General features: G+C 66.2%; 115 protein-coding genes and 1 riboswitch (1 of these 116 only partly in view). Of the genes, 57 read left to right on the top strand and 58 right to left on the bottom strand.

Annotation, left to right across the window (positions count from 1 at the left end; genetic code table 11):
* Positions 1-355: 355 nt before the first annotated feature.
* Positions 356-1486 (bottom strand): transferase, encoded by a 1131-nt coding sequence (locus CG716_RS10840; RefSeq protein ID WP_094479293.1) that lies wholly within the window; start codon positions 1484-1486, stop codon positions 356-358.
* A 14-nt stretch (positions 1487-1500) separates the two neighbouring features.
* On the opposite strand from CG716_RS10840, the gene CG716_RS10835 reads away from it, so the two are divergent.
* On the top strand, positions 1501-2121 hold the full coding sequence (locus CG716_RS10835; protein ID WP_094479291.1) for a dTDP-4-dehydrorhamnose 3,5-epimerase family protein: 621 nt from the start codon (positions 1501-1503) through the stop codon (positions 2119-2121).
* On the opposite strand, the gene CG716_RS10830 is transcribed toward CG716_RS10835, so the two are convergent.
* The 4 genes from CG716_RS10830 to CG716_RS10815 are packed head-to-tail and all read right to left on the bottom strand — an operon-like array spanning position 2039 to position 5758.
* Positions 2039-3079, bottom strand: a complete 1041-nt coding sequence (locus CG716_RS10830) for an NAD-dependent epimerase/dehydratase family protein (RefSeq protein ID WP_094479289.1) — start codon at positions 3077-3079, stop codon at positions 2039-2041. The genes CG716_RS10835 and CG716_RS10830 overlap by 83 nt on opposite strands.
* On the bottom strand, positions 3080-3730 hold the full coding sequence (locus CG716_RS10825) for a PIG-L deacetylase family protein (RefSeq protein WP_094479287.1): 651 nt from the start codon (positions 3728-3730) through the stop codon (positions 3080-3082). It lies immediately after the preceding gene.
* Positions 3723-4505: a sugar phosphate nucleotidyltransferase gene (locus CG716_RS10820; protein ID WP_094479285.1), complete on the bottom strand. Its 783-nt coding sequence runs from the start codon at positions 4503-4505 to the stop codon at positions 3723-3725. Before CG716_RS10820 ends, CG716_RS10825 begins: the two co-directional genes overlap by 8 nt.
* 5 nt (positions 4506-4510) lie before the next feature.
* Positions 4511-5758 carry a class I SAM-dependent methyltransferase gene (locus tag CG716_RS10815; protein WP_094479283.1) on the bottom strand — a complete coding sequence of 416 codons (1248 nt, stop codon included), beginning with the start codon at positions 5756-5758 and terminating at the stop codon, positions 4511-4513.
* A gap of 558 nt (positions 5759-6316) precedes the next feature.
* On the opposite strand from CG716_RS10815, the gene CG716_RS10810 reads away from it, so the two are divergent.
* The 7 genes from CG716_RS10810 (at position 6317) to CG716_RS10780 (ending at position 13627) form a co-directional block, all read left to right on the top strand.
* Positions 6317-7945, top strand: coding sequence for an acyl-CoA carboxylase subunit beta (locus CG716_RS10810; RefSeq protein ID WP_094479281.1), 1629 nt, complete (start codon positions 6317-6319; stop codon positions 7943-7945).
* A 16-nt stretch (positions 7946-7961) separates the two neighbouring features.
* Positions 7962-8240: an acyl-CoA carboxylase epsilon subunit gene (locus tag CG716_RS10805; RefSeq protein ID WP_094479279.1), complete on the top strand. Its 279-nt coding sequence runs from the start codon at positions 7962-7964 to the stop codon at positions 8238-8240.
* Positions 8237-8878, top strand: coding sequence for a Maf family protein (locus CG716_RS10800; RefSeq protein ID WP_094479277.1), 642 nt, complete (start codon positions 8237-8239; stop codon positions 8876-8878). The genes CG716_RS10805 and CG716_RS10800 overlap by 4 nt, the downstream gene beginning before the upstream one ends.
* A gap of 20 nt (positions 8879-8898) precedes the next feature.
* On the top strand, positions 8899-9795 hold the full coding sequence (locus CG716_RS10795; RefSeq protein WP_094479275.1) for a sulfurtransferase: 897 nt from the start codon (positions 8899-8901) through the stop codon (positions 9793-9795).
* Complete coding sequence (locus tag CG716_RS10790; RefSeq protein WP_094479273.1) at positions 9792-10211, top strand: SufE family protein; 420 nt, start codon at positions 9792-9794, stop codon at positions 10209-10211. The genes CG716_RS10795 and CG716_RS10790 overlap by 4 nt, the downstream gene beginning before the upstream one ends.
* Positions 10212-10461: 250 nt before the next feature.
* Positions 10462-11706 (top strand): hypothetical protein, encoded by a 1245-nt coding sequence (locus CG716_RS10785; RefSeq protein WP_094479271.1) that lies wholly within the window; start codon positions 10462-10464, stop codon positions 11704-11706.
* 121 nt (positions 11707-11827) lie between these two features.
* Entirely contained in the window at positions 11828-13627 is a 1800-nt protein-coding gene (locus CG716_RS10780; RefSeq protein WP_094479269.1) for an acetyl/propionyl/methylcrotonyl-CoA carboxylase subunit alpha, read from the top strand.
* Here the strand turns inward: CG716_RS10780 and CG716_RS10775 are convergent.
* Positions 13620-14345 (bottom strand): SDR family oxidoreductase, encoded by a 726-nt coding sequence (locus CG716_RS10775; RefSeq protein ID WP_094479267.1) that lies wholly within the window; start codon positions 14343-14345, stop codon positions 13620-13622. The two genes, CG716_RS10780 and CG716_RS10775, sit on opposite strands and share 8 nt — an antisense overlap.
* Positions 14346-14401: 56 nt before the next feature.
* On the opposite strand from CG716_RS10775, the gene CG716_RS10770 reads away from it, so the two are divergent.
* Positions 14402-14752, top strand: coding sequence for a DUF1707 SHOCT-like domain-containing protein (locus tag CG716_RS10770; protein WP_165774096.1), 351 nt, complete (start codon positions 14402-14404; stop codon positions 14750-14752).
* 1 nt (position 14753) lies between these two features.
* Positions 14754-15080 (top strand): hypothetical protein, encoded by a 327-nt coding sequence (locus CG716_RS10765; RefSeq protein ID WP_094479263.1) that lies wholly within the window; start codon positions 14754-14756, stop codon positions 15078-15080.
* Here CG716_RS10765 and CG716_RS10760 read toward each other — a convergent pair.
* A complete protein-coding gene (locus CG716_RS10760; RefSeq protein WP_094479261.1) occupies positions 15064-15621 on the bottom strand; it encodes a nucleotidyltransferase family protein in 558 nt (185 codons plus the stop codon). The two genes, CG716_RS10765 and CG716_RS10760, sit on opposite strands and share 17 nt — an antisense overlap.
* Positions 15622-15833: 212 nt before the next feature.
* Here CG716_RS10760 and CG716_RS10755 point away from each other — a divergent pair, with 212 nt between their 5' ends.
* Entirely contained in the window at positions 15834-16274 is a 441-nt protein-coding gene (locus CG716_RS10755; protein ID WP_094479259.1) for an STAS domain-containing protein, read from the top strand.
* Here the strand turns inward: CG716_RS10755 and CG716_RS10750 are convergent.
* Positions 16245-17036 carry an RNA polymerase sigma factor SigF gene (locus CG716_RS10750; protein WP_094479257.1) on the bottom strand — a complete coding sequence of 264 codons (792 nt, stop codon included), beginning with the start codon at positions 17034-17036 and terminating at the stop codon, positions 16245-16247. The genes CG716_RS10755 and CG716_RS10750 overlap by 30 nt on opposite strands.
* The gene (locus CG716_RS10745; RefSeq protein WP_094479255.1) at positions 17033-17470 is read right to left on the bottom strand and encodes an ATP-binding protein; all 438 of its coding nucleotides are present in this window, start codon (positions 17468-17470) and stop codon (positions 17033-17035) included. The genes CG716_RS10750 and CG716_RS10745 overlap by 4 nt, the downstream gene beginning before the upstream one ends.
* Positions 17471-17983: 513 nt before the next feature.
* On the opposite strand from CG716_RS10745, the gene CG716_RS10740 reads away from it, so the two are divergent.
* Complete coding sequence (locus CG716_RS10740; RefSeq protein ID WP_234817794.1) at positions 17984-18196, top strand: hypothetical protein; 213 nt, start codon at positions 17984-17986, stop codon at positions 18194-18196.
* Positions 18197-18472: 276 nt separating this feature from the next.
* Positions 18473-18712, top strand: coding sequence for a microaggregate-binding protein 1 (mbp1, locus tag CG716_RS10735; RefSeq protein WP_094479251.1), 240 nt, complete (start codon positions 18473-18475; stop codon positions 18710-18712).
* 57 nt (positions 18713-18769) lie between these two features.
* Here mbp1 and CG716_RS10730 read toward each other — a convergent pair whose 3' ends face one another.
* Genes CG716_RS10730 through CG716_RS10715 form a run of 4 tightly spaced genes read right to left on the bottom strand, consistent with a single transcriptional unit; the run spans position 18770 to position 21702 of the window.
* Entirely contained in the window at positions 18770-19111 is a 342-nt protein-coding gene (locus CG716_RS10730; protein WP_094479249.1) for a hypothetical protein, read from the bottom strand.
* Between the two features lie 40 nt (positions 19112-19151).
* Positions 19152-19826, bottom strand: a complete 675-nt coding sequence (locus tag CG716_RS10725; RefSeq protein ID WP_094479247.1) for a sensor domain-containing protein — start codon at positions 19824-19826, stop codon at positions 19152-19154.
* Positions 19827-19836: 10 nt separating this feature from the next.
* A complete protein-coding gene (lat, locus tag CG716_RS10720; RefSeq protein ID WP_094479246.1) occupies positions 19837-21189 on the bottom strand; it encodes an L-lysine 6-transaminase in 1353 nt (450 codons plus the stop codon).
* A gap of 51 nt (positions 21190-21240) precedes the next feature.
* Positions 21241-21702, bottom strand: coding sequence for an Lrp/AsnC family transcriptional regulator (locus CG716_RS10715; protein ID WP_094479244.1), 462 nt, complete (start codon positions 21700-21702; stop codon positions 21241-21243).
* 66 nt (positions 21703-21768) lie between these two features.
* Between CG716_RS10715 and hglS the strand changes: the two genes are divergently transcribed.
* The 4 genes from hglS to CG716_RS10695 all read left to right on the top strand — a co-directional run bounded on the left by hglS (position 21769) and on the right by CG716_RS10695 (position 25520).
* Positions 21769-23013: a 2-oxoadipate dioxygenase/decarboxylase gene (hglS, locus tag CG716_RS10710; RefSeq protein WP_264005455.1), complete on the top strand. Its 1245-nt coding sequence runs from the start codon at positions 21769-21771 to the stop codon at positions 23011-23013.
* Positions 23010-24557: an L-piperidine-6-carboxylate dehydrogenase gene (amaB, locus tag CG716_RS10705; protein ID WP_094479240.1), complete on the top strand. Its 1548-nt coding sequence runs from the start codon at positions 23010-23012 to the stop codon at positions 24555-24557. Before hglS ends, amaB begins: the two co-directional genes overlap by 4 nt.
* A gap of 64 nt (positions 24558-24621) precedes the next feature.
* Entirely contained in the window at positions 24622-25269 is a 648-nt protein-coding gene (locus CG716_RS10700; protein WP_094479238.1) for a TetR/AcrR family transcriptional regulator, read from the top strand.
* A complete protein-coding gene (locus CG716_RS10695; RefSeq protein ID WP_094479236.1) occupies positions 25266-25520 on the top strand; it encodes a hypothetical protein in 255 nt (84 codons plus the stop codon). The genes CG716_RS10700 and CG716_RS10695 overlap by 4 nt, the downstream gene beginning before the upstream one ends.
* Before the next feature lie 4 nt (positions 25521-25524).
* On the opposite strand, the gene CG716_RS10690 is transcribed toward CG716_RS10695, so the two are convergent.
* Together CG716_RS10690 and CG716_RS10685 are read right to left on the bottom strand one after the other, a co-directional pair.
* Positions 25525-26625 carry an epoxide hydrolase family protein gene (locus tag CG716_RS10690; RefSeq protein WP_094479234.1) on the bottom strand — a complete coding sequence of 367 codons (1101 nt, stop codon included), beginning with the start codon at positions 26623-26625 and terminating at the stop codon, positions 25525-25527.
* A complete protein-coding gene (locus CG716_RS10685; RefSeq protein ID WP_094479232.1) occupies positions 26622-26912 on the bottom strand; it encodes a hypothetical protein in 291 nt (96 codons plus the stop codon). The genes CG716_RS10690 and CG716_RS10685 overlap by 4 nt, the downstream gene beginning before the upstream one ends.
* A gap of 86 nt (positions 26913-26998) precedes the next feature.
* On the opposite strand from CG716_RS10685, the gene CG716_RS10680 reads away from it, so the two are divergent.
* From CG716_RS10680 to nei2, 8 genes are all read left to right on the top strand, one after another.
* Positions 26999-27367: a heme-binding protein gene (locus tag CG716_RS10680; protein WP_094479230.1), complete on the top strand. Its 369-nt coding sequence runs from the start codon at positions 26999-27001 to the stop codon at positions 27365-27367.
* A 66-nt stretch (positions 27368-27433) separates the two neighbouring features.
* Positions 27434-27649: a ferredoxin gene (locus CG716_RS10675; RefSeq protein WP_094479436.1), complete on the top strand. Its 216-nt coding sequence runs from the start codon at positions 27434-27436 to the stop codon at positions 27647-27649.
* Between the two features lie 8 nt (positions 27650-27657).
* On the top strand, positions 27658-29058 hold the full coding sequence (locus tag CG716_RS10670; RefSeq protein ID WP_094479438.1) for an NAD(P)/FAD-dependent oxidoreductase: 1401 nt from the start codon (positions 27658-27660) through the stop codon (positions 29056-29058).
* A 9-nt stretch (positions 29059-29067) separates the two neighbouring features.
* Positions 29068-30330, top strand: coding sequence for a cytochrome P450 (locus tag CG716_RS10665; RefSeq protein WP_207760633.1), 1263 nt, complete (start codon positions 29068-29070; stop codon positions 30328-30330).
* Positions 30331-30382: 52 nt separating this feature from the next.
* Positions 30383-34942 carry an ATP-dependent helicase gene (locus CG716_RS10660; RefSeq protein WP_094479434.1) on the top strand — a complete coding sequence of 1520 codons (4560 nt, stop codon included), beginning with the start codon at positions 30383-30385 and terminating at the stop codon, positions 34940-34942.
* Between the two features lie 44 nt (positions 34943-34986).
* A complete protein-coding gene (locus CG716_RS10655; protein ID WP_094479226.1) occupies positions 34987-35391 on the top strand; it encodes a DUF4189 domain-containing protein in 405 nt (134 codons plus the stop codon).
* A gap of 44 nt (positions 35392-35435) precedes the next feature.
* On the top strand, positions 35436-35858 hold the full coding sequence (locus tag CG716_RS10650) for a PPOX class F420-dependent oxidoreductase (protein WP_094479224.1): 423 nt from the start codon (positions 35436-35438) through the stop codon (positions 35856-35858).
* A 21-nt stretch (positions 35859-35879) separates the two neighbouring features.
* A complete protein-coding gene (gene nei2 / locus CG716_RS10645) occupies positions 35880-36647 on the top strand; it encodes an endonuclease VIII Nei2 (protein ID WP_094479222.1) in 768 nt (255 codons plus the stop codon).
* Here the strand turns inward: nei2 and CG716_RS10640 are convergent.
* The 4 genes from CG716_RS10640 to CG716_RS10625 are packed head-to-tail and all read right to left on the bottom strand — an operon-like array spanning position 36616 to position 41234.
* The gene (locus CG716_RS10640; protein ID WP_094479220.1) at positions 36616-37161 is read right to left on the bottom strand and encodes a DUF1269 domain-containing protein; all 546 of its coding nucleotides are present in this window, start codon (positions 37159-37161) and stop codon (positions 36616-36618) included. The genes nei2 and CG716_RS10640 overlap by 32 nt on opposite strands.
* A gap of 32 nt (positions 37162-37193) precedes the next feature.
* Complete coding sequence (locus CG716_RS10635) at positions 37194-38066, bottom strand: pseudouridine synthase (protein WP_094479218.1); 873 nt, start codon at positions 38064-38066, stop codon at positions 37194-37196.
* Complete coding sequence (locus CG716_RS10630; RefSeq protein ID WP_094479216.1) at positions 38063-39808, bottom strand: glycerol-3-phosphate dehydrogenase/oxidase; 1746 nt, start codon at positions 39806-39808, stop codon at positions 38063-38065. The genes CG716_RS10635 and CG716_RS10630 overlap by 4 nt, the downstream gene beginning before the upstream one ends.
* Positions 39809-39818: 10 nt before the next feature.
* Entirely contained in the window at positions 39819-41234 is a 1416-nt protein-coding gene (locus tag CG716_RS10625) for an NAD(P)H-quinone dehydrogenase (RefSeq protein WP_094479214.1), read from the bottom strand.
* 62 nt (positions 41235-41296) lie between these two features.
* Between CG716_RS10625 and CG716_RS10620 the strand changes: the two genes are divergently transcribed.
* Positions 41297-41785, top strand: coding sequence for a gamma-glutamylcyclotransferase family protein (locus CG716_RS10620; protein WP_094479212.1), 489 nt, complete (start codon positions 41297-41299; stop codon positions 41783-41785).
* 58 nt (positions 41786-41843) lie between these two features.
* On the opposite strand, the gene CG716_RS10615 is transcribed toward CG716_RS10620, so the two are convergent.
* Positions 41844-42545: an endonuclease domain-containing protein gene (locus CG716_RS10615; protein ID WP_337360771.1), complete on the bottom strand. Its 702-nt coding sequence runs from the start codon at positions 42543-42545 to the stop codon at positions 41844-41846.
* Between the two features lie 54 nt (positions 42546-42599).
* Here CG716_RS10615 and CG716_RS30735 point away from each other — a divergent pair, with 54 nt between their 5' ends.
* A complete protein-coding gene (locus CG716_RS30735) occupies positions 42600-42752 on the top strand; it encodes a hypothetical protein (protein ID WP_234817809.1) in 153 nt (50 codons plus the stop codon).
* A gap of 93 nt (positions 42753-42845) precedes the next feature.
* On the opposite strand, the gene galE is transcribed toward CG716_RS30735, so the two are convergent.
* From galE to CG716_RS10600, 3 genes are read right to left on the bottom strand one after another with little or no spacing between them, the layout of a single operon-like run.
* Complete coding sequence (gene galE, locus CG716_RS10610; RefSeq protein ID WP_094479208.1) at positions 42846-43805, bottom strand: UDP-glucose 4-epimerase GalE; 960 nt, start codon at positions 43803-43805, stop codon at positions 42846-42848.
* Positions 43805-44974: an amidohydrolase gene (locus CG716_RS10605; RefSeq protein ID WP_094479206.1), complete on the bottom strand. Its 1170-nt coding sequence runs from the start codon at positions 44972-44974 to the stop codon at positions 43805-43807. The genes galE and CG716_RS10605 overlap by 1 nt, the downstream gene beginning before the upstream one ends.
* Positions 44971-46161: a M20 family metallopeptidase gene (locus CG716_RS10600; RefSeq protein ID WP_094479204.1), complete on the bottom strand. Its 1191-nt coding sequence runs from the start codon at positions 46159-46161 to the stop codon at positions 44971-44973. The genes CG716_RS10605 and CG716_RS10600 overlap by 4 nt, the downstream gene beginning before the upstream one ends.
* A 37-nt stretch (positions 46162-46198) precedes the next feature.
* On the opposite strand from CG716_RS10600, the gene CG716_RS10595 reads away from it, so the two are divergent.
* Entirely contained in the window at positions 46199-46984 is a 786-nt protein-coding gene (locus CG716_RS10595; RefSeq protein WP_420093182.1) for a purine-nucleoside phosphorylase, read from the top strand.
* Here CG716_RS10595 and CG716_RS10590 read toward each other — a convergent pair.
* On the bottom strand, positions 46903-48015 hold the full coding sequence (locus tag CG716_RS10590) for an AbrB family protein (protein ID WP_094479202.1): 1113 nt from the start codon (positions 48013-48015) through the stop codon (positions 46903-46905). The genes CG716_RS10595 and CG716_RS10590 overlap by 82 nt on opposite strands.
* An 86-nt stretch (positions 48016-48101) precedes the next feature.
* Between CG716_RS10590 and CG716_RS10585 the strand changes: the two genes are divergently transcribed.
* Both CG716_RS10585 and CG716_RS10580 read left to right on the top strand, forming a co-directional pair.
* Entirely contained in the window at positions 48102-48560 is a 459-nt protein-coding gene (locus tag CG716_RS10585) for a MarR family winged helix-turn-helix transcriptional regulator (RefSeq protein WP_094479200.1), read from the top strand.
* The gene (locus CG716_RS10580) at positions 48557-50149 is read left to right on the top strand and encodes a phospho-sugar mutase (RefSeq protein ID WP_094479198.1); all 1593 of its coding nucleotides are present in this window, start codon (positions 48557-48559) and stop codon (positions 50147-50149) included. The genes CG716_RS10585 and CG716_RS10580 overlap by 4 nt, the downstream gene beginning before the upstream one ends.
* Here the strand turns inward: CG716_RS10580 and upp are convergent, their stop codons facing one another.
* Complete coding sequence (upp, locus tag CG716_RS10575; RefSeq protein ID WP_094479196.1) at positions 50150-50773, bottom strand: uracil phosphoribosyltransferase; 624 nt, start codon at positions 50771-50773, stop codon at positions 50150-50152.
* A gap of 20 nt (positions 50774-50793) precedes the next feature.
* A complete protein-coding gene (locus CG716_RS10570) occupies positions 50794-51366 on the bottom strand; it encodes a YdcF family protein (protein ID WP_094479195.1) in 573 nt (190 codons plus the stop codon).
* 44 nt (positions 51367-51410) lie between these two features.
* Between CG716_RS10570 and satS the strand changes: the two genes are divergently transcribed.
* Entirely contained in the window at positions 51411-52682 is a 1272-nt protein-coding gene (satS, locus tag CG716_RS10565; protein WP_094479193.1) for a protein export chaperone SatS, read from the top strand.
* A gap of 9 nt (positions 52683-52691) precedes the next feature.
* On the opposite strand, the gene CG716_RS10560 is transcribed toward satS, so the two are convergent.
* Complete coding sequence (locus CG716_RS10560; RefSeq protein WP_234817792.1) at positions 52692-54197, bottom strand: PE-PPE domain-containing protein; 1506 nt, start codon at positions 54195-54197, stop codon at positions 52692-52694.
* Positions 54198-54531: 334 nt separating this feature from the next.
* On the opposite strand from CG716_RS10560, the gene CG716_RS10555 reads away from it, so the two are divergent.
* The 3 genes from CG716_RS10555 to CG716_RS10545 all read left to right on the top strand — a co-directional run bounded on the left by CG716_RS10555 (position 54532) and on the right by CG716_RS10545 (position 57140).
* On the top strand, positions 54532-55131 hold the full coding sequence (locus CG716_RS10555; protein ID WP_094479189.1) for a class I SAM-dependent methyltransferase: 600 nt from the start codon (positions 54532-54534) through the stop codon (positions 55129-55131).
* Positions 55132-55275: 144 nt separating this feature from the next.
* Complete coding sequence (locus CG716_RS29870) at positions 55276-56121, top strand: phytanoyl-CoA dioxygenase family protein (protein ID WP_094479187.1); 846 nt, start codon at positions 55276-55278, stop codon at positions 56119-56121.
* Positions 56118-57140: a Gfo/Idh/MocA family oxidoreductase gene (locus CG716_RS10545; protein ID WP_094479185.1), complete on the top strand. Its 1023-nt coding sequence runs from the start codon at positions 56118-56120 to the stop codon at positions 57138-57140. The genes CG716_RS29870 and CG716_RS10545 overlap by 4 nt, the downstream gene beginning before the upstream one ends.
* Here CG716_RS10545 and CG716_RS10540 read toward each other — a convergent pair.
* From CG716_RS10540 to CG716_RS10525, 4 genes are all read right to left on the bottom strand, one after another.
* Positions 57112-60309, bottom strand: a complete 3198-nt coding sequence (locus CG716_RS10540; protein ID WP_094479183.1) for an MMPL/RND family transporter — start codon at positions 60307-60309, stop codon at positions 57112-57114. The two genes, CG716_RS10545 and CG716_RS10540, sit on opposite strands and share 29 nt — an antisense overlap.
* 165 nt (positions 60310-60474) lie before the next feature.
* The gene (locus tag CG716_RS10535) at positions 60475-61563 is read right to left on the bottom strand and encodes an adenosine deaminase (RefSeq protein WP_094479181.1); all 1089 of its coding nucleotides are present in this window, start codon (positions 61561-61563) and stop codon (positions 60475-60477) included.
* A complete protein-coding gene (locus tag CG716_RS10530; protein ID WP_094479179.1) occupies positions 61563-62861 on the bottom strand; it encodes a thymidine phosphorylase in 1299 nt (432 codons plus the stop codon). The genes CG716_RS10535 and CG716_RS10530 overlap by 1 nt, the downstream gene beginning before the upstream one ends.
* Positions 62858-63271, bottom strand: a complete 414-nt coding sequence (locus CG716_RS10525) for a cytidine deaminase (RefSeq protein WP_094479177.1) — start codon at positions 63269-63271, stop codon at positions 62858-62860. The genes CG716_RS10530 and CG716_RS10525 overlap by 4 nt, the downstream gene beginning before the upstream one ends.
* A gap of 179 nt (positions 63272-63450) precedes the next feature.
* Between CG716_RS10525 and sdhC the strand changes: the two genes are divergently transcribed.
* The 4 genes from sdhC to CG716_RS10505 are packed head-to-tail and all read left to right on the top strand — an operon-like array spanning position 63451 to position 66942.
* On the top strand, positions 63451-63873 hold the full coding sequence (gene sdhC, locus CG716_RS10520) for a succinate dehydrogenase, cytochrome b556 subunit (protein ID WP_094479430.1): 423 nt from the start codon (positions 63451-63453) through the stop codon (positions 63871-63873).
* Positions 63870-64331 (top strand): succinate dehydrogenase hydrophobic membrane anchor subunit, encoded by a 462-nt coding sequence (locus CG716_RS10515; RefSeq protein WP_094479175.1) that lies wholly within the window; start codon positions 63870-63872, stop codon positions 64329-64331. The genes sdhC and CG716_RS10515 overlap by 4 nt, the downstream gene beginning before the upstream one ends.
* A 36-nt stretch (positions 64332-64367) precedes the next feature.
* On the top strand, positions 64368-66122 hold the full coding sequence (sdhA, locus tag CG716_RS10510; protein WP_094479173.1) for a succinate dehydrogenase flavoprotein subunit: 1755 nt from the start codon (positions 64368-64370) through the stop codon (positions 66120-66122).
* A gap of 16 nt (positions 66123-66138) precedes the next feature.
* Complete coding sequence (locus CG716_RS10505; protein ID WP_094479171.1) at positions 66139-66942, top strand: succinate dehydrogenase iron-sulfur subunit; 804 nt, start codon at positions 66139-66141, stop codon at positions 66940-66942.
* Here CG716_RS10505 and fadD1 read toward each other — a convergent pair.
* Genes fadD1 through CG716_RS10470 form a run of 7 tightly spaced genes read right to left on the bottom strand, consistent with a single transcriptional unit; the run spans position 66914 to position 73329 of the window.
* Entirely contained in the window at positions 66914-68506 is a 1593-nt protein-coding gene (gene fadD1 / locus CG716_RS10500) for a fatty-acid--CoA ligase FadD1 (RefSeq protein ID WP_094479169.1), read from the bottom strand. The genes CG716_RS10505 and fadD1 overlap by 29 nt on opposite strands.
* The gene (locus CG716_RS10495; protein WP_094479167.1) at positions 68503-68916 is read right to left on the bottom strand and encodes a Zn-ribbon domain-containing OB-fold protein; all 414 of its coding nucleotides are present in this window, start codon (positions 68914-68916) and stop codon (positions 68503-68505) included. Before CG716_RS10495 ends, fadD1 begins: the two co-directional genes overlap by 4 nt.
* Positions 68916-70115, bottom strand: coding sequence for a thiolase family protein (locus tag CG716_RS10490; RefSeq protein WP_094479165.1), 1200 nt, complete (start codon positions 70113-70115; stop codon positions 68916-68918). The genes CG716_RS10495 and CG716_RS10490 overlap by 1 nt, the downstream gene beginning before the upstream one ends.
* Positions 70115-70552, bottom strand: a complete 438-nt coding sequence (locus tag CG716_RS10485; RefSeq protein WP_094479163.1) for a MaoC/PaaZ C-terminal domain-containing protein — start codon at positions 70550-70552, stop codon at positions 70115-70117. The genes CG716_RS10490 and CG716_RS10485 overlap by 1 nt, the downstream gene beginning before the upstream one ends.
* The gene (locus CG716_RS10480) at positions 70549-71046 is read right to left on the bottom strand and encodes a MaoC family dehydratase (RefSeq protein WP_094479161.1); all 498 of its coding nucleotides are present in this window, start codon (positions 71044-71046) and stop codon (positions 70549-70551) included. Before CG716_RS10480 ends, CG716_RS10485 begins: the two co-directional genes overlap by 4 nt.
* The gene (locus CG716_RS10475) at positions 71043-72149 is read right to left on the bottom strand and encodes an acyl-CoA dehydrogenase family protein (RefSeq protein WP_094479159.1); all 1107 of its coding nucleotides are present in this window, start codon (positions 72147-72149) and stop codon (positions 71043-71045) included. Before CG716_RS10475 ends, CG716_RS10480 begins: the two co-directional genes overlap by 4 nt.
* A 1-nt stretch (position 72150) precedes the next feature.
* Positions 72151-73329 carry an acyl-CoA dehydrogenase family protein gene (locus CG716_RS10470; protein ID WP_094479157.1) on the bottom strand — a complete coding sequence of 393 codons (1179 nt, stop codon included), beginning with the start codon at positions 73327-73329 and terminating at the stop codon, positions 72151-72153.
* A gap of 93 nt (positions 73330-73422) precedes the next feature.
* Here CG716_RS10470 and CG716_RS10465 point away from each other — a divergent pair, with 93 nt between their 5' ends.
* Positions 73423-74001 (top strand): carboxymuconolactone decarboxylase family protein, encoded by a 579-nt coding sequence (locus CG716_RS10465; RefSeq protein WP_094479428.1) that lies wholly within the window; start codon positions 73423-73425, stop codon positions 73999-74001.
* Between the two features lie 19 nt (positions 74002-74020).
* On the opposite strand, the gene CG716_RS10460 is transcribed toward CG716_RS10465, so the two are convergent.
* Complete coding sequence (locus tag CG716_RS10460; protein ID WP_094479155.1) at positions 74021-75523, bottom strand: gamma-aminobutyraldehyde dehydrogenase; 1503 nt, start codon at positions 75521-75523, stop codon at positions 74021-74023.
* A gap of 122 nt (positions 75524-75645) precedes the next feature.
* Here CG716_RS10460 and CG716_RS10455 point away from each other — a divergent pair, with 122 nt between their 5' ends.
* From CG716_RS10455 to CG716_RS10440, 4 genes are all read left to right on the top strand, one after another.
* On the top strand, positions 75646-76161 hold the full coding sequence (locus CG716_RS10455) for an Lrp/AsnC family transcriptional regulator (protein ID WP_410431276.1): 516 nt from the start codon (positions 75646-75648) through the stop codon (positions 76159-76161).
* Positions 76158-77564 carry an aspartate aminotransferase family protein gene (locus tag CG716_RS10450; protein ID WP_094479153.1) on the top strand — a complete coding sequence of 469 codons (1407 nt, stop codon included), beginning with the start codon at positions 76158-76160 and terminating at the stop codon, positions 77562-77564. The genes CG716_RS10455 and CG716_RS10450 overlap by 4 nt, the downstream gene beginning before the upstream one ends.
* The gene (locus tag CG716_RS10445; protein WP_094479151.1) at positions 77545-78540 is read left to right on the top strand and encodes an SMP-30/gluconolactonase/LRE family protein; all 996 of its coding nucleotides are present in this window, start codon (positions 77545-77547) and stop codon (positions 78538-78540) included. Before CG716_RS10450 ends, CG716_RS10445 begins: the two co-directional genes overlap by 20 nt.
* Before the next feature lie 67 nt (positions 78541-78607).
* Positions 78608-79855, top strand: a complete 1248-nt coding sequence (locus CG716_RS10440; protein WP_094479149.1) for a D-alanyl-D-alanine carboxypeptidase family protein — start codon at positions 78608-78610, stop codon at positions 79853-79855.
* Between the two features lie 12 nt (positions 79856-79867).
* Here the strand turns inward: CG716_RS10440 and yhjD are convergent, their stop codons facing one another.
* Both yhjD and trpS read right to left on the bottom strand, forming a co-directional pair.
* On the bottom strand, positions 79868-80911 hold the full coding sequence (gene yhjD, locus CG716_RS10435) for an inner membrane protein YhjD (RefSeq protein WP_094479147.1): 1044 nt from the start codon (positions 80909-80911) through the stop codon (positions 79868-79870).
* A gap of 20 nt (positions 80912-80931) precedes the next feature.
* Positions 80932-81948, bottom strand: coding sequence for a tryptophan--tRNA ligase (gene trpS, locus CG716_RS10430; RefSeq protein ID WP_094479145.1), 1017 nt, complete (start codon positions 81946-81948; stop codon positions 80932-80934).
* Between the two features lie 61 nt (positions 81949-82009).
* Between trpS and CG716_RS10425 the strand changes: the two genes are divergently transcribed.
* Both CG716_RS10425 and CG716_RS10420 read left to right on the top strand, forming a co-directional pair.
* Positions 82010-83077 (top strand): esterase/lipase family protein, encoded by a 1068-nt coding sequence (locus CG716_RS10425; RefSeq protein WP_234817791.1) that lies wholly within the window; start codon positions 82010-82012, stop codon positions 83075-83077.
* Complete coding sequence (locus CG716_RS10420) at positions 83077-84120, top strand: esterase/lipase family protein (protein ID WP_234817790.1); 1044 nt, start codon at positions 83077-83079, stop codon at positions 84118-84120. The genes CG716_RS10425 and CG716_RS10420 overlap by 1 nt, the downstream gene beginning before the upstream one ends.
* On the opposite strand, the gene CG716_RS10415 is transcribed toward CG716_RS10420, so the two are convergent.
* A complete protein-coding gene (locus CG716_RS10415) occupies positions 84117-84920 on the bottom strand; it encodes an exodeoxyribonuclease III (RefSeq protein WP_094479143.1) in 804 nt (267 codons plus the stop codon). The two genes, CG716_RS10420 and CG716_RS10415, sit on opposite strands and share 4 nt — an antisense overlap.
* Before the next feature lie 59 nt (positions 84921-84979).
* On the opposite strand from CG716_RS10415, the gene CG716_RS10410 reads away from it, so the two are divergent.
* Complete coding sequence (locus tag CG716_RS10410) at positions 84980-85852, top strand: epoxide hydrolase EphH (protein WP_410431273.1); 873 nt, start codon at positions 84980-84982, stop codon at positions 85850-85852.
* On the opposite strand, the gene CG716_RS10405 is transcribed toward CG716_RS10410, so the two are convergent.
* Complete coding sequence (locus tag CG716_RS10405; protein WP_094479141.1) at positions 85845-88070, bottom strand: NADP-dependent isocitrate dehydrogenase; 2226 nt, start codon at positions 88068-88070, stop codon at positions 85845-85847. The two genes, CG716_RS10410 and CG716_RS10405, sit on opposite strands and share 8 nt — an antisense overlap.
* A gap of 181 nt (positions 88071-88251) precedes the next feature.
* Positions 88252-88371: riboswitch (SAM riboswitch) on the top strand.
* 42 nt (positions 88372-88413) lie between these two features.
* On the opposite strand from CG716_RS10405, the gene CG716_RS10400 reads away from it, so the two are divergent.
* From CG716_RS10400 to CG716_RS10380, 5 genes are read left to right on the top strand one after another with little or no spacing between them, the layout of a single operon-like run.
* Entirely contained in the window at positions 88414-89778 is a 1365-nt protein-coding gene (locus CG716_RS10400) for a bifunctional o-acetylhomoserine/o-acetylserine sulfhydrylase (RefSeq protein WP_094479139.1), read from the top strand.
* 11 nt (positions 89779-89789) lie between these two features.
* Complete coding sequence (gene metX, locus CG716_RS10395) at positions 89790-90929, top strand: homoserine O-acetyltransferase MetX (protein ID WP_094479137.1); 1140 nt, start codon at positions 89790-89792, stop codon at positions 90927-90929.
* A complete protein-coding gene (locus CG716_RS10390) occupies positions 90926-91660 on the top strand; it encodes a class I SAM-dependent methyltransferase (protein WP_094479135.1) in 735 nt (244 codons plus the stop codon). Before metX ends, CG716_RS10390 begins: the two co-directional genes overlap by 4 nt.
* Before the next feature lie 11 nt (positions 91661-91671).
* Positions 91672-92853 (top strand): sensor domain-containing diguanylate cyclase, encoded by a 1182-nt coding sequence (locus CG716_RS10385; RefSeq protein WP_094479133.1) that lies wholly within the window; start codon positions 91672-91674, stop codon positions 92851-92853.
* A gap of 46 nt (positions 92854-92899) precedes the next feature.
* The gene (locus tag CG716_RS10380; protein WP_094479131.1) at positions 92900-94072 is read left to right on the top strand and encodes a sensor domain-containing diguanylate cyclase; all 1173 of its coding nucleotides are present in this window, start codon (positions 92900-92902) and stop codon (positions 94070-94072) included.
* On the opposite strand, the gene CG716_RS10375 is transcribed toward CG716_RS10380, so the two are convergent.
* The 4 genes from CG716_RS10375 to CG716_RS10360 all read right to left on the bottom strand — a co-directional run bounded on the left by CG716_RS10375 (position 94069) and on the right by CG716_RS10360 (position 97449).
* Positions 94069-95580 carry an FAD-dependent monooxygenase gene (locus tag CG716_RS10375; RefSeq protein ID WP_420093183.1) on the bottom strand — a complete coding sequence of 504 codons (1512 nt, stop codon included), beginning with the start codon at positions 95578-95580 and terminating at the stop codon, positions 94069-94071. The genes CG716_RS10380 and CG716_RS10375 overlap by 4 nt on opposite strands.
* On the bottom strand, positions 95580-96191 hold the full coding sequence (locus CG716_RS10370) for a TetR/AcrR family transcriptional regulator (RefSeq protein WP_094479129.1): 612 nt from the start codon (positions 96189-96191) through the stop codon (positions 95580-95582). Before CG716_RS10370 ends, CG716_RS10375 begins: the two co-directional genes overlap by 1 nt.
* 71 nt (positions 96192-96262) lie before the next feature.
* Positions 96263-96568: a DUF3017 domain-containing protein gene (locus CG716_RS10365; protein ID WP_094479416.1), complete on the bottom strand. Its 306-nt coding sequence runs from the start codon at positions 96566-96568 to the stop codon at positions 96263-96265.
* Between the two features lie 20 nt (positions 96569-96588).
* Complete coding sequence (locus CG716_RS10360) at positions 96589-97449, bottom strand: bifunctional methylenetetrahydrofolate dehydrogenase/methenyltetrahydrofolate cyclohydrolase (RefSeq protein WP_094479127.1); 861 nt, start codon at positions 97447-97449, stop codon at positions 96589-96591.
* A gap of 70 nt (positions 97450-97519) precedes the next feature.
* Between CG716_RS10360 and CG716_RS10355 the strand changes: the two genes are divergently transcribed.
* Complete coding sequence (locus CG716_RS10355; protein WP_094479125.1) at positions 97520-98719, top strand: NADH:flavin oxidoreductase; 1200 nt, start codon at positions 97520-97522, stop codon at positions 98717-98719.
* 31 nt (positions 98720-98750) lie between these two features.
* The gene (locus CG716_RS10350) at positions 98751-101357 is read left to right on the top strand and encodes an FHA domain-containing protein (protein WP_094479123.1); all 2607 of its coding nucleotides are present in this window, start codon (positions 98751-98753) and stop codon (positions 101355-101357) included.
* Positions 101358-101503: 146 nt separating this feature from the next.
* Here CG716_RS10350 and CG716_RS10345 read toward each other — a convergent pair whose 3' ends face one another.
* Positions 101504-102208, bottom strand: a complete 705-nt coding sequence (locus CG716_RS10345) for a response regulator transcription factor (RefSeq protein WP_165774101.1) — start codon at positions 102206-102208, stop codon at positions 101504-101506.
* Between the two features lie 233 nt (positions 102209-102441).
* Here CG716_RS10345 and CG716_RS10340 point away from each other — a divergent pair, with 233 nt between their 5' ends.
* Positions 102442-102900 carry an MPT63 family protein gene (locus tag CG716_RS10340; RefSeq protein ID WP_094479119.1) on the top strand — a complete coding sequence of 153 codons (459 nt, stop codon included), beginning with the start codon at positions 102442-102444 and terminating at the stop codon, positions 102898-102900.
* A 15-nt stretch (positions 102901-102915) separates the two neighbouring features.
* On the opposite strand, the gene CG716_RS10335 is transcribed toward CG716_RS10340, so the two are convergent.
* From CG716_RS10335 to CG716_RS10320, 4 genes are all read right to left on the bottom strand, one after another.
* Positions 102916-103398, bottom strand: coding sequence for a DUF5078 domain-containing protein (locus CG716_RS10335; protein ID WP_094479117.1), 483 nt, complete (start codon positions 103396-103398; stop codon positions 102916-102918).
* Between the two features lie 8 nt (positions 103399-103406).
* Entirely contained in the window at positions 103407-103706 is a 300-nt protein-coding gene (locus tag CG716_RS10330; RefSeq protein ID WP_234817804.1) for a DUF732 domain-containing protein, read from the bottom strand.
* A gap of 71 nt (positions 103707-103777) precedes the next feature.
* Positions 103778-106684 (bottom strand): MMPL/RND family transporter, encoded by a 2907-nt coding sequence (locus CG716_RS10325; protein WP_094479113.1) that lies wholly within the window; start codon positions 106682-106684, stop codon positions 103778-103780.
* Positions 106681-107106 (bottom strand): MmpS family transport accessory protein, encoded by a 426-nt coding sequence (locus tag CG716_RS10320; RefSeq protein WP_094479111.1) that lies wholly within the window; start codon positions 107104-107106, stop codon positions 106681-106683. Before CG716_RS10320 ends, CG716_RS10325 begins: the two co-directional genes overlap by 4 nt.
* A 236-nt stretch (positions 107107-107342) precedes the next feature.
* On the opposite strand from CG716_RS10320, the gene CG716_RS10315 reads away from it, so the two are divergent.
* Both CG716_RS10315 and CG716_RS10310 read left to right on the top strand, forming a co-directional pair.
* Positions 107343-108041: a TetR/AcrR family transcriptional regulator gene (locus tag CG716_RS10315; RefSeq protein WP_094479109.1), complete on the top strand. Its 699-nt coding sequence runs from the start codon at positions 107343-107345 to the stop codon at positions 108039-108041.
* Positions 108042-108762: 721 nt separating this feature from the next.
* Entirely contained in the window at positions 108763-109932 is a 1170-nt protein-coding gene (locus CG716_RS10310) for a hypothetical protein (protein ID WP_133066913.1), read from the top strand.
* A 150-nt stretch (positions 109933-110082) separates the two neighbouring features.
* On the opposite strand, the gene CG716_RS10305 is transcribed toward CG716_RS10310, so the two are convergent.
* Genes CG716_RS10305 through CG716_RS10285 form a run of 5 tightly spaced genes read right to left on the bottom strand, consistent with a single transcriptional unit; the run spans position 110083 to position 114580 of the window.
* Entirely contained in the window at positions 110083-110631 is a 549-nt protein-coding gene (locus tag CG716_RS10305) for a pentapeptide repeat-containing protein (protein WP_094479105.1), read from the bottom strand.
* 8 nt (positions 110632-110639) lie between these two features.
* A complete protein-coding gene (locus tag CG716_RS10300) occupies positions 110640-111221 on the bottom strand; it encodes a GTP-binding protein (RefSeq protein WP_094479103.1) in 582 nt (193 codons plus the stop codon).
* Positions 111202-111558, bottom strand: coding sequence for a DUF742 domain-containing protein (locus tag CG716_RS10295; RefSeq protein ID WP_094479101.1), 357 nt, complete (start codon positions 111556-111558; stop codon positions 111202-111204). The genes CG716_RS10300 and CG716_RS10295 overlap by 20 nt, the downstream gene beginning before the upstream one ends.
* Complete coding sequence (locus CG716_RS10290) at positions 111555-111968, bottom strand: roadblock/LC7 domain-containing protein (protein WP_094479099.1); 414 nt, start codon at positions 111966-111968, stop codon at positions 111555-111557. Before CG716_RS10290 ends, CG716_RS10295 begins: the two co-directional genes overlap by 4 nt.
* Entirely contained in the window at positions 111965-114580 is a 2616-nt protein-coding gene (locus CG716_RS10285; protein WP_094479414.1) for a sensor histidine kinase, read from the bottom strand. Before CG716_RS10285 ends, CG716_RS10290 begins: the two co-directional genes overlap by 4 nt.
* A gap of 198 nt (positions 114581-114778) precedes the next feature.
* Here CG716_RS10285 and CG716_RS10280 point away from each other — a divergent pair, with 198 nt between their 5' ends.
* A complete protein-coding gene (locus CG716_RS10280) occupies positions 114779-115243 on the top strand; it encodes a tRNA (cytidine(34)-2'-O)-methyltransferase (protein WP_094479097.1) in 465 nt (154 codons plus the stop codon).
* A 31-nt stretch (positions 115244-115274) separates the two neighbouring features.
* Here the strand turns inward: CG716_RS10280 and CG716_RS10275 are convergent, their stop codons facing one another.
* On the bottom strand, positions 115275-115343 hold the 3' end of the coding sequence (locus CG716_RS10275; protein ID WP_094479095.1) for a nitroreductase family protein. Its footprint extends 573 nt past the window's final position; the window shows 69 of its 642 coding nt (coding positions 574-642); its start codon lies beyond the right edge, outside the window — the gene reads right to left on this strand; it ends in the stop codon at positions 115275-115277.

Below are 115343 nucleotides of genomic sequence, written 5' to 3'. Positions count from 1 at the left end.
CAGGTCTCCTCTTGACTTACAACGCTGTCGCGCTCCCCCGAGGCGCACCTCTCCGCCCGTACGGCATCAAGTCGTGTTGGCAAACTAACAAAAATTCGCCAAATTCGCATCACCACGCGTTGTGAAATAGTCGACACTTTTGCCTGACGGACGGCCAACGGGGTTTCTCGGGATTCCGGCTTGGCAACCAGAACGGCTTTTCGGGCGTCGTCGCGTGGCAACCAAAATGCTCGATATGCATTCGGTTTATGACTGAACCACCGACCATCGCCAGCTCGGCGGTCCAGCGCTGCCGAAGCGGCCCCAGCGTGGCCGAGCCGCGCGGCCGCTCCATCATCGATCGAACGAGTAACTGTCATGTCCGAATGTTTGCTGGCGTAGCACCGAACAATGATTCATTGGGCGCGTCGCCGGAGGTGAAACACTCGTCACTGACCCACCGTCCGGCGAGTTCGGGGTAGGCGTCCGAAACCTCCGGGAGCAAATCGGGCAGGGTGAGCACGACCCGGTCGGGATCAGCTGCGATCAATTCCTCGGGCGCGATAATCGGGATATCGGTGCCGGGCATCCTGCGACCCTGCTTTGAGCGGGACGCATCTGCGACCGCCGTGATGAGGCTGCGGTCGATGCCCGCGAGCGCGAACAGCGCGACCGCACGTGATGCAGCACCGTAGCCATAGACCCGGCTCCCCTTACGGGCTTGCCGCTCGAGCCACCCACGCAGCGCCCGGCAGTGGCAGTCGGCCGCGTGCTGCAAAGTCCGGACGAATGCCGGGTCAGTGATCCCTGCCTCGTCCACCAGGAGCCGGCGCACCGATTCGGGCGGGCGCATTTGCCCGTGCGACGCGGCCAACAGCACCGTGCCGCCGTACAGGTCGAATGTCCACGCATCGACCGCGCTCATTCCCGCCCGTTCCAATTGAGCGAGCATCGCGGTGGTCGAGTAGTAGCCGTAGTGGCCGTGCCGCAGGCAGTTCCACTGCTCCTTGGCGACGATCGTCGCCAAGGAGTGGTACTGCACAAGGAGCACACCCCCCTCAGCCGTCGCGGCGGCCCGCCTGGCGAAGGCGCTTTGCTGGTCTGGCTCGTGCATCAATCCGAAGCAATCCAGAACAACATCGGCTACCTCGGCCTGGACGAATCCCCGCTCGGCGAGCATCGGTAGCCAGCTGCCCCCGTGCGGACTACCGAACTCACGCACCGTGGATCCGCGCAACCAGTGGGCAGCAGCAACACGGTTCACGGCATCGGCGGCCTGGCGTCGCAGGGCCAGGGGCTCAACTGCCCGCGGTTCGTCGGTCACCGTGTCGTCTTCGGCCAATTGCGCCAAACCGCAGTCCACGCAGATATTCATCGCCAGCGGGTGCGACGACTCCTCCGGCAGAACGGGACTGCTGGCCTCGGGGAAGAAGTCCTGCGCCGGTACGCAACCCAGCTCCAGCACCCGGGTCAAAGACCGACTTCGGCATCCTCTACAGCGACTCATGGCAGCATGGCTCCGTGCGGATCAGACAAACCGGAGTCGCCGGCGCAGTCCTGCTCGTTCCCCAGCCGTTCCGTGACGAACGCGGCCTCTTCACGCGAACCTTCGACGCCGACATCTTCGATGACTTCCTCGACACACCCGGATTCAGCGCGTCGTTCCTCCAGGACTCGCAATCCCGGTCCATTCAGGGCGCCATTCGCGGGATGCACGGCCGCTCGGGACAGGGCGAGGCCAAGCTCGTCCGCTGCGCGAATGGAGCGGTACATGATGTCATCGTCGACATCAGGCCCGACTCGCCGACCTTCGGCTATCAGCTGTCCGTCCGGCTTGATGATGCAGATTTTCTGCACCTCTACGTGCCCCAAGGATTTCTGCACGGCTTTCAGGCCCTGACGCCGACCGCAGATGTCTGTTACCGGATCAATCGCCCGCATGATCCGAGCGAAGATCTGGCGGTCGCTTTCGACGACGCCGAACTCGACATCGCCTGGCCGCTTCCGGCCACAGCAGTCTCGGCGCGCGACCGCTCCGCCGGCAGCTGGCGTCAACTGGTCAGCCAACTCGGCCTCCCCGAGACATCGCCGCGTCGAGCACGCCCGATTGACGCAGGGCCTTCAGACGCGTCAACCGCGTGAACTCGGTGTTGAAAGCGGCTTCGGTCAGGCCGTAAGCGGTGTACTTGGAGTACAGCTCGGCAGCACCGTCGGCGACCGACCACTGCGCCTGATACCCGAGGCGCTCACGCGCCTTGGTGAAATCGACCCGGTAGGAACGCGGATCCGAACCGGTTTCACCGGTAATGCGCAGCTGCGCCCCGGGAACGACCTCGGTCACCGCGCCGGCGATCTCGGCCACCGTGACGTTGTTGGCCTCGGTGCCGATGTTGAACGCCTCACACCGGATGGCCTCCGCTGGCGCGGCCAAGCACAGGGCGAACGCCCGGGCGATGTCCTCAGCGTGGACCAAGGGCCGCCACGGAGTGCCGTCGGACAGCACTTTGACCGTGCCGCTGAGCACCGCATGGCCCACGAGGTTGTTCAGTACGATGTCAGCGCGCAGCCGCGGCGAAAATCCGAAAGCCGTTGCATTCCTGAGGAATACGGGCACGAAATCGGTATCGGCGAGCGCAGCGAGATCATCCTCCACCCAGACCTTGCTCTCCGCGTATGGAGTCAATGGGCGCAGGGGCGCATCCTCGTCGACCAGACCGTCGCCAGCCGAACCGTAGACCGAGCAGGTCGACGCATAGAGAAAACGCGACACGCCGGCTTCCTTGGCGGCTTGGGCCAGCCGCACCGATGCGCGGTGGTTGATCTCGTAGGTGACGTCGGGGGCGAGATCGCCGAGCGGGTCATTCGACAGTGCCGCCAGATGAACGACCGCCTCCACCCCGTGCAGTTGTTCGGCGGTCATATCGCGAAGGTCTACGGGGCCACCGTCGCCGAGCTGCGGCGGATCCACAGGAGCCGGGCCGAGCACGCAATCGGCGAAATATCCAGTGTCCAAGCCGATTACGCTGTGTCCCGCTTCACGCAGGATCGGCACCATCACGGTGCCGAGGTAACCTTGATGCCCGGTGACGAGTACGCGCATTCAGCAGCCCCCGAGCCTGAGAGAGATCTTTTCAGCCGTGAACGCCTCTGCATGCCGACTGCGGCACTGCACCCCGCGCAAGCGCGTCAAGCCCAGAAACGCCTCTTCGTCGAACCAGTCGTGCATTACCTGCGACTGGTAGTACTTGCACAGCAACCGAGCCTTCTCTTCAGCGACTCCGAATGCCAGCGGGACGAACACATTCGGCTGTGGAGTGTCCGTCTCCCATTTCAAAATTTCGTAGCCGAGATTGATGTGGTCGCGGAATTCTGTTGGCACCAGCTCGGCGAGCAACCGATGATCTTGGTGCGCATCGTGTCGCTGGGGACCGAAAACAATTGCTGGATCGCATGTTTGACGAAAATCATGCAACGCCATCTTCACCGCCTCCCAGTGTGCCGGCGCCCGACCATCCGGAAGGTTCAACACGGTCACGTTCAGTGAGGCCCCCCGGCAAAAAGCATCGAGAGCTGCCCGTTCCTCTGCTTCGCGCTCGGTACCGCCGCCGGACAGGACCAGCGCGTGCACCCGAAGACCGGCGTTGTCCGCGCACAGAGACAGCAACGTACCGCCCATCCCGATCGCGATGTCGTCGCAGTGGGCACCCACTACCGCGATCTCGCTCACCGCACCGGTGGACAGTTCACGCATGCGATAACTCCCACAACGCCCACGGGCGGTTGCCGTGGCGATACCCGTCGTCGAGTTCGGCTCGCTCCTTGAACGTGTCGGCCGGCTTCCAAAATCCGGTGTGCCGGTAGCCGAACAGCCGACCTTGCCCCGCGAGCACTTCACACGCGTCGCCTACCAGGTCCCCTCCCGGCGGTAGGTAGTCGAAGATCTCCTGGGTGAGCACGAAGAAGCCGCCGTTGACCCAGACCTGCAAGTCGGCGACAGGAATGATCTCCTTGACCTCACCGGAGTCCTTCACCTCGACGCAGTGGAACGACTGCTGCGGGGGAACCAGCATCATGGACGCCGCGGCCCCGGAAGCATGGAATCGGTCCACGACGTCGTCCAGGTGCGCGTCGGTGAGCACGTCGGCGTAGTTGGCCAGGAAGTATTCGTCGCCGTCAAGGTAGTCACGCACCCGCCGCAGCCGCTCACCGATTGGTGACTCCAACCCGGTGTCGACAAACGTGATCGTCCAGTCACTGATGTCGTTGTCCAGCAAGTGAACCTGGCCGTCACGCATGACGAAGTCGTTCGACGCCGTCTCCCGGTACTCCAGGAAGAAGTCCTTGATGTGGGAGGCGCCGTAACCGAGGCAGAGTATGAATTCCTTGTGTCCGAAATGCGCGTAGTAGCGCATCACATGCCACAACAATGGTCGCGGCCCGACCATCTGCATCGGTTTGGGGATGTCGTCGTGGACCGAGTTGCGCATCCTCATGCCGTACCCGCCGCAGAACAAGACGACTTTCATCCGGCTTAGCTCCTCACGGCTTCGGGTTGCCAGCTCACCGCGCGCAAGGTCGGCAGCGGGTAGACCAGCCGGCCGCCCCAATCCGCGACATAGGACAGTTGACTGGTCAGCTCGGTTTCAAGATTCCACGGCAATACCAATACGACGTCCGGGCGGTCCTCGGTGATCGCCGCGGGCTCCCGGATGGGAATGCGGGTGCCCGGAGTGAACCGGCCGTGCTTGTAGGGATTGCGATCGACGGCGTACTCCACGAGGTCGCTGCGGATGCCGCAATAGTTGAGCAGGGTGTTGCCCTTGCCGGGCGCGCCGTAAGCGACCACTCGCTGGTTGTTCGCCTTGCACTCGAGCAGGAATCCCAACAGTTCATCGCGCAGCGCCTCGGTGCGCCTCCGCAGGCTGAGGTATCCGCTGACTTCGTGTAGCCCCGCGAGCTCCTCCATTCGCAGGATCTCGAGGAGCCGCGAACTAGGTTGCGCCCCAAGTTCTTCGGGTCGCGCCCACAACCGGATGGACCCGCCGTGGGTGGGGATCAATTCGGCGTCGACGACGCTCAGTCCGGCGACCGCCAGCGCTCTGGTCGCCGAAAGAACGGTGTAGTACTGGAAATGCTCGTGGTAAATGGTGTCGAATTGACCGAGGGTGACCAAATTCAGCGCGTGGTGGACCTCGATGCTCAGCCAGCCGTCGTCGGCAAGCAGGGTCCGCAGCGCCTGGCCGAAGCCGACGATGTCAGGAACGTGCGCGTACACATTGTTGGCAATCACCAGGTCGGCGGCCCCGCGCTCGGCGACCACTGCCTGCGCCACGGCCTGGTCGAGGAAATCTGTCCTGGTCGGCACACCGCGCTCGCGGGCCGCTGCCCCGACGTTGCGGGACGGCTCGATCCCTAGACAGTCGATCCCCGCGGTCACCATGTGCTGGAGCAGGTAGCCGTCGTTGCTGGCCACCTCGACGACAAACGATTCCGATCCGAGGCCTAGCCGCTGGACGGCGTCGTCCACGAATTCCTTGGCGTGTTGGACCCAACTGTCCGAGTAGGAGGAGTAATACGCGTACTCGGTGAAGGTGTCCTCGGGAGTGATCAACGCCGGGATCTGCAGGAGCAGGCACTTCTCGCAAAGCCGCAGGTGCAACGGATAAGTGGGCTCGTGGGCATCGAGTTCGTCACTACGGAGGAACCGTTCACAAGGTGGCGTCGCACCGAGGTCGAGGACACTGACCAGCCGGTATGAACCACACAAACGACAACGCACGCAGCCTCGATTCTCTCCACTCGTCGCACCCGCTCCCCACGGCGAGAACGCATCAAGTTGCCGAGCGCACTTCGGATTTCGCAGCGACGAGAGTTCACATCGCGGCGAAGCAATCGTGATCTGTTCGCTCCGATGTACCCTAGCTACTTTTGCCTGCAAACGACAACAGCTACAGGGCTTCACAGCCTAGTGTGATCAAAATTACAATGACAGGGTTGGGATTTTAGCTGAAGCGCTGGCTTCGCGCGCGTAGTCCGCACTACTTAGCATTTCAAGGCAAGTTATGGATGAGGGTTTGTAATTTGCCAAAGTTGCAACATGACGTGAGTTTTGCCCCTCGCGCAACCAGGCACCGTTGGTTGTTGTGTCCCACGGATGGGATTTCAGCATCATGACAGGGAGTTAGCGGGAGATCCCCACGAATCCGGCGGTGGCGCGCGCCGTAGTGCTCACCGTCACCGTGCAGCCCGTCGTTGCGACGTCCTCTCGACGGCCACTCGACGCCCACTCGACGGCCACTCAACGAAGGCGTGAGCCCGGCCGATACCATCGACACCCATGACGAGCGTTACCGAACCGGCCGCCGGCCACTCGATCGACATCCACACCACCGCAGGCAAGCTGGCCGATCTGCGTCAGCGCGCTGAGGAATCGCTGCATCCGGTTGGTGAGACTGCCGTGGAGAAGGTCCACGCGAAGGGCAAGCTCACCGCTCGCGAACGCATCCTGGCGCTGCTGGACGAGGGCTCTTTCGTCGAGCTCGACGCGCTGGCCCGCCACCGCAGCACCAACTTCGGGCTGGAGAAGAACCGTCCGGTCGGCGACGGCGTGGTGACCGGCTACGGCACCATCGACGGCCGGGAAGTCTGCATCTTCAGCCAGGACGCCACGGTCTTCGGCGGCAGCCTCGGCGAGGTCTACGGCGAGAAAATCGTCAAGGTACAGGAATTGGCGATCAAGACCGGTCGCCCGCTGATCGGCATCAACGACGGCGCCGGCGCCCGCATCCAAGAGGGTGTGGTCTCGCTCGGCCTCTACAGCCGAATCTTCCACAACAACATCAAGGCCTCCGGCGTCATCCCGCAGATCTCGCTGATCATGGGCGCCGCCGCCGGCGGTCACGTCTACTCCCCCGCACTGACCGACTTCGTCATCATGGTCGACCAGACCAGCCAGATGTTCATCACCGGACCCGACGTCATCAAGACCGTCACGGGTGAAGACGTGACCATGGAGGATCTGGGCGGCGCCCACACCCACATGGCCAAGTCGGGCACGGTGCACTACGTCGCCTCCGGTGAGCAGGACGCCCTGGATTACGTCCGCGACCTGCTGAGCTACCTGCCGCCGAACAACTACGCCGAGCCGCCGCGTTACCCGGCGCCGCCGCACGCGGGCGCCATCGAGGACAATCTCACCGACGAAGACCTCGAACTGGATACGCTGATTCCGGACTCGCCAAACCAGCCGTACGACATGCACGAGGTGATCACCCGGATCCTCGACGAGGACGAGTTCCTCGAGGTGCAGGCGGGTTACGCGCAGAACATCATCGTCGGCTTCGGCCGGATCGACGGCCGCCCTGTCGGTATCGTCGCCAACCAGCCGACCCAGTTCGCCGGCTGCCTGGACATCAACGCGTCCGAGAAGGCGGCCCGGTTCGTGCGCACCTGCGACTGCTTCAACATCCCGATCGTGATGCTGGTCGACGTGCCGGGCTTCCTGCCCGGCACCGAGCAGGAGTACAACGGCATCATTAGGCGCGGCGCCAAGCTGCTCTACGCCTACGGCGAGGCCACCGTCGCCAAGGTTACGGTCATCACCCGCAAGGCCTACGGCGGCGCGTATTGCGTCATGGGTTCCAAGGACATGGGTTGCGACGTCAACATTGCCTGGCCGACGGCCCAGATCGCGGTCATGGGCGCCTCGGGCGCGGTCGGATTCGTGTACCGCAAGGACCTCCACGACGCGGCCAGCGAGGGCAAGGACGTTGATGCCTTGCGCCTCGAATTGCAGCAGACCTACGAAGACACATTGGTGAACCCGTACATCGCCGCCGAGCGCGGCTACGTCGACGCGGTGATCCCGCCGTCGCACACCCGTGGCTACATCTCCACCGCGCTGCGACTCTTGGAGCGCAAGATCGCTCAGGTGCCGCCGAAGAAGCACGGGAACATTCCGCTGTGATGAAAGGCTTCCGCCTGTGAGCAAGCACGAGGACATCACAGAGCTCAGCGATCCGCGGGACATCACGCTGGACAACCCGGAGCCGCTGGCGCCCGAAATCCGTATCGAGAAGGGCAATCCGAGCGACGAGGACATCGCCGCTCTGGTCACCGTCCTGGCCGCCGCGAGCGGTGGCACGCCCGTGCCGGGCCCGCAGGAGCTCAACCTGTGGGGCCATCCGGTCGACAAGCTGCGCTACGGAATCTCCAGCTGGCAGCGGGTCACGCTGCTGGAACGGCTGCACTTGCGCAGATGACGCGGGTCGTTCTGGGCTCCGCCTCGCCGGCTCGGCTGCGGGTATTGCGCAGCGCCGGTATCGACCCGTCGGTCGTTGTGTCGGGTGTCGACGAAGACGCGATCGTTGCTCACCTCGGTCCCGAAGCCGAACCCGGCCACGTGGTCAGCGCCTTGGCCCAAGCCAAGGCCGATGCGGTGCACAAGGTCCTGGATGGCGACGTCGCCGCGGATTGCGTTGTCATCGGCTGTGATTCGATGCTCTACATCGACGGTCGCCTGTCCGGCAAACCTGGAACTCCCGAACAGGCTGCGCGACAATGGGATTCGATGGCCGGACGGGACGGACTGCTCTACACCGGGCACTGCGTCATCCGCGGACTGCACGGCGCAGCCGTGCACACCGCAACGCAGGCGGAGGTGACCCGGGTGCGGTTCGGCACCCCCACCCCCACAGACTTGGCCGCCTACCTGGCCAGCGGCGAGCCGCTTCAGGTCGCCGGTGCGTTCACCCTCGACGGGCTGGGCGGCTGGTTCGTCGAGGGAATCGACGGCGACCCGTCCAATGTGATCGGCCTCGGACTGTCGGTGACGCATCGACTGTTCTCGGACGTCGGGCTGTCGATCGCCGATCTCTGGGCGGCTAATCCGGTCCGCTGATCAGCGGTAGGCTCGTCGTCGTGCCGCTTCCCGCAGATCCCAGCCCCGTCCTCAAGGACTACGCCCACCCCGAGCGCCTGGTGACCGCCGACTGGCTGTCGGCACACCTGGGCACCCCCGGACTGGCCATCGTGGAGTCCGACGAAGACGTGTTGCTCTACGACATCGGCCACATCCCCGGCGCGGTCAAGGTCGACTGGCACACCGACCTCAACGATCCGCACGTGCGTGACTACATCAGCGGTGAGCAGTTCGCCGCGCTGATGAACCGCAAGGGCATCTCCCGCGACGACACTGTCGTCATCTACGGCGACAAGAGCAATTGGTGGGCCGCCTACGCGTTGTGGGTGTTCACGCTCTTCGGCCATCAGGATGTGCGACTGCTCAACGGCGGGCGGGATTTGTGGATCTCCGACGGCCGCGACACCGCACTCGACGTGCCGACCAAGACCGGTACGGGGTACCCGGTCGTCGAGCGAAACGATACGGCAATCCGGGCCTACAAGGACGATGTGCTTGCCTCCCTTGGCCATTCGACGTTGATCGATGTGCGCTCACCCCAGGAGTACACGGGCGAACGCACCCATATGCCGGACTACCCGGAAGAGGGTGCGTTGCGCGGCGGCCACATCCCGTCCGCGGTGTCGGTGCCGTGGGCCAAGGCCGCCGATGACAGCGGACGGTTTCGTAACCGGGCCGAATTGGAAGAGGTCTACTCGTTCGTGAAGCCCGGCGACGACATCATCGCCTACTGCCGTATCGGTGAGCGGTCCAGCCACACCTGGTTCGTCCTGACCTATCTGCTGGGCATCCCCGGCGTGCGCAATTACGACGGTTCGTGGACGGAGTGGGGCAACACCGTACGGGTGCCGATCGTCGCCGGCGCCGAACCCGGATCAGCGCCCGGGTCGTCATGACCATGCCCGCGCCGCTGGCCGAGGTCGTTTCCGACTTCGGCGACGTGCAGGGCCAGGACAAGCTCAAGCTCCTACTGGAGTTCGCCGACGAGCTGCCGCCGCTGCCCGCCGGCCTTGAACAGGCGGCCATGGAGCCGGTGCCGGAATGCCAGTCGCCACTCTTCCTGCATGTCGACGCCTCGGACACCGATCACGTCCGGCTGTTCTTCAGCGCGCCGGCCGAAGCGCCGACCACCCGTGGTTTCGCCTCGATCCTGGCTGCCGGGCTCGACCGTCAGTCGAAAGCCGACATCTTGGCCGTGCCGGACGATTTCTACTCCGAGTTGGGTTTGGCGGCACTGATCAGCCCGCTGCGACTGCGCGGCATGTCGGCGATGCTGGCGCGGATCAAACGCCGTCTGCGGGCCGCGGTTTAGCAACACCAGTGCAGCCTGGCGGGCGCCGCCGTGGAGGTCATTCATCCGCGCTGCGCGGGCCTGGTTACGTCAAAGTCCGTGTCCCATCAACGGCGCAGGCCGACACCCAATGCCGCGATCGCTTAACCCTTGACCAGGCGTCCTGACCGTGCCACTCGCCCCCGAACTCAACTCATGTGGATCTTCGCGTCAGGTAATCTGCCCAAGTGCCTCGCCACGGTAGCGCCCGTCGGCGCGGCATCCGAAAACTATGACAGAGGGCACACGGGGTCCGGTCCGCCGACTTGCCACCGGTCTGGACCGATTGATGGCAGGGACCCGCTACGTTGGCTGCCTGGAAAATGTCATCGTTCCGCAGCGCGACTATGTAACCCAGGCGTTGACGACGATCACCCGTTTCGGGCCGCACACCCGCCTCGGGCTGACACCTAGTCCCACAGCCCGGCTGTGGGACTGGGAGCCGCAGCAGGTGCCGACGATCCGTGATCTGCCCGCCGATGTCGCAGACAACGGGACCGCAGCAGTCCTCGAATACATCCGGCGCCTTCCCGTCCCGCGGAGTCCGGTCGATGTCTACCTTTCGGATCGCCACATCGCGTTCGACATCGATCACGGACTTAGCGACGCTCGTCTCTACATCGACTGCATCACAGCACTTTTCGATATCGAGCATGGTACGAGCTCAGCGTGGCTGAGGGAGCGGGATACCCAGTTCCCACTTGGCCACGCACTGACGCACACATTCGGGGGATGCCCGCGACGACTGCGCCAAGCCTGGCACGAAGTCAAGCAGCGTCCATCGGCAACCGCGCGCCCGTCCTCCAGCATGCCGGCCGGGACCTCGAACGCGTCATGTGCCGTGGAAGTCGTCCATGTGGACGACGCCGTCGAGTGGGAGGTAGAACGCTGGCGGGCGGCACACGCACCCGATGCCAGCAGGACCGTCATCTGGCTCTCCATCACCCGCGCGGCGCTTGCCCACGCCGGCCTGCCCTTGAGCGACACCGTCCGCCTCGTCGTGGACTGCCGTCGCTTTCTGCGCCCTGGTGACCGCGTCAACGCGAATTTCATCTCCGGACTCAACGTCCTGGCTCCCGTCGAGCGGCCGGCAAACGCCATCGGCGCCGCCGTCAAAGCGGACCTCGAGGCGGCATTGCCGCTACTTGCGTTGACCGCGACGTCGGCGCGCTATTTGGCCTTCCCGGCACGGACGAGCCGCGACCGTATCTGGCAGCCGGACATGCCCGTGCAGGTCGTCTACTCGGACGTCGGCAGGTTGACTCCCTTTGAGAGCTTGCCGTGGATACCGGGCCAGCCACGGTCGATCAACGCGTCGTTGGAGCCGGGGGCACCGTGGGACATATCGGTGTTCAGCGGCACGATCGGACACGAACGCAGCGTCACGCTCTCCTACCACGACACCGTGCACGACCGTCACATCCTGCAGGAAGCGGCCGAGGCGATCCGCACAGACCCGATCCGATTACTCCGCTGAAGATTGAACTTACTCATTAGTAGGGGTACCAGCTGATTCGTGTCTAAGCAGCGCCGCTTACACTGCCGTGCGAACCTGTTTTTAAAGAACGTTCTTAGAGTCACTCGGAGGAGGAGGCGCGTTGCCCACTCACACGCCCAGTCAGACCATCTCAAAGGTCCTCGTCGCCAATCGCGGTGAAATCGCGGTCCGCGTGATCCGGGCGGCCCGAGATGCGGGACTGGCCAGCGTGGCGGTCTACGCCGAGCCGGACGCGGATGCACCGCACGTTCGGCTGGCCGATGAGGCGTTCGCGCTGGGCGGCCAAACGTCCGCCGAGTCCTACCTGGACTTCGCCAAGATCCTCGACGCCGCGGCCAAGTCGGGCGCCAACGCCATCCATCCCGGCTACGGCTTCCTGTCGGAAAACGGCGACTTCGCCCAGGCTGTCCTCGACGCCGGATTGATCTGGATCGGCCCCAGCCCGCAGTCCATCCGCGACCTCGGCGACAAGGTCACCGCCCGCCACATCGCGGCCCGCGCGCAGGCGCCGCTGGTGCCGGGCACCCCCGACCCGGTCAAGGACGCGGACGAGGTGGTGGCCTTCGCCAAGGAGTACGGCGTGCCGGTCGCGATCAAGGCCGCGTTCGGCGGCGGCGGCCGCGGTATGAAGGTGGCCCGCACCATCGAGGAAATCCCCGAGCTGTTCGACTCGGCGACCCGTGAGGCAGTCTCCGCATTCGGCCGTGGCGAGTGCTTCGTCGAGCGCTACCTGGACAAGCCACGTCACGTCGAGGCGCAGGTGATCGCCGATCAGCACGGCAACGTGGTGGTCGCAGGCACTCGTGACTGCTCACTGCAGCGTCGCTTCCAGAAGCTCGTGGAAGAGGCGCCGGCGCCGTTCCTCACCGAGGCGCAGCGCAAGGAGATCCACGAATCGGCCAAACGGATATGCAAGGAGGCCGGCTACTACGGTGCGGGCACTGTCGAGTACCTGGTCGGCCAGGACGGCCTGATCTCGTTCCTCGAGGTGAACACCCGCCTCCAGGTGGAGCACCCGGTGACCGAGGAGACCTCGGGCATCGATCTGGTCCGCGAGCAGTTCCGCATCGCAAACGGCGAAAAGCTGGAGATCACTGAGGATCCCACGCCGCGCGGCCACGCGATCGAGTTCCGCATCAACGGCGAGGACGCCGGCCGCGGCTTCCTGCCGGCACCCGGCCCGGTGACCAAGTTCGAGCCGCCGACGGGCCCCGGCGTGCGCCTGGACTCCGGCGTGGAGAGCGGTTCGGTGATCGGCGGGCAGTTCGACTCCATGCTGGCCAAGCTGATCATCACCGGCGCCACGCGCGCCGAGGCACTGCAGCGCGCCGCCCGGGCTCTGGACGAGTTCACCGTCGAAGGCCTGGCCACTGTGATCCCGTTCCACCGCGCGGTCGTCAGCGACCCGGCCTTCATCGGCGACGATGACGGCTTCACGGTGCACACCCGCTGGATCGAGACGGAGTGGAACAACACCATCGAGCCGTTCACCGGCGGTGGCCCAGTGGACGAAGAAGAGGCTCAGCCGCGGCAGAAGGTGGTCGTCGAGGTGGGCGGCCGTCGTGTCGAGGTGTCGCTGCCCGGCGACTTGGCGCTGGGCAACGGAGCCGGCCCGGCCGAGTCGGGTGCGATCCGGAAGAAGCCGAAGCCTCGCAAGCGCGGCGCCCACGCCGGTGCCGCCGCATCGGGTGACGCGGTGACCGCGCCGATGCAGGGCACCGTGGTGAAGGTCGCCGTCGAAGAAGGCCAGACCGTGGCCACCGGCGATCTCGTCGTGGTGCTCGAGGCCATGAAGATGGAGAACCCGGTGACCGCCCACAAGGACGGTGTCATCACCGGGCTGGCCGTTGAGGCCGGTGCAGCGATCACCCAGGGCACCGTCCTGGCCGAGATCAAGTAAAGCGAGCCGTCCCCAACACAGCGCCGCGGCCGGTGACCAGGCTGTCGTCGTCCACCCGGGCGCCGAAATAGGTCGCGTCCGGATCGACGACAACGGAGAGATTCTCGCCGCGCCGAGCCAGCACGACGCGTGCCAGTTCGGCGAACGTGATCTTGTCGGGTCCACCGATCTCGACAACACCGACCGGTGACCCGACAGCCGCGCGGGCCACGTGGGCGGCGACCTCCGCGGCCGCGATCGGCTGGATACGTGCGTCGGGTACCCGCACCACGTCGCCCTCGGTGAGGGTGGCAACAATCCCGTCGGCGAACTCGTCGAACTGAGTGGCCCGCACGATCGTGTAGGGCAGGCCGGAAGCCTCGATCAGCGTCTCCTGCGCCACCTTGGCGCGCATGTAGCCGCTGTCGGGTAGCCGGGTCACCCCGACGATCGACAGGGCGACGTAGTGGGCCACACCGGCGGCAGCTGCTGCGCCGACGAGAGTGCGGGTGGCGGTACTGAAGAAGTGCAGCACCGGGTCATCCTCGTAGGACGGCGAATTCAGCACATCGACAAGCACGTGGGCGTCGCGCAGCGCGTCGGCGACACCTTCTCCGGTAAGCACGTCGACTCCCGATGTGCGCGACGCGGCCACCACCTGGTGCCCCTCTGCTGTCAGCAGGTCGGCGACCTGCCGCCCGATCTGCCCGCTGGCTCCAAAGACCGCGATCTTCCCCATGTCGCTACGCTCCTGCCCGCCGCGCTACTTTCATGACATCCAGCATGATGGATCCCGTGAGTGAAGACGAGGACGTGCGGATCGGCACCGCCGAACGCGAAGAGGCCATGGCATCACTCAGCCGGCAGTTCTCCGAGGGCCGGCTGAACCCAGACGAGTTCTCCGAACGCAGCGGTGCCATCGCGGCAGCAGTGACCCGCGCCGACCTCGAACCGATCTTCGCCGACCTGCCGGCCAAACCCGGCCAGATCCCGCCGAGAAGCATCGAACACACCCGTGATTGGCGCGCGATCGTGATGGCGCTCGTCCCACTGGTGGCGTTGGGATTCACCATCCTGGTCCCACACGGCTGGCTGGCCTGGCTGGCCCTGCCGATTCTCGGCATCCTGCTCTACCGCGGCCGTTGACATGGATCCTGTCGAAATCAACGCCGGCACTTGGTATCTGCGTGCATTACGGGCCGACGAGCGGATCGACGACCGCCCTGCGTTGGCCGACCTCGGCGAGACCGACCCGGATTACGTAACCCGGCGCATCGCACAGTGGACCACCGAAACCGGCTACTCGTGGGCAGTCTGCGAGCCGACGACCGGCGAACTGCTCGCCGAGGTCACCGTCGACCCACACAACGCCACGCTGTCGACACGGGCCAGGCCCGGCCATGAGGAGACCGCGGCGGTGGCCGCCGACGCGGTGCGCCGCTTCGCCGCCGGTGCTCTCAATCTGTCGGTGTAGGCGTATCGATGTCCAGGCCGGTGGCCAGGTCCGCGCAATCGACCACCACCACGTCGGGGCGGCCGGCCAGAAATCGGCGGGCACCCTCGTCGCCGTGCAGTGTGTCCAGCAGCGCCGGCCAATGCCGGCGGGCGACGACGACCGGATGGCCGGGCCGTCCGTCGTAGGTGGCTCTGGCGATGCCGGACTGCGACGAGCGGGCTGCCTCGAGCATCCGGCCGACAACGTCGGCCCCCACGTCGGGGGTGTCGACGGTGAGCACGACGGCGTAGTCGGCGTCCGGCACCGCCGCCAAACCCGCCCGCAACGACGCACCCATTCCCTGGTGCCAGTCGTCGGCGGTTACCGCGCGTGCCGGCACCGGCACGTCGACCACCGCCGCACCGAGTACGACGACCACGTCCCCGCACCCGCCGCCGGACAGGGCAGTCACCGCCGAACGAAGCCATAACCCATGGGCTGCAAGCACTTTCGGCATCCCATAGCGAGTGCCCGCCCCGGCCGCCAGCACAACACCCGCGACCCGGCCGTACGTCGACATGTAAACAGTGTGAACCGGGGCGATGTGAGGTTGATGAGAACCTCCGCTGCCGCCGTCTACCGGCCTCTTCGCAGCGTAGTGTTCGAAATAGGTTGAGTTCACAGCCGCCCGGAACTACGTCAAAAACGTGCGGGGCGCGCTAGCTCCCGCGCTTTACGGCCCCCCACTTGGCGTGATCCACAGTACAAAACTCGTGCACTGATGGAGCCACTATGTCTGTCATCCGTACAGATCAGCCCGAGCGTCCGGCTGTGCTGCATTCTCGTGATTGCCACACCGCGCGCTTCACTACTCACTGGCCCGACGAGACCGTCGGGATCATCACCGTCGAGGGTGAACTTGACGCGTCCAACGCCGCCACCTTCGCCGACCACGTCGACGGGTACGCCACCGCCGGCAAGCACCTGGTCCTGGACCTCAGCCCGCTGCAGTTCTTCGGGACCGCCGGGTTCTCGGCACTGCACACCATCAACGTGCGATGCGCCAACTCGTCGGCCCGCTGGGTGATGGTGACAGGCGATGCCGTTCTGCGAGTGCTGCGGGTGTGCGACCCCGACCACACGCTGCCGGTCGCCGATTCGGTCCCCGAGGCCATCACGCAGATGGACGGCGAACCCCGCCGGTCACTCCAGCTGGTCGCGGAGCCGCGCTAGCGACTTGGCGAGCAGGCGCGAGACGTGCATCTGTGAGATGCCGACGCGCTCGGCGATCTGGGTCTGGGTGAGCGACTCGAAAAACCGCAACAGCAGTACGGTGCGTTCACGCTCGGGCAGCTGCTCGAGCAACGGGCGCAGCGCTTCCCGGTTCTCGATCTGATCCAGACTGAGGTCGACGTCACCCAGAGTGTCGAGGATCGCAGGTGCATCCTCGTCGCTGCCGCTGCCCCCGCTGTCGATCGACAGCGTGTTGTACGAGCTGCCGGCGACCAGGCCTTCGATGACCTCTTCGCGCTCCATGCCGAGTTCCTCGGCGAGTTCGGAGGCGGTCGGCGCGCGCCCCAGCCGTTGCGACAGCTCCGATGTCGCCGCACCCAGGCGCAGGTGCAGCTCCTTGAGCCGGCGCGGTACTTTGACCGACCAGCTGTTATCGCGGAAATGGCGACGAACCTCGCCCATGATCGTGGGCACCGCGAAGGACACGAAATCCGAACCGGTCTCGACGTCGTAGCGGATAACAGCGTTGACCAGACCCACCCGCGCCACCTGGACCAGGTCGTCTCGCGGCTCGCCGCGACCGTCGAAACGGCGGGCGATGTGGTCCGCCAGCGGAAGGCACCGCTCCACGATGCTGTCCCGGTGCCGCTGGAACTCCGGGGAATCAGGGTCGAGTTTGGCCAACTCCCGGAACCTGTCCGGAACGTCGGCATACTCCGAGTTCGTCCTTGGCGACGAACTGCTCGAGGCTCGGGAAGTCACCGCCCGGAGCCCGCCCGCCTCGTGGTCAGAGTGATGCCGAAAACCTGCCCGTCGCTACTGGGCTCGTGACCGTTGTGGAACGTCTGCACATCGTCGGTCAGCGAGCTCAGCACGTGCCAGCTAAAGCTGCCAGGGGTGACTACGTCGTAGGTGTCGCACGTTGTCGACGCCTCCACGACGACCACGTCGTCGTGCGCGTCGACGACCACCACCAGCGTCGCGTCAGGCGACGCTGAGCGGATGAGCCTGGTGCAGGCTTCATCGACGGCCAGCCGCAAGTCCGCGACGGCGTCGAAATCCAGGTCTTCGAACGTGCCGACCGCGCCGACCACGGTGCGCAGCACAGCAAGGTTTTCCAACCTGGCAGCAACCCTCAACTCGACAGCGCCCTCACGTCGTTGTGCTGCGCTGCCACGGCTTTCGGCATCGTTCATCTGGCCTCCTGGCAATGTCGACCCGACATTACTCCAGGTGCTAGCCACGGCCGTGTGCTGACCGGGAAAGCCGGGTGCCCAACGCGCGCGAGGCGCGCAGCACTGCCCAGAAAGTCGACGTCATGGTCGCACCGTCATACCCACCCGACGGCAGGGGTCAAACCTGTCGGCCGCAAATTCTTGTTACGCGCAGTGTGAGCCTGCTGACATCGGGGCTGCGCCGTCACGCCGAACTGCGCGGGGCCTCCTCCGACATCCAGCCTTCTCTCACCCGTGGCGATCATCACCGGGCGCCGCTTACATCGTGCGGCCAGCCTCATATCCGACTCGCCCACCCGTGGTCTCGACGCGATACTCGCGTCACAACTCCACCAAGCATTCGGTGGCGCCGCGATCTGGTTGCCTTGCCCCAGGCCGTCTTTCGCCGATCCCGCGACCTCAAGGCTTGCGCCACCGTAAATTTCGGCGCGCGGCCCCATGATTGCGTTGGCGTGGCGGGGTAGATTGGCCAAGGTGACCGAGCCTGACTCATTTCCCGACGACGTGCCCGTGCCCGATGCCGTCGAGCAACATCGCCTGGTGACCGAATCGGCCGACGCGGACCGCATCGATTCCGATGAAGCAATTTTGATCAGCGACGGCGTCATGCCATTGGAAGCCAACGAATCAGATTGGCAGGAGCAACACCAGGTCGTCGATGATTCAGATCAGGACGACTTTCGCTAGCCAGCAATGTTTGGCCCGATGCGCCCGATGGGTACAAGCCCCTCCGAGGAAACGGAACCTCAGCAAAGGGGGTAGGAGATGTCGAGCGCCGCTGCGGCGAGAACCGATGTCGATGACATTCGGTTCTTTCGACCCAGTCGGTCCTGCGCCTACGAAGGCTGGACCGTCGCTGAGCTCAAGAAGCGGGCGAAACAGCTTGGGATTTCGGGGTATTCCGGGTTGAGCAAGGAAAAACTGATCTCACTGATCCGGAGTTATTGACGGAAGGGAATTTTCGTGTCCGACAAGAACAACAGTGGACCGGAAGAAGCCATCAAGGGCGTCGTCGAGGACGTCAAGGGCAAGGCCAAAGAAGTTGTGGGCACCGTCACCGGCCGTGACGACCTGATCAACGAGGGTAAAGCCCAGCAGGACAAGGCCGAAGCTCAGCGGGAAGCCGCCAAGAAGGAGGCCGAGGCCGAAGCCGCACGCGCCGGCGCGAAGGCCGCGGAGGCTCGCCAGAAGGCTTTCCAGTAGGACTCCCGTAACGATAAAGGCCCAGCGGTTTCGCTGGGCCTTTGTCGTTGCGTGGGTTCAGCTCGCGGGAATAAGCGTGACCGCAGTCAGAACCAGCAGCAGCGCTCCGGCACCGTGCCACGCAATACGGGAGGCGCGCTGGCCGCGCCAGAACGCCCAAGCCGCGGTGATGAGGAAGATGACCGGGGCACCGAGCCCCAGCAGGGTGTGCTGAACGGGTCCGCATGCGGCAGTGTCGAGCCCGGTTCCGCCGGTGCACGTCGACATCCACAGGGCGCCGACCACCAGGAACCCGATACCAACCCCCGCGGCCCACAACGTGAAACGGATGACCGCCCACACACCGTCGTGGGCGTACCCCAACCGGACAGATCTCGTCGGCGCCTGCGCGTGCTGCACCTTTGCTGGTTGCCCCGGGAGGACGGCGGTAAACCTGCGATCAGCCGCCGGACAGGTCCCACACGCTTGCCGACATCTTGTCGGTCATCGTCGTGACGGTCATCTGACCGCCGTCGTCACCCTGACACGCCATGGCCTGCACGATGGCGTTGTTTCGCAGCCGGGCCTCCGCGTAGCAGGTCCAGTCGAACGGGATGCCGATCTGCTGCTTGCTCCAGCGCACGGTGTCGGCGTTGATCTCCGGCACAGTGAACTTCCACGCGGCGTCCCCGCCGGTGCTCAGCGCCCGCTGACCGTCGCAGGCCTTGGCGTTCTTGGTGCCGGCAGCGAACTGCGCTGCCGCCGAGGCAGCATCGGGGTAGATCGCGACGGCCTCGGCCACTACGTGGTCGTGTTTGTCGCCATCGGTGAACAGCATGACGTGGAAGCCCGCCGACTTGTCGCCGACGAACGCCGCCATGCCGGCGGCATCCAGCGCCGAACATGCAGGTACCGCTGAGGATCCTGGGATGGGCCGGGATTGGTCGGCATCCGTCTGAAGTTTGACGCCGACGATGTCGTGCAGAGGCGCCGGGCCGATCAGCACCTGGTCGGTGTCGTCGGCGCGCAACGGCTTGATGCCCTGCGCGGAGTTGGACACGGCGCTGCCGCCGACGGTGTGCGCGCATCCCGCGAGCACCACCGCCGCCGCTCCGAGGACCGCAGGCAGCCGCATGCCCCGAATGCTAGACCGCTGCGCGTAATACCTCTCTCAGGGCGGCCAGCGCGCAGTCGATCTCGCTGCGATTCACAGTCAGCGCCGGGCGGAATCTCACACTGTCCGGACCACTTCCCAGCATGATCACGCCGCGTTCCCACAGCGCGCTCAGTACGGCATCGCGGAGTTCCGTGCTGGGCAGGCTGGCGGCGCACATCAATCCCCGGCCCCGCACGTCGCCGACCACCTGGGGCAGCTGCCGGGCCAGGTCGCGGAGCCCGGTGAGCAGGTAAGCACCGGTCTCAGCGGCCCGGTCGAACAGCCCGTCTGCCTCGATGACCTCGAGGACCCGCCGCGAGCGCACCATGTCGACGAGGTTGCCACCCCAGGTCGAGTTGATCCGGGAGCTGACAGTGAAGACGTTGTCCGCGACGTCGTCGACCCGCCGACCGGCCATCACGCCGCAGACCTGTGTCTTCTTGCCGAACGCGACGATGTCCGGGGTGAAGCCGAGCTGCTGGTAAGCCCACGCAGTGCCGGTGATGCCGCAGCCGGTCTGCACCTCGTCGGCAATCATCAGTGCGTCGTACTGGTCGCATAGCGCTCGCATGGCGGCGAAGAACTGCGGGCGGAAATGTCGGTCGCCGCCCTCGCCCTGAATTGGTTCGGCGATGAAGCAGGCGATGTCGTGCGGGTGGGCCTCGAACGCCGCGCGGGCCTGCCGCAGGGCCTCCGCTTCCCGCGCATCCATATCGGCTCCAGGCCGCACGTAGGGAGCATCGATGCGTGGCCAATCGAACGTTGGGAAACGGGCCACTTTGACGGGATCGGTGTTGGTCAACGACAACGTGTAACCGCTGCGGCCGTGGAAGGCGCCCCGCAGGTGCAGGACCCGGGTGCCGAGCGCCGGGTCGATCCCCCGAGCCTCGTTGTGCCGGCTCTTCCAGTCGAAAGCTACCTTCATGGCGTTCTCCACCGCCAGCGCACCGCCGTCGATGAAGAACAGATGCGGCAGCTTGGGATCGCCGAGCACGCGGGTGAACGTGTCGACGAAGCGGGCCATCGGCACGGTGTAGACGTCGGAGTTGGACGGCTTGTTGATCGCGGCCTGGGCCAGTTCGGCGCGGAAAGCCAGGTCATCGGCCAAGGCGGGGTGATTCATGCCCAGTGCTGAGGACGCGAAGAACGTGAACATATCGAGGTATCGCGTGCCGTCCCGCGCGTCGACGAGGCACGAGCCGGACGAGCGCTCGAGGTCGAGAACCAGGTCGAACCCGTCAGCCAGGATGCTGCGGGTCAGGACTTCCCGGACGTTCCCGGGTTCGACGGTCCTTGCCGGGCCGGTGACCGACGACACATCCCGCGACAAGAGTTCCGTCATTGGGCAATCCTAGCGCAATATTTATGCATGTTGCGCGTCAAACAGGAATTATTACGGTAGATGGACTCGATCACTGTAAAATGTGTTTAGGATGATGGTGCTTCGAGTGCGCACGTTCGCGGCGGTACGGATCTGTTGCAGCAAGCCCTCCAATGCACGCGGCGACTCGACGCGCACGAACAGGATGTAGCTCTCCTCACCGGCCACCGAAAAGCACGCCTCGATTTCGGCGATGTGTTCCAGCCGGGCGGGGGCATCATCGGGTTGAGAAGGATCGAGAGGGGTGATCGCCACGAACGCCGACAGCATGTGCCCGAACGCCTCGGGGTCCACCCGGGCGCTGTACCCCGCCACTACTCCGCGGGACTCCAACCGACGCACCCGTGACTGCACCGCCGACACCGACAGGCCGGTCACGGCGGCCAGCTCCGCCAGCGTGGCCCTGCCGTCCGCGACGAGTTCGCGCACCAGCGTGCGGTCGATCTCGTCGAGACCCTCTGCGCTGTCCGTCATCGCCGCAGACTATCCCAGGGAAGCGGCGGGCAGGAGCGCAGCGACCCGGGAATCGGCCGGTGCGTTGTGAGCACACCCCACGTCGAAACTTGGGAGCTGCGAGCACGCTTCGCGGCGGCGCTGTCAACGATGTACGGCACGGAGGTTCCCGCTTACACCACGCTGGTCGAGGTCAGCGAGGCCGTCAACCGTGACTTTGTGGCCAACCATCCACACGCGCAACGACTCGGATCGATCGAGCGCGTCACCGCGGAGCGCCACGGCGCGATCCGCGTGGGCACCCCATCCGAATTGAGCGATGTCGCAGATCTTTTCGCGGCGTTCGGGATGCACCCGGTGGGCTTCTACGACCTCCGTGAGGCTGCCTCACCTGTTCCGGTGGTATCCACGGCGTTTCGACCGGTGGACGCGACAGAACTGGCGCGCAACCCGTTCCGGGTGTTCACCTCGATGCTGGCCACCCGTGACGGTCGGTTCTTCGACACCGACCTGCGCGCCCGAGTCGACGAATTCCTCAGCAAGCGTGTGCTATTCGATCCCCAATTGATCGCTGATGCCCGCCGCATCACGGCCGACGGCGGCTGCGACGGCGACGCCGCGCAGAGCTTCGTGGCCCGTGCGGTGTCCGCGTTCGCCCTCTCCCGAGAGCCAGTCGACCAGGCCTGGTACGCCGAACTTACGGCGGTGTCCGCCGTCGCCGCCGACATCGCCGGGGTGACCACCACCCACATCAACCACCTGACCCCCCGGGTGCTCGACATCGACGACCTGTACCGGCGAATGAGCCGGCGCGGGATCACGATGATCGACGCGATCCAGGGTCCACCGCGCTGGGTTGGCCCAGATGTCCTGTTGCGTCAGACCTCCTTTCGCGCGCTCGCCGAGCCGCGCCGCTTCCGCGAAGCGAACGGCACCATCACCGACGGCACTCTGCGGGTGCGCTTCGGCGAGGTGGAGGCACGCGGGGTCGCCCTCACCCGCAAGGGCCGCGAACGTTACGACGCGGCGATGGCAAGCAGCGACCCGGCGGCAGTGTGGGGCGAATACTTCCCCACGTCGGATGATGAGATGGCGTCGACGGGGCTGGCCTACTACCACCGCGGCGACCCTAAAGCGCCGGTGGTGTACGAAGACTTCCTGCCGGCGTCAGCGGCGGGGATCTTCCGCTCCAATCTCGACGCAGACACCGAAGCCGCCACGGGCACTGACGAATCCGGCTATCACATCGAGTGGATGGCCGGCGTGATCGGACGCCCCGTCCACGATCCCTACGACCTGTACGACGCGACCGCCCGGGAGGCCAACGCATGAACACCACCACAGCCACCTCGCTGCCCACCGCCGCAGACCTGCGCACCGAGGTGCGTGCCGCATTCGATGCCATTGGCGCCCGTGCCGTCCTCGCCGAACCGGGCGGACACGGTCTGCAGGCGAGCACACCGGTGACCGGCGACATCCTGTTCACCGTCGCCGAGACCACAGCCGAGCAGACCCGAGATGCGATCGCAGAAGCGGCGCAATCGTTTACGACATGGCGCATCACTCCCGCCCCCGTGCGCGGCCAGCTGGTCGCACGACTGGGCGAACTGCTGCGCGAGCACAAGGTGCACTTGGCCACCCTGGTGACCGTCGAGGCGGGCAAGATCACCTCCGAAGCACTCGGCGAAGTGCAGGAGATGATCGACATCTGCGAATTCGCCGTCGGGCTCTCGCGCCAGTTGTACGGGCGCACTATCGCTTCTGAACGACCCGGGCACCGGCTGATGGAGACCTGGCATCCGCTCGGGGTTGTCGGGGTGGTCACCGCGTTCAACTTTCCGGTGGCGGTGTGGGCGTGGAACACCGCGGTGGCGCTGGTGTGCGGGGACACCGTGGTGTGGAAACCCTCGGAGCTCACACCGTTGACGGCGATCGCCTGCCAGGCGCTCATCGAGCGTGCGGCCAGTGACGTCGGCGCGCCGGCTCAGGTCAGCCGGCTGGTGCTCGGCGGACGTGACGTCGGCGAGGCCCTGGTCGACGATCCCCGGGTGGCATTGGTGTCGGCGACCGGCTCGGTCCGGATGGGCCGGCAGGTCGGCCCGCGGGTGGCCGAGCGGTTCGGCCGGGTATTGCTGGAATTGGGCGGCAACAATGCGGCCGTCGTAACCCCTTCTGCCGACCTTGATTTGGCCGTGCGGGCCATCGTCTTCTCCGCGGCGGGCACAGCAGGCCAGCGGTGTACCACACTGCGCCGGCTGATCGTGCACTCATCAGTGGCCGACAGCCTGGCCGAACGGATCGCTGCCGCCTACCGCACGCTGCCGATCGGTGATCCGGCGGCTGATGGCACCCTCGTCGGTCCGCTCATTCACGAGACCGCCTACCGCGATATGGTCGGCGCCCTCGAGCAGGCCCGTGCCGACGGCGGCGAGGTCATCGGCGGGCGGCGCCGGCACGTGGACGAGGCAACCGAGGCGTTCTACGTCGAACCCGCCGTCGTACGGATGCCCGCGCAGACCGACATCGTCCATCACGAGACGTTCGCGCCGATCCTCTACATGCTGACCTACGACACTCTCGACGAGGCCATCGCACTGAACAATGCTGTGCCGCAGGGTCTCTCGTCGGCCATCTTCACCACCGACGTCCGGGAGGCCGAGCGTTTCCTGGCCGCCGACGGCTCGGACTGCGGGATCGCCAACGTCAACATCGGCACCTCGGGCGCGGAGATCGGCGGGGCGTTCGGCGGCGAGAAGCAGACCGGCGGCGGCCGCGAGTCCGGCTCGGACTCCTGGAAAGCGTACATGCGCCGGGCCACCAACACGGTCAACTACTCCTCGGAGCTGCCGCTGGCCCAGGGCGTGCATTTCGGTTAGCCCCGCCGGACATTGGTTTGGGCGCGACACCGCCGAGCTGTTGTACATGTGTCAGTATGGCGGAATGCCGGACACACCCGCACGCCGTCGCCTGTCACCCGATGACCGGCGCAGCGAGCTGCTCGCCCTGGGCGCCGAGGTGTTCGGGCAGCGGCCCTATGACGAGGTCCGCATCGACGAGATCGCCGAACGCGCCGGGGTCTCGCGTGCGCTCATGTACCACTACTTCCCCGACAAGCGCGCCTTCTTCGCCGCCGTCGTCCGGGCCGAGAGCGAGCGCCTCTTCGACGCCACCAACACGCCTGCGGCTGACGGGCAGACCCTGTTCGATCGGCTGCGCAGCGGTGTGCTGGCCTACATCCGCTACGACGAGCAACATCCGCACGGCGCATGGGCGGCCTACATCGGGATGGGCCGCACCGACCCGGTGCTGCGCGGCATCGACGACGTCGACAACGAACGTCAGATGCAACGGATCATGGCCGCCATCACCGACGTCGTGCACGGTGATCTCGACTCCAAGGTCGAGCGCGACCTGCGGGTGATTGTCTACGCCTGGCTGGCGTTCACCTTCGAACTATGCCGCCAGCGCGTTCTCGACCCATCGATCGACGCCAACCATCTGGCCGATTCCGGCGCTCACGCCCTGCTCGACGCCATCAAGAGAGTGCCGAGCATCCCGGCCGCGCTCATCGAGGCTCTCGACGCATGAGCGCGAACACCAGGATCAAGGCCGGCGACCTCACCCAAGAGCACGTCGGACAGTTCGTGAGCTGCCACGACCCGGAGTCCGGCTACGTCTATGCGGCCAGGATCGCCCGGATCATGCGCCGCGAGGAGGGGAACTCGCCGGGCGTCTCGATCTGGCTGGAGCACCCGTCGTTGCCTTCGGGCCGGCGAGCGCGCGGCGGACTCGCCCATGTCCGCTTCGACCAGGAATTCGAACTGGTCGATACGATCTGAGCCGTCAGCGCAACGTCGCGAAAAACGCTGTGACGTCCTTGACGAACAACTCGGGTTGCTCGAACGCACCGAAGTGGCCACCGCTGGGCATGTCCGTCCAGTGGGTGACGTTGTAGCCGTTCTCGCACCAGCTGCGCGGGGGCCGCATGATCTCTTTCGGGAACCGCGCGATCCCGGTGGGCACCTCGACCTTGCCCGCAGCACCGAAAGACCGGAAGCTCTCCCAGTACAGACGCGCCGAGGACGTCGCGGAGTTGGTGACCCAGTAGATCATCACGTTGTCGAGCATTTCGTCGCGGGTGAGCGCGTTTTCGGGATGCCCGTCGCAATCGGTCCACCCCCAGAACTTCTCGATGATCCAAGCCAGCTGGCCGACTGGCGAGTCGGCCAGTCCGTAGCCGAGCGTCTGCGGGCGGGTCGACTGCTGCTTGGAATAACCGGAATCCCACTTCGCGTAGTACTCCCCCGCGGCCAGCGCGTCCTTCTCTTCTTGCGTGGGGTTGTCCAGACCGCCGGCCGGGAAAGCCATCGGCATGTTGGTGTGGATACCGATGCACTTCCCGCCGTTGCGGCCGATCTGCGTGGTCACCGCCGCACCCCAGTCGCCGCCCTGGGCGCCGTATCGCTGATAACCCAACCTCGCCATCAGGGTGTCCCACGCCTGCGCGATCTTCTCGATCCCCCAGCCGGTCGAACACGGCTTGCCAGAAAACCCGTAGCCCGGCAGCGATGGGCACACCACATGGAAGTCGGCGGTCAGCGGTTCGATCACCTTAGTGAATTCGACGATCGAGCCGGGCCAGCCGTGCGTGATGATCAGGGGCAGCGCATCCGGATTCGAGGAGCGCTGGTGAATGAAATGGATGTCCAGGCCGTCGATTTCGGTGACGAACTGGTCGAACCGGTTGAGCGCGGCTTCGCGCTGCCGCCAGTCGTATTCATCGGCCCAATAGGCGGCTAATTCGCGGACGTAGTCCAGCGGAATGCCCTGCGTCCAGTCGTCCACGCATTCGCGATCAGGCCACCGGGTGCGCGCGAGGCGGTCCCGCAGATCCGTAAGGACCTCGTCGGGTACCTCGATCCGGAACGGGCGGACTTCGGTCACCAGAAGCCGAAGGCCGGGAATCCGTAGAACGGCTCCTCACCGGGATACTGCTGCGGCGTCGAGTTCAGTTGGACATTGCCCGGTGTCGAACACATCGTCGTCTGCCCCCCGACGACCGAACTGCCGTCATAGGTTTCACAGTTGGGCAGCGGCGCCGAATTCGCCTGATTCGGCTGATTGGGCTGGCCCGGCTGATCGTCGGCCGCGGCAATCGGTGCGGACAGCACCGCGGCTGCGATGCCGATCCCGGCCGCAGTCAATAGCAGCAACTGGCGTATCCGTGGCATGAGATGTCCTTCGGTTCGGTTGGCGCAATCGTACCCAGTCCACTGGCTAGACTGCGGCAAACCAGAAGTCAGGACTTAGGAGTCGCATGAAGTCTGCAAGTCGTTCTCTCGGTCACACCGTCGCGGTGGTCCTGGCTACCGGCGGCGTGTTTCTCGGCACCGCGGGAATCGCGGGCGCCGACCCCATTCCAGGTTGCACGGCAGGCGACGTAACCGCGGTGATGACGGGTGTGTCGGCGTCGATGACGGCGTATCTGTTCACCCATCCCGACGTCAACGACTTCATGTCGAGCCTGCAGGGGCTCTCAAAGTCCGACGCGAAGAAGAGGACCCAGGACTATCTGGCCGCCAACCCGCAGGTGCGCGACGAGCTCAGCGCCATCCGCCAGCCGGGCGTCGACCTGCGCAACCGGTGCAACATTCCGCTGAAAGCCGAGATTGCCAGCGTTATTTAACATTTAACTCCGCACGTCAACCTAAAGCGCCACTTGCCGCTTCGCGCGGGTCTAGTGTCTGCGCTCATGCGGCTGGTAGTCGATCTCAACAAGTGCCAGGGCTATGCCCAATGCGTACCGCTGGCGCCGGACGTGCTCAAACTCCTGGGCGAAGAGGCGCTGGCCTACGACCCCAACCCTGATGATGCACAACGCCAGCGAGTGCTGCGCGCGGCAGCGTCCTGCCCGGTGCAGGCCATCATCCTGGAAGTGGATCCGCCCGCGGATCGGGACACCAAGTGAATTCCGAGGTGCCCGGCACCTATTCCTTGGACGAGGTCGTCAAGAAGTTTCGCGCCGAGGGCAGGATCGCGATCGTGGGGGCCTCGCTGGCCGGTTTGCGGGCAGCGGAGGCGTTGCGGGAGAGGGGATTCAACGGGTCGCTGACCATTATCGGCGATGAACCGCATGAACCCTACGACCGTCCGCCGCTGTCCAAACAGGTGCTCAAGGGCTGGGTGCCGGCGAGCCACACAAAGCTGCCACGCCTGCGCCCGGTGGATGCCGACTGGAAGCTCGGAGTGGCCGCCGTCAGTCTGGACCGCATCAACCACGTGGTGAAGCTGGCCAACGGGGAAGACGTCGGATACGACCGGCTGCTGATCGCCACCGGGACGCGGGCAAGGCCCTGGCCGAACCCCGCGGAGGGCGCGCTTCAGGGTGTGTTCACCGTGCGCACCGTGGAGGACGCCGAGAGCCTGGCGGCCGCTCTGAAGACTCGGCCCAGCCGTGTACTGATCGTCGGCTCAGGGTTCGTTGGATCCGAAATCGCTTCGGTGTGCCGTGATCTCGATCTGCCTGTGACTGTGGCCGAACGCGGCAGGGGCCCGTTGATGGGCGCGCTGGGCGGGGTGATCAGCGAGATCGCGGCCGACATGATGCGCGACGCCGGGGTTGACCTTCGCACCGGAGTGGCAGTGGTGGGTCTCATGGGCGACGAGGCCGGACACGTGCGTCAAGCCCGTTTGTCCGACGGCACCGCCCTCGAGGTCGACGTAGTGGTGGCCTCGCTCGGCTCCATCCGCAATGTGGAGTGGCTCGAGGGTGCCGGGCTTGCCGCCGGACAGTGGGGTGTCGGTTGCGACGCCGGCTGCCGGGCGTTCGACATCAACGGCGTCGTCACCGACCACATCTTCGTCGCCGGCGACGTCGCCCGTGCCCCACACGTTCTCTACGACTACGAATTCATGTGCCAAGAGCATTGGGACAACGCGGTTTACGGCGCACAAGTGGCCGCGAATAACATGATCAACCTCGAAGTCGGCCGGGTTCCGCACCTACCGCTGCCGTCATTCTGGTCCGGGCAGTTCGGCGTCAATATCAAGAGCGTCGGGGTGTGCTCCTACGGTGACGAGATCGTCTTCACCCAGGGTTCGCCGTCCGAACGCCGTTTCGCGGCCGCGTACGGCAGGCGCGGCCGCATCGTCGGAGCGGTGACCTTCAACCACGGCAAGTGGCTGCCCTACTACGCCTCGCTGATCGAAAAGTCCGCACCGTTCCCGCCCCCACCACCGGGCTACGACCGACCGGCGGATGCTGAGGTGATGCCGGCGCGTTTCCCCGATCCGCGCGAGCCCGCCGGCAATCCCGATGTCGTCCTGACCGGACACGACCCGACCTCGCGCGGCGCTGAATTCCGCCCTCGCGCTTAAGGAGTGAGCATGGATGCCGCAACCGCCTGGGCCGAGGCGATGAAGTTCGAGAATCGGCCGAATCCCTACCCGTACTTCGAGGAGCTGCGCAAGACACCCGTGGCCAAGGTCTCGGATAAGACGTACGTCGTGACCGGCTACCCGGAAGCTGTTGCGCTGTCGCATGATCCGCGGATCAGCTCCGACATCAGCCGCAGCCCGTCAGGCCTGTTCGGAGAGAAGCAGACCCATCTGGAATCCACCGAGGCCGCCCAGGCCCGGGACTCGAGCATGCTGGTCTCCGACCCACCCGACCACGACAAGATGCGCCGGCAGTTCATGCGCCACTTCGGTCCGCCCCACTCCCCCGGGCTGATACCGAGCATGGAAGGGATGGTCACCGACCTGGCCAACGACCTGCTGGACAAGGTCCGAGCCCGCGGCGGCAATCGAATGGATGTCGTCGACGACTTCTCCTACCCGATCCCGGTGTCGGTGATCTTCCGGGTTCTCGGGGCGCCGATCGCCGACGAACCGATGTTCCACAGCTGGGTGACGGACTTCATGCAAGGTGCCGACGTCGGGCCGCAGGCCGACACCGACGAAGGGCGAGCCGCAACGGCCAAGGCCGCCACGAGCATGGCGGAATTGGGTTCCTACGTCCACGATCTCGTCGAGCGCTTGAGCCGCGAGCCAGGACCCGGGCTGTTGTCTGCGGCATTGCACGACGACGGGCCCGACGGGCCGGTGTCGAAGCCGGTGGCCGAGTCCAACGCCTTGCTGCTTATGGTTGCCGGCCACGACTCGACGGTCAACACGATCAGCAACTGCGTGATGACAATGCTGCGCAACAAGGGCGCATGGGATCTGGTCAGGAACAGTCCGGAACTGATTCCGCGCACCATCGAGGAGGTGCAGCGACTGCAGTCGGCGGTGCAGTTCTTCCCCAGCCGCTGGGCCACCGCCGATATCGAAATCGCCGGAACCAGGATCCCGACCGGGTCGGCGGTGTTCCTGGTCTGGGCGGCGGCCAACCGTGATCCACGGCGGTTTGCGAATCCTGACCGGTTCGACCCCACCCGGCAGGACAACGAGCACCTCGGCTTCGGCAGCGGTATCCACACCTGCTTCGGCGGCCCGCTCGCCCGGCTGGAGATCAACATCGCCCTGGAGGTCTTCCTTCGCCGGGTGCGTTCGCCACGGCTGGTCGTCGACCCGCCGCCATACCGGCACAACCAGGTGTTCCGCGGGCCCAGACATCTGTGGGTGGATTTCGCCTCGATCGCCGATTGAGTCGGTTGTCGGTACCCCCTGGCACTCTGGAGTAGTGCGTCCCGCCGATCCGATGAGCCGGTTCAGTCCGCTGACCCGGCGCTGGTTCACGGGCACCTTCGCCGAGCCGACCGCTGCGCAGGCCAACGCCTGGTCGGCCATCGCCGACGGCGACAACACGCTGGTCATCGCCCCGACCGGATCGGGTAAGACGCTGGCGGCATTTCTGTGGGCGATCGACCGGCTGGCCAACCAGCCCGAAAAGCGCAGCGACCCGGGGGCTAGGCCGGGCACGCGAGTGCTCTACATCTCCCCGCTCAAGGCCCTGGCAGTCGACGTCGAGCGCAACCTGCGCACCCCGCTGACCGGTATCACCCGCATCGCCGAACGCGACGGCGTCCCTGCCCCGCAGATCAGCGTCGGCGTCCGTTCCGGCGATACCCCGCCGGCCCGTCGCCGCGAGCTGATCACCAAGCCGCCCGACATCCTGATCACCACGCCCGAGTCGCTGTTCCTGATGCTGACCTCCGCGGCACGCGACACCCTGACCGGCGTGCAGACCGTGATCGTGGACGAGGTGCACGCCGTCGCAGGCACCAAACGCGGCGCGCATCTGGCGTTGTCACTGGAGCGGCTCGATGCGCTGTTGGATACCCCGGCCCAGCGCATCGGGTTGTCGGCGACGGTCCGACCACCGGAGGAAGTGGCCCGGTTCCTCTCCGGCACCCGGCCGACGACCATCGTCGCTCCCCCGGCCGCCAAGACGTTCGAGCTGACGGTGCAGGTGCCGGTGCCCGACATGGCCAACCTCGAGAACAACACCATCTGGCCCGATGTCGAGGCCCGCATCGTCGACCTCATCGAGGCGCACAATTCCACGATCGTGTTCGCCAACTCCCGGCGGCTGGCTGAGCGACTCACCGCGCGCATCAACGAGATTCACGCTGAGCGGTCAGGAATCGAACTGGACGCACCGCCCAACCGCCAGGTGCCCGGCGGGCCACCCGCCCACATCATGGGCAGCGGCCAAACCTATGGCGCCGAACCACTGCTGGCCCGCGCGCACCACGGTTCGGTGTCCAAGGAGCAGCGCGCCATCGTCGAGGATGACCTCAAGAGTGGACGGCTCAAATCGGTCGTCGCGACATCGAGCCTGGAACTCGGCATCGACATGGGCGCCGTCGATCTGGTGATCCAGGTCGAGGCGCCGCCGTCGGTGGCCAGCGGGCTGCAGCGTATCGGCCGGGCCGGCCACCAGGTCGGCGAGATCTCCCGTGGCGTGCTGTTTCCCAAGCACCGCACCGATCTGATCGGCTGTGCGGTCAGCGTGCAGCGAATGCTCGATGGGCAGATCGAAACCATGCGCGTGCCCACTAATCCGCTCGATATCCTGGCACAGCACACCGTCGCCGCGTGCGCACTGGAACCGGTCGGCGCTGACGAATGGTTCGACGTCGTGCGCCGCAGTGCCCCGTTTGCGACGCTGCCGCGCAGCGCGTTTGAGGCAACGCTCGACCTACTCGCGGGGAAGTATCCGTCCACTGATTTTGCCGAACTACGGCCACGGCTGATCTATGACCGGGATACCGGCACACTGACGGCCCGCCCCGGCGCCCAGCGTCTGGCCGTGACGTCCGGCGGGGCCATCCCCGACCGCGGCCTGTTCACCGTCTACCTGGCCACCGACTCCGAAAAGCCTTCGCGCGTCGGCGAACTCGACGAAGAGATGGTCTACGAATCCAGGCCGGGTGACGTGATCTCGCTGGGCGCCACCAGTTGGCGAATCACCGAGATCACCCATGATCGGGTGCTCGTCATCCCCGCGCCCGGGCAACCCGCCCGCCTGCCATTCTGGCGCGGTGACGACGCGGGCCGGCCCGCCGAGCTCGGCCAGGCGATCGGCAAGTTCACCGGAGAACTTGCCGGGCTGAGCCGCGACGAGTTCGAAAACCGCTGCAGTGAATTAGGATTCGCTGACTACGCCACCGACAACCTGTGGCAGCTGCTCGACGATCAGCGCACCGCCACCTCGACCGTGCCCAGCGACACCACCTTGCTGGTGGAGCGCTTCCGCGACGAACTGGGCGACTGGCGGGTAGTGCTGCACTCGCCGTACGGCTTGAAAGTGCACGGGCCGCTGGCCCTGGCGGTCAGCCGCCGGCTGCTGGAGCGTTACGGCATCGACGAGAAGCCGACAGCCTCCGACGACGGCATCGTGGTGCGGTTGCCCGACACCGAGGATGCTCCGCCCGGAGCCGACCTGTTCGTCTTCGCCCCCGACGAGATCGAGCCGCTGGTCACCACCGAGGTGGGCGGTTCGGCACTGTTCGCGTCCCGCTTCCGGGAATGCGCGGCCCGGGCGTTGCTGTTGCCCAAACGCCATCCCGGCAAGCGCTCGCCACTGTGGCATCAGCGGCAGCGGGCAGCCCAATTGCTGGACGTGGCGCGCAAATACCCCGATTTCCCGATCGTGCTGGAGGCAGTGCGGGAATGCCTGCAGGACGTGTACGACGTCCCGATGCTGACCGAGTTGATGGGCCGGATCGCCCAGTGGCGGGTGCGGTTGGTGGAGGTCGAGACCCCGATACCGTCACCGTTCGCGGTGTCGCTGATGTTCGGCTACGTCGGGGCTTTCATGTACGAGGGCGACAGCCCGCTGGCCGAGCGCCGAGCTGCCGCACTGTCCCTGGACAGCACCTTGTTGGCCGAGCTGCTCGGCCGCGTCGAACTGCGGGAATTGCTCGACCCCGATGTCATTGCCGCGACATCGCGCCAACTGCAACACCTTTCGGAAGAACGCAAAGCCCGCGATGCGGAAGGGGTGGCCGACCTCCTGCGCTTGCTAGGCCCGCTGACGGAGGCCGAGATCACCGAGCGCTGCACAGCCAGCGATGTCGGTGCGTGGCTTGACGGTCTCCATGGCGCTAAGCGGGTACTGCCTCTGTCCTATGCCGGTCAGTTCTGGTGGGCGGGAATCGAGGACATCGGCCGGCTGCGAGACGCAGTCGGCGTCGCGGTGCCGGTTGGGGTACCGACGAGCTTCACCGAGGCGGTGGCCGACCCGCTCGGCGAACTGATGGGCCGGTTCGCCCGCACCCGTGGACCGTTCACCACCGCCGAGGCCGCGGCCCGATTCGGCCTCGGCCTGAGGGTCGCCGCCGACGTACTGGGCCGAATGGCCATTGACGGCAAGCTGATTCGCGGCGAGTTCGTGGCCGCGACGACCCCAGCCGGATATCCCGCCTCCGCGGGGGCCGACCAGTGGTGTGACGCCGAAGTGCTGCGCATCCTTCGCCGCCGCTCGTTGGCGGCGCTGCGTGCGCAAGTGGAGCCGGTCAGCACGGCCGCCTACGCCCGCTTCTTGCCGGCCTGGCAGCAGGTCGGCAGCGGTGCGACCTCCGGTGTCGACGGGCTGGCCTCGGTGATCGACCAACTGGCGGGGGTGCCGGTGCCGGCCTCGGCCGTCGAATCGCTGGTGTTCGTTCCGCGGGTGCGTGACTACCAACCGGCGATGCTCGACGAACTGCTGGCCTCCGGTGAGGTCACCTGGTCGGGTGCGGGCTCGATCTCGGCCGGCGACGGCTGGATCGCATTCCACCAGGCCGACACCGCGCCGCTGACACTGGCCACGCCAGCCGAGATCGCCTTCACCGACACCCACCGCGCCATCCTCGAAATTCTGGGCGAGCCCGGCGAAGCTCGCGGCGCGTTCTTCTTCCGCCAACTGGTCGACGGATCGGAAGAGACGTTCAAAGCCGCACTGTGGGAGCTGATCTGGGCTGGCTGGATCACCGGCGACACCTTCGCGCCCGTGCGCGCCATGCTGGCCGGTGGGCGCAAGCCTGGCCCCCGACGCGCCGCCGCACCGGCGCACCGGCAACGGCGCGCGCCTCGGCTGAGCCGCTACTCGGTGGCGCACCCGCAGACCCGGGCTGTGGATTCGACGGTTGCCGGTCGATGGTCAGCGGTGCCGGCACGGGAACCGGACTCCACGGTGCGAGCACATTTTTCGGCCGAGCTACTGCTCAACCGGCATGGCGTGCTGACCAAAGGTGCGGTCGCAGCCGAGGGTGTGCCCGGTGGTTTCGCCACGCTGTACAAGGTGCTGACCGGGTTCGAAGATGCCGGGCGTTGCCAGCGCGGCTATTTCGTCGAATCCCTGGGCGGCGCGCAGTTCGCGGTGGCATCGACGGTCGACCGGCTGCGGACCTATCTCGACGGCGTCGATCCGGAACGCCCCGACTACCGCGCGGTCGTGCTGGCCGCGGCCGACCCGGCCAACCCGTACGGCGCGGCGCTACCCTGGCCGGCCCGATCTGATGCCGATTCCAGTCACCGCCCCGGACGGAAAGCGGGCGCGCTGGTGGTGTTGGTGGACGGCGAGCTGGTGTGGTTCCTGGAACGCGGTGGCCGCTCACTGCTGAACTTCAGCGCAGACGAGGAAGCGCAGCGCGCCGCGGCGGGGACGCTGGCCGAGTTGGTCAGCAGCGGGCGCATCGGTGTTGTGCTGGTCGAAAAGCTCGACGGTTTCTCGGTGCTGGAGGCCGCCGCGCATTCCGAGCGGCGAACAACCGCCGACGCGTTGGTTGATGCCGGATTTGCCCGGACCCCGCGGGGCCTGCGCCTGCGCTGAGGTTGTTGGGATCGGTAGCCTGCCGACCGCTGTGCGCTAGGAGCATGAAGACTGCAGGATGCGTTATCGGATGGTGCATCGGCGTTGTTGCCGCCGCCGGATCGCTGGCGAGTTCGCCGGCGGCGCACGCCGACATCGACTTCGAATGCGAGCCGGGATGTTGGGGCGCGGCCGCGGCGTCGACCTCGACCGGCCAGGAAGTGATGCGGCTGAACTACGAGACGCGCCAGGGCGCCGAAGACGCGGCCGAGTTGTGGTGTGACGTCAAAGGAAAGACAAACGACTGTCAAGTGCTCGCCTCAGGCCTCGGCTGTTTGTCGATCGCGGTGAGCCCGGACGGCAAAACCTTCGCCGGAGGAAACGCGCTGTTTCAGGACGCCGCTGATGGGGCTGCCCTCAACGGCGCCCCTCCCGGGTCGACGATCGACCTGCGCGATTGCAACGGGTGAAGCGGCGCGTGACGTAACGCATCGACAGTCCTAGTCTCGATGGCATGGGTGAATTAGGCGACGATGTGATTGCGTTCCTCTCTGACGGCACTCGCACAGCCAAGCTGGGCTATGTCGCCGCAGACGGCAGACCGCTGGTCGCGCCGGTGTGGTTCATCGTCGACGGCAATCAACTGGTGTTCAACACCGGAAAGCAGTCCGCCAAAGGACGTGCGCTCAGCCGCGACCCACGGGTGGTGATCTGCGTTGACGATCAACATCCCCCGTACTCGTTTGTTCAGGTCCAAGGGACCGCGTCGACAAGCGATGACCCGGACGAACTCCTGGATTTCGCCACTCGTATCGGCGGCCGCTACATGGGTGCGGACCGGGCCGAAGAATACGGCCGGCGGAACGCGACACCGAGTGAGCTCATTGTGCGGGTGACGCCGACGAAGGTGAACAAAGCGTTCAACATCACCGACTGAGCACCCTTCTAGGCTGGAACCATGCCCGAGGGCGATACCGTCTTCCACACCGCCGCCAACCTGCGCGACGCGCTGGTCGGTAAGACCCTGACGCGCTGCGATATCCGCGTACCGCGTTACGCCACCGTAGATCTCAGCGGCCACACCGTCGACGAGGTGATCAGCCGTGGCAAGCATCTGTTCGTCCGGGTCGGCCCGGCGAGTATCCACTCGCATCTGAAGATGGACGGCGCCTGGCGCGTGGGACCCCGGGGCAAGCCGCAGCGGCAAGCCCACAAGATCCGAATCATCCTCGAAGCCAGTGAGATTCAGGCGCTGGGTATCGACCTTGGTGTGCTGGAGATACTCGACCGTGAGAACGACCAGGACGTCGTCGCCCACCTGGGTCCCGATCTTCTCGGCGACGACTGGAATCCCGAACTCGCCGCGGCCAACCTGGCCGCCGATCCGGACCGGCCGCTCGCCCCCGCGCTGCTTGATCAACGGGTGCTGGCCGGCGTGGGCAACGTGTACGCCAACGAGCTGTGCTTCCTTTTCGGCCGGCTGCCGACCAGCCCGGTCAGCAGCCTCGCCGACCCGCTTCGCGTGGTCACTCGAGCACGAGACATGTTGTGGGCCAATCGCGCCCGCTGGGACCGCACCACCACCGGCAACCGTCGGCGCGGACAAGAACTCTGGGTCTATGGCCGGGCCGGCGAGCCGTGCCGGCGCTGCCGCACGCCGATCCGCCGCGCCGAATCCTCCGATGCCGATCGCGTCACGTACTGGTGCCCGTCGTGCCAGCGTTGAGCGGGTGGCCGGCGCCGGCCATTGCATCGGCAACCGCCGCCTCGATGCTGTTGATCGTGGACTTGTCCATCCGAAGCGCCGAGACGCTCTCCGCGCGCGACAAAGTCACCTCAACGGGGATCCGGCCGTTCGGGTAGACCACAGCCATCACCACGCCAGTGCCCGCCTCGAGTGCGTCCGCGATCTCGCGCCGCAGACCGGTTCGCAGCTCGTGCTCGGCAATCGCGGCGACCAACCCGGCCGTGGCCCCGCCGGCCAAGATGGACAGTCCAATCGGCGGGATAAACAGTCCGAACAGCAGCCCGACGCAGGCGCCTATTCCCACAGCCACCCGTCCGTGGCGATTGTGCGCCTCGACGACCTGTGCCTGCCCCTCGGCGTCCTTGATCACCAGCGCGGCGGCGCGCATCTCCATGCCGTGCTTGATGCGCTGCCCGAGTTCTTCGAAGTCAGCACGGGCCCTGTCGATATCTGAGTACGCCGCGACCAGGACCAATTCATGATCGTCATCCATTCGATCAGCATGACGCGGATCACACCGCCCCACTAGGGACCGGAGACACCGGAAGAGCTGACGAACGACCGCGATTGCCCATTTAACGGATCCTGGAACTCCAGTCGATGTGCCACCAGCTGCAACGGGGACGAGAAGTCGTCGGCAGCCACCTCCACGACGTTCGGATACAGCGGATCGTTGTCGATCGGCAGACCCAGCGAGGACATGTGCACGCGCAGCTGATGTGTGCGCCCGGTGCGCGGGCTCAACCGATAGCACCCATCCCCCAAGGCCTCGACCACCGTCTCGGCATTCGGTTCGCCCTGCTCCTCGAATGCCTGTAACTTGCCGCGCTGCTTGATGATTCGACTACGCACCACGGTGGGTAGCGCCACCTCAGCCACCGCCGAAGACCGCGCCAGGTAAGTCTTGGACACCAGCCCTCGAGCGAAGAGGGTCTGGTAGGCACCGCGAACCTCGCGGCGCACCGTGAACAGCAGCACCCCCGCGGTCAGCCGGTCGAGCCGATGGGCCGGGCTGAGCTCGGGCAGGTCCAGCGAGCGGCGCAAAAGAACCAACGCCGTCTGCGCGACGTGCCCACCCCGTGGCATGGTGGCCAGGAAGTGTGGCTTGTCGACGACCACGATGTCGTCGTCGCGGTAGAGCACCGGGATGTCGAACGGCACCACCGCCTCGTCGGGTAGCTCCCGGTACAGGAAGACGTGCGCACCGGGCGGCAACACGGTCGAAGCCGTGACCACCGCCCCGTCGGCGTCGACTACCTCACCGTTGAACACCTTTTCTGCGGCGGCATCCCCGAACCGGTCGGCCAGTTCGACGAGCACCGCTCCGCCACGCAGCCGGACCCGCGCCGGGCCCACACCGTCGCGATCCGGGAGTGGTGCCGGGCGCCGCCGCCTCAATTCAGCGGGACCGGCTCGAGGATCTCCGCGCGCGCCTCGGGTGCCGCCGCCCGCAGCGCATCGGCGGATTCATCGTCGGGCTGGGTCTGCGACAGCACCTCGGCCTCCACTCGGGCGATGTACGTCGCCACCTCGCGGGCGCAATCCGCCTCGCTCCAGCCCAGGATCGGCGCCACGACGTCGGCGACCTCGGCAGCGCAGTCGACCCCGCGGTGCGGGTACTCGATCGAGATCCGCATCCGGCGGGCCAGGATGTCCTCCAGGTGCAGCGCCCCTTCGGCGGCCGCGGCGTAGGCCGCCTCGACTTTGAGATACACCGGCGCATCGGTGATCGGCTCGAGCAGCTCAGGCTTGTCAGCCGCCAGCGCCAGCACCTCACCGATCAGCGAGCCGTAGCGGTCCAGCAGGTGACGCACCCGGTAGGGATGCAGACCGTAGCGGGCGCCCACGCTTTGCGTCTGGTTGATCAATGCAAAGTAGCCGTCGGCGCCCATCAGCGGCACCTTCTCGGTGATCGACGGCGCAACCCGGGCCGGGATGTACTCGGCTGCGGCGTCGACCGCGTCCTCGGCCATCACCCGGTACGTCGTGTACTTGCCACCCGCGATCGCGACCAGCCCCGGTGATGGCACCGCCACCGCGTGCTCACGCGACAGCTTGGAGGTCTCCTCGCTCTCCCCGGCCAGCAGTGGCCGCAGCCCGGCATACACGCCGTCGATGTCGTCGTGGGTCAGCGGAGTCGCCAGCACCGTGTTGACGTGCCCGAGGATGTAGTCGATATCGGCCTTCGTCGCGGCCGGATGCGCCAGATCGAGATTCCAGTCGGTGTCGGTGGTCCCGATGATCCAGTGCGTGCCCCACGGGATCACGAACAACACCGACTTCTCGGTGCGCAGGATGATCGCCACCTCGGACACGATGCGGTCCCGGGGCACCACGATGTGCACGCCCTTGGAGGCACGCACCCGGAATCGGCCGCGCTCGCGCGACAGTGCCTGGATCTCGTCGGTCCACACCCCGGTCGCGTTGATCACGACGTGACCGCGAACCTCCTCGACCGCGCCGTCTTCGGAGTCCCGGATCCTCACCCCGACCACCCTGTCACCCTCGCGCAACAGGGAAACCACTTGCGTCGACGTCCGCACCACCGCGCCGTAGTGGGCGGCGGTCCGCGCGACGGTCATGGTGTGGCGGGCGTCGTCGACGACCGTGTCGTAGTAGCGGATACCGCCGATCAGCGAACTCCGCTTGAGGCCCGGCGCCAGCCTAAGCGCCCCCGACTTCGTCAAATGCTTTTGCGGGGGAACAGATTTCGCGCCGCCCAGCTGGTCGTAGAGGAAGATGCCGGCCGCGACGTAGGGGCGCTCCCACACCCGATTGGTCAAGGGGAACAGAAACGGCAGCGGCTTGACCAGATGCGGCGCCAGTGTGGTCAGGGACAGCTCACGCTCATGCAGCGCCTCGCGCACCAGGCCGAACTCCAGCTGCTCGAGATAGCGCAGGCCGCCGTGGAACATCTTCGAACTGCGGCTCGACGTGCCCGACGCGAAGTCGCGGGCTTCGACGAGCGCCACCTTCAGCCCGCGGGTCGCGGCATCCAGTGCGCAACCCGCACCGACCACGCCGCCACCGATGACGACGACGTCGAACTGCTCGCTGCCCAGTCGCTGCCAGGCTTGCGCACGTTCGGAAGGTCCGAGAAAGGTCTGACCGGTGCCCGGTCTAAGGATCAGGTCGCTCATGTGCCCCAGGCTAGTCGAGATCGTCGTGCGCCATCAGGCGGCGCCCAGCCTCGACAATCGACCCGGACAGCGACGGGTACACCGAGAGGGTGTGCGCCAGATCGCTCACCGAAATGCGGTTTTGCACCGCCAGCGCGATCGGCAGGATCAGCTCGGAGGCGATCGGCGCCACCACCACCCCGCCGATGACGACGCCGGTGGCCGGCCGGCAGAATATCTTCACGAAACCACGCGTGAGCAGCGACATCTTGGCCCGCGCGTTGGTGTTCAACGGCAGCATCAGGGTGCGCGCGGGCACCGAGCCGTCGTCGATGGCGGTTTGCGGCACCCCGACGGCGGCGATTTCCGGCCTGGTGAAGGTGGCCGAGGCCACCGTGCGCAACCGAATCGGCGCCACTCCCTCGCCGAGTGCGTGGTACATCGCGATCCGGCCCTGCATCGCCGCGACCGAGGCCAGCAGCAGCAACCCGGTGCAGTCACCGGCGGCGTAGATGCCGGAGGCGGCCGTCCGCGACACCCGATCGACCGGAATGTAGTTGCCCGGCCCCAGCTCGATCCCGACCCGCTCCAGGCCCAGACCAGTGGTGTTGGGCACCGAGCCGACGGTCATCAGCGCGTGGCTGCCTTCGACGACGCGGCCGTCGGCCATCGTGACCTTGACCCCGTCGGCGGTGCGCAGCACCGAGCTCGCCCTCGCGTTTTTGACCAGGGTCACGCCACGCTCGGCGAAGACTTCTTCGAGCACCGCGGCCGCGTCGCTGTCCTCGTGCGGGAGGATCTGGTCGCGGCTGGCCACCACCGTCACGGTTACGCCGAGCTCGGTGTAGGCGTTGCAGAACTCCGCGCCGGTGACTCCGGAACCCACGATCACCAAGTGATCGGGCAGCTCAGGAAGGTCATAGAGCTGCCGCCAGGTCAGGATTCGCTCCCCGTCGGGCACCGCGCTCGGCAACACCCGGGGGCTCGCGCCGGTCGCGATCAGCACCACGTCGGCCTTGAGCGTGCCGACCTGGCCGTTAGGTGTGGTGACCCGCACCCGGTGGTGCGCCATCCCCGGTATCGAGTCGATCAGCTCGCCGCGGCCCTGCACTACGTTGACCTTCTCGCGCAGCAACTGCGTGCCGATGTCCGCCGACTGGGAGCGGGCCAGGGTCTTCACCCGGTTGTTGATCTGGGGCAGCGAGATCTTTGCATCGTCGATGCCGATGTCGAAACCCAGCCCCGAGGCGCGGCGCAACTCGGTGCGCACACCCGTCGATGCGATGAACGTCTTGGACGGCACGCAGTCGAACAGCACGCAGGCTCCGCCGATGCCGTCGGAGTCCACCACGGTGACCTCGGCGACGTCCTTGCCACGACCTGCGGCGACCAGTGCGGCCTCGTATCCTGCCGGCCCCCCACCGATGATCACGATCCGCGTCGTCACGGACCTAGCCTAATCACCGGAGTCCCTGCGCTCCTGACGACCAGACACTCTAGGCTTTCCCCGTGCCGCTCTACGCCGCCTACGGGTCCAACATGCATCCCGATCAGATGCTGGAGCGCGCGCCGCATTCCCCGATGGCCGGCACCGGCTGGTTGCACGGCTGGCGGCTGACGTTCGCCGGCGAGGACATCGGCTGGGAAGGCGCGCTGGCGACGCTGGTCGAGGAGCCCGAGTCGAAGGTGTTCGTGGTGCTCTACGACATGACCGCCGCCGACGAGCAGAACCTGGACCGCTGGGAAGGCTCGGAGCTGGGCTTCCACAAGAAGATCAGATGCCGTATCGAGTGCGAATCCACGGACACCACAACCGATCCCGTGCTGGCGTGGCTCTATGTACTGGACGCCTGGGAAGGCGGGCTGCCCTCGGCGCGGTACATCGGCGTGATGGCTGACGCCGCCGAGATCGCCGGTGCCCCAGCTGAGTACGTGCACGACCTGCGCACCCGTCCGGCGCGCAATATCGGCCCGGGGACCAGCAGCAGCAGCAGCTAATACCTCCCACTCGCGAGCGTGCGTGTCTGCACATGGACACGCGGTCGCCGCGATCACTTCACGCACACTCACGCGCGACAAGATGTGCATGGATACGGTTGACCAGCGCGCTCGGGTGGCGCCGCACGTCGTCGACGACAATCGGCACGACCATCCATCCGAGGTCTTGCAGTGCGGCCAGCTTTTCCCTGTCGCGTCGAAGCGCATCCGCCCCGACGTGCCATTCACCGCTGTCGTATTCGGCGGCGACCCTGTGACTCGGCCACGCGAAGTCGAGCCTGCGCAGCCTTCCGCGAGCGTCGACGACTTCGTGCTGCAGAACCGGGGTGGGAAGCCCGCCATCGATCATGACGAGGCGGGCTTCGCTTTCCATCGGCGACTCGGCTCGGGCGTCGGCAAGCGGAAGCAATTGGCGGACCTTCACTATGCCTCGTCGCCCCTGCTGCGCCGCCGCACCGCGGGATAAATCTGACGGATCGCAGCGCCCTGAGCGCAGAGCGGCGTCGAGCGTGGCAAGCGCTCGCGGACGTCGCAATGTGCGGGCTACCTCGATGGCTGTCCACGCCGGTGCCGTGGCCGGGCGACCTGACACCAGGGTCAAGGGAGCACCGTCGCGGCGGTGCACGACGAGCCCATCGGTAGGCCGCAGCTGGTGCCCAGATGGGTTCAGCACGTGCAATTCGGCGCTGTTCTCGGTATCGAAACCGTATGCACCCGCCGCAGTGGCCATGCAGATGCCCACCACCTCTCCGCAAGCCACGTCGAGACCCTTGAGCCTGCGGGCCGTGCCAGCGGGTCCGTAACTGTAAACTCCGTGCCAGATACGTTCTACTGCAGTGCATTCCAGAAGCATCTCGAATTGACGCCGACTCACTACGGCGAGGATCTGGCCGGCTGTCGCCACTCCGTCCTGGCTCTCAAACAGCGCGGCAAGCGCGTCGTGCATCCCGGTGATGTTGCACGCTGAACACACCGTCGGAAAGTCAGCCCTGTGGACAACGAGCGTGCGTGGGCTGCTCACAAATGCGGCGTGTCGCTGTGCTGACACGCACGCTCGCGGTCAAAAGCGCGAGCGGGTGAATTCCCAAGCGTCGGCGACGATCTCGTCGATGGTGGTGTGCTGGGGTTTCCAGCCGAGTTCGGTGACGGCCTTGTCGCTGGAGGCGATGAGCACCGCCGGGTCACCGGCTCGGCGCTCGACATCACGCGCCGCAATGGGCCCACCGGTGATCCGTTCGCAAGACGCGATCACCTCGCGAACCGAAAAGCCCGTGCCGTTGCCCAGGTTGTAGATTCGATGTTCGCCCGGCTTCGAGGTCTGCAGCGCGAGCAGGTGAGCGTCGGCGAGATCGCGGACGTGGATGTAGTCGCGGATGCACGTGCCGTCCGGTGTGGGCCAGTCGGTGCCGAACACCAGAATCTCGGGCCGCCGGCCGGTGGCCACCTGCAACACCAGCGGAATCAGGTGCGTCTCGGTGGCGTGCCGCTCACCGAAGCCGGCGTATGCACCGGCCACGTTGAAGTAGCGCAGGCTCGTGGCGGCCAGGCCATGTGCGGTGGCGTAGGACGTGATCGCGTGGTCGATCGCGAGCTTGGTGGCGCCATAGGCATTCGTGGGCCGAGTCGGCGCCTCCTCGGTGATCGGCACGGACTCGGGCTCGCCGTAGGTCGCCGCCGTCGACGAGAACACCAGCCGCGGCGTGCCGGCCGCACGCATCGCCTCGAGCAGTTCCAGCGTCTTGACGACGTTGCCACGCCAGTACTTCTCCGGCTCCGCGACGGACTCCCCCACCAACGACTTCGCGGCGAAGTGCAACACCCCGTCAAACGCTCCGGCGCCCAGCAGGTCCGGGGCCACCTCGACCATGTCAGCCTCGACGAACTGCGCCCCCGCCGGGACGGCATCGGCATTGCCCGTCGAGAGGTCGTCGACGACTACCACCTCGTGCCCCTGCTCCAACAGCACTGCGGCGCACACGCTGCCGACGTATCCCGCGCCCCCGGTCACCAGAAGTTTCATCAGAACTCCGCAGACTGCTCGACGACGTTGACCAGCACTCGGACCCCGACCGCGAGCGCCCTCTCGTCGAGGTCGAACGTCGGCTGGTGCAGGTCCAGTTGCGGTCCCTGACCACTCCACACACCCAGCCGCGCCATCGCGCCGGGCACCTCCTCCAGATACCAGGAGAAGTCCTCACCGCCACCGGACTGATGGGTGTCGGCCAGCGTGTCCGGCCCCACCGCCTCAATGGCGTGCGTCATGATCTGCGTCGAGCGTTCCTCGTTGACAACCGGCGGCACACCACGATGGTACTGAAGCGTGTGCTCGACACCAAGGGGAGCAAGCAGACCCGAAACAATTTCCCGCACAAGACTTTCCATTGCTACCCAGGTATCGCGGCTGGCCGTGCGCACTGTACCCGCCAACGTTCCGGACTGCGGGATCGCGTTGGCCGCGACACCGGCGTTTGCCGCACCCCACACCATAACGGTGCTGTGTCGCGGATCGATCCGGCGCGACAACACGCCGGGCAGCCCGGTGATCAGCGTGCCCATGCCATAAACGAGATCCGACGTCAGATGAGGCCGCGACGTGTGACCGCCGGGTGAGTGCAATGTGATCTCGATCGAATCCGCCGCCGACGTGATGGGACCCGGGATGATCGCGACCCGTCCCACCGACAGCCGAGGGTCGCAGTGCAGCGCGAAGATTCGCGACACCCCGACCAGCGCGCCGGCCGCGATCGCGTCGATCGCACCACCGGGCATCAGCTCTTCGGCCGCCTGAAAGACCAGCCGCACACCGACGGGAAGTTCCGGCACCGACGCCAGCGCCGTCGCCGCTCCGATCAGCATGGCCGTGTGGGCGTCGTGCCCACACGCGTGCGCGACGTTCGGCACCGTCGAGCTGTAGGGGGCGCCGGTGCGTTCGGCCATCGGCAGCGCGTCCATATCGGCCCGCAACGCAATTCGCGGCGCATGCTCGGGGCCGAAGTCACATGTCAGACCCGTCCCGCCGGGCAACACCTTGGGGTTGAGCCCAGCCTCCACCAGACGGTCGGCGACGAACTGCGTGGTGGCGAACTCCTGTCGGCCCAACTCCGGATAGCGGTGAATGTGCCTGCGCCACTGCACCAGATCATCGAAGCTTCCGGCCAGCCAGGACTCTGTGGTGTCGGCGATGCTCATCGGCGATCCGCCCCCCGCCGATCTCGAAGTTCCAATACCCGATCGCGCTCGGCAACCGTCTCGGCCAACCGAACGACTGTGCGCGCCAACATGATCGCGCCCTCGGCGACCGCACGATCACCGCTGGGCCCACCCGCGGCGACGGTGAAGCCGGGCTGGTGGATCACCGCGCCGTCCGATTCGATGCCCACCACCGGATGGATTCCCGGTAGCAGTTGCGTGACATTGCCCATGTCGGTGCTGCCCAACGGCATTGCGGCCTCCACGTCGGCAGGAACAGGGTTGCGGCCGATCTTCGTCATCTCGTCGCGGATCACCTCGGCCAGCCAGGGGTCGGGGGTCAGTTCGGCGTACGGCGGTGCGGCTTCGGCAATCTCGTGCTCGCATCCGGTCGCGACCGCGCCCGCAGCGAAGCAGCCGCGCATCTTGGCTTCCAGTCCCCGCAGTGAATCGGTGTCGACGGCACGCATCGTGTACTGCAGCCGCGCCCGGCCGGGGATGACGTTGGTGGCCGAGCCGCCTTCGGTGACGATGCCGTGGGCCAGCTGGCCGGGCGCCATCTGCTGGCGCAGCAGCCCGATCGCCACCTGCGCGACCGTCACCGCATCAGCGGCGTTGACACCCATATACGGCGCGACCGCCGCATGGGATTCCCGGCCGGTGTAGGTGACGATGACTTCGGACAGCGCCAGCGACCGAGCGGCGGCGATGTCGATGGGTCCGGGGTGCAGCATGACGGCGGCCGCGACGTCGTCGAATACGCCCGCGTCGATCAGCAGGGCCTTGCCGCCGCCGGACTCCTCGGCGGGCGTTCCGATCAGGGCCACCGTGAGCCCGAGTTCGTCGGCCACCTCGGCCAGCGCCAGGGCGGTGCCGACGGCCGACGCCGCGATGATGTTGTGTCCACACGCGTGGCCAATGCCGGGCAGGGCGTCGTACTCCGCGCAGATCCCGATCACCAGCGGACCAGAGCCGAAGTCGGCGCGGAATGCGGTGTCCAAACCACCGGGTGCCGCACTGATCTCGAAGCCGCGCTCAGCCACCAACGCCAGGGTCTTGGCGCAGCTGCGGTGCTCGTCGAAGGCGAGTTCCGGCTCGGCATGAATGGCGTGGGAGAGTTCGATCAGATCGCCACGACGCGCCGCGACCACGTCCTCGACGCGGGTCGACGCAGTGGCTGTAGGCATCCACGAAGTATCGCATTGGCGGCTAGGCTCGCTGGCTGTGAGTCCAGACGCCGAGCATGCCGCAACGGTGATCGCCGAGCGCACCGGTGTGGAGCGGCACGACGTCGCAGTGGTCCTCGGGTCGGGGTGGGCACCGGCCGCCGCTGCGCTGGGAACACCGGTGGCCGAGGTTCCGATGTCGGCGATCCCCGGGTTCACTCCCCCGTCGGCACTCGGGCATCGCGGCCGGGTGTTGTCGGTGCCCGTCGCTTCGCACAACGTGCTGGTGCTGTTGGGCCGCATCCACGCCTACGAAGGTCACGACCTGCGCGCCGTGGTCCATCCGGTGCGCACGGCACGCGCGGCCGGCGCGAAGGTCGTCGTGTTGACCAACGCGGCCGGGGGCCTGCGACCCGAGTATCGGGTCGGGCAGCCGGTCCTGATCAGCGACCACCTGAACCTGACAGCCCGCTCCCCGCTGGTCGGAGCCCAGTTCGTCGACCTCGTCGACGCGTACTCGCCACGGCTGCGGGAACTGGCCCTCGCGGTCGATCCGACCCTGGCCGAGGGCGTCTACGCGGGCATGCCGGGTCCGCATTACGAGACTCCTGCCGAGATCCGGATGCTGCGGACGCTTGGAGCCGATCTGGTGGGCATGTCGACCGTGCACGAAACCATCGCCGCGCGCGCAGCAGGCGCGGAGGTACTCGGGGTGTCGCTGGTGACGAACCTGGCCGCCGGGATGACCGGTCAGCCGCTCAGTCACGACGAAGTGCTGGCGGCCGGCCGGGCATCGGCCACGGCGATGGGCTCGCTGCTGGCGTCGGTGCTGGCGCGCCTGTAGGTCAGGCGCACCAAGCCGCGGGCCAGCAGGGGCGCGGCGAACAACATCAGCAGGACGCGCACCACCTGGGTGGCGACGATGAACGTGACATTGGAGCCGGTTTCGACCGCGGTGGCGAGCACGGCGTAGATACCGCCCGGGCTGGTGGCCAGATAGCCGTCGAGCATGCTGACGCCGGTGATCTTCGAAAGCGCCACCCCCAACCCCGCGGTGGCGACGTTGAGCAGGACGATCAGACCGAGCGCGGCAGGCAGCAGCCGTTCGATCGCTCGCAACGACTCGCGGGTGAACGCCACCCCGGCCTGCCAGCCGATCAGCATGTAGGAGGCTGACACCAGCACTGCGGGCACGGCCAGGCCCAGCGACCAGCCGCTCAGTTCGGCCACGATGGTCAACGCCATCGGACCCAGTAGACCGGCTCCGGGTAGCCGCGCCAGCCTGCCGACGACGGATCCGGCAACCACCAGCCCGACGATCAACGCCAAGTTCAGATACCAAGGGGCCGAATGGGATTGGGAATCCATTGCCGCATGCGACGACCGGTCGGCGTGGTAGACGAGGGTGACGACAACGGGCATCGACGCGGTGATGACGGCCACCCGCAGGTATTGGACGACAGCGACCACCCGATCGTCACCGCCGAGTTCTCGTGCGATCGCCACCAAGCCGGACGCGCCACCGGCGACCAGCGCGAGCGCCCCGGTGAGCGCGCTGATGTCCCGGTGTAATCCAAGCAGCGCACCCGCGCCGATGCTGAGCAGCAGCGTGACCACGCCGACGCCGACGACCACCGGCCAGTTCGGGCCGAGAGCCGACAGCGAATCGGAGTGCACCATGGTTCCGATGTAGACGCCGAGCGCCCCCTGGGCCGCCAATCCGGCGACGCGCGGCACGCCGGCGGGCGCCAGCCGGGCGATCGCGAGCACGATGCCGACCAGCAGGGCCGCGAACAATGCTGCGGATGGGACGCCGAGCCGGTTCAGTGGCACGGTGACCCCGATCGTCACAAGCACCAGTAGAACCCATCGCATATAGCAAGTATGCCCTTGTATTTCTTTCTGTGCCAACTGCAAGTCAGGCGAGATTAATCACCAATTAGCAAGGTATAACTTGCTATATGACCGTAAACGCCGCACCGTCGGCTACAGCTACCGAATTGCGGGAAGCGATGATGGCGCTGGCCCGTCAGCTTCGCAGGCATCGTCCCGACAACGGGCTGACGATCAGCCAGCTCGAAATCCTCGGCGACGTGAGCCGGGCCGGGGTGACCACACCGGCGGAGATCGCCGCCCGGCTGCACGTCCGGGTGCAGTCGCTGACCGACGGCATCAACGAACTCGAATCCCGGGGCCTGCTCTCCCGCCGCACCGACGATACCGATCGCCGCCGGCAACTGATCGAGCTCACCGCCGACGGGCTCGAGTTGCTGCTGCGCGACCGCGCACAGCGCGACGGGTGGTTGTACGAGACGATGCGCGATCATCTCTGCGAGCTGGAATTCAACCTGCTGATGCTCACCGCGCCGGTCCTGCGGAAGCTGGCCGACGCCGAGCGCGCGGCACAATCAGTGCCGTGACCCCCGAGGACTGGATTGCCCACGATCCCGATCCTGTCACGGCCGCCGAGTTGGCCGCACTGGATCGCGACGAGCTCACCGCCCGTTTCGCCCGATCGCTGACATTCGGCACCGCGGGCCTGCGCGGGCCGGTGCGCGGCGGTCCCGACGCGATGAACCTCGCGGTGGTACTGCGGGCCAGTTGGGCGGTGACCCGGGTGCTGACCGAGCGCGGCCTGGGCGGTTCGACGGTCGTCGTCGGCCGAGACGCCCGGCACGGGTCGGCGCAGTTCGGCGCAGCGGCAGCTGAAGTATTTGCCGCTCAAGGATTTTCGGTGATCACCTGGGAACATCCGGTGCCCACCCCGGTCGTCGCGTTCGCAGTGCGGCACACCGGCGCCGCCGCCGGGGTGCAGATCACCGCCTCGCACAACCCGCCGGAAGACAACGGCTACAAGGTCTATTTCGACGGCGGCTTGCAGATCGTCTTGCCGGCCGACCGCGAGATCGAGGCGGGGATGACCGCCGCTCCCCCGGCCGACCAGATCGCCCGCCTGCCGGTGCGACCCGCCGACGACACACTGGTGGACGCCTATGTCGCCCGCGCGGCGGCGCTGCGCCGAACCACCCGAGGCAAGCCGCGAGTGGCGCTGACGGCCATGCACGGTGTCGGCGGCGAACTTGCGGTGCGAGTCCTCCAATCGGCCGGGTTCGACGATGTGCACACGGTGACAAGCCAATTCGACCCCGACCCGGACTTCCCGACGGTGGCCTTCCCCAATCCGGAGGAGCCCGGCGCCGCCGATGCGCTGTTGGAGCTGGCCGAGCGAATCGGCGCGGACGTCGCGATCGCACTGGACCCCGATGCTGACCGCTGCGCTGTCGGCATCCCCACCTCCAACGGCTGGCGAATGCTCTCAGGCAACGAAACAGGTTGGCTGCTAGGTGATTACATCCTGTCCGCACTGCCACCAGAACGAACCGACCACAGCGTGGTGGCCAGCAGCGTGGTGTCGTCACAGCTGTTGGCGGCGATCGCCGCCTACCACGGCGCCCACCACGTCCAGACGCTCACCGGATTCAAATGGCTCGCCCGCGCCGACGCCGGACTGGCCGACCGCAGCCTGGTCTATGCGTACGAGGAGGCCATCGGCCACTGCGTGGACCCGCCGGCGGTGCGGGACAAGGACGGTGTCAGTGCTGCGGTGGTCGTCTGCGACCTGGTGGCAAGCCTTGGTGCGCAGGGTGATTCGGTTACCACCGCACTCGATCGGCTGGCTCTGCGGCACGGCGTGCACACGACCGCGGCGGTATCGCGACGGGTGGCCAGCCCCGCCGCGGGGGCGGCGATGATGACCCGGCTGCGCACCACGCCGCCGACCGAACTGGCCGGCTATGCCATCAAAGTCACCGAGCAGGCCGATGCACTGTTCCTCACCGGCGGTGACGATCAGACATCGATACGGGTGGTGGTGCGACCCTCCGGGACCGAGCCGAAAGTGAAGTGCTACATCGAAGTCGGCCAGGTGGTCGGCTCGGATCTGGCCCACGCCCGCAGGCGAGCAGCCGTCGTGCAGGAGCAGCTATTGGAAGTCGCGAGAAGCTGGTAGTCAGCGGGGCCCGAACTGGCGGTCACCGGCGTCCCCAAGACCCGGCACGATGTAGGCGATGTCATTGAGCCCGTCATCGATTGTCGCGGTGAACAGCCGGGCGTGCGGAGCGGCCTTTTCCAGCGCGGCAATGCCTTCCGGTGCACAGACCACGCACACCACGCAGATATCGCGCGCCCCTCGATCGTGCAGCAATCCGATCGTGTAGACCATCGAGCCCCCAGTGGCCAGCATCGGATCGAGCACCATCACCGGGTGTGCGCTCAGGTCATCCGGCAGCGACTGCAGGTAGGGCGTCGGCTGATGAGTGGTCTCGTCGCGGGCCACCCCCACGAAACCGACCTGCGCTTCGGGGATCAACGCATGAGCCTGGTCGACCATCCCGAGGCCGGCCCGCAACACCGGCACCAGCAGCGGCGGAGCGGCCAGGCGCGCGCCGACAGTGTCGGCCATCGGCGTACGCACGGTGATCTCCTCGCAGAGCGCATCGCGAGTGGCCTCGTAGACCAGCATCTGGGTCAGGTCGCGCAGCGCGGAACGAAAGGCGGCGTTGTCAGTACGCTCGTCGCGCAAAGTGGTCAGCCGTGCTCTGGCCAGTGGGTGGTCGATCACGCTCACGTCCATGCGCAGAGACTAGAGGAGCGTCAGCCCGCGTCGCAGCCGAGAACCAAGGCTTTGATCAGCGCGGAGTATTGGTAGGCGTACACGGTGGCCCACTTCCACGGCGAGTAGTCATAGGTCCGCGGGACCGGCCGCATGGTGACGCTGCCGTCGAAGCACTGATGGAAAATGTAGCGAGCCCGAACCATGTGGAAGTTCCAGGACACCACGATCACGTGGGTCCAGTTGCGTTGCTTGGCAAGTTGCGTGACGTACATCGCTTCGCCGCGGGTGGTGAACGGGTCTGGCCGAAAGCAGATGACGGTGACCGTCGCGGTGCTTGAGGCGCACGCTCGGCGGTAGACCACAGCATCCGCTCCGTATTCCGAGTAGGAGTTGGACAGCACCACCGTTTCGGCGTAACCCTGCTCGGCAAGTCTCAGGCCGTACTGCACACGGCCGTCGTTTTCGCCGCCGAGGACGATGATCGCGTCGGCTTTGGTCAGCGGGTCGGCGTGCGGGCGGTTGAACAGGACGAATCCGGTGACACCCAGGATGCCGACGAATCCCAGGCAGATCACCACCACAATCGCGACCGCGCGACGACGCCTCCCCACGGGGGGCAGGTTACCGGCCAGCGAGCGTCGTTAGGCTGTGCGGCATGGCTGCTGAGCTCGTTCCGGTCCGCATCGGCGTGACTGCTGGTGACCTGTACACCCTCTGGGCGCCCCGCTGGCGCGACGGCGGCGACGAGTGGGAGGCGTTCCTCGGCAAGGACGAGGACCTCTTCGCGTTCGAGTCGGTGGCGGACCTGACCGCATTCGTGCGCACCAGCACCGACAACGACCTGACCGATCACCCGGCGTGGGCGGACCTGACCGACGCCAACGCCCACAAGCTGGAACCGACGTCAGACCGCGAGGTGGACCTGGTTTCCGTCGAAGAGCTGCTGGCCGAGAAGCCCACCGAAGAGTCGGTGACCGCACTGGCCAACACGATGGCCGTCGTGTCGTCGATCGGCTCGGTGTGCGAACTGCCCGCGGTGACACGGTTCTTCAACGGCAACCCCAATCTGGGGCTGCTCTCGGGCGGCTTCGAGCAGTTCAGCGGGAAGCAGGGGCTCAAGCGCTGGAGCGTGGTCGGCGAGATCGTCGGCCGCGGGTGGGACAGCGTTCTGGCTGCGGTCGACGAGGTGATCACCACCCCGGACGTGGACGAGCGGGCCGCCAAGCTGGCCGCGGCCGAGCTGGACGAGCCGTACGAGGACGAGATCGACGAGCCCGAAGAAGCCGCGACCGACGAGGACGACGCAACCGACGACACCGATTCCGAGGCCGAGGACGCCGACGAGGGCGCCGCGCACCATAACGTGGTGCTCGGCGGCGACGCCGATTTCTGGGCCGAGGTCGGCATCGACCCGGTGCGAATCACGATCGCCTCGTCGACGCTCTACACGCTGCGGTGCTATTTCGACGACCGGCCGATCTTCCTGGGCCGCAACGGCCGGATCAGTGTGTTCGGTTCGGAACGCTCACTGGCTCGGTACCTGGCCGACCAACGCGACCACGACCTGTCGGACCTGAGCACCTACGACGACATCCATACCGCGGCCACGGACGGCTCGCTGCGGGTCGACGTGACCGAGGACAACATCTACATCCTCACCGGGTTGTCGGACGACATCTCCGATGGTCCTGACGCGGTCGACCGCGATCAGCTGGAGCTGGCGATCGAACTCGTCCGCGACGTCGGCGAGTACTCGGAGGAGGATCTGGTCGACCGGCTGCTGGGCGAGGACCGGCCGTTGGGCAAGCTCGTCGACCACGTGCTCGATCCCGAGGAGAACCCCCGCCCCACCGGGCCGTACGCGGCCGCGGCGAAGGAGTGGGAAGAGATCGAGCGGTTCGTCGAGTCGCGGCTGCGCCGCGAGTAACAATCCGGTCTAGCTGCTTGAGCTCGCCTTCGCCCGCTTGGAGGAGCCCACACCGCTGTGCGTGGACGTCGAGGATGTCGATGACGCCGACGACTTCGCGGACGCCGACGACTTTGACGAATCACTGGCGCCGCTCTTGCTACCGCTCTCCGTGGCGGCCGCCGCGGTAGTGCTCGTCGACGGGGTTGTCGCTGTCGACGTCGTTGAGGTGCGCGGCTTGAAGTGCGCCACCCCGGCGGTCGTGCTCGTCGAGGCCGTGGAATCGGTCGAGGACGCCGAGTCATCCGACGACGAACTGGAGCCGGTCGTCGTCGACGTGCTCGTGGACGCCGCTGTCGTCGAGCTGGCACTCGTGGTGTCGGTCGTCTCCGAGTCGGTGTAGGTGACCGCCGGGCCGCCCACACCGTACGGGCCGGGCCGCGTCGTCCGGAACGGCCGAACCCCGAAGAGGTCCTGGATCCCGTTGTCCAAACCGACTGGGATCGCCTCGATGAAGTCCTTGGTGAGCTTGACCGGGTTCTCGACGTAGAAGATGTTCCACGACGTCGGCTGGCCAGGGCTGATGCTGCGGTCGTAGCTCGATTCGATGATCACCCGCAGCGTGGGGTCGAGGGTGTCGGCCAGCGCGTAGCCGAGAGTGCCGAAGTTTTCCAGCGGCATCAGGATCGGGAGGATCGGGGTGGATATCAGGTAGTAGTGGGTGTCGCCGTACTGGCCCTGATCGATGACGCCCGGACTGGTCAGGCTGGTGTCGGCGTACACACCGCCGAGATGCAAATAGGTGATGCCCATCATCGCGTTGATATCGGCCAGCAGATTGAGCGGGTTCTCCGGGAAGTCCGACCAGCCGTCGTACTGAGCGGCGATGTCGACCGTGCTGTATTGCGTGTTGGTCGGGGTCGGCCCGCTGAACGTCGCCCCGCCGAACTGCAGGAACCACGGAATGGTGACGCCGGCCGGCCCCCGCGAGAGGAACCCGCCGTTCGGGCGGTTGCCGTTGGCGATCAACACGAAGCTGACGTCGGGCCCGTCGCCGACGGCGTATTCGGCTGCCAGTGTCCGCTTTTCCAGGGTGGCGATGGTCGAGCTCTGAGAGAAGCCGTACACCACGAAGTCGTCGCCGGGCGCCGGTGCGACGGATCCCACCTCCGTGTTGTAGTTGCACGACGTGCCCTTGATGCAGTTGTCGAGGTTCTGCTGACCCAGGGCCACCGACTGGTCGAACGTCAGCGTGCCGGTGTTCGGCGCGAACTGTTCGGGTGTGACGACCGCGACCGCGTTGTAGGGCCCGTCTGGGATACCGGTGCTCAGCGTCGAGGCGGGCGCGACGTAATTGCCGACCGCACTGGACAAGTAGTTCTGGACGAACTCGTCGGTGTCCTCAGCGGGAGACAGGGAGTTACCGGTGCCGCCCATGACGAGAACCGTTGTACCGGTGAGCAGAAGCTTGACGGCCGCCGTTGTCGTCGACACCAGGGCCACGGACAGAAACACTGCGAATGCAGCGACTGTCACTGTCAGGCTGCGAGCTGCTAGGCGCATATCGGGTCACCACTCCCTATCCCGGTCAAAACCACGCACGACGAGAGAACGCACCTGCCCCGACCAGGCCTGACAGACTCTATCAGCAAACGGATCGAGCCACCGAAGCATCCCAGGCAAAGACAGGATCGGCGCAGCCGACAAACAACCAACCGCTGAGGAAGACCGGGGTAAACGGGCGATTGGGCCGACCCAGCAGGCAGGTCAAAAATTGACTCCGGCGTAGGCTTTCCCGCAAACGGCCGCCGGTCGCGTGAAGGCGGGGTGCTAACCTTCTGAAAACGACAAGCCTTGGGGTGACAATTCAGTGAGCCGAGTGCACATCCCGAAGTTGGGGATCATCGCCGCACTGCGCCGAAAGACCGACGTTAAGCGCTGGGCCGATACCCGGAATCTGTACTCCGACTGGGAGCCGCGCACGGCGCGCGCCGCCGAGCTGATACCGGCAGACAGCCGGGTGATTGAGTTCGGTGCGGGCACCCGGGCCATCGAACGCCACCTCGACCCGTCGTGTACCTACACGCCGTCTGATCTCGTCGACCGGGGCCCGGGAACGATCGTCTGCGATCTCAACGAGCGTCCGCTGCCCAACCTGGGCAAGGACACCTACGACGTCGCCGTGATCATGGGAGTTCTGGAATACCTGCGTGACGTCCCGTCGGTGCTGGACTGGCTGTCGACGTTCGCGCCCCGCGCGGTGATCTCCTACGGCTGCCCCGACAGCAACGATCAATTCCGGCGCACCAAGCTCGGTGCCGTCGATCGGATCAGTCGCGGCTGGCTGAACAGCTACCTCGAAGAGGACATTCGGTCCCTGTTCCGGGAGCGGGGTTACACGAGCCTGCACGAAGAGAACTGGGCAAACGTCGACGGGTATCAGCACCGGCTGTTCGTCTTCGCGCAATAGTCCCCGCCGGCCCCTGCGTCACTTTGTGGTTTCAGGTGACCAACGGCCCTCGCAGCCAGCGCCGATAGCCTGTAGCGTGAGTTCTCGGATTTCATTTCCACGCTGGCCGTGGCCTATCGTCGTGGGCTGAGGGAGGTATCACTGGTGACGTCGACACTGACTTTGTCCAACCTGCTGGCAAACCAGGGCATCGCCGATCTGACCGGACTCTGGCCGGTCGAGGTGATCGAAGACTGGAATCGCCGCCTGGATCCGATCTTCGCGGGAACCGACGGCGAGCGACGGTCGTACGCCAGTGCCGATGCGCTGGCCGAGACCGGGATCTTCGCCGAGCTCTTCAGCGAGCCCGTTCGTCAGGTCATCGCCGGCATCCATCCCTCGGCCTTGCTCTACCACTGCCACTGCTACGAGATCGCCGCCAATCAGGGCCGGCCGCACATCCACCGCGACAAGCCACTGGGCTGGCATCGCGACACCGAGACGATCGGCGCCTACACCCCCGACTTCCCGTCCTTCATCAGCATCTTCATCCTCCTGTCACCGGTCGGTGAGGTTGACGGCGCGTTCGAGTTCTATCCGCACCGCCCCAACAACGGGATGCGCGCCGGCGGCGACGCGGTGCAGTTGGTCGGCCCCGTCGGCACGGCCGCGATGTGGAACCGGTCCTACTTCCATCGCGCGTCGCCGAACCGTGGTGCCCTGCGCCGCCGCGTCCTGAAGGTCTCGTTCCAGCCGGCCGGCCTGCCCAACGACCGGATCGGGCTGGCGGAGTTCCAGGACGCCCGCGCGCATCTGACGGATCCGGCGCTGCTCGCCCTCATCGACGAGAACCGGGTCGGCACCACCACTGCGTTGCAGGACCGCGGCGAGATTCCGGCCGGTGTCCCGCTGCCCCCGACGACCAGGAACGAGCTGTCCCGGGCGCAGGCGACCTACATCCGCGCCCAGACCGTCGGTTTTCGAGTGCTGGCCGCCGCGGGCGTTGTGTGACCCAGCCCAGTAGCCGGCTGCGGGCGCTCGTCGTCGGTTCCGGATACCGAGTTCGCAACGCGTTCCTGCCGGCGTTGAGCTTGCAGAATTCCCACGTCGAGATCGTCGGAATCCACTCCCGGACTTACGCGAATGCGCGCGCCGCCGGCGAGCGGTGGGGTGTGGAGGCGATAGAGGATCCGCGGTCACTGCGCCCAGGGGATATCGACCTCGCGCTGGTGTCGGTCACGGTGACCAACAACCTCGCCGTCCTGAAATCACTCGCACACCTGGCACCCGGCGCGGCATTGGTCATCGACACCCCCGGCGTCGGGCGCCTGGATGATCTTGGGCGGCTGGCTCTATTCCGGCGCTGGAAGCAGATCCGGGTGGGCGAAGACTTCATGAACATGCCGCAGTACCGCTTGGTCGGCGACGCCATCCGATCCGGTGCGCTCGGCGAGGTGAGCCGAGTCTCGATGTCCCAGATGGGATATCGCTATCACGCGCTGGCGCTGGCGAGGTCATGGCTGGGCCTTCTGCCACCGAGTTCGGCTCGTAGTCAACGCATTCCGGGCGGCGTCAACATCTCCTACCGCTTCAAGGGCGGCAAGGTCGGCGAGGTCAACGAACCCTACCGGCAGGGCGAGGGATCCTTCGCCGTCACCGGCGCCAAGACCACCCTCACCGGACATCCCATGGGCAATGAGATCCGAGACGCCCCGGGCGCCAGGCTTGTTCGCCTCGAAGGCGGCGCTGGCCTGACCGGGTTCGCGATCGACGGTCTCGAGACACCGACCACGATCGGCCTTCCGTATCACGCAACGCTGGCCGCCATGGGACTCGATGACGACTCCGAGTTCAACCTGCTCCGCATCGACGGTCTGAGCCAAGTGATCTCGTCGCTGTGGAATGCCGACCCGGTCAACAGCCGCTACCACCTCGAGGATGCCGTCGCCGACAACCTGGTCAGCTTCGCCGCGCGCGGCATACCCTGGGTGCCGGCAGCGGCTATTCGACTTCGGGGTGCAGGTCGGTAGGCGGATCGTCGTCGTCGAACTGTGCGACCGGCTCCATCGCTGCGACCGCCTCATCGATGTCTTCGGCCGGCTCCTCGGATTCGTCGTAGAGCACCGCCACCGGCGATGCGGCAGAGGCCGCAGATGCCGCAGCCGCCGTGGCCGCCAACTTCGAAGCCTTCAGCCTCACCCGCGGCGTCTTCGACGGCCACCAGTTGGCGTCGCCGACAAGCACGCACGCCGCCGGCACCGTGAGGGTCCGCACCAGGAAGGTATCCAGCAGCAGACCCACACCGATCACGAAGCCGATCTGAGCCGCGGTGAGCACGCTGCTGACCGTCAGCGCCATCATCGACGCCGCAAAGATCAGACCCGCCGAGGTGATCACCCCGCCGGTCGCCCCCACGGTGCGGATAACTGCCGAGCGCACACCGTATTTCGCCTCATCGCGAATGCGTGAGATCAACAGCAGGTTGTAATCGGCGCCGACCGCGACGAGCACCATGAACGCGATTCCCGGTACGCCCCAGGCCAATTCCTCACCGAGGATGAACTGGAACAGCACGACGCCGATCCCCAGCGCGGCGCCGTACGAAAGAACCACGGAAAGAACGAGATACAACGGTGCGACGATAGCGCGCAGCAGCACCAGCAGGATCAGGAAGACCACGGTCAACGTCATGCACAGGATGTAAACGAAGTCGGAGTCGTAGTAGTCCCGGATATTGGCGTTGATCGACGAGAACCCGACCATCGAGATCTGCGCACCGGCCAGCTGGGTATTGGGCCGTGCGTCGTTCGCGGTGTCGACGATGTCCTTGACCTGATCCATCGCCTCGGTGCCGAACGGATTGAGTGCCGTCTGAATCAGATACCGCGCCGAATGTCCGTCCGCGGAGACAAACAGGTTGGCGGCCTTCTTGAACTCGTCCATCGTCAACACCTGTGGCGGGATGTAGAAACCCGACATCGGCGGGTCGGCCGCCTCCCGCTTCATGGCCAACAGGAATGACGAAGCCTGATCCAGACCCGCCCCGAGATTCCGCGTTTGGTCGACGAGGGTCTGCACACCCAGCGCGAGTTGACGACTCGAATCCGCAAGCGTGTTGACGCCCTGGACCGCGTCATTGAGCTTCTTCTCGACGCCACCGGGCTGACCCACGCCGAGCGCACGTGCGGCCGCGGTGGCCTTCTGCACGTTCTGGCTCAGCTGGTGGACTGAGTCGTCGAGCCTCTGAGATCCGTCGGTGGCCGACAGTTCGCGGGCGAATTCCTCGATCGAGTGGACGCCTTCGGTGTTACTGGCATCGACGATCTTCTGCAGGTCAGACCGCGAGTTCACGCAGGCCGGGTCGGCATTGCACTCCGGACTGACGTTCAACGCGTTGACCATCGGTGTGGCCCAGTCGCTGATGCTGGTCACCCGCAGGATGCTCAGGCCCAACGCATCGCCCAGGGATCTCATGCTGGTCACCAGGGTGGCGGTTTTATCGATCTGGTCCAGCGTCTTGGTCCCGCCGTACTTCTGCGACATGGCGTCCAGCGCAGTGGTCAATCCGCGAACACTGGCGATCGATCCGACCACCTGCGTGCGGATCTGACCCAGGACGTCAGCCATCTTGCCGGCGCCGCCCGAGAGCAAGGACAAGTTGTCGTCGTTGGAGTGGATGAGGGTGGACGCATCGCCGAGCTTGGTGCCGACTTCACCGGCCTGATAAGTGGTCTTTGCCTGCTCGAGCACCTGGCCGGTAGGCCTGGTGATACCGCGGACCATGTCGATATCGGGCAGCTGCGCCACGCGTTCGGCCATCTGCTCCATGTCGGCCAGCGCCTTGGGGGTGCGCAGGTCGTTCGGGGATTGGATGAACAGGAACTGTTGCAACGTGCTGCTGATCGGGAAGTGCTTGTCCATCACCTGGTAGGCGTGGTTGCTCGCGGAGTCCTGGGGCAGGTTCTTGCGATCGTCGTAGTTGAACTTCATCACCGACGTGGTGGCGGCCAATCCACCCAGGATCACGACGCTGGTCACCAGCAACGCGACCGGCCGGCGGACGATCATGACGCCGGATCGCCGCCACAGACGGCCGGTGATGTCGCGTCGCTGTTTGATCCATCCCCGCCGGCCGGCCAGCACGATGAATGCCGGGAGCAGGGTGATCGAGGCCAGGAAGCCGACGAAAATGGTCACCGTCAAGGCCGGGCCGACGGTGGAGAAGATGGCCAGTTTGGTGAAGGACATCCCCAGGAAGGTGATGGCGACGGTGCCCGCCGAGCCGGCGATCACCTCGCCGATCGAGACCAGCGCTTCGACCAGGGCGTCGTCGGACCCCATCCCGGTCTTGGTGAGCTCCTGATATCGGCTGTACAGAAAGACGCCGTAGTCGACACCAGCACCCATGATCATGCCTGTCATCAACATGATGGTCTGCGGGCCCAGCCCCAACCCGAGTTCACCGAGACCGGCCACGGCCTGCTGTGCGACCACCAGCGAAATGCCGATGGTGATCAGCGGCATCAGCATGGCGATCAGGCTGCGATACACGAGGATCAGGATTACGAAAACGAGCCCGACGGTGGCGATCTCGATCATGTGCTGGTCGCGCGCGCCGATGACGTTCAAGTCCTCGATGGTCGAGGCGCCGCCCACCACGTTGACCTTCAGCGTCGAGTTCTTGGTCTCGTCGCCCACGATCTTCATGACGGCGCGATAGGAGTCCTGGCCGTCTGGGGCGCCCATCGTGCCACCCATACTGACCGGCAGGTTCCAGGCTTTCTGGTCCTTGCTGGTCATCACCTCTTTGAGTTCCGGGATATGGACGAAATCCTGGAGCGACGTGACGTGCTTGGTGTCGTCTTTGAGCTTGTCGACGAGCCGGCGGTAGGTGTCCTCGTCGGCTGGCGTCAGTCCGTTCTCGTTACTGAGGATGACCGCGGCGAAATTGCCCGCGTTGGCCTCATGAAACGCGTCCTGCATCTTGTGCGCCGACACCAGCACCGGAGCATCTTGAGGCAGGAAATCCGGGGGGTTGCGCGCCGCGACGACCCCGAGCGGGGTGATGAAGGCCATCATGGCCCCCGCCAGAACTAGCCAAGCAGCGATCACGAGCAGGGGGTGGCGAACGATCACCCGACCCAAGCCCGTGAGGAGCTTATGTGGTGACACGCCCCTGAAAACGGCGCGCTTGGACATCACACCAAGTTACATCGCGCGAGCACCCGGACATGTATCACGAGGTGGCGAGGCAATTCGTGGCGCGCGGCCGGCGGCAATTCGGATCGTACGCCCGGTTGGGTGCCGACGCGCGGCACGCGGTCCCGACCCCGGTCACGCAGCAAACTCGTCCCAGCCCGCCGGCTAGCCCAACAGCACGGCGTAGCGGGGCTTGATCACCTCGTCGATGATGGCCAGCCGCTCGTCGAAGTGGATGAAGGCCGACTTCATCGCGTTGATGGTGAACCGCTCGAGATCACTCCACCCGTAGCCGAACGCCTCCACCAGGCGCAGCATCTCCTGGCTCATCGTGGTGTCGCTCATCAGCCGGTTGTCGGTGTTGACCGTGACCCGGAACCGCAGCCGGGCCAGCAGGTCGAAGGGGTGGCTGGCGATGCTGTCGACCGCGCCGGTCTGCACATTCGAGCTCGGGCACATCTCCAGCGGAACTCGCTTGTCGCGCAGGATCGCGGCCAGCGTGCCCAGCCTGGCCGTGCCGTCGGGCAGCACGTCGATATCGTCGACGATGCGGACGCCGTGGCCGAGGCGATCGGCTCCACAGTAGGCCAATGCCTCGTGGATCGACGGCAGGCCGAATGCTTCGCCCGCGTGAATGGTGAAGCGCGCGTTGTTGGTTCGCATGTACTCGAAAGCGTCGAGGTGACGTGTGGGTGGGTAGCCGGCCTCGGCGCCGGCGATGTCGAATCCCACCACTCCCCGGTCGCGGAACCGGATCGCCAGCTCGGCGATGCCCAGCGAGCGAGCGGCGTGCCGCATGGCGGTCACCAGGCAGCGCACCACGATGGGACGGCCTGCCGCAGCCGCGGCCTTCTCCCCGTCAGCGAAACCGGCCAGCACCGCATCCACCACTTCGTCGAGGGACAGCCCGCGGTCGATGTGTAGTTCCGGGGCGAAGCGCACCTCGGCGTACACCACGTTGTCGGCGGCCAGGTCCTCGACGCATTCGAAGGCCACCCGGTGCAACGACTGAGGCGTCTGCATGACGGCGACGGTGTGCGCGAACGGCTCGAGGTAGCGCACCAGCGACCCGCTGTGTGCGGCGGTACGAAACCACGCGGCCAGCGCGGCCTCGTCGGTCGCGGGCAACCCGTCGTAGCCGGTCTGCTCGGCGATCTCGAGGACGGTGGCCGGGCGCAGGCCGCCGTCGAGGTGATCGTGCAGCAGCGCCTTGGGCGCCCGGCGGATCATCGCGAGAGTCAGAGGCGTGGCCATCACGCGATCCGACCGATGATCAACGGGCGCAGCTCCAGGGGAGAGTCGACGACGGTCCAGGAGCCGTCGAGTTCGCCCATGGCGGCGGGAATCCGCCCAGGCGTGTCGGTGTACAGCGTGAACAGTGGCTCACCTGCGGAGACCGGCTCGCCAGGCCGGCGGTGAATGCGCACGCCGGCACCGAATTGCACACGTTCCCCCGGGCTGGCCCGGCCCGCGCCGAGCCGCCATACCGTCAGCCCCATCGCCATCGCGTCTATGTCCCCCATTGTGCCGCTTCGGGGTGCCAGCACGGTCTCGGAATGGGCACCGATCGGAAGCTGCGCGTGAACATCGCCACCCTGGGCGCTCACCAGTGCGCGGAAGCGGTCCATCGCGGTGCCGTCGCGCAGAGTCTGGGCCGGGTCGCGGCTGTCGATCCCGGACAGGTCCAGCATCTCGGCCGCCAGCCGGACGGTCAGTTCGACCACGTCGTCGGGTCCGCCGCCGGCCAGCACCTCGAGCGACTCGGCGACCTCCAGGGCATTGCCGACCGTGCAACCGAGCGGGATGTCCATATCGGTGAGCAGTGCCCGCGTCGGCACGCCTTGAGCCAGGCCCAGCTCGACCATGGTGGCCGCCAGCTCCCGCGACTCGGCTTCGGTTTTCAGAAATGCCCCGCGACCGACCTTCACATCGAGCACCAGTGCGTCGGCACCCTCGGCCAGTTTTTTGCTCATCACGGAGCTGGCAATCAGCGGCAAGGACTCCACGGTGCCCGTGACGTCACGCAGCGCATAGATCTTGCGGTCGGCCGGCGCCAGCTTACCGGCCGCAAAGATGGCCGCACCGATCTCGGACAACTGCTGGCGCACTTGAGCTTTGGTGATCTCGGCGGTGAATCCAGGAATCGACTCCAACTTGTCCAAGGTGCCGCCGGTATGCCCGAGGCCGCGACCGGCGGCCTGCGGAACCGCCGCGCCACACGCCGCGATGACGGCGACCAGCGGAATGGTGATCTTGTCGCCAACCCCGCCGGTGGAATGCTTGTCGACAGTCGGCACCCGACGCCCGTCGCGACGCAGGTCGCTGAAATCAAGGCGCTCGCCGGAGGCGATCATCGCCGTCGTCCACCGGGAGATCTCGCTGCGATCCATTCCACGCAGGAAGATCGCCATCAGCAGCGCCGACATCTGCTCGTCGGCCACCCGCCCATGGGTGTAGGCGTCGATCACCCAATCGATGGCCTCGTCGGCCAGCCGGTCGCCGTCGCGCTTGGTCCTGATGACGGTGGGAGCGTCGAATGTGAACTCCGTCACGGGTTTTCCCGCTCCACCCGGGCCAGGTCGTCGGGGCCGAAGGCGTCGGGTAGCAGCTCGGCCAGCCGGCGTGGGCCGTCGCGGTGATCGACCAGCAGTTCCGGGCCGCCGTGCTCGAAAAGCAGCTGACGGCATCGTCCGCACGGCATCAGCGCCGCCCCGGTGGCGTCCACCACGGCCACCGCGATCAGGCGTCCGCCGCCACCGGAAACCAGTGCGCAGACCACCGCGCACTCGGCACAGAGACCTAGGCCATATGAGACATTCTCCACATTGCAGCCAGTCACCACACGGCCGTCATCGACCAGCGCCGCTGCCCCGACCGGGAACCGCGAATACGGTGCGTAGGCGTGGCTGGATGCCTCGATTGCATTGGTGCGCAATGAATTCCATTCTGCTTCGGTTGTCATGCGCTGCTCACCACTCTCCTACTGAATGCATTCACCAACCGCCTCGAAAAAGTCGCCCGGCGGCGGTCGGCCGGCCAAATCAGCCGTCCAGCCGCATCTTGTCCAGTCACGGTAGTTCTTTCGACAGTACAAACGGAGTTAGAGTCCACCCAAACGCAACGATGGTGTTGGAGGCGCTGATGAGTACAGCGGCACCGGTCGTGCCGGGTCCACGCGACAAGTCGACCCGCCGGCGGCGCACCCTTTATCGCGGCGACCCCGGAATGTGGTCGTGGGTGCTGCACCGCATCACCGGCGCGACGATCTTCTTCTTCCTCTTCGTCCACGTGCTGGACACTGCCCTGGTCCGCGTCAGTCCGCAGGCCTACAACGAGGTCGTCAACACCTACAAGACCCCGATCGTCGGCTTGATGGAGATCGGCCTGGTGGCCGCGCTGCTCTACCACGCGCTCAATGGCGTGCGGATCATCCTCATCGACTTCTGGTGGAAGGGCCCGCGCTATCAACGCCAGATGCTGTGGGCAGTCGCCGCGGTCTGGCTGCTGGTGATGGTGCCGTCGCTGGTGATCATCGGCATGCACATGGCGGAGCGATTCCTGTGAGCGCGCCCGAAAATCGCCTCGGACCGCCGGCCCCGATTCTGGAACGCAACCACGACCGCCCGGCCGGGCTGGACAATCCGCGCACCCCGCGCCGCCGCTCCGGCATGCCCAACTTCGAGAAGTACGCGTGGCTGTTCATGCGCTTCTCCGGCGTCGTCCTGATCTTCCTGGCGCTAGGTCACCTGTTCATCGGGCTGATGTGGGACGGCGGTGTGTACCGCATCGACTTCAACTACGTCGCCCAGCGCTGGGCCTCACCGTTCTGGCAGACCTGGGACCTGTTGCTGCTGTGGCTGGCCCAGCTGCACGGCGGCAACGGGATCCGCACCATCATCGGCGACTACGCGCGCAAGGACTCCACCAAGTTCTGGCTCAACTCGCTGCTGGTGGTCTCGCTGCTCATCGTGCTCGTCGTGGGTACGTACGTGCTGCTGACCTTCGATCCGAACATCTCCTAGTCGACATTTCTGCCAGACGACACTGTAGAGGCGAAAATGATTACCGAACACCGCTACGACGTGGTCATCGTCGGCGCAGGCGGGGCCGGCATGCGCGCCGCCGTCGAGGCGGGCCCGCGGGTGCGCACCGCGGTGCTGACCAAGCTGTACCCGACCCGTTCGCACACCGGCGCCGCACAAGGCGGCATGTGCGCCGCGCTGGCCAATGTCGAAGAGGACAATTGGGAGTGGCACACGTTCGACACCGTCAAAGGCGGCGACTACCTCGCCGACCAGGACGCCGTCGAGATCATGTGCAAGGAAGCCATCGACGCGGTGCTCGACCTCGAGAAGCTGGGGATGCCGTTCAACCGCACCCCCGAGGGCCGCATCGACCAGCGCCGCTTCGGCGGCCACACTCGCGACCACGGCAAGGCGCCGGTACGACGGGCCTGTTATGCGGCCGACCGCACGGGCCACATGATCCTGCAGACGCTCTACCAAAACTGCGTCAAGCACGACGTGGAGTTCTTCAACGAGTTCTACGTCCTCGACCTGGCTTTGACCGAGACGCCGAGCGGTCCGGTGGCCACCGGCGTCATCGCCTACGAGCTGGCGACCGGGCAGATCCACGTCTTCCACGCCAAGGCCGTCGTGTTCGCAACCGGTGGCTCGGGACGGATGTACAAGACGACCTCCAACGCCCACACCCTGACCGGCGACGGGCTTGGCATCGTCTTCCGCAAGGGGCTTCCCTTGGAGGACATGGAGTTTCACCAGTTCCACCCGACGGGGCTGGCCGGCCTGGGCATCCTGATCTCCGAAGCGGTACGCGGCGAGGGCGGCCGGCTGCTCAACGGCGAGGGCGAGCGGTTCATGGAGCGCTACGCCCCCACGATCGTCGACCTGGCCCCACGCGACATCGTCGCCCGCTCGATGGTGCTGGAGGTCCTCGAAGGACGCGGCGCCGGGCCGCACAAGGACTACGTCTACATCGACGTTCGCCACCTCGGCGCAGATGTGCTCGAGGCCAAGCTGCCTGATATCACCGAGTTCGCGCGTACCTACCTCGGCGTCGACCCGGTGAAGGAACTTGTGCCCGTCTACCCGACCTGTCATTACGTCATGGGAGGGATCCCGACCACCATCACCGGACAGGTGTTGCGCGACAACACCACAACGGTGCCGGGCCTGTACGCCGCCGGCGAATGTGCCTGTGTGTCGGTGCACGGGGCCAACCGGCTCGGCACCAACTCGCTGCTCGACATCAACGTGTTCGGCCGCCGCGCCGGAATCTCGGCGGCCAACTACGCCATGGGGCACGACTTCGTCGACCTGCCCGACGCGCCGGCCGGGATGGTGGTGAACTGGGTCGCCGACATTCTGTCCGAGCACGGCAACGAGCGGGTCGCCGACATCCGTTCCGCGCTACAGCAGTCGATGGACAACAACGCCGCGGTGTTCCGCACCGAGGAGACACTCAAGCAGGCGCTGACAGACATTCACGCCCTCAAGGAGCGCTACTCCCGAATCTCAGTGCACGACAAGGGAAAACGCTACAACAGCGACCTACTGGAGGCCATCGAGCTGGGCTTCCTGCTGGAACTGGCGGAGGTGACGGTCGTCGGTGCGTTGAACCGCAAGGAATCCCGCGGCGGGCACGCCCGCGAGGACTACCCCAACCGGGACGACACCAACTACATGCGACACACCATGGCCTACAAGGAAGGCGCGGATCTTCTCAGCGACATCAGGCTGGACTACAAGCCCGTCGTGCAGACCCGCTACGAGCCGATGGAGCGTAAGTATTAATGAAGGACTCCGCCTGATGACGATCGCACCTGATCTGAAAGAGCCTGCGCTGCCGCCGATCCCGGACGGCGCGGTGATGGTGACGCTGAAGATCGCCCGGTTCAACCCGGAGGATCCCGACGGCGCCGGGTACCAGAGCTTCCGCGTGCCCTGCCTGCCATCGGATCGGCTGCTGAACCTGCTGATCTACGTCAAGAGCTATCTGGACGGCACCCTGACGTTCCGCCGTTCGTGCGCCCACGGGGTGTGCGGCTCAGATGCGATGCGGATCAACGGCGTGAACCGGCTGGCCTGCAAGGTGCTGATGCGTGACCTGCTGCCAGCCCCGGCCCGTGGCCGCTCCGCGGGCTCCGCGCCCAAGGACAAGCCGCTGACCATCACCATCGAGCCAATCCGCGGCCTGGCCGTGGAGAAGGATCTGGTGGTCAACATGGAGCCGTTCTTCGACGCGTACCGCGCGGTGAAGCCGTACCTGATCACCTCGGGCAACGCCCCCACCCGGGAACGCATCCAGAGCCCCACCGACCGCGCCCGCTACGACGACACGACCAAGTGCATCCTGTGCGCCTGCTGCACCACGAGCTGCCCGGTGTATTGGAGCGAGGGGTCGTACTTCGGGCCGGCCGCGATTGTCAACGCCCACCGCTTCATCTTCGACAGCCGCGACGAGGGGGCCGCCGAGCGGCTGGACATCCTCAACGAAGTCGACGGAGTCTGGCGTTGCCGCACGACCTTCAACTGCACGGATGCCTGCCCGCGCGGGATCGAGGTCACCAAGGCGATCCAGGAGGTCAAGCGCGCGCTGATGTTCGCGCGCTGACCTGATAGGTGGTTGAGCGGGCGGGCCGCTGCCAGAGCACTCCACCGCCAGCGGTCGGGCCGGCGGCGCTCAACTCCCGCTTGAGGATCTTGTTGGTGGCGGTCTGCGGCAGGTCGTCGTTGATGCGGACGAACGTGGGCCACGCCTTCGGCGACAGGTCGGCCTGCTCGGCGAGGAATGCCTCGAACTCCTCGGGCGTCAGTGACTGGCCTTGGCGCAGAACGACTGCGGCCATCACCTGGTCACCGACTTGCTCGTCGGGCACAGCGTAGACCGCCACTTGGTTGAGTTGCGGCAGCCGCAACAGGATCCGCTCGATCGGCGCGGCGGCCATGTTTTCCCCGTCGACTCGCATCCAGTCCGACGTACGGCCCGCCAGATAGATCCAGTCGTTGGCGTCTTTGTAGGCGAGGTCGCCCGTCCAGTACATGCCGTGCCGCAGCCGCTCGGAGGTGGCCGCCGGGTCGTTGTAGTAGCCGGTGAAGGGTCCCGAGCCGGTGGTGTTGACCAGCTCCCCGACCGCGTCATCGACGTTGAGCAGTGCCCCGTTGTCGTCGAAAACGGCAGTGGCGCACTCGGTTACGGTGTCGGGGTGGTAGATCGCCACTCCGCCCCAGCCTTTGCCGATCGAACCCGGCGGGGTGCCGTCCTCGCGCACGACGACCACGGCGAACTCGCTGGAGCCGAAGCCGTCGATGATGCGGCAGCCGAACCGCCGGGAGAATTCGGCGATGTCGCGCTCGGTGGCCTCGTTGCCGTACATGACGCGTAGCGGGTTGTCGGCGTCGTCGGGTTGCTCGGGGGTCGCCAGCACCAGCGCCAGTGGCTTGCCGACGTAGTTCATGAACGTGACACCGAAGCGGCGCAGGTCCGGGAGCAGCCGGGACACGGAGAACTTCACCGGCACCATCGCCGCTCCGGCGGTGATCGCCACCGAGAAGCCGACGGCCACTCCGTTCGAGTGGAACAGTGGCATGGCGAGGTAACACACGTCGTCGGCGGTGATGTCCATCTGGGCGACCAGGCTCATCCCGCACATCACGCTCATCGCGTGAACAAAGGGCACCGCCTTGGGGTTACCGCTGGTGCCGGAGGTGAAGATCATCATGAAAGGGTCGGTGCCGCTGACCTCTTGCGGGACAAGCGGTTCCGCGGCCGTTACGGACTCGGTGTACCGCGGTCCTGTTACGTCGAGCACGGTGATACCCCCGATGTCCAACCCGTCGAGCAGCGCGGCGTGGTCGGGGTCGACGAGCAGCAGCTGGCAGTCCGAGCGTCGGATATCGGAGGCCAGCCCCTCGCCGCGGCGGGTCGTGTTGATACCGCAGAGCACGTAGCCACCCAGAGCGGCGGCCGCCATCGAACGCACATAGGCCGGTGAATTCGTCAGTAGCGCACCGATATGCAGCGGCCGGTCCGGGTCGATCATCGCCAGCAGCGCGGAGGCTTCCGCGGCCGCCTCGGCAAGATATTCGCGCCACGTCCAGCTGCGCTCCGCTGAGATGACAGCGGCGGAGTCGTCCTCCATCCGGCCGCGTAACAGCTTCTGGACGGTGTCGATCATGCGTCGACCGGGCGATAGCGCAGCAGGGTCACCCCGGCGCCGGGAATGTCGTAGAACACCGGGGTCACGCGCATCCCGATGCGGATGTCGGCCGGGTCGACGTCCACCAGTTCGGTGGAGAACCGCGGGCCGACATCCCACTGCACCACCGCCGGCAGCTGCGGCAGCGCATCAGCCCACGGCGGCCCGGTCGGCCGCCGCGCCACAGTGTAGGTGTACAGCGTTGCCGCACCGTCGATTTCGCGCCACTCCAGGTCGTCGGCCAGGGTTCCCGGGGCCAGGGTGCGCGGGTAGAACACGTAACGACCCGCCGACGGCGAGTACTGCAGGAGGATCTTGCACGCGGCCAGGCCGTCCCAGAACGGTTGGGACACCGGGGTGGGTTCGGGTACCGGCAGCGGTTCAGCCATCAGTCGCCTCCCAGAACCAGGGCCACTTGCTCGCTCATGATGCCGCCGGTGCCAGCGACGAACGCGGTGTTGGCGTCGCGGACCTGGGCCGCGGCCGAACGCCCCATCAGCTGGCGGGCGGCGTCGACGACATGGTGCATGCCGCCCGACATTCCGGCCTGTCCATAGGACAGCTGACCACCGGCGGTGTTCAGCGGGAAGTCACCGCGGAAGGTCAAGTCGCGGTCCCTGATCCACGTCATGCCCTGTCCCTTCGGGCAGAACCCCGCGTCCTCCAGCGTCATCAGCACGGTGATGGTGTAGCAGTCGTAGATCGAGGCGATGTCGACGTCGGCCGGGCTCAACCCCGCCATCGCGAAGGCTCGCTGCGCCGAGCGCGCGATCGGGGTGACCATCGGATCCTGGGCGTAGGTCGTGGTCTTGAACGAGATGTGCTCCCCGAATCCTTTGATCCACACCGGCCGATGGCGGGATTTGCGCGCCAAGTCGGCATTGGCGACCAGCACGCCGGTACCACCGTGCACCGGCATCACGATCTCCAACATGCGGATGGGGTCGGCGATCATCGGGCTGCCGAGCACGTCGGCTTCGGTGATCGGCGTTCCGTGGAACACCGCACCCGGGTGGGCACAGGCGTTGGTGCGCTGGTCCACCACGATCTTGGCCAGTGCCGACGGGTCATAGCCGTACTGGGCGCCGTAGCGCTGCGCGATCTGGGCGAACGGGGCGTTCTGCCCGACGTTGCCGTAGGGGATCTCGTATTCGGCCTGCGGCGAGCCGTAGTTGTTGCTCGACGCCCCATACCAACTCGGTGCCACCGGCGCTCGGCGCGCCGAGCGCGGCAGGGCTCGTGAACCGGGCAGCACGGCCAGCACCGCGTCGCACAGCCCGAGTTCCACGGCGACGGCTGCGCGCCACACCATGGCAGCCGACGTGGCCCCGCCCAGATCCACCCGCTCGCCGAAATCGATAGGCAGTCCGAGGTATTCCGACAGCGTGGCCGGAACGAACATGTCCGATTCGGACAACCCGTGCGAGATCAACCCGTTGACCACGCCCGCGTCCAGGCCGGCGTCGTCGACCACCATGTTGGCCAGTGCCGCGTACTGGTCGAGGGTGAATTGTTCGGGCCGGGTCGGCTTACGTTCAGCGGGCAGCTCGGCGATCCCGACGATCGCCGCCTCGCCTGCTAGCCGCATCAGGAATCCTTCTGCCGGACAGGAAGTTCCACGGTGGCGGTACCGGGCATCAGGATGTCCGGCTCCCGCCGCCCGGCGATGTCCAGGTCGACCAGGCCGCGGCCGCCGTCCATCCGCTTGCCGGTGACGGTGCCGCCGAAGGTCAGCAGCTGACCGGGAAAGGCCACGCCGCGGTTCTGCACCGAATAGTGCACGAGCCGGCCGCGGCCACCGATCCAGTCAGTGATCGCCCGGGCCAGCAGCGCCGCCTGCAACGGGCCCTGCACCAGGATGTCGTCATACCCTTCCTCGCCGCGGGCCCAATCCTTGTCGTAATGGATCCGGTGACCGTTGTAGGTGGCCGCGCTGAAGAAGAACATCTGCGTCTCGTCGACGGTGACATCGAGCTCGGGCAGCGTATCGCCGGCCGCGACGTCGTCGTAGAAGAGCTGGGTCATGGTCGGGCAATCATCGACGTGGAGGCCTCGGCTATCAACTCGTCGCGTTGGTTGCGGTAGACGGTGTGCCAGGTGACCAGGACGAATCGCCCTGAGCGACCTTCCTTTTCGACCACCGATTCGATGGTGCGGACCATCTCGATCTCGTCGCGGTGGTACGCGGGCAGGTGAAACGTCGTACTCTCACCGCCGGCCATCCGCCGCGGCGCCTTGGGGAAGGCCAGGCTGCCCGTGACGGCACCGGACGAACCGTCGCGGCGCAGGCCCGGCAACCGGCTCACACCGAGGACGGCGTATTGCAGATACAGCGGTGGGCAGATGACATCGCGATAGCCGCTGGCACGGGCGTAGTCCGGGTCGAACCACAGTGGGTTGTCGTCGCCGACGGCAGCAGCCCAGCGCTGCCAGTCCCGCTTGATCACTTCTCCGCTCGCGGTCGCCGCGACCGTGCCCACGCGCGCCGCGGTCTCCGGGTCGATCAGGTGAGAGCTCATTGGCCGTCCTTGCGCCGCAACCGATCGCCGACCGCGGCACGCCCGACGGTGTCGTCGTCAAACCAGAGTGCGGCGATGTCGGCACCTCCGCCGAGGGTGGACAGCACCCTTGCGCGTTCCGACCACAGGTAGAGGTCGGTCTCCACCACGTATCCCATTCCGCCGTGCAACTGGTGGGCGTCGAGTGTGGCCCACTTGGCCGCGGTGGCGGATTGCATTCGGGCGATCGCGGTTTCACGGATGGCAGTGCGCCCCTGGCCGATCGCGTGCACTGCGGACTGGGCGGCCAGCCGCGCCGCCGCCAGCGCGATGTGCATATCGGCCACGACGTGCTGGGCGGCCTGGAACGAGGCGATCGGCCGGCCGAACTGATGCCGCAGCGTGGTGTAGCGCACGGTGCGTTCGAGCACCGCTTCGCCAACCCCCACCAGGTCCAGTGACGTCAAAGCCACCGCGGTGTTGGCGATCCTGCGTAACTCGTCGCGGCCGGGGGAAACACCCTCGTTGAGCACGTCGTCGACCGAGACGTCGTCGAAGCGGACCACCGATGCGTGGTGTCCGCCCATCAGCGCCAGCGGTCGCAGCGTCACGCCCTCGTTGCGCAACCCGACGACGAATCCGACGGTGTTGCCCGACTTGTCGAATCCCGAGATGACGATCACGTCGGCGGTGTCGGCGTCGGTGACGAAGTCGGCGGTGCCGGTGAGCCGCCAGCTGCCGTCTTTGGCTTGGTCGGCGCGCATGGTGGCGGTCACATCGGACGCGTCGGTGGGGTTCCACAGCGCGGTGGTGGCCGCGATGCGCCCCGCGGTCAGGTCGGGAAGCCATCTGGCGCAGGACTTCTCACCGCCGATGACGTAGAGCGCGTGTGCGGCGATCGTGGTGCTGTGTACCCGCACCGGGCAGAGCGCCCGGCCGGCCTCGCGCGCGAAGATCCCGAGATCCGAGAGTGTGCCGCCGGCGCCGCCGTGACATTCGGGCAGGCCGAGTCCCATCACTCCCGCCGCGGCCAGATCGCCCCACAGGTCGTCACGGCCCGCGCTCAGCAGCCCGCGCAGGCTAGACGCCAGATCGCGCTCATCTTGTCCGGCAACGAGTTTCATGTCATCGCCCGTAAGAAGGCATGCCGTTGCCGCGCTGGGCGATGACATCGCGAAGCACCTCGTTGGTGCCGCCGCCGAAACGCATCAGAGGGGCGAAGCGGTACAGCTTCTCGAATCGTCCACCGGCCGGGGCTTCGGGATTACGATGCGCCAGAAGGCCTTCGGCGCCCAGCAGGTCCATACCCAAATCGGCTATGCGCTGGCGTAGTTCGCTGCTGAACACCTTCTCCACGCTCACTTCCACGGTCGGGATCACCCCGTCGGACAACATCGACGAAGCCTCATAGCCCATCAGACCGGCTACCTCGACGTCGGCCTCGGCTTGGGCCAGCCGGCGCCGGAATCCCGGGTTGTCGATCGGGACGGTGCCGTCGCGGCGCGGCATGCGCGCCAGCACCTGCAGCTCATCCAAGGCGCGACGCAGATCCCCGGCGTTGGTCAGCGCACCTCGTTCGAGGTCGAGAGCGCCGGTGATGTACGACCAGCCGCGGTTCTCCTCGCCGATGAGGTTGGTCACCGGCACCCGAACGTCGTCGAAGAAGACCTCGTTGGTGCGGTAGCCCGACCAGGCGATCAGCGGGCGGATCCGCACACCGGGGCTGTCGACGGGGACAACGATCACCGAGATGCCCCGGTGCCGCTGGGCGTTCGGATCGGTCCGCACACACAACCATTCGTGGGTCGACCGCTGGGCTCCACTGTTCCAGATCTTGGACCCGTTGATCACCCATTCGTCGCCGTCGCGCACCGCCCTGGTTCGTAGCGCGGCCAGATCGGTCCCGGCGTCGGGCTCGGAATAACCCAGGGCGCAGGTCATCTCACCACGTGCGATGAGTGGGAGAAAGTCGCGCTTGTTCTGCTCGGTGCCGTGCCGCATGATCATCGGCGCGATCGAGGTCACGGTCAGGTCGGGCCCGGGCACACCCCAGTACTCGAACTCGGTCATCAGCAGGTGCAGATGCACCGGCCCGAGACCGAGGCCGCCGTACTCGGCGGGCCAGTTCAGGCCGAACCAGCCCTTGGCCCCGAGCTTGCCACGAAACGCTGCCACCTCGCCGCCGGGGTATTCCAGATTGTGTTCGGCGATCTCGGCACGCAGGGCGTCAGTAACGTTCTCCCGCAGGAAGTCCCGCACCGCTTCCAACCAGGCGCGTTGTTCGGCGTCGAGGTCGAAATCCACAAGTGAGCACCCTAGCCGAATAGTTAGTCCGTCAAGCCAATATTGGTACCGATCGGGGTGTCACATTTCCGGCCCGAGGAGCATCTTGAGGACATGACCACGAACACACGACTGGAACCACTCACCCCGGAACAGGCCCCGCGGCTGACCCGGCTGATGTACCGCTGGGCGAAGCGACGCTTCGGCGAAGTTCCCGAACCCTTCGCCGTCTACGCCCACCACACTCGCCTGCTGGTAGCCAACGCCGTCCACGAGGGCATGCTGCAGAACGCGTCCAAGACCCTGCCCGTCGACGTCCGCGAACTGGCGGTGTTCTGGACCGCCCGCGCCGTCGGCTGCTCCTGGTGCGTCGACTTCGGGCAGATGCTGATGCGGCTGGAGGGATTGGACCTCGACCGGCTCGCGCATATCGACGACTACATGACCTCGCCGCTCTACACCGACGACGAACGAGCCGCCATCGCCTACGCCGACGCGATGACGAAGGATCCGCACGCGATCACCGACGAACAGGTGGACGACCTGCGGCGCCGGTTCGGCGCCGACGGGGTGGTCGAGCTGACCTACCAGGTCGGCGTCGAGAACATGCGCTCCCGGATGAACGCGGCACTGGGCATCACCGAGCAGGGCTTCAGTTCGGGCGACGCCTGCCGCGTCCCCTGGACGACATGAGCCGCCGTCCCTGGACCACCTAGCGCAGCTTGAAGATCGTCCGGTGCCAATCCTTTTCGGCAACGCCGGTGATGTCGCTCATCACGTGCTTGATGGTCAGGTACTCCTCGAAGGAGTAGTCGCTCATGTCCTTGCCGAACCCGGACGCCCCGACCCCGCCGTGGGGCATCTCGCTGATGATCGGGATGTGGTCGTTGATCCACACACAGCCGGCCTTGATCTCGCGCGACGCCCGCTGGGCGCGGTAGACGTCGCGAGTCCACGCCGATGCGGCTAGCCCGTAGTCGGTGTCGTTGGCCTGGCGCAGCGCGTCGTCGTCGCCGTCGTGGGTGCGCACGGTCAGCACTGGACCGAAGATCTCGTCGCGGTACACCTCGGACGTCTCGGCGACGTCGGCAATCAGCGTCGGCAGGTAGAAGGAGCCCGGCCGGTCCGGCGCGGCACCGCCGGTCGCGATGCGACCGCCTTGGCCGGGCGCGCGGGCAACCATCGCCGCGACCTTGTCGCGGTGGGCGGCCGAGATCAGCGGACCGAGATCGGTGTCGGGATCCTGCGGGTCGCCGACGACCATCTTTCCCATCAGCTCGGCGACGCCGGAGACGAAGTCGTCATAGAGATCGCGGGCCACGATCGCGCGCGTCGCCGCGGTGCAGTCCTGCCCGGAGTTGATCAGTGAGCCGGCCACCGCGCCGTTGATCGCGGCGTCCAGATCGGCGTCGTCGAACACCACGAAAGGCGCCTTGCCGCCGAGTTCGAGCTGAGTGCGGTGGCCGTGCACGGCGGCGGCGGCCATCACCCGGCGGCCCACGGCGGTGGAGCCGGTGAACGTCACGACGTCGACGTCGCGGTGGCCGGCCAACGCCGACCCGACGTCGGAACCGGCGCCGGTGACGACATTGAGCACCCCGTCGGGCAGGCCGGCCTCGGAGGCCAGCCGGGCCAGCGTAAGTGTGGTCAGCGGCGTCAGCTCGGCGGGCTTGATCACCACGGAACAGCCCGCGGCCAGCGCCGGGAGCACCTTCCACACCGCCATCTGCAGCGGGTAGTTCCACGGCGTGATCGTCGCGACCACCCCGACCGCCTCGCGCCGAATAGAAGAGGTGTGGTCGCCGCTGTACTCCCCGGTGGCCTTGCCTTCCAGCTGGCGGGCCGCCCCGGCGAAGAACGCGATGTTGTCGATGCTGCCGGGAATGTCGAACTCTCCTGCCAGCCGCACCGGCTTGCCGGTCTGACTGACTTCTTCGGCGACGATCTGCTCAGCGTTGGCGTCGACGAGTTCGGCCAGCTTGGCCAGTACCGTGGCCCGCTCGACCGGGGTCGCCCGCGACCAACCGCCCAGGGCGGCGCGGGCGGAGGCCACCGCGGTGTCGACGTCGGCGGGCTGGGCCAGGGCCAGCTCCGCGACGATACTGTCGTCGGCCGGGTTGACCACCCGGTGAAGGCTGCCGCCGGTTACCACCGGGGCGCCATCGATCCAGCTACTGGGCACAATGAGAGTCTTGTCAGAGGCGAGTGCGGTCACCCTCCCACGGTAACCGACCCGCTCAGCCGCTGCTACGCATTACCGCAGTATGGGCGGGTGAAGACCACCAATTTCATCGATCTTGTTGCCTAAAACAACTGATTCCGTGCACAATCATGGGCATGCGCGACTCGGGTGTACCGGCCACTCGGTTTCCCGTCCGCGCCGTTGCGGCGGGCGGAAACGGGCCTGTCCAACTGGACGAGATGTCCAAAGCCATTATCGAGAAACTGCAGCAGGACGGGCGGCGGTCCTATGCCGCCATCGGCAAGTCCGTCGGACTGTCGGAGGCGGCGGTGCGCCAGCGGGTGCAACGCCTGGTCGACTCCGGGGTCATGCAGATCGTCGCGGTGACCGATCCACTGCAGCTGGGTTTCACCCGGCAGGCGATGATCGGCATCCGCTGCACTGGTGACACCACCAAGGTCGCCGAGAAGCTGGCGCAGATCGAAGCGGTGGACTACGTGGTGCTCACCGCGGGCACCTTCGACGCCATCGCCGAAGTGGTCTGCGAGGACGACGCCGAGCTGCTCGAGCTGCTCAATACCCAGATCCGCGCCGTGCCGGGAGTTACCTCCACCGAGACGCTGGTCTATCTGAAACTAGTTAAGCAACAATACAATTGGGGTACCCGATGACAACCACCGCGAGCCAGAACCTGACCGCCGAGCTCGGCGCAAAGGCGGACCGGCACCTGTGGGGCCACTTCGCCCGCCACGGCGCCGGAATCACACCACCGATCATCACCCGCGGCGACGGTGTCCACATCTGGGACAGCAACGGCAAGCGCTACATCGACGGCCTGTCCGGATTGTTCGTCGTCCAGGTCGGCCACGGCCGCGAAGAGATCGCCGAAGCCGCCAAGAAGCAGGCCGAAACACTCGGCTTCTTCCCGCTGTGGTCCTACGCGACCCCGCCGGCCATCGAGCTGGCCGAACGCCTGGCCAATTACGCGCCCGGTGATCTGAACCGGGTGTTCTTCACCACCGGCGGCGGCGACGCCGTCGAGTCTGCGTGGAAGCTGGCCAAGCAGTACTACAAGCTGACCGGCAGACCAGGCAAGTACAAGGTGATCTCACGCAGCATCGCCTACCACGGCACGCCGCACGGGGCGCTGGCCATCACCGGCCTGCCGACCTTCAAGGCGCCCTTCGAGCCGATCACGCCGGGTGGCTTCCGGGTGCCCAACACGAACTTCTACCGCGCGCCCGAAGGCCACGACACCGACATCAAAGAGTTCGGGCAGTGGGCAGCGAACCGGATCGCCGAGGCCATCGAGATGGAGGGTCCCGACTCCGTGGCGGCAGTGTTCCTCGAGCCGGTGCAGAACGCCGGCGGGTGCTTCCCGCCGCCGCCCGGCTACTTCGAGCGGGTCCGGGAGATCTGCGACGAGTACGACGTGCTGCTGGTCTCCGACGAGACGATCTGTGCGTTCGGCCGCATCGGTTCGATGTTCGCGTGCAACGACTTCAACTACGTGCCGGACATCATCACCTGCGCCAAGGGCCTGACGTCGGGTTATGCCCCGCTGGGCGCGATGATCGCCTCCGACCGGCTGTTCGAGCCCTTCAACGACGGCCAGACGACGTACGCGCACGGCTACACGTGGGGCGGGCACCCCGTCTCGGCGGCAGTCGCGATGGCCAACCTGGACGTGTTCGAGCGCGAAGGCCTCAACAACCACGTCAAGACCACGGCTCCGGCGTTCCGGGCCACCCTGGAGAAGCTGCTCGACCTGCCGATCGTCGGCGACGTCCGCGGCGAGGGCTTCTTCTACGGCATCGAGCTGGTCAAGGACAAGGCGACCAAGGCGATCCTCGACGACGAGCTCAGCGAGTGGCTGCTGCGCAGCTTCCTGTCGGTCGAGTTGTTCGAGGCGGGGCTGTACTGCCGCGCCGACGATCGCGGCGACTCCGTAGTGCAGCTCGCCCCGCCGCTGATCAGCGACCAGGCGGTGTTCGACGAGATCGAGCAGATCCTGCGCCGCGTGTTCACGCAGGCCTGGGATCACCTGCAGACCCGTGGCGACGCCTGGCACTAAGCCTCCGGTCGATCCCGTCCGGTGGCAGCCGCCGCTGTCTGCGCCGCTGCCGCCGCCGGATCTGTCCGGACCGCTACGCATAGTCGACGTGCCGGGCCACGCGCCCGAGGATGTCGTGGTCGACGCCGACGGCGCGATCTGGACCGGCACCGACGACGGCGCGATCGTCCGGATCCGCCCCGGCAGCACCCCCGAGGTGGTGGCCAACACCGGCGGACGGCCGCTGGGCCTGGCGGTGGCCCGTGACGGGCGGCTGTTGATCTGTGACAGCCACCGCGGGCTGCTGAGGCTGGATCCAGTCAGCCGCATGTTCGAGACACTGGTGGACCAAGTGGCCGGGCGGCCGCTGACGTTCTGCAGCAATGTCGTCGAATCTCAGGACGGCACAATCTATTTCACCGAGTCGACGTCCCGCTTCCACTACGAGTACTACAAGGGCGCGGTGCTGGAGGCACGGGCCAGCGGGTCGCTGTTCCGTCGCGACGTCGACGGCAGAGTGACCACACTGTCCACCGGGCTGCGGTTCGCCAACGGGGTGGCGCTGGCCGCCGACGAGTCCGCGCTCGTCGTCGCCGAGACCACCGCGTGCCGGGTATCGAAATATCCCCTGACCCCGTCCGGGGTCGGCGAACCGGTGCCGCTGATCGAGAACCTGCCGGGCTATCCGGACAACATCTCGCTGGCCCCCGACGGCCGCATCTGGGTGGCACTGGTCAGTGAGCGCAACGCGGTCGGCGAATGGCTGGCCCCACGCGCCCCAGCGCTGCGCCGGTTGCTCTGGAAGCTGCCCTACCGCTGGATGCCCAATCCCAAACCGGTGGTGTGGGCAATCGCCGTCGACCTCGACGGCCGGGTGCAGGCCCAGTTGCGCACCACCGATCCCCGTTTCGCGCTGGCCACCGGACTGGTGGAACACGACGGGAAACTGTGGCTGGGCTGCATCGGCGCGTCCGCCGTCGCATGTCTCGATTTGTAACACCAACCACACCAGTCACAGCGCGGCTCCACGATTTCTGGACCGAAATCCCCTACTCTGCGTCTCGATGGCGAGGGAGAAATTACTCACGCGGTGTGCTGCCGCAGTGGCCGCGGCGCTGTGCGTCGTCGGCACCCCGGCGATCGCGTGGGCCGAACCGAACGGGGCACCAGACCCCAACACCTGCCCGTACAAGGTCAGTACACCGCCGGCCGTCGACTCCTCGGAGGTGCCCCAGGCCGGTGATCCGCCGCAGCCCCTTCCCGTCCCCGCCAAGACGGTGGGCGGCGACGCGCTGTCGGGCTGCGGAGTGATCGTCGCGGCGGGCACACCACCGGTGCCGGACGACGTGTCAGCCGAGTCGTGGATCGTCGCCGACCTGGACACCGGCGACATCATCGCCGCGCGCGATCCCCATGCCCGCCACCGCCCCGCCAGCATTATCAAGGTGCTCACGGCGATGCAGGCGATCAACGAGCTGCCGCTGAACAAGGTCGTCGAGGGCACCCAGGACGACGCCAACGCCGAGGGCACCCGCGTCGGCGTGGACGTCGGCGGCCACTACACCGTCAACGATCTGCTGCACGGCCTGCTGATGCACTCGGGCAACGACGCCGCGCACGCGCTGGCCGTGCAGATCGGCGGCGTCGACACTGCCGTGCAGAAGATCAACAGCCTGGCCCGCAAGCTCGGCGGACAGGACACTCGCGCGGCGACGCCGTCTGGGCTGGACGGGCCGGGCATGAGCACCTCGGCTTACGACCTCGGCCTGTTCTACCGATATGCCTGGGAGAACCCGACTTTCGCGAGCATCGTGGCCACTGAGAAGTACGACTTCCCCGGGCATCCGGCCAAGCCGGGCGAGGACGGCGACCATCCCGGCTACCAGTTGGAGAACGACAACCAGCTGCTCTACAACTACCCGGGCGCACTAGGCGGCAAGACGGGCTACACCGACGACGCCGGGCAGACGTTCGTGGGCGCCGCGAATAAAGACGGCCGCCGGCTGGTGGCGATCTTGGTGCGCGGCACCCGCCAGCCGATCGCTCCGTGGCAGCAGGCCGCCCACTTGCTGGACTACGGCTTCTCCACACCGCCGGGAACCAAGGTCGGCAACCTGATCGACCCCGATCCGTCACTGATCCCGCCCAAGCCGGACCCGGCTTCCGCGGTAGCCGCCAAGGCCTCGGCGGTACTGCCCGAAGCCGACGCGGTGCCGGTGCGTGTCGGCGTAGGTGTGGTCGGCTCGCTGGTGATCTTCACGCTGATCATGATGGCGCGGTCCATCAACCGCCGCCCCGCGCGCGGGCGGTAACCCAAGGCCGCATCAGCCCCTCGGGTACCTGGGGCGGCCCCGCCGCCAGATCCGCGAAAGACCCAGCGCGCCTGCCGCACCCACCGCCATCGCGGCGACCGTCTGCCGCGCGCTCAGCCCGTCGTCCGGGCCCACCCGAGGCGAGATGATCGCCGGGGCGGGCGCCCCGGCCGGCTCGGGGAGCAGATTGTCCTTCGACGTCGCGGCCCACGCGGTGGCGAACAGCACCAGCCGCGCAGTGATATAGGCGAACACCATCAGGCCCAGCACCGGCCCGAACGTCGCTCCCGCCGGCCCGTGCACCACCGAACGCAGATAGATCGACCCGACCAGCTTGAAGATCTCGAAGGCCACGGCGGCCATCAGGCCGGCTCGCAGGCTGCTGTGGAAGCTGACCGATTCGCGCGGCAACCGCGCGATCATCCAGCTGAACAGCAGCCACGACACCGCCCACGACATCACCAGCGAGACCAACCGCAGCACCCCGCCCAGGCCGTCGGGATGCGGTATGCCAACGGCCTGCAGCGCTTTGGTCATCACCGACGGGTCGGTCAGCGCGGTCAGAGCGATGGTGAGGATGATCGCCACGAACGCCGAAAACAGCACCAGCAAGTCAGACAGCTTGGTGCGCACGAAGTTCTGCTGCTGGCCGCGCTGATCCCACATCTGGCTCAGTGCCTCACGCAGATTGGCGATCCAGCCCAGCCCGGCCCACGCCGCGGTGGCCAGACCGATCACACCCACCGAAGTGCGGGACTGGATCGCCGAATCGATCAGGCCGATCAGCTGTTGGCCGAAGTCACCGGAAACCGTTGCCTTGATCCGGCTTTCGATATCGGCCAGCACATGCGGCCGGCTCGCTAGGGCGAAACCCGCGGCCGCGAAGCCGACCATCAGCAACGGGAACAACGCGAAGATCGTGAAGTAGGTGATGCCCGCGGCGTAGAAGTCGCCCCTGACGGTCTGGTAGCGCTGCCCGGCGCGCACCGCGTGGTCGAGCCAGTGATAGCGAGCCCGCAGCCGGTCCAAGCGACCTGGTTTGGCCGGTTCTGTCATCGCCCAGCCTCCCGAAGTGCCTACTGACTTGCCGGCAAAAACCCTAACCGCTCGTATACCCGTCCGATGGTCTTAGCAGACACCTCGTGGGCGCGTGCCGCGCCCTTGGCCAGGATCGCCTGCAATTCGCCCACGTCGGCAAGCAGTTCGTCGACACGCTGCTGCAGCGGCCTCACGTATTCGACGACCGCGTCGGCGGTGTCCTTCTTCAGGTCGCCGTAGCCGCGGCCCTCGTAGCCCGCCACGAGTGTGTCGATATCGGTGCCGGTCACCGCGGACTGGATCGACAGCAAATTGGACACCCCAGGCTTGGCGTCGACGTCGAAGCGGATCTCACGCTCACTGTCGGTGACTGCAGAGCGGATCTTCTTGGCCGTGACCTTCGGGGCGTCGAGCAGGCTGATGAGCCCGGCTTCGGTGGCCGCGGACTTGCTCATCTTGGCCGTCGGGTCCTGCAGGTCGTAGATCTTGGCTGTTACTTTGGTGATCATCGGCTCGGGGATGACGAACGTGTCGGGGAACCGGACGTTGAACCGCTGCGCGACGTCTCGGGCCAGCTCGAGATGCTGGCGCTGATCCTCACCGACCGGAACCAGGTCCGTGTCGTAGAGCAGCACGTCGGCGGCCATCAGCACCGGATAGGTGAACAGCCCCACCGTCGTCGCCTCCGCACCCTGCTTCTGCGACTTGTCCTTGAACTGCGTCATCCGCGACGCCTGTCCGAATCCGGTGAAACAGCCCAGCACCCAAGCCAGTTCGGTATGGGCGGGCACATGGCTTTGCACGAAGATCGTCGCCCGGTCGGGATCGATGCCCAGCGCCAGGTACTGCGCGGCGGTCACCAGAGTGCGATAACGCAGCGTGGCGGGGTCCTGCGGAACGGTGATCGCGTGCAGGTCCACCACGCAGAAGAATGCGTCGTAGTCGTCCTGCAGACCGACCCATTGTCTGATCGCACCGAGCGCGTTGCCCAGATGCAGCGAATCAGAAGTCGGCTGAACGCCGGAGAAGACGACACGACGGGATGTGCTGTTCATGGTGCATCAATCCTGACACGAGGCCCAAGTCAACGACCGGGGGCGGCTAGCATCCTGCTTCGTGCGAGGACTACTGGCGCTGGCCGCCGCGATTACCATGATCGGCGTGCTGGCCGGTTGCCAGAGCAATTCCACCTCCAACGACGAGAAGCGCCCGGCATCCACCGCCGTGGTGATCGTCTCCGGCGGGGACGCGACGACACCGTTCACCGGCCCCGAACAAGCGTGCAAGACCGGGCTGGCGGCCGGCAACACCGACACCGCACTGCGCGAGTACCTGATCGGCAAGGGCTACACCGTCTACACCTCCCCCGCCATGGCCGGCCGCGGCCAGGTCGTCGACCAGACCGGGTTCGGGCCGTTCGGGGTCTGCCCGGTCACCCTGCCGGAGAACATGACGGTCGATTCGACGGGCAGTATCGACACCGCCGGCGAACACTTGGCCCGGTTCCTCAACTGGCTGCACACCGACAAAGGCGTCACCGAGGTCGATTTCGTCGGCCACTCGATGGGCGGGCTGTACTCGCGCGCCGCGATTCGGGTGCTGGAGTCGACGAGCTCGCCGCTGAAAGTGCGGTCGCTGACCACCATCGGCACTCCGTGGCAGGGTTCCTATCTGTCCGACTACGCCAACGGCATCACCCCACTGAGCGACTGCAAGGGCGACACATTCTGCGAGACCTCGATGAAGGGAATGGCCGAGGAGGTCAAGCGGCTGATGGCGGGCTCGGGCCGGGAGGTCAACCAGGCGTTCCTGATGGGCAAGGACGGCTGGAACGAATACCAATCCGGCGTGCTCGACAAGATCCCGGTGGTGCTGATCGGCGGCAAGAAGTTCAACCTCCCAAAAACCAGCAGCGACGGTCCGGTGAATCCGGCGGTGTGGCCCAATGACGGCATCGTGGCCCTGCAGAGCGCGCTGGCCAAGGAGATCAGCGACCCGGTGTTACCGCACCGGCGCTGCTACACCTTCGACGACACGCACAGCATCTACGTCTCCAATCTTGCTGGGCTGGAGCAGAAGACGGCGCTGACGTGGGACCCGCAGGTGCTCGACGTCGTGCACCAGGCCATCGACGGCGCCCCCAAAGCGCTCGACGGCGCCAACCGTGAAGGCTGCCCGGCCTAGTGCTGCCCCGCCTAGTGCCGCGCAGCCTGGCGCTGCTCGCCGCGATCATGCTGGCGGGCTGCTCACACACCGACACCCAGCCGCGTCCAGCGTCGCGGGCAGTGGTCCTCGTCTCAGGTCTGGCCAGCACCGCTCCCTACACCGCACCGGATGCCGCCTGCGCCATCGGCTTGCCGGCGGGCACCGACCACACCCCGCTGCGCGAACACCTTGTGCGCAAGGGATATTCGGTGTTCACCGCGCCGGCCATGGCGGGCCCGGGACAGGTGCGCGACACCAACGGCTACGGGGCGTTCGCCTCGTGCCCGTCGCCGCTACCTGCGGCGGTGACGGTGGACAGCACCGGCAGCATCGATCTCGCCGGTGAGCACCTGGCCCGCTTCATCGATTGGCTGCACACCGAGAAGAAGATCGACGAGGTGGACCTGGTAGGCCATTCGATGGGCGGACTGTATTCCCGGGCGGCGATCCGAACCCTTCGAGCGACCGGCTCACCGGTGCTGGTCCGGTCGTTGACGACGATCGGAACACCTTGGCAGGGATCATATCTGGCGAACTACGCCGAGGGCAGCATCGCTTTGAGTGCCTGCCAAGGTGACCCGTTCTGCGAGAGCCAGATGAAGGGTTATGCCAGAGACATTGCTGCCGTGCATCTTTCCGGCTCGGCGCGCGAACTCGCCCAGCCCTACCTGACCGGGGCCAAGGGCTGGAACACTTTTCAGGCAGGCGTGCTCGACGACATCCCGGTGACGCTGATCGGCGGGAACCGGTACACCCACCCGGACCCCGCCGACGCCGCGGTGTGGCCCAACGACGGAGTGGTCGAACTGCGCAGTGCGCTGGCCCGCGACGTCGACGACAGCGTGCTGCCGCACCGGCGTTGCCGCATCGTCGACGACACCCACAGCGACTACGTCTCGATGATCACCAACCTGAAGCGCGACACGGCGCTGACGTGGGACCCGCGGGTGCTCGACGCGGTGACCGCGGCGATCGACGGGGCGCCCAAGGCGTTGGACGGCCCCAACCGGGACGGCTGCTAACCGAACTCGACGGTCACCGGGGCGTGATCCGACCAGCGCAGCGCGTAGGCGGCGGGCTTCTCCACACGGGCGGTCACGACGCGCTCGGCCAGACTCTCGGTGGCCAGGTGGTAGTCGATCCGCCAGCCGGCGTCATTGTCGAACGCCTTGCCTCGCCATGACCACCAGCTGTACGGGCCGGCGACGTCGGGATGCATGCGGCGCACGACGTCGACCCAGCCCGAGTCCAGCAGGTCGGTCAGCCACTGCCGCTCGCTGGGCAGTAACCCTGACTTCTTGACGTTGGCTTTCCAGGCTTTGATGTCGTTGGTGGTGTGCGCGATGTTCCAGTCGCCGCAGATCACCGCGTCGCGACCGTCGGCGGTCAGCTCGGCCATCCGCTTGGCCAGCGCGGCAATGAACCGTTCCTTCTCCAGCTGGCGGTCGGTGTCCGCTTCCCCGGTGTGGACGTAGACGCTGCCGACGGTCTGCCCGGTCTCCAGGTCGACCTCGAGGTAGCGGCCATGGGATTCGAATTCGGTTGCCGCCAAGCCGATTCGGGATGCCACAATCGGTGTGCGAGACAGGATGGCGACGCCGCTACGGCCCTTGAGGTGCGGGCTGGCCGACACCAGAGTCCAGCCGTCGGCCACCGCGGGGGCCAGCGCATCGGCGATCTGCTCGTCGTCGGAGCGCGTCTCCTGCAGGCACACCACATCGGAGGTAGTTCGGGACAGCCAGTCCAGCAGGCCGAGGTTGCTTTCCGAACGCTGGCGCACCGCCGCGCGCACGCCGTTCACATTGATGGTGGTCACGATCACGGAGGAAAACCTATCGTGCAGTATTGCGGTACCAGCGGTATCACCTTTACGGTCGGGTTGTGGCGCCCCGCGAATCAATTCACCTAGGCAATGGCCGCCGGCCCGGCGGCTCCGACGGGGCCGGCGAGCCGATCCTGCTGCTGCACCCGTTCATGATGTCGTCCTACGTCTGGGCCGACGTCGCCCCACGGCTGGCCGACACCGGCCGCTACGAGGTCTTCGCGCCGTCGATGGCCGGCCACAACGGCGGCCCGCGCAGCCGCTCCTGGTTGCTGGACACCAAAACCCTGGCCGACCACGTCGAACGTCAGCTCGACGAGCTGGGCTGGGAAACCGCCCACATCGTCGGCAACTCGCTGGGCGGCTGGGTCTCCTTCGAGCTCGAGCGACGGGGCCGGGCCAGGACCCTGACCGCGATCGCACCGGCCGGCGGCTGGCATCGCTGGTCACCGGTGAAATACGAGATCGTCGGCAAGTTCGTCGCCGGGCTTCCGGTCTGGCTGACAGCGCTGGTACTGCGCGATCGAGCGCTGCGGCTACCGGGAGTCAAGGCTGCGGCCAGCGTGCCGATCAGCGCCACCCCGGCCGGTCTGACCGAGGTGCAGCTGCAGGAGATCATCGATGACGTCAACCACTGCCCGGCCTACTACCAGCTGCTGATCAAGGCCCTGCTGCTACCCGGCCTGATGGAGCTGGCGGATACCACGATCCCGACCCACCTGGTGGTCTGCGAACGGGACCGGGTGCTACCCCATCCCCGGTTCACCAGCCACTTCCGCAAGCACATTCCGGACATCGAGAAGGTCACCATGCTCGACGGCGTCGGACACATCCCGATGTTCGAGGCGCCCGAACGCGTCACGAACCTGATCATCGACTGGGTTGACGCGCACGTGCCGCCAGTGCGGCAGAGCCAGGCCGGCGCTAGCTGATCGCCTCGTTGAAGGTCTTGCTCGGCCGCATCACCGCGCTGGTCTTCTCTGGGTCCGGGTAGTAGTAGCCGCCGATATCGGCGGCCTTGCCCTGCACCTCGTTGAGTTCGGCGACGATGGTGTCCTCGTTCTCGGCCAGCGTCTTGGCCAGCGGCGCAAAATGCTCAGCCAGTTCTTTGTCGTCGGTCTGCTGGGTCAGCGCTTTCGCCCAGTAGAGCGCCAGATAGAACTGGCTGCCCCGGTTGTCCAGTTCGCCGGCCTTGCGTGACGGATTCTTGTTGGCGTCCAAGAGCTCTCCGACCGCGGTGTCCAGCGTGGTCGCGAGCACCTTGGCCTTGGCGTTGCCGGTCTTGTTGCCCAGATCCTCGAGGCTGGCACCGATCGCGAGGAACTCGCCGAGCGAATCCCAGCGCAGGTGGTTCTCCTCCACCAGCTGGCTGACATGCTTGGGCGCCGACCCGCCCGCACCGGTCTCGTACATGCCACCGCCTGCCATCAGCGGCACGATCGACAGCATCTTGGCGCTGGTGCCCAGCTCCAGGATCGGGAACAGGTCGGTGAGGTAGTCGCGCAGGATGTTGCCGGTCGCCGAAATGGTGTCCTGGCCGCGGATCAACCGCTCGAGCGTGTACCGCATGGCCCACACCTGCGGGAGGATCGTGATCTCCAGGCCCTCGGTGTCGTAATCCTTGAGGTAGGCCTTCACCTTCTTGCGGAGCTCGTTCTCGTGCGGGCGCTCGTCGTCGAGCCAGAACACCACGGGCATCCCGGACAGCCGGGCCCGATTGACGGCCAGCTTGACCCAGTCCCGGATGGGGGCGTCCTTGACGATCGGCATCCGCCAGATGTCGCCGGCTTCGACGTTCTGGCTCAGCAGGACCTCGCCGGTGTCGTTGTCGACGATGTCGGCGACACCGTCCTCGGGGATTTCGAACGTCTTGTCGTGGCTGCCGTACTCCTCGGCCTTCTGCGCCATCAGCCCGACGTTGGGGACGGTGCCCATCGTGGTCGGGTCGAACTGGCCGTGGGTCTTACAGAAATTGATGACTTCCTGGTACATCCGGGAGAAGGTCGACTCCGGATTGACGGCCTTGGTGTCCTTGGTGCGGCCGTCGGCGCCGTACATCTTGCCGCCGAGCCGGATCATGGCGGGCATCGAGGCGTCGACGATGACGTCGCTGGGTGAATGGAAGTTCGAGATGCCCTTCGCCGAGTCGACCATCGCCAGTTCCGGCCGGTGCTCGTGGCACTTGTGCAGGTCTTCGATGATCTCCTCGCGCTGCGAGGCGGGCAGCGACTCGATCTTGTCGTACAGGTCGGACAGGCCGTTGTTGACGTTCACCCCGAGCTCGTCGAACAGCTCGCCATGCTTGGCGAACGCGTCCTTGTAGAAGACCTTCACCGCGTGACCGAACACGATGGGGTGGCTGACCTTCATCATGGTGGCCTTGACGTGCAGCGAGAACATCACACCGGTCTTGTAGGCGTCTTCGATCTGCTCTTCGTAGAAGTCGATCAGCGCCTTCTTGCTCATGTACATGCTGTCGATGACGTCGCCGTTGTCGAGCTTCACCTCGGGCTTGAGCACGGTCGTCTCGCCGCTCTTGCCCTTCAGCTCCATCCGCACCTTGCGGTCCTTGTCCAGCGTGATCGACTTCTCGCCGTGGTAGAAGTCGCCGGTCTTCATGGTTGCGACGTGGGTGCGCGACGCCTGCGACCACTGGCCCATGCTGTGCGGGTGCTTCCTGGCGTACTCCTTGACCGCGTTGGGGGCACGACGGTCCGAGTTACCTTCACGCAGGACCGGATTGACCGCGCTGCCCAGGATCTTGGAGTAGCGGACCTTGATCGCCTTCTCCTCGTCGGTCTTGGCTTCACCGGGGAAGTCGGGCAGGTCGTAACCCTTGGCCTTGAGCTCCTTGATCGCGGCGATCAGCTGCGGTACCGAGGCGCTGATGTTGGGCAGCTTGATGATGTTGGCCGACGGGTCCTGGGTCAGCTCGCCCAGATGCGCGAGGTTGTCGGGCACCTTCTGCTCATCGGTCAGCCGGTCGCTGAACTCGGCGAGGATGCGCGCGGCCACCGAGATGTCACTGGTCTTGACGTCGATGCCGGCGGGTTCGACGAAGGTGCGGAGCACGGGCAGAAAGGCATAGGTCGCCAGCAGCGGCGCCTCGTCGGTGAGCGTGTAGATGATGGACGGTTGCTCGGCGCTCATGTGCTGTTGTCTCCCGGCGGTCGTTCAGTTGCGGTGTGGCGGCTATCAGTATCGCGTCGCATCCGACGCTACGTGATCGCGGTTACCGGATCAGTGCAGAGGTCTGCGTCACAGTGCCAACCCGACGAGCACCGGATAACCCGCTGGCCTCCCGTTACGAAGGTCCGCTATGCTTTGGGTCGGTCATGAGCGCCAGCGTCAAGCCCCGGCTCGCTGGCCGGCAACCCTCCAACCGCGGTGGGGTGCTCCGGGTGAAGACCAGGTTGAGCAGCTGCACGTAGCTGCACGGCAAGCGCGGGTCCGCTATGAACGGGCCCCCAGAACAGATGGAGGTTCGTTTCACATGAGCACACCCGAAATCGACGACCCAAGCGCGAACTGGTCGTTCGAGACCAAGCAGATCCACGCCGGGCAATCCCCCGACGTCGCCACCCACGCCAGGGCGTTGCCGATCTACGCGACCACGTCGTACACGTTCGACAACACCGACCACGCCGCCGCGCTGTTCGGACTGGCCGAGCCGGGCAACATCTACACGCGGATCATGAATCCGACCCAGGACACCGTCGAACAGCGCATCGCCGCCCTGGAAGGCGGGGTCGCCGCCCTCTTCTTGTCCTCCGGCCAGGCCGCGGAGACCTTCGCGATCCTGAACCTGGCCAACGCCGGGGACCACATCGTGTCCAGCCCGCGGCTGTACGGCGGCACTTACAATCTGCTGCACTACACACTGCCCAAGCTGGGCATCGAGACCACATTCGTGACCGATCCCGACGACCCTGAGTCGTGGTCCAGCGCTGTGCAAGCCAATACCAAGGCGTTCTTCGCCGAGACCATCTCCAACCCCCAGATCGACGTACTGGATATCCCGGCCGTGTCGAAGGTGGCCCACGACAACGGGGTGCCGCTGATCGTCGACAACACCATCGCCACGCCCTACCTGATCCAGCCGATCGCCCACGGCGCCGACATCGTGGTGCACTCGGCGACCAAGTACCTCGGCGGCCACGGCACAGCCATCGCCGGGGTGATCGTCGACAGCGGCAAGTTCGACTGGCGCGTTGAAGAATCTGGGCAAGCCAAGTTCCCGGGATTTACCACCCCCGACCCCAGTTACCACGGGGTGGTCTTCGCCGAACTCGGCCCGCCCGCCTACGCGCTCAAGGCCCGTGTTCAGCTGCTGCGTGACCTGGGCTCGGCGGCCTCGCCGTTCAATGCCTTCCTGATCGCCCAAGGCCTGGAGACGCTGAGCCTGCGCATCGAGCGCCACGTCGCCAACGCCCAGAAGGTGGCCGAGTTCCTGGTCGGCCGCGAGGACGTGGTGTCGGTCAACTACGCGGGCCTGCCGACCTCGCCGTGGTACGAGCGCGCAAAGAAGTTGGCGCCCAAGGGAACCGGAGCGGTGCTGGCCTTCGAGCTGGCCGGAGGTGTCGAAAAAGGCAAGGCGTTCGTCAACGCCCTGCAGCTGCACAGCCACGTCGCCAACATCGGCGATGTGCGCTCGCTGGTGATCCACCCGGCGTCGACGACACACCAGCAGCTGTCCGCCGAGGAGCAGCTGGCCACCGGCGTCACCCCGGGTCTGGTGCGTCTGGCCGTTGGCCTCGAGGGCATCGACGACATCCTGGCCGACCTGGAGCGTGGCTTCGCGGCCGCCAAGTCCGTGTCGGCGGATGCGTCGGACGCGCGGGCCGTGGCAGCCTTTTGAGTGAGCCTGATATGACGATCAGTGATGAGCGCATAGTGACCCTGCCGGCCGAGGGTGAGATCGGTGTCGTCGACATCGGCCCGCTGAGGCTGGAAAGCGGAGTAGTACTCCCCGACGTCTCGATCGCGGTGCAGCGCTGGGGCGAGCTGTCCCCCAACCGCGACAACGTCGTGGTGGCACTGCATGCCCTGACCGGCGACTCGCATCTGACCGGGCCCGCCGGACCGGGCCATCCCACCCCAGGCTGGTGGGACGGCGTTGCCGGCCCCGGTGCACCGATCGACACCAACCGCTGGTGCGCGGTGGCCACCAACGTGCTGGGCGGGTGCCGCGGCTCGACCGGGCCCAGCTCGCTGGCCCGCGACGGAAAGCCGTGGGGTTCGCGGTTCCCGATCATCACCGTGCGCGACCAGGTCAACGCGGACGTGGCCGCACTGGCCGCACTGGGCATCACCGACGTCGCCGCATTGGTCGGCGGTTCGATGGGCGGTGCGCGTGCCCTGGAGTGGATGGTCGGCTACCCCGAACGAGTTCGGGCCGCGCTGGTGCTGGCCGTCGGTGCGCGCGCGACCGCCGACCAGATCGGCACGCAGAGCACCCAGATCGCGGCCATCAAGGCGGACCCGAACTGGCAGGGCGGGGACTATCACGGCACCGGGCGCAACCCCGATGTCGGGCTGCAGCTGGCCCGGCGCTTCGCCCACCTGACCTACCGCGGTGAGGTCGAACTGGACAACCGGTTCGGCAATGACGCCCAGGACGACGAAGACACGCTGACCGGCGGCCGGTATGCGGTGCAGAGCTACCTGGAGTATCAGGGCGCCAAACTGGTCGAGCGATTCGACGCGGGCAGCTACGTGACGCTGACCGAGACGCTGTCCAACCATGACGTCGGGCGCGGACGGGGTGGCGTGGCCGCGGCCCTGGGGTCCTGCCCGGTGCCGACGGTGGTCGGCGGCATCACCTCCGACCGGCTCTACCCGCTGCGCCTGCAGCAGGAACTGGCCGGGCTGCTGCCAAACTGCTCGGGGCTCAACGTGGTCGAGTCGATCTACGGTCACGACGGCTTCCTCGTCGAAACCGAGGCGGTGGGCGAATTGATCCGCCAGACCCTCGATCTGGCCGAGGGTCAAGGTTCCCGCACGCTGTGACCGAGTCACAGCGGATCCGTTCACTGTCCTTCGGGTCCGAGGCTGCCGCCTACGAGCGGGGCCGCCCGTCGTATCCGCCTGAGGCCATCGACTGGTTGTTGCCGCCCGGCGCCCGCGACGTGCTCGACCTGGGCGCCGGCACCGGCAAGCTGACCACCCGGCTGGTCGAGCGTGGCTTGAAGGTGGTGGCCGTCGACCCGCTGGCCGAGATGCTGGAGCTGCTCAGCTCCGCACTGCCCGACACCCCGGCGCTGCTGGGTACCGCCGAGCAGATCCCGTTGCCCGACAACAGCGTTGACGCCGTTCTGGTGGCCCAGGCATGGCACTGGTTCGATCCGCAGCGGGCGGTCGCCGAGGTGGCCCGGGTACTGCGGCCCGGCGGCCGGCTCGGGCTGGTGTGGAACGCCCGTGACGAACGGTTGGGCTGGGTCAAGGATCTGGGTCGCATCATCGGCCACGAGAACGCCCAGTTCAACGACACCACAACAGTCCCCGCACCGTTCGCCGATGTCGAACACCACCGTGTCGAGTGGACGAGTTACCTGACGCCGCAGGCGCTGATCGACCTCGTGGCTTCGCGCAGCTACTGCATAACCTCGCCGACGGCGGTGCGCACCCAGACTCTCGAGCAGGTTCGCGAGTTGCTGGCCACCCATCCGGCACTGGCGAACTCGACCGGAGTGGCGCTGCCCTATATCACGGTGTGTATCCGCGCGACGCTCGGCGGATAGGGTTAGCGGCCATGGGGGTGTCCGCCGCGCAATGGCTATCCACACTGGCGGCCGCCGGCGTGCCCGCGTTCCACTGTCGGCGGGCAACTGGCGAGCTTTCGATCGTGTCACGCACGCCCGAGTTCATGGCTGCCATGCAGTCGGTCAGTGGTCGCCTCGACGAGCGGTCGCTGTTGGAGCGGCTCGACGAGCAGTGGCCTTCGTCCGCCGGTGCTGACTCTTTCGCGATCGCGGCGGCTCACGAACCCGCCTGGCACTGCATGATCCGCGCCGTCGAGGCCGAGCAGGGTGAGTACTTGGCAATCCTGCGCTTGCCCGAGGAGTTACAGGCTCCCAGCGACGCGTTCTTCACGATCGTGGAAAACCTGCCCGACGTGGTCACGCGGTTCGATCGCGAGTTTCGGTGCAGGTACGCCAATCCACCGATGGCCAAGCTCACCGGCATACCCACGGAAACACGGCTGGGTAAGACCCATGCCGAGGTGGGCGTCTCCACTGACCTGGCGACCGCATTCCAGGCCGCCTACCAACGGGTCTTCGACACCGGTAAACCCGTAGAAATCGAGTTCGACTACCTCGCAGCGACGGGCCTTCGCCACTACCTGGGCCGGGCGACGCCCGAGTTCGACAACGAGGGGCGAGCGCAGACCGTCCTCTCGGTTGTGCGCGATATCAGCGACGTCAGACGACTGCAGCACCAGCTCGAGCAGCTTGCCCGCACCGACCCGCTGACGTCACTACTCAACCGCCGCAGCTTCACCTCGCGCCTGGACCTCGAGTTGGACCGCGTCCGGCGTTCCCAGGGCGGCTTCAGCCTGCTCTTGCTGGACCTCGACAACTTCAAGGACATCAACGACCGGTTCGGCCACGTCGCAGGCGACCGGGTTCTCGAAACGGTGGGCCGGATCCTGATCGAGGAGACACGACCCCACGATGTCGCGGCCCGGCTGGGCGGCGACGAGTTCTGCGTCGCCCTCATCGATACCGACGCGGCCAGCGCCCAGGCCGTCGCGCAGCGCATCGGCCGGCGGGTCAGCGATATCACCGACGAGGGCCGGCCACTGGGCATATCGGTGAGCGTCGGTATCGCCGCGGCCGAAGAGCAGGACCTGACGGCACAGGACCTACTCGCCCGCGTCGACGCACTGATGTACCAGGTGAAGTCGGGCGGAAACGAGACCGGGCCGTCGTAGGTCTTTCACGAGACACATACCGTCGCTGAGACGGACGCTAGAGTCCATGGCTATGGGGGATCAGTGGCTGCACTGGTTTGCCGCGTCGGCGGTGCCGGCCTTCTTATGCCAACGGAACGGCGTTCGAGTCGAGATCGTGTCCCGAACAGCCGAGTTCGCCGCTGCCGTCGACACGCGTACCGGTCGACTCGACGAGACCGCCTTCCTGGCCGGGCTGGACTCGGCGTGGCCCGAGACCGACAGTTCACCGACGGTGGCATACCTGCGCGATGCGCCGGATTGGGAGTGCGTACTGCAAGCACTCGACGATCCACCCACCCGCTGCCTGGGAATTCTGCGACTGACGACGCCGCGCCAGCGATACAACGAGGCGTTCTTCGCCATCGCACAGGCATTGCCCGACATCGTCGCGCGCCTTGACCGCAACCATAGGCACGTCTACATCAACCCGAGCATCGAACGGGTGACGGGAATTCCGGCCCAGGCATTCATCGGCAAGAGCAAACGCGAACTCGGCCTGCCACCAGAGCTGGTGGCCCAGTGGGAGTCTTTGGTGGACAAGGTTTTGCACACCGAAGAGCCGGCCGAGGAGGAGCATGAACTTCCCACCGTGCACGGACCACGCACCTTCCTGACCCGGGTGGTGCCCGAACGCGGCGCAGACGGCACCGTCCTCACCGTGCTCAGCACGTCGCACGACATCACCAAGCTCAAGCACCTGCAGCAGCAGCTGGCCGAATTGGCCCGCACCGACCCGCTGACGTCGGTGCTGAACCGCCGCGGTTTCGTGGAACGGATCGAACAGGAGTTGCACCGGGCGCAGGACCGGCGAGGCCGTCTGAGCCTGCTGTTTCTCGATGTGAACGACTTCAAGTCCGTCAACGACAGGTTCGGGCATATCGCGGGCGACAACGTGCTGATGGCCATCGGCGACGTGCTGCGGCACGAGGCCGGGCCGGACGATTTCGTCGCCCGCCTCGGCGGCGACGAGTTCTGTGTCGCCCTGGTTGACGCCGACGCCGCAGAGGCCAGCGCCGCCGCCAATCGAATTCGCCAGCGTATCAAAGGACTTGGCACCGGTGACCGCTGTCCGTGCCAAATCGGCGTGAGTATCGGATTCATCACCGCCGGCGACCGCGACCTCACCGTATCCGACCTGATGACACGGGTCGATCTGCAGATGTACCGGGAAAAGCCCCGCAAGCCCGGGCAGGCCTAACCGGCAAGTCCGAACCAGCGGTGCAATGCCTCTTGGAGATTGCGTGCATCGGTAGGCCCGAATCCATCTGCGGCCCAAGCGATGTAACCGTCCGGACGGATCATTAGCGCCGCCGGCCCGCCGGCCAGTTCCGCAGTCACGGTATCGACGCGGCCGGCCCAGGCCTGTGCGCCGGCCGCCGCCGCGCCTCCGCACAGGTCCAGCAGAATCGGCTTGGCGTTGTGCAGCAGGCTCGCCACCCGGCGGCCGTCGTCGAGTGTCAGATCCGGCACCAGATAGCCGGACAACGGATGGTCGTCACCGACGTCGTAGCGGACATCAGAGCCGGCGAGAAGCTTCCCGAGGTGCATACTCACCTCAGGGATCGCGATCAGCTCGGTGAATAGCCTTCGGAGTTCGGCTACTTCAGGCCCCGGCGCCATCAGCGCGCCCTGCGCCATCGAGTGCATCATCACCCGCCGCCCCACCGGGTGGCGCTCGCTCTGATACGTGTCGAGCAGTCCGGGCGGGGCCCAGCCGTTGATGTCGGCGGCCAGCTTCCAGCCCATGTTCACCGCGTCCTGCAGGCCCAAGTTCAGCCCGGGGCCACCCATCGCGGAATGCACATGGGCGGCGTCGCCGAGCAGCAGTACCCGCCCGGCCCGGTAATGCTCGGCCTGTCGGGTGTTCTGGCCGTCGATCCGGCGCAGCGCATGCGGTCCCGGTCCGCGGGGTTCTTCCAGCGGGACGTCGACACCCAGAATCCGCTCCAGGCTGGCGCGCAGTTCGGGGATCGACATGGGCCCCTGCTCGGCGGCAGTCCCGTCCTCTCTGGTGCCCACCAGGACAACCTCGGGCTGGAAACTGCCGACGAGCACCATGCCTGAGTCAAACCTGTTGTGCCCGAATGGTATATGCCCAACGCCGGGAACGTTCAGCCCGCCGTCCGGCGCGCGCAGCTCCTCGGGGACATGGACCTGCGCCAGCCGGGCGACCGTGGCCGACGTGGTGCCAGGAAAATCGATGCCGACACTCTTGCGCACCAGGCTGCGCCCACCGTCGGCCCCGACGAGGTACCCGGTTTTCAGGGTGTAGACACCGTCGACGGTGGCCACGCTGAGTTCGACATCGTCCGCGCCGGGTCGCAGTCCGGTCAGTTCGTGGCCCCAGCGCAGGTCCACGCCAAGGTCACGGGCATGCTGTTCCAGCAGCCGGACCAGCCGCGGCTGCGGCATCATCATCGCGTACATCGGGCTGTCCGACGGGTACTGCAGTTGCATCCCGGAGAACATCCACCCTGGCAACGCCTGTGGCGGCTGGTCGTCGCCGGTGAAGGCGGAGTAGAGCCCACGCATGTCGAGCATCCGAACCACCTGCCCGACAAGGCCGTTGGCCTTCGGCTCCGAGCTGGGCCCGGGCAGTGCGTCCAATACGACGGCGCTGATGCCGGCGAGCGCGAGTTCGCAGGCCAGCATCAGGCCGTTGGGTCCGGCACCGGAGATGACGACGGCGGGGTTCTCGGTCACGATCACTTCCTTTTCGGTTCGGGAAGACCCGCGGCGACAGCGGCGAAGCCGCGGCGGATCAGACCGGCGATGGGGACGGGCGGGTCTGAGGCGAGGTAGGTGTCCATCGCGGCTTCGGCGACGGCGCGGATGCTGGCGCCCACGAGGCGGGGGTACATGTCGCGGACCGGATCGGTGTGCGTGCGTTCGGCGATAGCGTCGATCCATTCGGCCATGAGGTCTTTGGCCAGCGCGTTGCGGATTTCCGTGGCCATGCTCAGCTCGACGAGCTGGTCGAGCTGCTTGCGCGTCGGTGCGTAGTCCTCGCCCATCTCGGCGAGCAGCGGCTGAAGCACCGACTCGGCGATCGCCTTCCACAGCGGTTCACTCGCGGGCGAAGCTCGAAATGCCGCCAGGCTGTGGCGCATTCGTTCGAGTTGCCGGTAGGCGATGGCCTCATACTTACCGGCGAAGTAGTTGTTGAACGTGCGCAACGACACCCCGGCGCGTTCGGCGATGGCTTCACGCGTGACGTTGTCCAGGCCGCGCTCGACGGTCAATGCCAGTGCGGCATCACTGAGGGCCCTTCGGGTTTCGGCCTTCTTGCGCTCGCGCAGCCCCTGCGGTGCCGTCATGCCGCCACCGTACGCCTAAAGTTGCCCACCGTGCAATATTGCCCACCAGGCAGATTTCGGGGGAGGCCCCGCTAGCTCGTACCCAGCGGGTCGATCGTCGCCGCGATGTAGACCACCGCCACGCACACCGTGGTCATCGTCGCGAAGTCGACGCCACGGGAGCGCACCACCAGCAGGCCCGCCCGCTCCTCGGTCAGCACCAGCCGCAGCCCGGCTGCCACGCCGACCGCGATACCGATCAGCAGCGCGCCGCGCCGCCAGAAGCCCGCCGCCACGAGGACGAAGGCGACCGCGAAGATCACCGCGACGCCCAGGATCGGCCATTGCGAACGCACGACGCGCCTGGCGAATGCCGATACCTGCGCCCAGGTCGGCACCCCGCGCCCCGCCCGGGCGGTCACCGGGCCGCTTCGGCCAGTTCGACGACGTTGGTCAGCAAGAAAGCCCGGGTCAGCGGACCCACCCCGCCCGGGTTGGGCGAGACATGGCCCGCGACCTCCCAGACATCGGGATGCACGTCGCCGGTGAGCTTTCCGTCCACGCGGCTCACCCCGACGTCGACCACGGCCGCACCGGGTCGCACCATGTCGGCGGTCAGCATGTGCGGCACACCGACGGCGGCGATGATGATGTCCGCCTGCCGGGTGAGCACAGGAAGGTCACGGGTTCCGGTGTGGCACAACGTCACTGTGGCGTTCTCGCTGCGCCGTGTGAGCAGCAGGCCCAGTGGGCGACCGACGGTCACACCGCGGCCGATGACCACCACGTGCGCGCCGGCGATAGGTACGTCGAAGCGTCGCAGCAGATGGACGATGCCGCGCGGCGTACAGGGCAACGGCGCCGCTGATCCATTTCCAGCGCCGAGCACCAGCCGGCCCAGGTTCGTCGGGTGCAATCCGTCGGCATCCTTGTCCGGGTCGACCCGTTCCAGCGCGGAGTTCTCGTCGAGATGGCGCGGCAACGGCAGCTGCACGATGTATCCGGTGCACTCGGGGTTGGCGTTGAGCTCGTCCAGCGTCTCGTCGAGCTGAGCCTGGCTGACGTCGGCGGGCAGGTCACGGCGGATCGAGGTGATCCCGACCTTGGCGCAGTCGGAGTGCTTGCCCTTCACATAGGCATGCGAACCGGGGTCGTCGCCGACCAGGACCGTACCCAATCCCGGGGTGTGTCCGGCCGCGGTGAGCGCCGCCACACGATCCTTCAGATCGACGAAAATCTCGTCGCGGGTGAGCTTGCCGTCCAGGGTGATTGCGACCACGCGCCATATTGTTCCATCGCACCGGGAGCTGTCGTTGACAGCATGGAGTTCGGCGTGGTCAGCTGCGGTTATGAACGGTTCGCCAGATGTGTTCAGCCCCGCCAAACTCGGCCCCATCACCCTGCGCAACCGCACCATCAAGTCGGCCACTTTCGAGGCGCGCACGCCCGATGACGTCGTTTCCGACGACCTGATCGCGTTTCACCGCGCCATCGCCGCCGGCGGAATCGGCATGACGACGGTCGCCTATACCGCGGTCAGCAAGGGCGGACGCACCAACGGCGGACAGATCTGGATGCGTCCGGAGGCGGTGCCCGGGCTGCAGCGGCTCGCCGATGCCGTGCACGCCGAGGGCGCGGCGATCAGCGCGCAGATCGGCCACGCCGGCCCGGTGGCCAATGCCCGCTCGAACAAGGCGCAGGCGCTGGCGCCCGTCCGGTTCTTCAACCCGCTGGGAATGAAGTTCGCCAAGCACGCCAGTCGTGACGACATCAACGACGTCATCGCCGCGCACGCGTCGGCAGCGCGGTTCGCCATCGACTCCGGATTCGACTCGGTCGAAATCCATCTCGGGCACAACTACCTGGCGAGTTCCTTCCTGTCGCCGATGATCAACCGCCGCACCGACGAATTCGGCGGCTCGTTGGAGAACCGGGCGAAAGTGGCCCGCGGCATCGTGATGGCCGTGCGCCGCGAGGTCGAGCGCCTCGGCCCGGCCCCGATCGCGGTGACCGCGAAGCTGAACATGGCCGACGGGGTTCGCGGCTCCATCAACATCGAGGAGTCGCTGCAGACCGCGAAGTGGCTGGAGGAAGACGGCGGCCTCGATGCGATCGAGCTCACCGCGGGCAGCTCACTGCTCAACCCGATGTACCTGTTCCGAGGCGACGCCCCGGTCAAGGAGTTCGCCGCCGCGCAGAAATGGCCGATGAACTGGGGCATGCGCTTGACCGGCAAGAAATTCATGCGCGAATACCCCTACCGTGACACCTACCTGCTGCGCGACGCCCAGCAGTTCCGCAAGGAGCTGTCGATGCCGCTGATCCTGCTCGGCGGTATCACCAACCGCGAGTCCATGGACCGGGCGATGGCCGAAGGTTTCGAATTCGTGGCCATGGGCCGCGCCCTGCTGGCCGAGCCTGATCTGCTCAATCGCATCCAGGCCGACGGCGACGCGCATTCGGTGCGATCGCTGTGTACGCACTGCAACAAGTGCATGCCGACGATCTACTCGCGGACACTCTGTGTGGTGACGGGCGGTCCGTCCTGACGAGCCGACGGCGTCGATACCGATAGAGTTGGTGTCGATGACTCGACCAGCCGCGCCTGTGCTGACCGTTCGGTACGACGGGTCGGAGCGCACCTTCGCCGCAGGGCATGACGTCGTCGTCGGGCGTGACCTGCGTGCCGACGTGCGTATCGCCCATCCCTTGATCTCTCGCGCCCACCTGGTGTTGCGCTTCGACCACGGTCGGTGGATGGCCATCGACAACGGCTCACTCAACGGCATGTTCGTCAATGGCCGCCGGATGCCGTCCGTCGACATTTCCGACGGCATGACCGTCAACGTCGGCAATCCGGACGGGCCTCCGATCAGCTTCGGGCTGGGCCGCGCCCAGGGTTCGGTGGGACGCCCGCCGCAGACCTCTTCGGTGCGCCTTGCCGCCCCGCTGTCGTCGCCCTCGTGGCCGGCCGCGCCGACCCGGGGTCCGGCGACCGCCGGATCGTGGCAGCCGCCGCCGTCGCAACAACAGCCGTCGCAACCGCACCCGGCTCATCAGCAGTCGCCGGGGTACCCGACCGGCGGTTCTCCTCCGCAACCGACATATCCGACGCACCCGCCGACCGTCGCCGGACCGTCGGCGCCCCCGCCGGCCACTGCGCCCACTCAGCTCCGCCAGGCAGTCGGCAAGCCCGCCGCCGGATCGTCGAATCTCGCGACGTCGATGCTGAAGATCCTGCGCCCGGGTGCACCCAGCGAGGTGCCGCCCGGCGGGATCAAGATCGGTCGCGCGACCGACAACGACATCGTCATCCCCGACGTGCTGGCCTCGCGGCACCACGCCACGCTGATCCCGACCCCGGGCGGCACGGAGATCGTCGACAACCGCAGCATCAACGGCACGTTCGTCAACGGCACGCGGGTCGACACCGCGATGCTGAACGACGGCGACACCGTCACGATCGGCAACATCGACCTGGTGTTCGCCGGCGGCACGCTCGCCCGGCGCACCGAGACCGAAGCCGCCACCGCCACCGGCGGTCTGGATGTGCGCGCCGTGACGTGGACGATCGAGAACAACAAGACCCTGCTGGACAACATCTCGCTGACGGCCCGCCCGGGAACGCTGACCGCGGTGATCGGCCCGTCCGGCGCCGGCAAGTCCACGTTCGCGCGGCTGGTCGCCGGCTACACCCACCCGACAAGTGGCACAGTGACTTTCGAGGGTCACAACATCCACGCCGAGTACGCCTCGCTGCGGTCCCGGATCGGCATGGTGCCGCAGGACGATGTGGTGCACGGTCAGCTGACGGTCAACCAAGCCCTGATGTACGCCGCCGAACTACGCCTGCCACCGGACACCACCAAGGAAGACCGTCAGCAGGTTGTCGCCCAGGTGCTCGCCGAGCTCGAGATGACCCAGCACGCGAACACGAGGGTGGACAAGCTGTCGGGCGGGCAGCGCAAACGCGCGTCGGTGGCACTCGAACTGCTGACCGGTCCGTCGCTGCTGATCCTCGACGAGCCGACCTCCGGTCTGGACCCGGCGCTGGACCGCCAGGTCATGACGATGCTGCGCCAGCTGGCCGACGCCGGCCGCGTGGTGCTGGTGGTGACCCACTCACTGACCTACCTCGACGTCTGCGATCAGGTGCTGCTGCTGGCTCCCGGCGGCAAGACCGCGTTCTGCGGGCCACCCAACCAGATCGGCGCAGCGATGGGCACGACGAACTGGGCCGACATTTTCAGCACTGTCGCAGGCGACCCCGATGCTGCCCATCAGCGCTACCTGTCGCAGACCGGGCCGGCTCCCCCACCGCCGCCGCTCGAGGCGCCGTCGAACATGGGCGAACCGACGCACACCAGCCTGTTGCGCCAGTTCTCGACGATTGCCCGCCGGCAGATGCGGCTCATCATCTCCGACCGCGGGTATTTCGTCTTCCTGGCATTGCTGCCGTTCATCATGGGTGTGCTGTCGCTCTCGGTGCCGGGCACCGTCGGTTTCGGGAAGCCCGATCCAATGGGCGATGCCCCTAACGAGCCCGGCCAGATCCTGGTGCTGCTCAACGTCGGAGCGATCTTCATGGGTACCGCGTTGACGGTGCGCGATCTGATCGGCGAGCGGCCGATCTTCCGCCGAGAACAGGCGGTCGGGTTGTCGACGACGGCCTACCTGCTGGCGAAGGTCTGCATCTATGCGGTGTTCGCGATCGTGCAGTCCACGATCGTCACCGCGATCACCGTCGCGGGCAAGGGCGGCCCGACGCAGGGTTCACTGACCTTTCTGAGCCCGACGCTGGAGCTGTTCGTGGTGATGGCGGCGACGACGGTCACCGCCGCGATGGTGGGCCTGGCCCTGTCGGCACTGGCCAAATCCAACGAGCAGATCATGCCGCTGCTGGTGGTCGCCGTCATGAGCCAGCTCGTGTTCTCCGGCGGCATGATCCCGGTGACCGGCCGCATGGTGCTCGACCAGTTGTCGTGGATCACTCCGGCCCGCTGGGGCTTCGCGGCGTCGGCCTCGACGATCGACCTGATCACGCTGGTGCCCGGCCCGTTGACCCCCAAGGACGCGCACTGGCATCACACCGCGTCGGCATGGTGGTTCGACATGGGCATGCTCGGGGCCCTCTGCGTCGGCTATCTGAGCCTGGTGCGCTGGAAGATCCGCCTTAACAGCGCGTGACGACGACGCGGGCGAGGCACGAGCCCACCTGAGGAGCCGCGCAATCAGACAGCGCGTGACGAGGAGCTGCACCGGGCGGGGGGACCTCCGTCCACCCGGGGGGATAGCCAATGGCTAGTGGACGGAGGTCTCCTCGCCCGGCGAGCTCACCGGGCAGGTTTGATGAGGTAGCCCGAGCCGCGCAGCGTGTGGATCATCGGCTCGCGACCGCGGTCAATCTTCTTGCGCAGATACGAGATATAGAGTTCGACGACGTTCGATCGGCCGCCGAAGTCGTAATCCCAGACCCGTTGGAGTATCTGGCTCTTGCTGACCACTCGGCGAGCGTTGTGCATGAGGAATCGCAGCACCTCGAACTCGGTGGCGGTCAGGTTGATCGCTTGCTCGCCGCGGATCACCTCGTGGGTGGCTTCGTCGAGCACGAGATCTCCAACCACCACTCGGGTGGTGCCATCGGCGACGCCTACACCGGTACGGCGCAGTAGTGCCCGCAGACGCAGGACGAGTTCCTCGAGGCTGAACGGCTTGGTGACGAAGTCGTCCCCACCAGCGCTCAGGGCCGCGATGCGGTCCTCCTGGGAGTCCTTGGCGGTCAGAAGCAGCAGCGGCAGACCAGGCTGGTTGTCTCGCAGACGCTCCAGGACTTCCAGGCCACCGATGTCAGGCAGCGTGACGCTCAGCACGACAATGTCGGGCGGACTGTGCCGCGCGAACTTGATCGCCTCTGCGCCGTTCGACGCAGTGGCGACCCGCCACCCCTCAAAGCGCAGCGTCATCGAAACCATCTCTGCCAGTACCGGTTCGTCGTCGACGACCAACGCGCGAATCGGTCCGCCGTCGTTGCGGCACAGAGCTGCCGGCCGGTTGCCAGCCACGGCCGTCAACGTCGTCCCCGATCGTGAACTGGACCCACCGCGCGAGCTTGTCTCGCCTGTGTGTGTCCGACCTGTGCGTGGCCTGTAGCGAATATGTGAGCCCGATGTTCGGCGCGCTGACCGCAGGCCAGCTCCCGTTGAGGTGTCGCGCAGCTGAAATTCGCGTCGGCGTTGATTTCCGTTCATCCGACGTCCATAGCGTGCGGCGCATGACGATGAGGACGGCGGCGCTGGCCGCAGCGGTAAGCCTTTCGATCGTGTTGGCCCCGCCTGCAGCGGCTGATGCGGGCGTGGACAAGTTCGGCGGCTGGAACCATCTTGTCGATAACGGCGGCCAGGTGATCACGATCTGGAAGATCAGCGATCTGAAGCCCAGCAGTGACACCATCCCCGGCTATCCCCTGGCGGGCAAGCTGTGGGAAGCGACGGCCAAGGTGCGCGCGGCCAAGGGCAGCGTCACGCCGATCATCCCGGACTTCAACGCGCGCGCCGCGAGCGGCGCCAACTACCCGGTGCTCTGGCAGGCGGCCACACCGGCGGGGATCAGTGGCGCCACGCTCCAGCAGGGCGACACATCCTGGGGCAAGCTGTACTTCGATGTGACCGGTCCGGCGCCCACCCAGGTGGTCTACAACAACGGGGTCACGGACCTGCTGGTCTGGAAGTAACTGGCGAACGAAAGTTCAGCTCCCTGCGCGCTGGTTGGGTCCCCAGTTCCACACGGTGGGATCGACCTGCGGGTAGTCCGGACAGACATCGGTGGCCTTTGCGACGACACCCTTGTTGTTGAAGAACAACTTCGCCCAATTGCCCCAGTGAGTGGCCATCTGCTCGTAGTAGACGTTGGTCGCAGTGTCTTCGGAATACTGTCGGCGACCGCTGGCATCCAGGGAGAAGAACCAGTAGATGCGATCGCGTGCTGCGTCCTCAACGTCAGCGGGGCGGTTGTTGTAGTCGATCATGTACCGCTGGTAGTAGATCGGCGACGTGTCGCGTGCCGCGGCCATGTATTGGTCGACAGTGCAGGCGGTATCGATGATCCGCTTGGGAATCGGGTAGTCATCGCTGGCATCTGCCACGGCCTTTCCTGGGAGCACTGCCACGCCCACGACCATGGCAACGACGATCGCACCGGTCCACGTCAGACCCCGAAGTCGTTCTTGCATGGCGTATCTCACTGTTCGCTCGTTTCGGCGACCTGCTGCAACAGGCCCTGCTTATCGGGGCAGTACAGCGGATAGGCCAGGGCAAGGAACTGCCAAGCCTGCGCTGTTGTGGCATTTTTCGATAGCTGCCTCGAGACGAACTGCGCGGAGTCGTAGGCGTTGTGATCGACGCCGCGGTCGAGTCGCTCACACGCGATCTTCGCGATCCAGGCGTTGTAGTCCTTCGGCCCGTAGACGCCAACGGTGTGCAGCTGATTCGCGAAATCGGTGTCGGGGTCGGCATGGGCGACTGCCGATGGCGCGACCATCAGCGTGGCGAATACGGCTCCCGCGATGATCTTGGTCGCAGCCGATCTCCCTCGCCGCACGGCACCGATCCTCATATCAGCGCCTCCTCGGACTCGGGCTCATAAGCGATCTCCTGCGTCGGCCACGACTGGGGGCGGGGACGCTGGCGGACGCGCTGCGGCCACCAGAACCAGCGTCCGAGCAAGGCCGCTATCGAGGGCGTCATCAGCGACCGGACCACTACGGTGTCGAACAGCAGGCCCAGCCCGATGGTTGTGCCGACCTGTCCGATGATCACCAGGCTGCTCACCGCCATCGAGGCCATAGTGAAGGCGAACACCAGACCCGCGGCGGTGACCACCGAACCGGTCCCCACCATCGCTCGGATGATCCCGGTGTTCAGGCCGGCGTGAATTTCTTCCTTCATTCGCGACACCAGCAGAAGGTTGTAGTCAGCGCCGACTGCCAGGAGAACAATCACCGACATCGGCAGCACCATCCAGTGCAGCGGCAGTCCGACGACGTGTTGCCACAGCAGCACCGACAAGCCGAAAGATGCGGCCAGGCTGAGCACTACCGTGCCGACGATGACTGCCGCGGCGACCACTGCTCTGGTGAGGATCACCATGATGACGAAGATCAGGATCAGCGCGGCGACCGCTGCGATGAGGAGGTCGTAGTCGGCGCCCTGCTGCATATCGCTGTACATAGCCGCGCTGCCACCCAGGTAGATGCGGGAACCCTCCAGCGGCGTTCCCTTGATCGCGTCGGCGGCGGCGATCTTCAGCGGCTCGATACGGGAGGTACCTTCCTCGGTCAGCGGATCGCCCTGATGGATGATGGTGAAGCGGACCGCATGCCCGTCAGGAGACAGGAACAGCTTGATACCTCGCTTGAAATCAGCGTTGTCGAACGCCTCCGGCGGCAGATAGAACGAGTCGTCGTTCTTGGCCGCATCGAATGCCTGGCCCATCGCTGTCGCGTTCTCCAGTTGCGCCATGTTCTGATCCTGCTGCGCCTTCTGGGCCTGATACTGATTGAGCATGAACTGCTTCTGGTTCTTCATCGTCTGAATCATCGGCGGCATCACCGCGACCATCTGCCCCGTCAGATCAGACATGCGCCGGATGTCGGGCACGATGTCTTGGAAGTCGTCCGACATCGTCGAGATGCCGTCGAGAGAATCGAAGACCGACCGCAGCGACCAGCACATCGGGATGTCGAAACAGTGTGGCTCCCAGTAGAAATAGTTGCGTATCGGCCGGAACTGATCGTCGAAATCGGCGAGGTGGTCACGCACCGTGGCGATGTCGGTCGACGTGACATCCATCTTTGCCGACATGCTTCGGGTGACCTCGGAAAGTTGCTGGGTGATGCCCTGCATCTTGGTCATCGAATCGATGGTGACCTGCATCTCGTCAGCCTGTTTGAGAATATTGCCGATGACGGTCTGCTGGTAATCGTTGTTCATCAGTTGGCCAGTACCGTTCTGGCTCAACGAGTAAGGAACCGTGGAGTGTTCGATCGGCTTACCCTCGGGCCGGGTGATGGTCTGCACCTGGGCGATCCCGTGCACCCGGGCCAGCGCCTTGGCGATCTTGTCGATGACGAGAAAGTCGGCCGGATTGCGCAAATCGTGGTCGGCCTCGACCATGAGTAGGTCGGGATTCATCTTGGCGCGGGAGAAGTGCCGTTCCGCCGCCGTGTACCCGACATTGGCCGACACAGTGTCGGGCAGGTAAATTCGATCGTTGTATGTGGTGTGGTAGCCGGGCAGCGTGAGAAGTCCCACCAGCGACGCCGCCACGGCGCACACCAGAATGGCTCCGGGCCAGCGGACGGTGGCAGTTCCGACCCGGTGCCACAGCTTCTGCTTCCCAACGCCTTTGGGCTCCAAGACACGGCCGAAGCGGCTGCACACCGTGATCACCGCCGGACCCAGAGTCAGCGCTGCGGCAACCACGACCAGCATGCCTGACGCGAGTGGGATCCCCATGGTTTGGAAGTACGGCAACCGAGTGAAATGCAGGCACAAGGTCGCGCCGGCGATGGTCAGGCCCGAGGCCAGCACGACATGGGCAGTTCCGTGGAACATGGTGTAGTACGCGGATTCTCGATCTTCGCCAGATCGACGCGCCTCCTGGTATCTGCCGATCAGGAAGATCGCGTAGTCCGTTGCCGCGGCAATGGCCAACGTGACGACCATATTGGTGGCGAATGTCGTCAACCCGAAAATGTTGTGGTAGCCCAGGAACGCAACGGCTCCCCGGGCGCCAGACAGTCCGAGTACGACCATCGCCAGAACGATCAGCGTGGTGACGATCGACCGGTAGACAATCAACAGCATGATGGTGATGACGCCGAAGGTGACAAGCTCGATCAGCTGCATGCTCTTGTCGCCGACGATGTTCTGGTCCGTGGTGGTAGCAGCGGGCCCGGTGACGTAGGCCGTGACCCCTTGTGGGGCAGGGGTTTCCGCGGCAATCTTCCGGACGGCCTCCACTGACTCATTGGCCAGCGTTTCGCCCTGGTCCCCCGCGATATACACCTGGACGTACGCGGCCTTGTTGTCGGCACTCTGAGCGGCCGCGGCCGTGAAAGAATCGCCCCAGAAGTCTTGGACATGCTGGACATGCTTGGTGTCGGCGCGAAGGTCTCGAACGATCTTGTCGTAGAACTCGTGAGCTTGGGCGCCCAACGGCTGCTCACCTTCGAGGACCACCATCACCGAACTGCTGGTGTCATATTCCTTGAACACCTGGCCGACCCGCTTGGTCGCGATCAGCGACGGCGCATCGTTGGGACTCATCGAGACCGCCCGCAGCTTGCCGACGTCCTCGAGCGTGGGCACCACGGTGGTCAGCACGACGATCAGCGCGATCCACCCCAGGATGATCGGCACCGCGAACACGCGGATGAATCGAGGGATGCCCGGGCGGGCCCGATGCCGGGAAGCACGGACGGCGTCGGTCGGCGTGACGTCGACTTCTGTGCTCACGCCGACTTCACCAGGCAAAAGGTCGCGGCATTCATTCCGGTAGCGGTCCTCTCCTCTTTGACCACGTCATCGACGGTGATCCGGCATCCGATTGCGTTCCCGTCGCCCTGGGCCAGGATGTTGGGCGAGGCCGATGGATCGGTCGTGCTGAGCGTCAGCGACCAGGGCAGCGTCACACTCCCGGTCCGCTGGGGTATCCCTTTCAGGTCCAGGTAGTTGACCATTGCCGTACCACCCGAACCGAAGACCTCGTAGGTCACCACCTTCGGATCGAAATCCTCGGCGCTGTCCGACGTTATCGGTGTCACGACAACCGGGTTCGAGCCGAACACCCCGCGGGCGTTCTTCACCGCCGCCACTCCGACCGCGACAACGACGACCACAAGCACCGGTATCCACACTCGTCCGAGAATTCGCGTCATCGCGATGACCCCGAATGGCCGGGCTCTGACCCCTCGATCAACGGTTGACGTTGCGGCGCAACGGCGGTCGCGCGCGATCTACCGCCAACAGATTTCATGGTCTCCGGCCTTTCAGCATGGACAACGAACGCGGCCCGGACGGCAAGCGCAGTACTGACCAGTACTCCCGAGAAAGTTAGCGTCAAAAACGGATAGAGTCAATCCGCTTAATTGTGTTGGTCGTTACACTCGTTTGGGTGAGAGCCCACTCGACAACGGATCGCCCGCTGCGCAAGGATGCGCAGCGAAATCGGCAGCGCATCATCGACGCGGCCCGCGACCTGTTCGCACAGAAGGGCCTGGAGCCCAACCTCAACGAGGTCGCTCACCACGCGGGTGTGGGAGTCGGCACCGTGTACCGGCGCTTCGCCACCAAAGAAGAGCTGCTGGAGGCGATCTTCGAGGACGGCCTGGACCAGCTGACGACACTCGCGGAATTTGCTCTGCGTCATGATGATTCGTGGCAGGGGTTCGTGTGGTTCGTGGAGCAGATGTGTCAGATCACCGCGACCGACCGGGGCATGCGGGAGATCGCGTTCAGCAAGTGCTATGCGGGTAACCGGGTCAACGCCGCTCAGGAGCGTCTCGTTCCGACACTCACCAGACTTGTCGAACGGGCTCAGGCCGACGGTCATCTGCGTCCAGAACTCGCGTCTGCGGACATGCCGATCATCGGCCTGCTCGCCGGAACGGTGGGCGAGTTCGCCGGCGACATCGACCCCGATCTCTGGCGCCGCTATGTCGCGCTAATCATCGAGGGGATGCGCCAACGCCCGGAGCAAGAACGATTGCCTGTCGAGGCACTCAGCGAGGCCGACCTCGATAGGGCAATGCACACATGGGAGCCGGCGGGCACACCCGCGAGCCGGGGTCCAACCGCAGCTACTCACCGCTGACGTCGAGGCCGTGTGCGGCGACGAACGCCGGCATCGACAATATCGCTGCACCCGTACCGCGCGGCCCATCACCCGGCCGCCAAAAAATGCCTAATCGCTGCGGGGCACTAATGCAGTTCGCGGAATCGGCATCAGTCATCAGCCCCCGGAATCGCGCGAATGACAATGGCGCTCGACCGCTACCCAAAATGCGTCTCACCGCTACCCGAAACGGCACTCCCCCCACCCTCGATCCGACGCATAACTTCGGTACCGAAGGTTGCTGCTTATAGCCGACCCGGTTAGCGAGTTCTTGGCTGAAGACTTCTTTTTGTTTGCTGAGTTAGGCTAATTATTTGCGTTGGAAACCTGTCACCTGCCGAGGTGGGTCGTTGAATCGGCCGCTAACCCAGCTGAAAGCCCATGGCTTGAGGCTCCGCCTGAGAATGCCGGTCTATTTATCTGAGAAAGGCGGGGGTTTGCTCCACGCCGGCAACGCGCCACTGCTATCGAAACTTGTGTCGATGGCGAAGACATCAAAATTAGCCAGAATGGTCCCGAGCGGGTATTTTTCGCATGTAAAACGAGCTGTTTGGATTTACTAGAGGTTCACTCTAGGGAACATTTACGACGACGTCGAAACGAATTTTGCGCAAACCCGTCAATATTCATGTTCACTCAGGTTTGTCTCAGGTATCTTCCTGCGCTGTCAGTGTTCAGCCCACTCCGGGGAGAGATTGAGATGCAAATTTCCGTACGTTCACACCTCATTGCAGGGACTGCCGCCGTCGTTGGCGCCGGTGCCATCGCGATGACGCCGGTAACGCAGGCCCATCAGGCCCTGCCTGCTGTGCAGTTGCCCTCGGCCGCGCAGGTCGCGCAGGTCGCATTGGCTGGCTTCGACAGCCCGCTATCGGAGCTCATCGGCACGTTCAACAGCTTCAATCAGTGGATATTCAGCGCGGACAACACGACCGCCGGCTATACCGCCCTCGGTGGCCTCACTGACGCCACCGGTGTCGGCCTCGCGAAGACCGTCTTGAACTTCAATTCGGTCGGTCTGATTCCCCAGGTGGTCAACGACCACGCGCCGTTCCTCACCATGCTCGGCCTGAACGGGGCGCTGACTCTGGAGAGCACGATGAACGCCGTGACGACCATCGCGTTGATCGGCAGCGAGGCCGTGTGGAACCTGCCGGGGGCGTTCGTGACGGCAGCGCAGCAGGCAGTGGCCGGTGATATTTCCGGAGCTGTCGCCACGTTGCAGAGCGCGATCGTGACTCCGTTCGTCGAAGCCGGCCAAGTGGCGCTCGCCAACGTCAAATACCTGGTTAGTGACACGCTCGCTCGCAGTAACGCGTTGTCCCAGGCGATTCCGGCACTCGTAGACCTGGTGGTCAAGGGCACTCTCGGACAGGCGTCGACCTTGGCCGGCGCCTTCATCACCGTCGCCCAGAACGTGGTGGCCGGCATCTCCCACGGAAGTGTGGAGCAAGCCTGGAACGCCGCCGTGGACGGATTCTTCGGACCAACCGGCATCCCGGGCACGTTCCTCAACCTGACCGTCGGTGCCGGCGTGCAGGTCACGCCCACGTCGATCATTCCGAGCATCCGCGGCGAGATCCAGGCCGTCGTTCACGGTATTGCCAACGCACTGTCGCAGACCGGATCGACCCCGCCCGTTCCGCCGCCGGCCGCGACTTCGGCATCGGCGCTGCGCGCCGCGTCGGTGCAGGAGCCGGCAGCCGCCGTCGAGAGCGGTGCCAGCAACGGAAGTACCGTTGGCGGCAAGGTCTCTTCCACCAACGGGAAATCCACCACCGGCCACTCCACGAGCAGCTCGGCCAAGTCCGGAGCGAGCCACGGTGTTGCCGGGTCTAAGAGGTCGGCCGCGAAGTCTTCAGCCGACTAAATCCCGCGGAGTAAATCCAGCACTGACGGGTGCCCCTCCTTTTTCCGAAAAGGAGGGGCACTTGCTTTTCGCTTCTGATGTCTACTGAGCGCCTCGTGGCGCTGACGCGCCTACCCCGCAATGTACTTCGACCCGCTGGTCTGGAAGTAGTTAGCCGCTGACGTCGAGGCCGTGTGCGGCGGCGAACGCCAGCGCCTGCTCGATGTCGATACGAGCACCACGGCACGCGGCCGTCGTCCACAGTGTCGGGTCGATGCGCGCACCGCGGAGATCGGCCTGCTCCAGGCGCAGCCCATTGGTGCGCGCGCCGGTCAGATCGGCCCCGCGCAGCACTGCCTTACGCAAATCGGCCTGAACCAAACCGGTTTCACGCAGCCGGCACCCGGACAGGTCCACTCCGCGCAGGTCCGCACCGCCCAGGACCGCGAGCGTGAAATCGACCTCGTCGCAGAGCATCGGGCGAAGGCGGCAGTTCTCGAATGTCGATCCCAGCATGCTGCAGTTGCGGAAGGTGCTGTGCCACAACGTGGTCCGCAAGAACCGGCAGTTACGAAACGCTGACCCCTGATGGACCGACTCCGAGAGGTTGGCACCGCCGAAATCACACTCGGTGAACACCACTTGTTCGGTCCGCAGACCGGAAAGATCCTCGTCGCGGAAGTCGTGACCGGTGAACTCGCGGTCGGTCCAGTGCTGCACGCGCTCGTCTAGGGCTGGCTGGGCGCCAGGCTGGTCAGCGCATATTCGCTGATCGCGATCAGCGCATCGGTGGCCGACTTGCGGTCCCTGGCGTCGAGCGTGATCACCGGTGTGGTCTCCGGCAATGTCAGCGCACGGCGCACCTCGTCGGTGGGATACCTTGGTGCTCCGTCGAATTCGTTGACGGCGATCAGGAACGGCATCTTTCGGTGCTCGAAGAAATCCACCGCGGCGAAGCTGTCCTGCAGCCTGCGTACGTCGACCAGGATGATCGCCCCTATCGCGCCGCGTACCAGGTCGTCCCACATGAACCAGAACCGGCGCTGCCCCGGGGTGCCGAAAAGGTAGAGCACCAGGTCGCGGTCGAGAGTGATGCGGCCGAAGTCCATCGCCACCGTCGTCGTCGACTTACCCGGAGTGGCCTCCAGCACGTCAACCGCGGTCGAGGCGTCGGTGACCATCGCCTCGGTACGCAGCGGCATGATCTCCGATACCGCTCCGACGAATGTTGTCTTGCCGGCCCCAAACCCACCCGCGACGACGATCTTCGTCGAGGCGGATGCCCGCCCCTCAGAGGGCTCGTAAGCCACGAAGAGTCCTTCCGATCAGGTCACGGCGCTCGTCCGGTGTCGAGCCGTCAGTCAACGTTGTCTGTACCCGAAGATAGCCCGCCGTCACAAGGTCGCCGACAAGGACGCGCGCGACGCCGAGCGGAAGATCCAACAACGCGGAGATCTCGGCCACCGACGGGCTGTCGGTGCACAGCGAGCATATCCGTCCGCGCATATCTCCCGACGGCCAGTGGCTCCGCCCCGCCGGCGGCAACGCCTGGATCGGCGCCTCGACCGGAAGTTCGACTTCTGTGTCGGTGCGGCCCGCGGTGAGCGTGTACGGGCGAACCAGGTCCGCCTCGCCGTTGCTGGTCACGAAGGTTGCGGGGCGCGCCGGGATGAGGAGACGACGTTGCCCACTCGCTCTACCAAAACCGCCATCTCGTAACCGATTTGGCCGATATCACAGTTGGGCGCGGCCAATGTTGCCAGTTGCGAACCGTCGCCCACCCGCATCACCAACAGGTAACCGCCGGCCATCTCGACCACTGATTGGAGGACCTGGCCGGCCTCGAAGAGCTGCGCCGCCCCGGCGGCCAGGCTCGCCAGCCCCGAGGTTACCGCGGCCAGTTGCTCGGCACGCTCACGCGGCAGATGCTCACTGGCCGCGATGAGCAGGCCGTCGACAGATACCAGCACCGCGTGGGAGGCGCCGGGGACGTCGCGGGTGAAGTTGGACACCAACCAGTCCAGCGAATTGTTCGGCTGCCGTGGCGGATTGGTCATTGGTCGTCGTGTCCGTTCTCTGCGGATCCGTTCTGAAGTTCGGAGCGCGCGGCCCGCACGCCGCCGAAGTGGCTGCTGAAGGAGGCCCGGACCGCGTCGGGATCACGCAACGGAAGGTCCAGCGGCTGCTGGACGGTGTCGGTATCCGTGGTCCCGCTGGCTGCGAATGCGACCGGCTCGGCCGCGCCGGGCACCAGCCGGGCACCGGGGTCGCGAACCGGCAAGCCGTGTTCGGTATGCGTCTGCACCGGGACGTCATCCACGTCCGCAGCGACCTCCCAGCCGTTGTCCCACACCGACTTCCAGTCCTGCGGCAAGGCGATGGTGTGCGGATCGACCATGATCTCCGACAGCATCTTCTGGTAGATGTAATCGGTGTCGGTGTCCTCAACTTCGGGTGCGGACAGGTCGGCGGCGAGCACGTCCATATCGCTGATATCGATGTGCTCCTCGCGCGCCTGCCCGGCGCGGGTGCGGGACATGAAAAACGCCGCGGTGTCCGACGGATGCTCGTTCGCCCGGGCGGGCTCCTCGGCCTGGGCGCGGGCGAACCACGGCGAGGGCTGCGGTTCGGCCTCGGGCTGTTGGAGTGGCGCTCCGGTGATGCCGCTGGAACCCGGGGAACGCTGTGGCAGAACGGTTCCCGACGGGTTGTCGACCGGGATGGGGATCGGCGCGGCGTACAGGTCGTCCTCGTTGGCCGGGGCTGCCGTGGGCGCGTCGTAGCGCCGTGCGTCAGTACCGATCGGTGTGCCGTGCTCGAGCAGTTTCGGCGGGATGTAGAGCTCGGCGGTGGTCCCCGACGACGGGTCACCCTCGACGGCGTTGCGCAGCCGCACGGACATCCCGTGCATGTGGGCCAGGCGGCCGACCACGAACAGTCCCATATGCCGGGTGTTGTCCTGGCTGACCTCGCCACCGGCGTGCAGCCGCATGTTGGCGATACGCAGATCGCTGTCGGTCATGCCGATGCCGTCGTCATGCACCTCGACGAGCACGCCGGCGTTGCTGGTGTGCTCGGCGCTGACCCGCACCGGCGAGATCGGCGGTGAATAGCGCAGCGCGTTGTCGATCAACTCGGCCATCATGTGCACCGCGTCAGCCGAGATCCGGCCGATCAGCGCCGAATCCAGCACCTCACCGACCTCGACCCGCTTGTAGTCCTCGACCTCGGAGACCGCGGCGTTGACCGCGCTGGCCAACGGCAGCGACTCACGGTGGTCACGGGATACCTGCGCGCCGGCGAGTACCAGCAGGTTCGACCCGATGCGACGCATCCGGGTGGCGAGGTGGTCGAGCCGGAAGAGGTTGTCGAGCCGCTCGGGGTCCTCTTCGCTCTTCTCCAGCCGGTCGATGAGCGCGAGCTGCTGGTCGACCAGCGAGCGGTTGCGCCGGGACATCGTTTCGAACATCTCGTTGATCATCAGCCGCAGCCGTGCCTCATCACCGGCCAGCAGCAGGGCCTGGGTGTGCAGCTCGTCGACCGCGTGAGCGACCTGGCCGATTTCCTCGGTGGTGTGGACCGGCAGCGGCTCGGGCTCACGTTCGTCGCCGGCCCGGACTCGGGCAATGCCCTGTTCGAGGTCGGTGTGCGCGACGCGCAGCGCACCGTCGCGCAGGGTACGCAGCGGCCTGACCAGGGATCGCGCCACCACGTACACGACGACCAGGGCGACGGCGAACGCCGCCAGCACCAGCAGGGAGTCACGGATCACCGCCTGACGCCGGTCGCTGGCCAGCCGCTCAACCGCGGCGGTGACCTGCGCAGTGGTGGTCTTGACGACTTGGCCGGCGATGGTGTCGGTGGCCTGCAGTGACTGGCGCAGGTCGGGATTGCCGACCAATACGGCGTCCGGGTCGGACATGATGCCCATTCGCCGGACCATCTCGCTCTGCAGCGTCTTGGCGTCCTGCGAGCCCACGCCGAGCACCTGGCTCATGCCGAACAACGTCGACGGCTCGGTGCCGGCCAGGGTCATCATCGACGTGCGCAGCTCCGGCTCGGCAAGATCGCCACCCTGATCGACCAGCAGCTGCTGCATCAGCATCTGACCACGGGCACCGACCGCGCGGCTCAGGCCCTGGGCTTGAGCACGCAGCTTCTCGTCGTCGAGGCGCACCGAACCGTCGATCGCGTCTTCGGCCGTCAGCAGGATCGGCGCGTAGGTGGTGATCCGGTCGCGCAGCCCGATGGTGTTTGCCGACACCGCTCCGACGAGCTGCTGACCGCCGGTCAGCAGATTGGTGACGCCGGCCCGGACGTCGGCAGCGACAGCGGTGGAGTTGAGCTTGTTCTGCAGGGTGGCCTTGCTCTTGTCGAATGTGTTTGCCGCCGACTGGGTGTCCCCGCCAGAGGAGTAAGCCAGCAGCACCCCTTCAACCGCGCTGACATAACTTTCGATCGCCGGGATGATCTGGACGCGATCGGCGGCGACCTGCAGATCTCGCGCCGAATTGACCTCATCCCAAATACGGGCGCCACCGAAGGCGAGGGCCAGGACGAGCGGAATGGCCACGATCGCAAACACTTTGCCCCGCACCGGCCAGTTGCGCAGCGACCACCGCGACGGCCGCTTCGGCGACACGGTGATCGGCTGTTGACTCTGATTCATCCGGACTTCCTGGTCATCGCTGCCCGTGTTGGCGACAACGGAGCTGCGCATAACCCCTGGCAATTCGTCGATTATGACAGCCATTGCCCAGCATCTCCAGAGTCGTTACTGAACAGAGAGATACCGGGCGGACCGGGGCATTTGCCCCAAAAGGGTGTCGAGCAAATTGCGCTGCGGCACAACTGAGATCATCAATCGATGTTCCGGGTGATGTTCAATTCGCCGCGTATCGCGCCCAACACGGGCAATGCAATCCGCATGGTGGCGGCGACCGGATGCGAATTGCATCTGGTCGAGCCGTTGGGTTTCGACCTGTCCGAACCTAAGCTGCGCCGAGCCGGACTCGATTATCACGACCTGGCCTCGGTGACGGTGCACGCCAGCCTCGAGCAGGCATGGGCGGCGGTGGCCGGCGCACGGGTGTTCGCCTTCACCGCGCATGCGCAGCGGTCATTCGCCGATATCGCCTATCAGCCGGGCGATGTGTTGCTGTTCGGGCCGGAGCCGACCGGCTTGGACGATGCGACGCTGGCCGACCCGCACATCACCGACCGGGTGCGCATCCCGATGCTGCCGGGGCGGCGGTCATTGAATCTGTCGAACGCCGCCGCGGTGGTCGCGTACGAGGCGTGGCGGCAGCAGGGTTTTACCGGAGCCGTTTAGCCGGCGCGCAGCTTCCCGGGGATAGGCAGGGTCACCAGGTGTCCCAGTGGGTGAGCTGCTCGGCGGGCAGGCGCTTGGCGGGCTTGAAGTCGGTGCCCTT

The sequence above is a fragment of the Mycolicibacterium sphagni genome (assembly GCF_002250655.1).
Classification (GTDB): domain Bacteria; phylum Actinomycetota; class Actinomycetes; order Mycobacteriales; family Mycobacteriaceae; genus Mycobacterium; species Mycobacterium sphagni.
This window is presented reverse-complemented; position numbering and strand designations above follow the sequence as displayed.

Coding starts and splice junctions, on each gene's coding strand:
- CG716_RS10840 (WP_094479293.1), bottom strand. CDS start 1,486: ATGAGTCGCTGTAGAGGATGCCGAAGTCGGTCTTTGACCCGGGTGCTG.
- CG716_RS10830 (WP_094479289.1), bottom strand. CDS start 3,079: ATGCGCGTACTCGTCACCGGGCATCAAGGTTACCTCGGCACCGTGATG.
- CG716_RS10825 (WP_094479287.1), bottom strand. CDS start 3,730: ATGCGTGAACTGTCCACCGGTGCGGTGAGCGAGATCGCGGTAGTGGGT.
- CG716_RS10820 (WP_094479285.1), bottom strand. CDS start 4,505: ATGAAAGTCGTCTTGTTCTGCGGCGGGTACGGCATGAGGATGCGCAAC.
- CG716_RS10810 (WP_094479281.1), top strand. CDS start 6,317: ATGACGAGCGTTACCGAACCGGCCGCCGGCCACTCGATCGACATCCAC.
- CG716_RS10800 (WP_094479277.1), top strand. CDS start 8,237: ATGACGCGGGTCGTTCTGGGCTCCGCCTCGCCGGCTCGGCTGCGGGTA.
- CG716_RS10790 (WP_094479273.1), top strand. CDS start 9,792: ATGACCATGCCCGCGCCGCTGGCCGAGGTCGTTTCCGACTTCGGCGAC.
- CG716_RS10785 (WP_094479271.1), top strand. CDS start 10,462: ATGACAGAGGGCACACGGGGTCCGGTCCGCCGACTTGCCACCGGTCTG.
- CG716_RS10775 (WP_094479267.1), bottom strand. CDS start 14,345: ATGGGGAAGATCGCGGTCTTTGGAGCCAGCGGGCAGATCGGGCGGCAG.
- CG716_RS10765 (WP_094479263.1), top strand. CDS start 14,754: ATGGATCCTGTCGAAATCAACGCCGGCACTTGGTATCTGCGTGCATTA.
- CG716_RS10760 (WP_094479261.1), bottom strand. CDS start 15,621: ATGTCGACGTACGGCCGGGTCGCGGGTGTTGTGCTGGCGGCCGGGGCG.
- CG716_RS10755 (WP_094479259.1), top strand. CDS start 15,834: ATGTCTGTCATCCGTACAGATCAGCCCGAGCGTCCGGCTGTGCTGCAT.
- CG716_RS10745 (WP_094479255.1), bottom strand. CDS start 17,470: ATGAACGATGCCGAAAGCCGTGGCAGCGCAGCACAACGACGTGAGGGC.
- CG716_RS10725 (WP_094479247.1), bottom strand. CDS start 19,826: ATGCGGCTGCCTGCGGTCCTCGGAGCGGCGGCGGTGGTGCTCGCGGGA.
- lat (WP_094479246.1), bottom strand. CDS start 21,189: ATGACGGAACTCTTGTCGCGGGATGTGTCGTCGGTCACCGGCCCGGCA.
- CG716_RS10715 (WP_094479244.1), bottom strand. CDS start 21,702: ATGACGGACAGCGCAGAGGGTCTCGACGAGATCGACCGCACGCTGGTG.
- amaB (WP_094479240.1), top strand. CDS start 23,010: ATGAACACCACCACAGCCACCTCGCTGCCCACCGCCGCAGACCTGCGC.
- CG716_RS10700 (WP_094479238.1), top strand. CDS start 24,622: ATGCCGGACACACCCGCACGCCGTCGCCTGTCACCCGATGACCGGCGC.
- CG716_RS10695 (WP_094479236.1), top strand. CDS start 25,266: ATGAGCGCGAACACCAGGATCAAGGCCGGCGACCTCACCCAAGAGCAC.
- CG716_RS10685 (WP_094479232.1), bottom strand. CDS start 26,912: ATGCCACGGATACGCCAGTTGCTGCTATTGACTGCGGCCGGGATCGGC.
- CG716_RS10680 (WP_094479230.1), top strand. CDS start 26,999: ATGAAGTCTGCAAGTCGTTCTCTCGGTCACACCGTCGCGGTGGTCCTG.
- CG716_RS10675 (WP_094479436.1), top strand. CDS start 27,434: ATGCGGCTGGTAGTCGATCTCAACAAGTGCCAGGGCTATGCCCAATGC.
- CG716_RS10665 (WP_207760633.1), top strand. CDS start 29,068: ATGGATGCCGCAACCGCCTGGGCCGAGGCGATGAAGTTCGAGAATCGG.
- CG716_RS10660 (WP_094479434.1), top strand. CDS start 30,383: ATGAGCCGGTTCAGTCCGCTGACCCGGCGCTGGTTCACGGGCACCTTC.
- CG716_RS10655 (WP_094479226.1), top strand. CDS start 34,987: ATGAAGACTGCAGGATGCGTTATCGGATGGTGCATCGGCGTTGTTGCC.
- CG716_RS10650 (WP_094479224.1), top strand. CDS start 35,436: ATGGGTGAATTAGGCGACGATGTGATTGCGTTCCTCTCTGACGGCACT.
- nei2 (WP_094479222.1), top strand. CDS start 35,880: ATGCCCGAGGGCGATACCGTCTTCCACACCGCCGCCAACCTGCGCGAC.
- CG716_RS10640 (WP_094479220.1), bottom strand. CDS start 37,161: ATGGATGACGATCATGAATTGGTCCTGGTCGCGGCGTACTCAGATATC.
- CG716_RS10630 (WP_094479216.1), bottom strand. CDS start 39,808: ATGAGCGACCTGATCCTTAGACCGGGCACCGGTCAGACCTTTCTCGGA.
- galE (WP_094479208.1), bottom strand. CDS start 43,805: ATGAAACTTCTGGTGACCGGGGGCGCGGGATACGTCGGCAGCGTGTGC.
- CG716_RS10605 (WP_094479206.1), bottom strand. CDS start 44,974: ATGAGCATCGCCGACACCACAGAGTCCTGGCTGGCCGGAAGCTTCGAT.
- CG716_RS10600 (WP_094479204.1), bottom strand. CDS start 46,161: ATGCCTACAGCCACTGCGTCGACCCGCGTCGAGGACGTGGTCGCGGCG.
- CG716_RS10590 (WP_094479202.1), bottom strand. CDS start 48,015: ATGCGATGGGTTCTACTGGTGCTTGTGACGATCGGGGTCACCGTGCCA.
- CG716_RS10585 (WP_094479200.1), top strand. CDS start 48,102: ATGACCGTAAACGCCGCACCGTCGGCTACAGCTACCGAATTGCGGGAA.
- upp (WP_094479196.1), bottom strand. CDS start 50,773: ATGGACGTGAGCGTGATCGACCACCCACTGGCCAGAGCACGGCTGACC.
- satS (WP_094479193.1), top strand. CDS start 51,411: ATGGCTGCTGAGCTCGTTCCGGTCCGCATCGGCGTGACTGCTGGTGAC.
- CG716_RS10540 (WP_094479183.1), bottom strand. CDS start 60,309: ATGTCCAAGCGCGCCGTTTTCAGGGGCGTGTCACCACATAAGCTCCTC.
- CG716_RS10535 (WP_094479181.1), bottom strand. CDS start 61,563: ATGGCCACGCCTCTGACTCTCGCGATGATCCGCCGGGCGCCCAAGGCG.
- CG716_RS10525 (WP_094479177.1), bottom strand. CDS start 63,271: ATGACAACCGAAGCAGAATGGAATTCATTGCGCACCAATGCAATCGAG.
- sdhC (WP_094479430.1), top strand. CDS start 63,451: ATGAGTACAGCGGCACCGGTCGTGCCGGGTCCACGCGACAAGTCGACC.
- sdhA (WP_094479173.1), top strand. CDS start 64,368: ATGATTACCGAACACCGCTACGACGTGGTCATCGTCGGCGCAGGCGGG.
- CG716_RS10505 (WP_094479171.1), top strand. CDS start 66,139: ATGACGATCGCACCTGATCTGAAAGAGCCTGCGCTGCCGCCGATCCCG.
- fadD1 (WP_094479169.1), bottom strand. CDS start 68,506: ATGATCGACACCGTCCAGAAGCTGTTACGCGGCCGGATGGAGGACGAC.
- CG716_RS10495 (WP_094479167.1), bottom strand. CDS start 68,916: ATGGCTGAACCGCTGCCGGTACCCGAACCCACCCCGGTGTCCCAACCG.
- CG716_RS10490 (WP_094479165.1), bottom strand. CDS start 70,115: ATGCGGCTAGCAGGCGAGGCGGCGATCGTCGGGATCGCCGAGCTGCCC.
- CG716_RS10485 (WP_094479163.1), bottom strand. CDS start 70,552: ATGACCCAGCTCTTCTACGACGACGTCGCGGCCGGCGATACGCTGCCC.
- CG716_RS10480 (WP_094479161.1), bottom strand. CDS start 71,046: ATGAGCTCTCACCTGATCGACCCGGAGACCGCGGCGCGCGTGGGCACG.
- CG716_RS10475 (WP_094479159.1), bottom strand. CDS start 72,149: ATGAAACTCGTTGCCGGACAAGATGAGCGCGATCTGGCGTCTAGCCTG.
- CG716_RS10465 (WP_094479428.1), top strand. CDS start 73,423: ATGACCACGAACACACGACTGGAACCACTCACCCCGGAACAGGCCCCG.
- CG716_RS10455 (WP_410431276.1), top strand. CDS start 75,646: ATGCGCGACTCGGGTGTACCGGCCACTCGGTTTCCCGTCCGCGCCGTT.
- CG716_RS10450 (WP_094479153.1), top strand. CDS start 76,158: ATGACAACCACCGCGAGCCAGAACCTGACCGCCGAGCTCGGCGCAAAG.
- CG716_RS10440 (WP_094479149.1), top strand. CDS start 78,608: ATGGCGAGGGAGAAATTACTCACGCGGTGTGCTGCCGCAGTGGCCGCG.
- yhjD (WP_094479147.1), bottom strand. CDS start 80,911: ATGACAGAACCGGCCAAACCAGGTCGCTTGGACCGGCTGCGGGCTCGC.
- trpS (WP_094479145.1), bottom strand. CDS start 81,948: ATGAACAGCACATCCCGTCGTGTCGTCTTCTCCGGCGTTCAGCCGACT.
- CG716_RS10405 (WP_094479141.1), bottom strand. CDS start 88,070: ATGAGCGCCGAGCAACCGTCCATCATCTACACGCTCACCGACGAGGCG.
- CG716_RS10400 (WP_094479139.1), top strand. CDS start 88,414: ATGAGCACACCCGAAATCGACGACCCAAGCGCGAACTGGTCGTTCGAG.
- metX (WP_094479137.1), top strand. CDS start 89,790: ATGACGATCAGTGATGAGCGCATAGTGACCCTGCCGGCCGAGGGTGAG.
- CG716_RS10385 (WP_094479133.1), top strand. CDS start 91,672: ATGGGGGTGTCCGCCGCGCAATGGCTATCCACACTGGCGGCCGCCGGC.
- CG716_RS10380 (WP_094479131.1), top strand. CDS start 92,900: ATGGCTATGGGGGATCAGTGGCTGCACTGGTTTGCCGCGTCGGCGGTG.
- CG716_RS10370 (WP_094479129.1), bottom strand. CDS start 96,191: ATGACGGCACCGCAGGGGCTGCGCGAGCGCAAGAAGGCCGAAACCCGA.
- CG716_RS10355 (WP_094479125.1), top strand. CDS start 97,520: ATGAACGGTTCGCCAGATGTGTTCAGCCCCGCCAAACTCGGCCCCATC.
- CG716_RS10340 (WP_094479119.1), top strand. CDS start 102,442: ATGACGATGAGGACGGCGGCGCTGGCCGCAGCGGTAAGCCTTTCGATC.
- CG716_RS10335 (WP_094479117.1), bottom strand. CDS start 103,398: ATGCAAGAACGACTTCGGGGTCTGACGTGGACCGGTGCGATCGTCGTT.
- CG716_RS10330 (WP_234817804.1), bottom strand. CDS start 103,706: ATGGTCGCGCCATCGGCAGTCGCCCATGCCGACCCCGACACCGATTTC.
- CG716_RS10320 (WP_094479111.1), bottom strand. CDS start 107,106: ATGACGCGAATTCTCGGACGAGTGTGGATACCGGTGCTTGTGGTCGTC.
- CG716_RS10310 (WP_133066913.1), top strand. CDS start 108,763: ATGCAAATTTCCGTACGTTCACACCTCATTGCAGGGACTGCCGCCGTC.
- CG716_RS10290 (WP_094479099.1), bottom strand. CDS start 111,968: ATGACCAATCCGCCACGGCAGCCGAACAATTCGCTGGACTGGTTGGTG.
- CG716_RS10285 (WP_094479414.1), bottom strand. CDS start 114,580: ATGAATCAGAGTCAACAGCCGATCACCGTGTCGCCGAAGCGGCCGTCG.
- CG716_RS10280 (WP_094479097.1), top strand. CDS start 114,779: ATGTTCCGGGTGATGTTCAATTCGCCGCGTATCGCGCCCAACACGGGC.